Origin of the sequence: Brevibacillus sp. HB1.4B (assembly GCF_013284285.1) — a bacterium.
GTDB classification, from domain to species: Bacteria; Bacillota; Bacilli; order Brevibacillales; family Brevibacillaceae; genus Brevibacillus; species Brevibacillus porteri.
Genome location: NZ_JABSUT010000008.1, coordinates 230,687 through 337,419, shown reverse-complemented (window position 1 = coordinate 337,419; position 106,733 = coordinate 230,687). Strand labels below are relative to the sequence as shown.

Below are 106,733 nucleotides of genomic sequence, written 5' to 3'. Positions count from 1 at the left end.
GAAATTCTTGGTGCGGTCGAGAGGACTTGAACCTCCACGGTGTTGCCACCACTGGCACCTGAAGCCAGCGCGTCTGCCATTCCGCCACGACCGCATATGAAGATCTATCTCTCGTTTTAAAAACTGGTGAGCCATGAAGGACTCGAACCTTCGACCCTCTGATTAAAAGTCAGATGCTCTACCAACTGAGCTAATGGCTCTCGAAAAATGGCTGGGGTACTAGGATTTGAACCTAGGAATGACGGAGTCAAAGTCCGTTGCCTTACCGCTTGGCTATACCCCAATAGCCATGAAGTAAAGATGGTGGGGAGAGACGGATTCGAACCGCCGAACCCGGAGGGAGCAGATTTACAGTCTGCCGTGTTTAGCCACTTCACTATCTCCCCAAGCTTGTCCTTCAAAAGTAAACCTTATTCAACTTTCAAAGAAAAAGTGGTGCCGGCAATAGGACTTGAACCCACAACCCCCTGATTACAAGTCAGGTGCTCTACCAATTGAGCTATACCGGCGTGTTTTGTATAAATGGTGGCTCGGGACGGAATCGAACCGCCGACACGAGGATTTTCAGTCCTCTGCTCTACCGACTGAGCTACCGAGCCTCAAGCGTAATTATTTCGCCATCGCTTGAGAAAAATGGCGGAGCTGACGGGACTCGAACCCGCGACCTCCGGTGTGACAGACCGGCGTGAACTCCAACTTCACCACAGCTCCATGTAAAACATTCAGTTGTTAAAAGTGGTGGAGGCTGACGGGATCGAACCGCCGACCCTCTGCTTGTAAGGCAGATGCTCTCCCAGCTGAGCTAAGCCTCCAGGACCCCTGTGATTGCAGGGCGTTTTGCTAGGTGACCCGTAGGGGATTCGAACCCCTGTATGACAGCGTGAAAGGCTGCTGTGTTAAACCGCTTCACCAACGGGCCGTTTCAATGGCTCCTCGGGACGGACTCGAACCGCCGACCGATCGGTTAACAGCCGATTGCTCTACCAACTGAGCTACCGAGGAATAATCATATTTTAGAATGGTGGAGCTGAACGGGATCGAACCGATGACCTCCTGCTTGCAAGGCAGGCGCTCTCCCAGCTGAGCTACAGCCCCATCCTAACGCTTTAATGACGTAATTGCCATGTCAGCTATGTAAGTGGTGGGCCTAGGCTGACTCGAACAGCCGACCTCACGCTTATCAGGCGTGCGCTCTAACCAACTGAGCTATAGGCCCATAATTACTTCCGGAACTTAAATCTATCACACTTTTAAATTCATTGCAATAGAAAATTTGATTTTTTTTATTGCATGAGTGAACTTTTTTTGTGGAATACGAGCTTAACAAAAGCACACTCTATTATAAGTCATGTTCATCGTATTTTTCAAATGTGTTTTTATATTTTCATAAAGAAAAAGCTTGCCCGGTAAAGGACAAGCTTTTCTTCGTTCCAACTTAAATATCAAGATCGCGTACGTTTGCCGCGTATTGCTCAATAAACTCCCTGCGAGGCTCTACTTCGTCTCCCATCAGTGTCTCAAACACCATATCGGCATCCATAGCATCCTCGAGATCTACCTGAAGCAACGTACGAACTTCTGGGTCCATCGTAGTCTCCCACAATTGATCCGCATTCATCTCACCTAGTCCTTTATAACGTTGGACGTTAGGCTTGGGTTGAGCCTTCAAGGTAGCGAGTACCGCATCACGTTGTTTGTCGGTATAAGCATACTGCAACGTCTTCCCTTGCTTGATGCTGTAGAGAGGCGGCTGCGCAATATAAATATACCCCGCTTCAATCAACTGTTTCATGTAACGGAAGAAGAACGTCAGCAGAAGCGTCCGAATATGCGACCCGTCGACGTCGGCGTCCGTCATAATGACGACTTTGTGGTAACGTGCCTTTGAAATATCAAAGTCTTCGCCAACACCCGTTCCCAAAGCCGTAATAATGGCACGGATCTCGTTATTCCCGAGAATTTTGTCCAGACGTGCTTTTTCTACGTTCAATACCTTCCCGCGAAGAGGAAGAATGGCTTGGAAATGACGGTCGCGTCCCATCTTCGCAGAACCACCCGCAGAGTCACCCTCTACAATGAACAGTTCAGATTCGGATGCGTCCTTGGAAGAGCAGTCCGCCAGTTTCCCTGGCAAAGCACTTACTTCCAGGGCACTCTTGCGACGAGTCATTTCACGTGCTTTACGAGCTGCCTCACGGGCACGAGATGCCATGAGTGCTTTTTCCACAACTTTTTTGGCTACACCCGGGTTTTCTTCCATAAAGGTGTTAAAACGGTCACCGAAGACTGACTCAGTAATGCTTCGCGCTTCCGAGTTGCCCAGCTTCGTTTTTGTTTGTCCTTCAAACTGAGGCTCTTGAATTTTTACGGAGATAATCGCGGTAATACCTTCACGCACATCGTCCCCGGAAAGATTCGGATCCTTTTCCTTCAGGAAGTTAAACTTGCGGCTGTAGTCGTTGATAACACGTGTAAGAGCCGTTTTAAATCCGGTTTCGTGGGTACCACCCTCATGCGTGTTGATGTTATTGGCAAAAGAGTAGATGTTGCTCACATAGCTGTCGTTGTACTGAAGGGCAACCTCCACGACAAGACCTTCTTTTTCCCCTTCGCAATAAATCACATCATCATGCAAGGCTTCCCGGTTTTTATTCAAGTATTCTACGAACTGGATGATACCGCCCTCGTAGTGGAAGGACTCTTCCTTCTGCTGATCTGGACGTGTATCTTTCAGCGTGATACGCAAACCTTTGTTAAGGAACGCCAGCTCGCGAATACGTTTTTGCAAAATCTCGTATTCAAATACCGTTGTTTCGGTAAAAATAGTCGGGTCTGGCTTGAAGGTAACTTTTGTTCCCGTCTCTTCGGTCTCGCCCACTACAGCAAGATCGGCATCCGGCGCGCCTACTTTAAAGCGCATGTAGTATACCTGGTTATTTTGTTTAACCTCGACTTCCATCCATTCGGATAGCGCGTTCACTACCGAGCTACCTACCCCGTGAAGACCGCCGGACACTTTGTATCCGCCACCACCGAATTTACCCCCGGCGTGCAATACAGTCAAAACGGTTTCAACAGTGGATTTCCCGGTCTTTTCATGAATGCCAGTCGGGATTCCTCGACCGTTATCGGTTACAGATACGGAGTTGTCTGGATGAATGACCACCAAGATCTCGTCGCAATAACCGGCCAGCGCCTCGTCAATGGCATTGTCGACAATCTCCCATACCAGGTGATGCAAACCTCGGCTGCTGGTCGACCCGATGTACATGCCAGGACGTTTCCGAACTGCCTCTAACCCTTCCAGTACCTGAATCTGACTCGCATCGTAGTTTGTATCTTTCGTCGTCACTTGATCCACTACTCTGTCAACTCCTCCACTTCAGCTTGTACAAAGGGAAACTGATCCAAGCTGTCCACGAACTGAGCGCGTCGCTTCAGCGTCAGAGAAGAAATAGGTGAACAGTAAATGGCGTTCTGGGTGATTACATAAGACTTCGTTTCTTCCTCGCTATGATCAACAATTGTCTTACTTTTTTCGAGTAAGAACGCTTTGTTGATTTTTGAGGATTTCACAGTCTGATGATCAAGAATGGAAATGACTTCCTTCGTGCTCACCACAGTATCTCCACCAATGTGAATAAACATCCCTGTACCCCCTACCTTTCTCCGGAGATTTTCCCTTCCCTCACGTAAAAACGAGAGGCTTGCTGGAGAACCTGATGCTTTAAGCCTTCCACACCTGTGGTACTTACAAACGTCTGTACTCGATCCTGAATGGTTTCGAGCAGCAATGTTTGCCGATGTTCATCCAACTCTGACAAGACATCATCCAACAACAAAACGGGGTATTCTCCCACTTCTTCTTTAATCAGCTCAATTTCGGCTAATTTAATAGACAGCGCACTGGTGCGTTGCTGTCCCTGGGAACCATACGTTTGCACATCCATGTTGTTCACTTTAAGTGAAAAATCATCACGGTGTGGCCCAATAAGGGTGCTCCCCCGCATGATTTCCCGGTCGCGAACCTCTTCGTAGGCAGCAAGCATTTTATCTACAGCCTGATCTATCGTCATCTCTTCTGTAACGGGCGATGAGTTTACGTAATGCAAAGAAAGTCTTTCCCTGCCATCGGTAATGCCGGTGTGGATTTCCTGTGCCCACGTCTCCAACTTCCGAAGGAACTCAAAACGCTTCCGTAACAATTTTACCGCTAAATCGGCTAATTGGGTATTCCAAATTGCCAGCATTTCCAGCGAGTTACTTTTTTTCATGGCCAAATCCTTTAAAAGCTGATTTCGCTGGGCCAGCACTTTGTTGTAATTGCTCAAATAATAAAGATACGTAGGTGAAACCTGACCGATTTCCATATCGATGAAGCGTCTGCGCTGGGCAGGTGCGCCTTTGACAATGGAAAGATCCTCAGGTGCAAACATGACGACATTCAATGCCCCCACATAGGCACTCAGCTTCTGCTGTTCCATTCCGTTGATTTTGGCCCGCTTTCCCTTGGTTGTCAACTGCAGCTCTAAACGAACAGAACCGTAGCGACGAAGAACATCGCTACGGATCGTGGCATAATCGGCATCCCAAGAAATTAGCTCCTTGTCACGGGGCGTTCGGTGGGATTTGGCGAGTGCCAAAACATAGATCGATTCGAGAGCATTCGTTTTCCCTTGAGCGTTGTTGCCAATAAACAACTGGATGGGACCGTCAAACGACAGGGACATCGTTTCGTAGTTGCGATAATTGGTTAGCGACAGGTTCTTGAGAAACAAGAATCACGCTCTCCTCTCAGGGGCGTACCACTTGATAGCGACCATAGCCTTCAATCGCCACTTCATCGCCAGGATATAGCTTGCGTCCACGTCTGTTGTCTAACTCTCCATTGACCTGGATCGGAACCTCAGCCAAAAAAGCTTTGGCCATTCCCCCCGTGTCAATGATTTCAGCCAGCTTCAAAAATTGGCCGAGAGCAATATAGTCTGTGCTAATGGAAACCTCACGCATGGCTTGGCTCCTTTCTTTTACGTAAAAACAAATTAGTACGTACGAACCGGCAAAATCAAATGGAGCATCCAGTCGTGATCGGTCGGACGAATCACAAATGGACTCATCGGGCCGCTAAAGCTCGCTTTGATTTCCGCGCTATCGATTGCACGCAGCGCATCGATCATGTATTTGGCGTTGAAGGAAATTTTCAATTCTTCGCCATTCATTGCTTTTGGCGTCAAAATGTCCGTTACTTTCCCGATCTCAGGTGCATTGGACGTAATTTCGACGGTTCCATCAGGCATCGTAACGAGCTTGACTACGTTCGATTTGCCTTCGCGGCTCAGCAAGGAAGCACGCTCAATGGATTGCAAAAACTCCTTGGTGCTGACGGTGATTTCCGTTTTACTTCCTTGTGGAATAATTCTGGTCGTGTCTGGATATGTTCCTTCCAAGAGACGGGAATAGAACAAGATATGCTTGGACTTCACCAAAATTTGATTGTCAGCAACAACGATATCCGCGAGATTTTGGTCGTCATCTAATATTTTTACCAATTCATTGCAGCTTTTACCCGGAACAACCACGTTATGGAAAGAAAGATCCTCTGGGCATTCGACCATAGCAGTACGACTAGCCAAGCGATGGCTGTCGGTTGCCACAAAACGCAATTTGCCTTGATCAAGCGACCACATCAAACCAGTCAAGATCGGACGCATTTCGGAAGTAGAGACACCAAATACAGTCTGGCGAATCATTGCCTTCAGTAAATCACAGGGAACACTGAAGACTTTATCTTCTTCCAGATGCGGCAGCTGTGGATATTCGTTGGCATCCATTCCGTTAATGGTGAACTCCGCTTGTCCGGAACGAATTTGGGTTACGAGACGATCATCAACTTGAATATCGATTTCATTGCTTGGCAGCTTGCGCACGATTTCGCTGAAAATACGTGCAGTCAACACAATGCTACCAGGTTGATGTACGGTTACTCCCCATTCTCCGGCTTCTTCCAGCGGGATCTGAACTTCAATAGACACATCAGAATCGCTTGCTGTCAGTGTCAAACCTTCATCATCCGTTTTGATTTTAATCCCGGTCAAAATTGGAATCGTAGTTCTGCTAGAAACTGCTTTGCTAACATGCGATACGGCGTTCGATAGCTTTTCACGCTGAACGGTAATATGCATCGACGTGAGCCTCCCTCTCCGGCGCCATTATTTTTGGTTGGAATCTGCATAATGGCTGCGCCTTTATCATAACTTATTAGGATAGATCTTTTTAACAGAAGTAGTAATAGGGCCTGTGGATTTGTGGATATGTGGGTTCAATACGTAAAAGAGAGCCTATACACATGTGGGTAAGTTGTGTATAGGCTTTTTGCGTTATGCACAGGTTTAATGGTTTGCTTTTAACTTTTCAATGAGCGACTGAATGGTTGTTTGCATATGAGGGTCATTTGCCAGCGCACGAGAGATTTTCTCATGGGCATGGATGACTGTCGTATGGTCACGGCCGCCAAATTCATCACCGATTTTCGGCAAGGAGGCATCCGTCAGCTCTCTAGAGAGATACATCGCAATCTGACGTGGGAAAGCGACGGTTTTTGTCCGTTTTTTCGCCTTGAAATCTTCTAGTTTCAGGCTGAACGCTTCTCCGACCGTTCGTTGGATGTCCATAATGGTAATCACGCGTGGGCGGGAGGAAGGAATAATGTCTTTCAGTGCTTCCGCTGCCAGCTGCGTGTCGATATCGCGATTAATCAAGGAAGAGTAGGCAACGACACGAATCAGTGCGCCTTCCAGCTCGCGGATGTTGCTGTCGATCTGGTTGGCGATGTACGCCATTACCTCATTAGGGATATCGAGATTTTCCGCTTTCGCCTTTTTGCGCAAAATCGCAATCCGCGTTTCGAGGTCTGGCGGTTGAATATCCGTAATCAGTCCCCATTCGAAGCGTGAGCGGAGACGATCCTCCAGTGTTGGGATCTCCTTGGGAGGCCGATCGGAGGAGATGATGATTTGTTTGCTTTCTTCATGCAAGGCATTGAACGTATGGAAAAACTCTTCTTGTGTCGATTCTTTGCCCGCTAAAAACTGAATGTCATCAATTAAAAGAACGTCAACACTCCGGTATTTATTGCGGAATTCGACGGCTTTGTTGTCACGAATAGAGTTGATGAATTCATTGGTGAATTTCTCAGACGACAAATAGACCACTTTCGCCGATGGGTTGTGCTGAATGACATAATGGCCAATTGCATGCATTAAGTGGGTTTTGCCAAGTCCGACTCCTCCGTATATGAAGAGGGGATTGTAAGCTTTTGCAGGAGCTTCAGCAACCGCAAGCGATGCGGCGTGAGCGAATCGATTCCCTGAGCCGATGACAAACGTGTCAAAGGTGTATTTGGGATTTAAGATACTGGGTGGCTGGTCATCCGCGACTGTTGGCGGCTCGCTCATTTTCACCCGTGGGGCAGGTTGTTCGTCGGCAAAAGCCGCATCAGGATTTTGCATCGCGACGAACTTTACTTTCATATTGATACCCGTCACTTCATATAGTGTATCGGTAATCAGTTGTGCGTACCTGGTTTCTAGCCAATCACGAGCAAAGTCGTTTGGTGCGACGACGATCAGTGCATCTTCTTCTAATGTAGTTGCCTTTGTCGCCTTCAGCCAGGTATCAAAACTGGGTTTGCTTAGCGATTTTTCTATCTTGGCGAGTACTTTGCGCCATAGTTCGCTAATCGCTGCATCCAACCAGAATCCCTCCCTCTGGACCATCCGAAAAATTGATGAAGCACCGATCCATAATGATCGAGAAAAAGTGCAAAAACCTGCTATGTTGTGACCTAATTGTCAACACAGTCGAATGTAGCGACTGTGGATAAAAAAAGTCGAAATATAGGGATTCCGCTCGTAGAAGTGAAAAAAAGCAGACGGTTATCCTCAATCCTGTGAGTAACGACATACACATAGGAAAGAATCTGTCCACAAACTTATCCACACCCTGTGGAAAAACCGATTTACGTATCGGAGTTATTCACGCTTCAAAACAAAAACATAATAACAGATATAAGGCATGGTATCAATGGTTTTTTCATACTTATCCACAAACACAACTTCTGGTACTCCCCACATATTCACATCCCTATATTTTGTGTACAAGCTGTAGATAAACTTGTCGAAACCTGTTTTTGTGGATAAAATGATATCCACAGGTTCGGGAAATAGTTTTATGGGGATATTTGCCTTGGTAATGAAATTCCACTGTCACTTGACTTTTTAGGCATATGTTCTTATAATGCAAAAGAATGTCTTTGCAAGACGGAGGTGTATACGTAATGAAACCATCTTTCAATCCTAACAACCGCAAGCGCAAAAAGGATCATGGATTCCGTAAGCGCATGAGCACAAAGAATGGCCGCAAAATTTTGGCTGCTCGTCGTCAAAGAGGTAGAAAAGTTCTTTCCGCTTAGGCCACACTTTCAGTGGCCTTTTTGTTTGCTTACATATGTCTGAAAATTCTTTGTTCTTATAAAAAGAGGAAGGCTCTCTCCGATGTGGAAACCTTTTGAGGGATAATCGTTACCTAGCTACCAAAAATCCTACTATTTATTGAAGGGACAGGAGGAGGCCGATGGAGCAAAGCAAGGACGTAACCGAGTTTTTTGTATCGTTGGCGCGCGAGTTTCTTGACGAATGGCCTCTAGCTAGCTTGGTATGTGCCTATGCTGGTGGATCTGTCGGGAGGGGAGAAGCGGACGCATACAGCGACCTCGATTTACACATCTTTGTGGAGGGAGAAGGTGATCCTTCCTTTGAAAATCGTCTGTTTAGAGGGCATGTGATACAGTTACAGGTCCAAGCTGCTCCTACAGATGAAGAAGTATACGAGAATCCGTGGGCATGGCGTTACTTAAAGGAAGCAAAGGTTGTTCTGGACCCAGAGGATTGTTTCACTTCCTGGATGAATGACATGTGTGCCTACATGGATTCTCTGGCTGGAAAAGAGAAAATGTTCGCACAGGCAAAAGCGGTGGTAGATTCATTCCACGAAGAGGCGCAGGCTGCCTTAATGGAAGGCTTCCCTTACTCTGCTTATTTGGCTGCATGGGCAGGATGGATCGGTGCGCATCAAATGAGTGCCTTTTTCCAGGGGCATTCATTGAGTGATGCACAGCTGTATCAGTTGGTACAGAAAACAGGACGTTCCGACGGTATGGAAGGCTTTTTTCAGGAGACATACCAGCGTAATGAAGAGGTACAGGATGCACTCATGCTATTGGCGGACTATCGAGCTCATCTACGGTCAAAATATGAGGGGACCCAGTTTGCGCTAGCGGTTGAAAATGATTGGTTAGTAAAGAAAAAGGCTCAGAGATTGCAGGAGAGAAATCAGTTTGATATGGCCGGGTTTTTATTATTTTCAGAGGCGATCTGGTTATATCATAGCGTGGATTCTGATGAATGGCTGGAGAATCATTGGGCGGATCTGCCTGCTAAGCTTTCCTTGTCCCTTCAAAAATTGGGCTTTTTCCAAGCGGATGAGCAATTGCTCTCTGACTTGCGCTATGCCAGTGCAGAAATCATCGCGGAAATTGGCTAATAGCATTCATTTTTTCCACTGAATTTTTGATTTTGTTCTAAACCGAGTATACTTAGGGGAAAAAAGTGGACGAAACAAGGATATACTGGTAGATGCTGTGTACGTTTTCTACTATAATTGTGATGTTAGGGGTTGTTTACCTTTGCATCGTTCACACCGGCTCAAAAAAAATGAGCAATTCCAAGCTGTGTTTCAACGAGGAAGTTCTGCTGCTAATAAGCAGTTTGTCTTGTATTCAGCAAAGCAAGAAGGACAAGCGGCTTTTCGCGCGGGAATTTCCGTAAGTAAAAAAATTGGCAATGCTGTTGTCCGCAATAGAGTCAAGCGGCTTATACGCGAAGCAGTAGCTCGAATGGAGTCTGATATTCCGGTCAGTCTCGATCTCGTCATCATCGCCCGTCCGGGTGTGGAAGCGATGACGCTTGAAGCCATTGAGCAATCTCTGTTACATGTGATGAAGCGAGCCAAAGTGATCAAACAGGCACCCGTACATAATGGAAAAAGAGATGGAAAAAGAGGGTGAAACGATGATGGTGAAGATCATGGTTTGGTTGATTCGGGGATACCAACTGATGATTTCTCCGTATAAACCACCTTCATGCAGATTCGCGCCCACCTGTTCTCACTACGCAATCGAGTCGATTCGTCGATTTGGGGCGTGGAGGGGAGGCTGGTTGGCCCTTCGTCGCATCTTGAAATGCCATCCGTTCCACCCGGGCGGGTATGATCCAGTCCCGGATCAGCACAAATAAGATTACCTCAATTGAAGCGGGGAAAAGGAGGATCACCCTTGAGTAGACGTACACTCAGCATTCTTATGCTGACTATGCTGGTTCTAGTTTTGTCGGGCTGTAACCCCCAAGCTGCTGCACCAATTGGCCCTGACGCAACCGGCATTTGGGACAAGTATTTTGTTTATCCACTGTCCTGGCTAATTAAAGAGAGCGCATTGATACTCGGAAACAATTACGGTCTGGGTATCCTGATTGCAACGATCATCATCCGAATCATTGTGCTTCCATTGATGGTCAAGCAAATCAAGAGCTCCAAGAAAATGCAAGAGATTCAACCGGAGATGCAAAAAATCCGTGAGAAGCACAAGAATGATCCACAAAAAGCGCAAGCGGAAACAATGGCTTTGTTCCAGAAGAGCGGTGTCAATCCGTTGGCTGGATGCTTGCCAATGTTGGTACAAATGCCGATTTTGATCGCGTTCTACCATGCGATCATCCGTACGACCGAGATTAACTCGCAAACGTTCATGTGGTTAACGTTGGGAGAAAAAGACCCGTACTACATTTTGCCGATTGTTGCGGCGATTACGACGTACCTACAGTCCAAGATGATGGGTCAGGCAACACAAGGAAATCCACAAATGCAAATGATGATCATCATGATGCCGCTGATGATTTTGGCGATCGCCGTCACATTGCCATCAGCGCTGTCTCTGTACTGGGTATACGGTAACCTATTTACCATCGTACAAACCTACTTCCTGTATCGTGATAAAGGAAATATGCCTACTCCTAAAGGGGGAGCCTCCAAGTGAAAAAGGTGGTAGCTACGGCAAAAACGATCGACGATGCTGTGCAAAAAGCTTTGCTGGAATTGGGAGTGCCGCGTGAGCGGGCAACGATCCAAGTTCTAGAAGAACCAAGCAGAGGATTGTTTGGACTGATTGGGGCAAAGGACGCTAAAGTGCAAGTAGAATTTCACTTTGATCCGGTTGCACAGGGACGTGACTTTCTTCAAGACGTTTTGTCGAACATGAAGGTGAATGCCAAAGTGGAGACGCGTACAAATGAAGAGGGTATGCTGTTTGACATCCAGGGAACCAATCTGGGAATCATTATTGGCCGCAGGGGACAAACTCTTGATTCATTACAGTATCTCGTAAACGTCGTAGCGAACCGTCATGCGGACAAACATGTACGTATCACTTTGGATGCCGAAAATTACAGGCTGCGTCGCAAGGAAACATTGGAGCAGCTCGCAGATCGTGTGGCGAAAAAAGCGTTATCGACCAAACGGGATGTGCGTCTGGAACCAATGTCTGCTGCTGAACGGAAAGTAATCCATGCCTTCTTGCAAAAGAGAGCGGATGTGGTTACTTTCAGTGAAGGAGACGAGCCAAATCGTTATATCGTGATTGCACCGAAAGAAGCCTCTCGCTAGGCTTCTTTTTTTTGCTGAAATTAAGTGAGCAAGCGTCGACATTTTGAACAATCTCTTCAAAAAGTTGTCCACTGTGGATAATTGACCAAATGGTTGAGGATTTGCGAAAATGATTATACTGTGGATAACCAAAATGGACAGCAACCTTGGCGGATAGGGTTGCTTTTTCCTATTAGATGTTTAGCCATATGGATTGGCTGCACTTTCTTTTGGAATTTTTCTAGACGATCTGTTATGCTAGTAAGTTAGTGGCTGACTTGTAAGAGTGGAAAGCTTGAGGTGAACAGCATGAAATTCGATACAATAGCGGCGGTCGCAACACCGATGGGTGAAGGCGGTATTGCCGTGATCCGGGTAAGCGGTACGGAAGCGATCGAAGTTGTGGATAAGATATATAAAGGAAAGCAGCGGTTGTCCACTGTGGACAGCCATACGATCCATTATGGGCACTTGTATGAGCCAAACACAGGTGAACGAGTGGAAGAGGTACTGGTTTCCGTAATGAAGGCTCCCCGTACATTTACGAGGGAGGATGTAGTTGAGGTCAACTGTCACGGAGGAATTGTTTCCGTTGAAAAGGTTCTGGAGTTAATCTTGGATAATGGTGCAAGATTGGCGGAGCCGGGCGAGTTCACAAAGCGTGCGTTCTTAAATGGACGTGTCGATTTGTCTCAGGCTGAGGCCGTCATTGATTTGATCCGGGCGAAAACAGACAGAGCGATGAAGGTCGCATTGAATCAAGTAGAAGGGAAGCTGTCCAGGCTCATTCGGCAGCTGCGCCAAAACTTGATTGAAGCGATGGCCCATATAGAAGTAACACTGGACTATCCAGAGCATGACGTTGAGGAGTTTACACAAAATTTCTTGCGAGGAAAGTGCCTGGAGGTTAAAGATGAAATCCAACGCCTGTTGCAGACCGCACAGCAAGGAAAAATTTTGCGTGAAGGCTTGTCGACCGCGATTATTGGACGTCCAAATGTAGGAAAATCCTCTCTATTAAATAGTCTGGTCCAAGAGGAAAAGGCGATTGTGACTGACGTTGCGGGAACGACACGCGATGTTATCGAAGAGTATGTCAATGTGCGTGGGGTTCCTTTGCGACTCATCGATACCGCAGGAATTCGTGATACAGAGGACATCGTGGAGAAAATCGGGGTAGAGAAGTCCAGACAGCTGCTGCAAAAGGCTGACCTCGTGTTGCTCGTGGTCAACTACAACGAGCCTCTCTCCGCCGATGATTACGCGATTTTTGAAGCGGCAAAAGGGTTCCATGTAATTGTGATCGTTAATAAATTCGACCTGCCGCAAAAAGTGGATTTGGAAGAGATCAAGCGTCATTTCCCTCAGCAGCCGTTGATTATGACGTCTGCGCGTGAGGAGACGGGGATCGATCTTCTGGAGCAGGCAATTGGGGAGATTTTCTTCAGTGGCCGCGTGCAGCAGGATGACTTGACCTACGTGAGTAACGCCAGACATATTCAACTGCTTCGTCAGGCAGAGCGAGCCATAGATGAAGCACTGGGTGGAATCGACGACTTGATGCCAGTAGACATGATTCAGATCGACATTAAAAAGTCGTGGGAGCTGCTTGGGGAAGTCATCGGGGAAAGCGTCGGCGAGGATTTGATTGACCAGATTTTCTCCCAGTTCTGTCTGGGTAAGTGATAGAGGAGGACAAAAAATGAACGTTGTACCTGCATATGAAGCGGGCTCGTTTGACGTCATTGTCATTGGTGCGGGTCATGCCGGTGCAGAAGCTGCATTGGCGGCTGCACGTATGGGTTGCAGTACATTGCTGTTGACGATCAACCTGGATGCTGTGGCGTACATGCCATGTAATCCTTCCGTAGGTGGTCCAGCAAAAGGCCACGTCGTACGCGAATTAGACGCGCTTGGTGGAGAGATGGGACGCAATACTGACAAAACCCATATCCAAATGCGTATGCTGAATACAGGGAAAGGACCTGCTGTGCATGCCTTGCGCGCACAAGCAGACAAATTTGCGTATCAGCATGAAATGAAAAAAACGATTGAAAATACTCCGAATCTGATCCTGCGTCAAGCGATGGTGGAAGAGCTGATCGTGAACGACGGTGTCTGTGAAGGGGTTATTACGCAAACTGGGGCTCGATACATGGCCAAATCTGTTGTATTGACGACCGGAACTTATTTGCGCGGAAAGATCATCCTCGGAGATCTCCAATACGAAAGTGGACCGAACAACATGCGTCCGTCCATTCGTCTGGCCCATCATTTGAAGGAACTCGGTTTTGAAATGACACGTTTCAAGACGGGGACGCCACCACGTGTTCATAGCAGCAGTGTGGATTTCTCTAAAATGGAGATTCAGCCTGGTGATCCGGTACCGCGCGCTTTTTCTTATGAAACAACGGAGTTTATTATGGATCAGCTTCCTTGCTGGCTGACATATACAAATGAAGAAACACATGGACTCATCAATAGCAATCTGCATCGTGCTCCAATGTACTCGGGGATGATCGAAGGAACAGGCCCGCGTTATTGCCCTTCGATTGAAGATAAAGTAGTTCGTTTTAACGATAAGCCGCGTCACCAAATTTTCTTGGAGCCAGAAGGACGCAATACCGAAGAAATGTATGTACAAGGCTTGTCGACGAGCTTGCCGGAGGATGTTCAGCTTTCCATGCTGCGCTCCATGGCTGGAATGGAAGAAGTCAAAATGATGCGCCCTGGCTATGCGATTGAGTATGATTCGGTCGTGCCGACGCAACTCTGGCCTTCTTTGGAAACCAAAATCTTGCCTGGCTTGTTCACAGCAGGACAAATCAATGGTACCTCTGGCTATGAAGAAGCAGCGGGTCAAGGTCTCATGGCAGGAATTAACGCAGCACGTCGCGTTCAAGAGAAACCACCAGTTATTTTGGGACGAGAAGAGGCGTACATCGGTGTCTTGATTGACGACCTTGTTACGAAAGGAACGCATGAGCCTTATCGTTTGCTTACTTCTCGTGCAGAATATCGCTTGCTGCTGCGTCATGACAATGCGGACTTGCGCCTGACGGATATCGGCCGTGAAATTGGTCTGATTAGCGAAGAGCGCTATAATCGATTTATCCAAAAACGCGAGCTGATCGAGCAAGAAAAAGAACGTGTGGCAAACACGCGTGTACGCCCTGAAATGGCACATGTCCAAGAGGTTTTGCGCAACGCAGGCTCTCCTGAACTGACAGATGTCATCGAGCTGGCTCAATTGCTGCGTCGTCCGGAAATCAACTACAGCCACATTGCTCAAATGGTCCCTGCACCAGAAGCACTGCCAGAGGATGTGACCGAACAGGTTGAAATCCAGATTAAATACGATGGCTACATCAAAAAGTCTTTGCAACAGGTTGAGCGGATGAAAAAAATGGAGGAGCGCCGCATCCCAACGGATATTGACTACCACCAAATCTCTGGTTTGTCCAAGGAATCCCGCGACAATATGACCAAAATTCGTCCATTGAACATCGGGCAGGCGGCTCGTATTGCAGGGGTTACTCCAGCAGACATTTCCGTGTTGATGGTATATCTGGAGTACAAACGCGTGGGAGTAGCCGAATAAGGAGAAAAGCTATGACGAAAGAACAGTTTGCCGAGGTACTTGCAGCCCAGGGGATTTCTTTGACGGATCGTCAGAAGGAGCAGTTTGATCATTTTTACCGCCTGCTGGTGGAATGGAATGAGAAGATGAACTTGACCGGGATTACCGAAGAGGGGCAAGTGTACAACAAGCATTTTTATGATTCGATCACGCCGGCTTTTTACTTCCCATTTGACCAGGTGCAATCGGTTGTAGATATCGGTGGGGGCGCAGGCTTTCCGAGCATTCCTTTGAAAATTTGCTTCCCACATCTGAAAATGACGATCATTGATTCCTTGAATAAACGAATGAGCTTTTTGCAGCATGTAGCTAAGGAACTGGGCCTGGAGAACGTAAATCCCGTACATGGGCGTGCTGAGGATCGAGGGCAAGAAGCGATTTATCGGGAAAAGTTTGATCTCGTAGTGGCACGTGCTGTTGCGAGACTCAATCTGTTATCGGAGTTCTGCCTTCCTTTTGCCAAAGTCGGAGGACACTTCGTCGCTCTCAAGGGAGCGGAGATTACTCCAGAGCTTGCTGAAGCGAAAAAGGCAATCAAGACGCTCGGTGGAAAGACGAGAAAGGTCGAGACATTCCAGCTTCTAGAGGAAGCGGGAGAGCGTAACATCGTCATCATGGAAAAAATAGAAGCGACACCGAAAAGCTATCCGCGCAAGGCAGGAGTTCCTGCGAAAAAGCCGTTAGTGTAGGAGTCAGTCATACGAGAGGGTCGTAGCCACGTGCTGCGGCCTTTTTTCGTATGGATAGTTTAAGTGAAATTGCCCATTCCTGATGAAATGGAAAGTATGCCTCAAAAGTAGTCTCTCAGGTTTGTTTCTTGGATCATGGAGTCTACAGCTCGGCATATACATAGTACTAGCTCCTTCGAAGGAATGACATCGTATGAGAGGGTGATTAGACTATGCAAGCAGCAGTACTTTCCTCCTTTTTTCCGCCAGAACTCCCGACCATATTGCTTCGGCTCTTTCTTGCTTTTCTAGCAGGTGCCATCATGGGATGGGAGCGAGAGAGATTCATAAAGGATGTGAGTAGGCAAAGAGGTGCTGGGTTTCGAACGTATAGTCTCGTTTGCTTTGGTTCGTGTCTTTTTGGACTAGCTTCTATTTATGGCTTTTCCTCGAGTGGTGTAAATCACGATCCAGGGAGGGTAGCTGCACAAGTCGTGACGGGCATGGGATTTTTGGGAGCCGGAGCTATTATTAAATTCAATGGTACGGTGAAAGGACTGACGACGGCAGCAGGGATGTGGGTTGCTTCAGCCATTGGTCTAATGTTCAGTGCAGGAATGTATGTCGCTGCGATCGTTGCCGCGATTTTCTCTTACCTGACGTTAGACTTTCATAGACTTTTCCCTCGATTGTTTTCTGTCACCAAGATTTCACATCCTACTGATGAGAGCATTGGAAGTGAAGAGAGGCCAAAGCACCGTGACGATCGCGATTTTTATGACGAAGATCACGATTGATGTTTCACGTGAAACGTTTTTCGTTAGCAGGAATTGGACGAATCTTGCAGAATTACATATATATAAATGAACCTGAAGAAAGCGTATAGGGAAAGAAGATTAGGTCAAAGGCAATTTTACAAACCGACCGGATGGGCAGGAAGAGTCTGTTAAGCAGCGTGTACGATAGGGCTTGTGAAGCTTTTTTTAAATAAATGCATGCTGTCTCTAACGATGTAAGAGGAGGACCTATGTAAAAAGAGTAGGACTGCACTCACTTACGATGCCAATATGCCATTTTTCCTTAGCAGCAATAATCAAAGAACATATTCAATCTGTCATATTCGGACAATGGATGGGCGAGGGATACAAAATGTTTCGAGGGAGATTCTGTCGTTGATTGGACAGGACCTTTTTCAGTTTCAAGGACGTATTCAAAAAGTCGTCTTTTCAGCACCAAGAAAGTGGCGAGAAGCTGAAGATGGAGGGGCGGAATGTAGGGGAGCTACATGAGCACCAGGACTTCGAAGGTGAACGCTTGTTTCGTTGTTGCGCAATCTCTTCAGGATTACTTCGTGATCAAAAATGACTTTTTGAACACCTCTTCAATGACTTTAAAATAGCACGGATGGAACGGGTAGAAGTGGGGGATTTTTCTATGGCAGTTAAAGATTCATTTTCTCGGATTTTTGGCTTGACGGACAAGACAGATAACGAAGAAATCAAACAAATACCAGTTGAGGAGATTGTACCGAATCCATATCAACCTCGTACTGTATTTGATGACGAGAAAATTGATGAGTTGTGTCAAACGATACGAACTCATGGGCTCATTCAACCGATTGTCGTGCGGGTTCGCGATGGTCGTTATGAATTGATTGCTGGAGAACGACGTTTGCGCGCAACTAGAAAATTGGGCATGGAGAGGATTCCTGCGATTGTCAAAGAGTTTAATGACTCGCAAACAGCCTCTATCGCTTTGATTGAGAATTTGCAACGAGAAGGTTTGACAGCCATTGAAGAGGCAGTCGCATATCAAAAGCTGATTGATTTGCACAATTTGACGCAAGAGAGTCTTGCTCAACGTTTAGGCAAAGGACAATCGACAATCGCAAACAAACTGCGCTTGCTCCATTTACCGCAAGAAATTCAAGATGCATTGTTGTCCAGAAAAGTAACAGAGCGTCATGCAAGGGCTCTGATTCCGTTAAAAGATCCAGAATTACAAATTAAGGTCCTGTTGGAGATTTTGGAGCGGGAATGGAATGTGAAACAGACGGAAGTGCGCGTGAAGCAGCTTCTAGAATTGGCTGAGAACCCAAAATCGGAGAAAGATGCGAAGCCTCGCTGGAAAGCATTTTCAAGAGATACGCGGATTGCGATTAATACTGTTCGACAATCGATCGATATGGTGATCCAGACGGGCCTACCTGTAGAGACGGCGGAAGAAGATCATGATGAATTCTATCAATTCACCATTCGTATTCCGAAAAACAAGGAAACAGGGAAATAAATGAGATGGTAACAAAAAAGGCGACAAGGTCGCCTTTCTTTTTGGGCAAATGCTGATTATTTAGAGGAAAAAGAGACTTTCGGTAATGTTTAATTTCCAGAAAAAAGCATTTCGCATAAAAAAAGCTAGGGAAATTTGCATTTTTGGGACAAAAATCAGGCTTTTTTGTCTCACTATCTAAAAAAAACAGCGTACGACCAAGCTGTAAATCTGATAACATGGAGAGTACCAACCTGTGCATACTAGCAGGTTTACTCGATAATAAATGAGGATAACTTTGCAGAGACTTTTTTCGTCTTATCATGTACAGGCCATGTAAGGTTACTGAATGGCAACGAACGAAGGAAATTGTATAAAAGACTATCGTTTTACAAGAATACGAGCAAATCGTAAATAGACTCGAATGACTAACTAGATGAGGATACAGAAGATGACTTTGAAAGACGTACTGGAGAGTGTACTGGTCAAACCACAAGCTTTCCTACACGACAAAAAAGAGGTGGAGAAGTTGGGAAAAATCATTGCGGTTGCGAACCAGAAAGGCGGCGTCGGGAAAACGACTACGTCCGTCAATCTAAGTGCTTGTTTGGCCGCATTGGGGAAAAAGGTGCTGCTGGTTGATATTGATCCACAAGGAAATGCAACCAGTGGGATCGGGGTAAATAAGGCAGATGTTAAGTACTGCATTTATGATGTCCTGATCAATGATATCAACCCCGTCGATGCGACTTTGCCAACTGAAATTGAAGGATTAATGATCATTCCTGCCACCATTCAATTGGCAGGTGCGGAAATCGAGCTGGTTCCTACGATTTCTCGTGAGGTTCGTCTGAAAAAGGCGCTGGAAGTTGTCAAGGACAAGTACGATTACGTCATCATCGATTGCCCGCCATCCTTAGGGATTTTGACGGTTAATTCTTTGACAGCATCTGATTCCGTTTTAATTCCAATCCAGTGTGAATACTATGCACTAGAGGGATTAAGCCAACTGTTGAACACTATTCGTTTGGTCCAAAAACACTTGAATTCACAGCTTGCTATCGAAGGTGTCGTGCTGACGATGCTCGATGCACGTACGAATCTCGGTTTGCAAGTGATTGAAGAAGTGAAAAAGTATTTTCAGGACAAAGTATACAAGACAATTATTCCTCGAAATGTTCGCTTGAGTGAAGCGCCGTCACACGGACAAGCCATCATTACGTACGATCCACGCTCAAGAGGAGCGGAAGTCTATACTGATTTGGCGAAGGAAGTGGTAGGGGTATGAGTAGAGGATTGGGAAAAGGGCTGAATGCGCTTATTACTTCCAATCTCATCGAAGAAGGGGAACAGGTAAAAGAAGTTTCCATCAATGAGATTCGTCCTAACCCTTATCAGCCCCGGAAAGAATTCGAGCAATCGGCTATCGAGGAACTAGCACAATCGATCAAAGAGCATGGGATCATCCAGCCGCTGATTGTTCGGAAAAGCATCAAAGGTTACGAGCTGGTAGCTGGAGAAAGACGATTGCGTGCTGCAAAAGTAGCGGGGTTAAAAGAGGTTCCGGTAGTAGTAAAGGCGTACACAGATCAGCAATTAATGGAGATTGCCCTGATTGAGAACTTGCAACGGGAAAATCTGAATCCACTCGAAGAGGCAGAGGCTTATGACAAGCTGATTTCTCACCATGATTATACGCAAGAACAGCTTGCACAAAAGATAGGGAAGAGTCGACCGCATGTAGCCAACATGCTGCGTTTGCTGCAACTGCCAGAGAAGATCCGAAAAATGGTCTCGGCATCCGAACTATCCATGGGACATTCGCGTGCTTTGCTTGGGGTAACGGATAAGAAATTACAACAACAGCTCGCAAATGACGTGGTGGAAAAAGGATTGAGTGTTCGTCAGCTGGAGGAGCTTGTGAAGCAGCTCAATGTTTCACGTGAAACAAAAAAGAAAAAGCCAGCGAAAAACGAGCCAGTATTGATCGAGATGGAGGAACGACTACGCAGTCGTTTTGGAACATCGGTCAAGATTAAGAAAGGATCGAAGCGCGGCAAGATCGAAATTGATTTCTATTCGCAGGAAGATTTGGAGCGAATCATCGATATGTTGAATATAGAGAAGTAAGTCCAGGAGGTAGTCATGGCGATCATCTATTTGGATAACGCAGCTTCTACATGGCCGAAGCCACCAGCAGTCAAAGAAATGATGGCGGAGGTCATCGAAGATTTTGCTGCAAATCCTGGCCGAGGTGGACATGCACTGGCGATGAAAGCGAGTAAAGCTGTGTTTCGGACACGGGTGCAAGTGTCGCGGTTGTTTGGGATTCAAAACCCGAATAACCTCTTTTTTTATCTCAATGCTACTCAAGCGCTTAATCAGGCGATAAAAGGATTCTTACAAGCAGGCGATCATGTTATTTCTTCGTCTGTTGAGCATAATTCGGTAAGACGTCCCATCGAGTACATGCGCAAAAACAACCAGGTAGAAGCTACTTTTGTCGAGCCGAGAGAAGACCATCAATTCTATGTAGAGGATTTTGCCAAGGCAATTACGCCCGCGACGCGGTTAATCGTTGTGAGTCATGCCTCCAATTTGACAGGTGTCATTCTGCCTGTAGCCGAACTGGGGAAACTGGCAAAAGAGCACGGAATTACGTTTTTGGTGGATGTTTCTCAATCTGCTGGTGTTTTGCCTATCGATGTAGAGGCAATGAATATTGACATGCTTGCTTTTCCTGGGCACAAGGGACTGTATGGTCCACAAGGTACAGGTGGTTTGTACGTGAGCAATGATATTGATCTCGAGCCCTTGATTCATGGGGGGACAGGTAGTCAGTCTGAAGCGATCGATCAACCAACAACTCGTCCAGATCGATACGAAAGCGGAACACTCAATACGGTTGGTTTGGCAGGGCTGCAAGCAGGCGTTGATTTTGTCATGGAAAAAGGTGTAGACAACATTCGTCAGCACGAATGGGAGTTAGTGAAACAAACGATCCTTGGATTGCAGCAGATCGAGGGTGTACATGTCTACGGACCGGGGATTGAGACGGAACGTGTAGGTGTGGTTGCTTTTAATATCGGAGAGGTGGATGCAGCAGAGGTATCGTTTATCCTGGATCAACAATACGGGATTGCGACCAGATCGGGTTTTCATTGCACGCCACTGGGTCACCAGACTGCCGGTACCGAACAACGTGGAGCGGTTCGCGCCAGCTTTGGAATTTTCAACTCAGAGAAAGATGTAGAAGCGCTTCATAACGCTGTTCGAGAAATAGCAGCAGCGTTTGTGTAAGGGTAAGGCATCTGTAGGGGGACAGCGCAAGTGATCTTGCTTGGAACATTGGTCAACGCCGGAGCAATCATCTTAGGAGCATTGTTAGGCAGAATGTTGAAGCGAATTCCGGAGTCGATGCGACAAACCGTCATGCAAGGAATTGCTCTGGCCGTATTCATATTGGGCATTAAAATGTGCCTGGGTTCGGATAATTTTTTACTCGTGATTATCAGTATTGTGCTAGGAACAGTACTAGGTGAATGGATTGGGATAGAAAAAGGCTTAAACAATGTGGGGCATTGGCTGGAGAGGAAAGTTGGGGGAAGCCAAGGCAGTATCGCCACTGGTTTTATCACGACGACGCTGGTGTACTGTATTGGAGCCATGGCTGTACTGGGTGCATTGGACAGTGGTTTGCGTAACAACCATGATGTATTGTTTATGAAAGCATTGCTAGACGGATTCTCTGCGATCATTTTCACATCAACGCTAGGAATCGGTGTTATCTTTTCGGCTGTGCCCGTGTTTTTATATCAAGGCATGATTGCGTTATTATCTACACGCATTTACAGTGTGGTAAGCGAAACGATGCTGGATGCGATCCTGGTAGAAGTAACGGCGGTAGGTGGCTTGATGATCATTGCCATTGGATTAAACGTCTTGGAGATCAAACAGATAAGGGTAGCCAACATGATGCCAGCATTAGTGATCGCAGCAGTCGGAGTTCCCTTTATAGATTGGATTTCAAAGCTGTTTTCATAGATGGCACAGAGGCTCTTCCTTCGGGAGGAGTCTTTTTTAATGAAAAATCAACTATCATCGATAAAAATAGCATGCGATAATATGATACAAAAACTTGATTTGCGAGCAAGTATGGATAAGTGGGACGAAACAGTACAGTATGACAGCATGTTGGGGAGAGAATTACTATGTTGGGTGTAATCGTCAATCCTGTATCGGGCAATGGCACAGGGTTGAAAGTATGGAGGGAAATTGAGCCAACGCTACGACGTCTAGGAGCGCCTTTTCATGTCAGGATGACATCAGGAGAGGGGGAAGCAGAAAAATTATCAAAAGAGCTGATTCAAAAAGAGGGAGTAAATAAAATCATTGCTGTCGGAGGCGATGGAACGGTCCGAGGCGTGATAAACGGAATATACGAGTCGAATCAAGATTGCCGATTTGGATTGGTACCAGCTGGTTCCGGGAATGATTTCGCTCGCGGACATGGAATTCCGATGAAACCGTTACAGGCATTAGAACGAATTCTGTCGGAAAAAGGGGAAAAGCGAATCGATCTGATTTTATTGAATGGAGAAGTGGCTGCGAATTCAATCGGGGCCGGATTCGATGCACAGGTAGCAAAGATAACGGATCAAGCTGTGTACAAAGCTTGGCTGAATCAGTACAAGCTAGGAGCACTCGCTTACATTATATCGGTGATTCGCGTCGTATTTACGTATCAGCCACGTGACATCGTACTGAACGTTGATGGTCTTGAGGTTCGATTAAAGGCTGTCTGGCTAGTTGTCGCTGCCAATATTCCGAATTACGGAGGCGGAATGCTAATTTGCCCCGATGCTATACCGGACGATGGGATTGCGGATATTTGCGTAGTAAGTGGTATGAGTCGATTCGGATTGTTAGCAGCTTTCCCGAAAATATTCACAGGAGCTCACCGTCATCATCCGGGTGTCCGTTTTTATAGGGGCAAGCAGGTAACGATACAAGCAGCAGGACAACTGCCCGTCCATGCAGATGGAGAAAGCGTAGCGCCAACGACGATCAGTGCTCAAGTGATTGAAAAGCGTCTGACGATTTTTGTGTAAAAAAAATAGACCTGTCGTCCGTTGAGGGAGAGAACAGATCGAAAAGCAAGTTTTCTAAAGAGGGATGGAACCTTTTGCAAAAAGAAACGGTCAATCATATAAGACACTATCGAATCGACTCGGCGTAGAAGCCAGTGTTACGGCTTTTGCCAGTCCGGAAGCTATGATATCTGCCATGTTCATGACGATGGAGAGGCGGGTATTTTGAAGGACAAAATACTCCATGAATCCTCCTACGTTGACAATCCCGGTAATGTGAAAGGAACCAACAGGAGGTAGCTCTTTTTTAACACCAGCCCCTGGTTTTAGTGGACCATTAATCACATTGATGTTTCCGACGTGGCTAAATTGACCTAAACAGGCATCGACTGCAATGAGTGTAGCTGTCGGATGATTCGCTTGGATGAGCTCTAATTTTTCCTTAAGATTCATGGCGTGTACAGGGTCCTCAAGCGTTCCGTACACTTGCAAAAAACGAGTTGACTGTGCGATGAGCTTGGTTCCTACTAATGGGCCTAGAGCATCACCAGTAGAACGGTCTGTCCCAATACATACAATGACAAGGTCGTCATCGAACCGATTTAAGCGAAAGCGCTGTGCAAGGTGACCGGCGAGATGCTCGTCTGCGTTTTCACTGCGGTATTCCACTTTAAAAGGTGGCAAAGAATAATCCTTGCGATTATCGGATGTGCTCATGGAAACCCCCACTCTTGCCGACTTGGCTTAAACCAACCTGTAAAAGGTTATATAAAAGTATTCACAGTATCGTACCGATATGACATTTTTATACCTGCTAATGGGAAAGTTACGTAGGTTTTGAAAACTCAGTGAGGCTGGCATGCATGAAAACGAACAGGTAAAATAAGAGGAGCCTATAGCAGTTTGTGTGAAATAGATGAGGGGGAGTGAAATGGGAGGAGAGACAGTGCTGATCGCGTTTGATTCCACGCAGCAAGCCTTGCGGGCAGAAATGCTGCTGGAGTACGAAGATATTGAGATCGATACAAGACCAACACCGAAAGAAATAACGGCAGGCTGTGCCCTTTCCATTGAGTTCCCACTGTCGGATTACTCACGAGCGAAAGCGATCATGATGGAACAACAAGTGGTAATACGAGGATACTTCCGTCAGTTTTTTGGCCAGTATAGCGAGGTCGACGAAAACGGGGAGCAGAAGGAGCGGGAGGAATGAATCAGGCTGGTTTTTTTGAGAGAATTTATGCCCAAGTATATACGTATGTGACCGATGCAGATATGTGGGTAAATATAGGGATGGCTGTACTGAAAATCGCAGCGATTATCCTGTTATCGCGAATCGTCGTGTCGGTTGTGCAATCAGGCGTAAATAAAGTGTTCCAGCACCGGCATGGAAGCAAGATTCAAATGGATCAACGTCGAGTAGACACGATGCGGGTTCTTGTCAACAATGTCGTGCAGTATGGCATTTACTTTTTGGCGATTCTCATGATTTTGCAGCTGTTGGGCATTGATTTGCGTCCTGTTTTGGTAAGCGCAGGGGTACTGGGGCTGGCAGTTGGTTTTGGGGCGCAGAGTCTCGTTCGTGATATCATTACGGGATTCTTCATTATTTTTGAGGACCAATTTGCTGTCGGAGACGTTGTAACGATCAACAATTTGACGGGCACGGTGCAGGAGATTGGTCTGCGCATTACAAAGGTGCGAAGCTGGACGGGTGAGGTACACATCTTTCCAAACGGCACGATTAATCAAGTGACCAACTTTTCTTTGCAAAATACGTTAGCGGTTGTCGACGTATCTGTAGCGTATGAAGAAGATCTGAACCAAGTTGAGTCTGTGCTCAAAGAAGTGTTGGCATCGGCTCAAACGGAATTGACGGATATCGTAGCTGAGCCGCAAATTTTGGGAGTACATGCACTGGGACCTTCCGAAGTCATCATCCGGGTTACGGCTGAGTGCAAGCCGAACACGCATCACGGGGTCAATCGAAATTTGCGTGCGAAGATCAGAACGGAATTAACAAACCGAGGCATTCAAATTCCGTATCCCAAAATTGTCGCGGTGTCTGGAAAGGGAACAGTGTAGAGAGGAGAAAGAGAAATGGAACGCAAGCAATTTGGACTGGGGGATGTCGTACAGATGAAAAAGCCACATCCATGTGGCACGAATGCGTGGAAGGTCATACGCATGGGCATGGATGTGCGAATCAAATGTACGGGTTGCGATCATAGTGTGATGATTGGACGACTAGAGTTTGAACGCAAGCTGAAAAAGATACTGATTCGCGCAGAGGAAGAACCGCAAGCATAGACCATATTTCTTTGATCAACCCATCTGTCTTTTTCTACAATGCCTGTAAACGATGAAGCGACGCGTTTATATGCTTCAGGGAGCGGCTTTGTCGTTATAGACGGGAGGGGTTCGATGGAAAAGATGAGTGTTCGGTGGTTGCAGTGGGTAGTAGTGCTTGCGATTTTCCTACTTCCATCACAGGGAGTGTGGGCAAAGTCAGCAAACGAATGGGGAGTGAGAATATCCCTGGCTGACAAATCGGCAGAAATAGACCCGGATGAAATCATTACACTGACATTTTCGGGAACAGTATCGTTGAAAAATGGTCAAGAGCTCACTGACAAATCTGGTCTCTCGATCATTTCGCTCACGGATGCGAAAAAAAAGAAGGTTCGTTTTACGGCAAAATGGAACAAAACAGATCGAAGCATGACGATTGATCCGATAGGAAATCTGGAAGCAGGGGCGTCTTATCGAATAAGCTTGCTGGCCAAAAAAGTGAAGGATCAGCGCGGTAATTTGAATCCAGAGCTGACCAGCACGTTTCAAACGAAAAAACCTGTGGATAATATCGCTCCACAAGCAGTCATATTGCCTGGTCACGGGGCAAAAAATGTAGGGCTCCAGAATAAAGTGACACTCCAGTTTGCAGAAGAGATTGCTTTGGTTGGTGGTGGAGTCCTCTCCAGCAAAACGGCCGGGCCATTAGTTCGCGTGACAGATGAAAAAGGGGTTATCGTTCCGCATACCATTACGTGGAACAAAAGCAAGCGGATGTTGTCTGTGAAGCCAAAAGGAAAATGGCAGCCACATACGAGATATCAGGTAAGTCTCATTATGGGTTTGGTAAAGGACACAGCAGGTAATGTAAATCAAGTGCAGTGGATAACTTTTCAGACAGGATCTAAATAATTCAAGCATGTGGGTAAAAAAAAGGATGCAGCCAATAGAGGCGCATCCTTTTTCCTTTTGTACGATTACATGTATCTCCCGGTGGTGGTACTTAGGCTATGACTGATCATTATCCCTGGGCTGCATCGCCTGGTTATGATCTATGTGCAATGGAGAAGGTAAGGCTGCTGAGGATGCAAGCTTACCTTCAGATAGGCTGGATGGCAGCGGAGTAGGTTAGTCGCAGTCGCAACCTACGATAACGAGAAGGATGAACAGAACCAAGATCAGCGCGAAATCGTCGAAGCCGTTAAAGATACCCACTTGCTAACACCTCCTACCGTAGTTTCAATACTCATGCTATGTAGGAACCCAATATGAGGTATAGGCGGATGCCCTAGTTCCAAAGAAAATAAGTTATTCACAGCATATCCACAGAAAATGTGGACAACTTTTTGCATAAAAAAGGAGTGTCTGCAATCGTTGTGGGGGATAAAAAGTTGTTAGTAAATACTTATCCACAGACTTATCCACAAAAGGGGATTTTCTCTGGATAAATTGACGGTTGTTATTGAATATTTGAAAAATTTTTATTAGTAAGAAGGAATTTGGCAGGTGAAAATATAATTACACACTTATAATTTTGGCAAAAATAGATAGAAGAAAAGGGGCGATTGAGATTTGAAGAAGCAAGTATTTGCATCAGTTACGGCTTTGGCCATTGCATTGTCGACAGTATCCGTACCATTCATTCCTTACAGCACGCAGGCGGTAGCTCTTGCTGCTGAGAAGCCTTCTTATCAAACTCGCGCTGAGATCCCAGATGCGTACAAGTGGAAGCTAGATCATATTTATCCGACTGTTAAGGAATGGGAAAAGGATGTTGCTAAGGTTGAATCTTTGGCAAACGCTTTCACAAAGCACCAAGGCAAGCTGGGTACATCATCTGCTGCGATGCAGGCGGCATTCGATGACTATGTTGAATTGATGCGTTTAAATGACAAAGCATACGTGTACGCAAATATGTCTCTCGATGTAAACTCCGCGAATCCTGATCTGCAAAAGCTGGGAGACCGTGGTGAGAAAATGTCCACGCTTGTCACAGAAAAAACCTCGTGGGTACAGCCTGAAATCGTTGCGATTCCCGATGACAAAATAAAGAGCTTGCTATCCGAAAAGGAGCTTGAGCCTTACAAGCTGTTTATCGAAGACATGCTGAGAACGAAGCCGTACTCACTCTCTGCGGATATGGAGCAGCTCTTGGCAAAATCGTCTCCGTTGGGCGGTGCACCGACAAACATTTACAGCATGCTGTCCAAAGACGTGAGGTTCCCTAAAATCAAGGATGAGACAGGCAAGGAAGTTCAGTTGACGCGTGCCAATTTCATTTCCTATCTGGAAAGCAAGGATCAAAATGTGCGCAGAGAAGCGTTTAAGGCGTACTATGGTGCACTGATCAATTTCCAAGACTCGTTTGCATCGACGTTGGCTGCCAAAGTAAAGGGCGATAATTTTTACGCAGCTGTACGCAATTACGATTCTGCACTGGAAGCAAGCCTGACACCGAACAACGTACCGACGAAGGTGTATGATGAGCTGATTGACACGGTGAATGACAATCTACCATTGCTGCATCGCTACATTTCTTTGAAAAAGAAAATGCTTGGCGTGAAGGAATTGCACATGTACGACATTTACGTGCCGATCGTTCCATCTGATGACAAATATATTTCCTTCGACGAAGGAAAGAAAATTGTCGTTAATGGGTTACAGGTAATGGGTGATGACTATGTGAAGGCAATGTCTGACGGCCTGGATGGAGGCTGGGTAGATGTCTATTCCACGGATGACAAGCGTACGGGTGCTTACCAATGGGGGGCATATGACACACATCCATTCGTACTGTTGAATCACCAAGGTACGCTCGATGATGTGTATACCATCGCCCATGAGATGGGACATGCCATGCAATCGTATTACACGAACAAAAACCAGCCGTACATTTCGTCCAACTATCCAATCTTTACGGCAGAAGTAGCTTCAACGATGAATGAAACCCTGCTGTTCAAGAGCATGTACGCGAAGGCGAAGACGAAAGAAGAGAAGATGTATCTCTTGAATCACTATCTGGAAAACTTCCGTTCCACGCTGTTCCGTCAGACGCAGTTCGCGGAGTTCGAGAGAGCGATTCACGAGAAGGAGCAAGCTGGGGAATCTCTGAATGCGGAAGCGATCAAGAAGATCTACCTCGACATCAACAAAAAGTACTACGGAAAAGACATGGTTTCCGATGAGGAAATCGGTATGGAATGGGCACGTGTGAGCCATTTCTATAACTATAAATACTACGTCTATCAATACTCGACGAGCTTTGCCGCTGCACAAGCATTAGCGAAGCAAATCATGGATGAAGGTCAGCCAGCAGTGGATCGAGTTCGCAAAAACTTCCTCGAAGCGGGTAACTCTGCTCCGCCTATCGAGGTACTGAAAGCAGCAGGTGTGGACATGTCCACGTCCCAGCCAATCGAGCAAGCAATGGAAATCTTTGAAGAGACATTGAATGAGCTGGAAAAGCTGGTAAACGAGAAGTAAAGAAACGGCAGAAGCAAAACAGGCTCCCTTCCATTACGGATAGGAGCCTGTTTTTTTCCTGTATGTATCAATAGGCAATGCCGACTCGCGCTCGTATGTATTCGGAAGTAGAAAGCTGCTGATACGTAAACTCCGCCGTATCCGGCACGGAGATTTGCATCCCATCTACAGGCAGTTGGTGAGCCTCGGCCCGGTAACTGCCAGTATACTCTCCATCAGGCAAATATGTCGGACATACAATGGTCCAATCGAGCTCGGACTGTTCCAAGAGCGAGTATGCCTTGTGATGTTCCTCGGCAGCACGCGTCAATTTTTGTCTGGACTCACTGGATTGATAGCGGAGCAGGTCAGGAGAAACTCTGCTTTGCAAGATGCCGGCGGTGCCCACCGTAATAATGCGTGTAACGTCTTCTCGCTTCATTGCTTCAATTATATAAGGAGTTCCCTCGGATAACGTCGTTGCCTTGTCTGTCCCGAGTGCGCTAATGACCGCGTCAACTCCACGCATGGCTGATGCAACATCTTTTTGATCGAGGACATTTCCCGTCAGGACACGCAGGTTTTCAGCAGCTAGGTGAGCGAGCTTGTCTGCTGAGCGAACGAGCACGGTTATTTCATGCCCATCTTTTAATGCATAGTCGAGGATATGGCTTCCTACGCGACCAGTGGCACCGAGAAGTAAGAGCTTCATTTTTGTAGTCACCTCTTTTATGAAAATGTCGAGATATTTCAAAGAACAAGTTTTTTTCAGTCTAGCATTTCTTTTTTTGTCCCACCACCTGAAAGGTAGTGTGTAATTCTACATTCGTTTACATGAATTTACATATCAGGCGTTTTCAGTGACGGAATTAAATGATTTGGTAAGATAAAAAAATAGAAATGAAACCGTTTGGGCAGCAGGAATTTTGACTCACGAAATGGGAATAGCGTGTGAGTAGCCTATTTAACCCGACCTTATTTTAGGAGACGGGGTGTTTACTAGTTTAAATCGTATTCATTGTTTTCAAGTTAATGGCTGATTGGACGCAATGACAGAATGTGATAGACTATTTGAGTTGGATAATAAATGAACGAGGTGTATATAGATGGGTGCATCATGCGGGATTGTAGGTCTTCCTAACGTAGGAAAATCGACATTGTTTAATGCCATTACACAAGCGGGCGCTGAATCGGCTAACTACCCGTTCTGTACGATTGACCCGAACGTAGGGATCGTAGAGGTACCAGACGAGCGTCTGGAAAAGCTGACACAGATCGTTGTACCAAACAAGGTAGTTCCAACTGCGTTTGAGTTCGTAGACATTGCAGGTTTGGTAAAAGGCGCGAGCAGAGGCGAAGGACTTGGCAACCAGTTCCTTGGACACATCCGTGAAGTGGACGCGATTGCTCATGTTGTACGTTGCTTTGAAGATGAGAACATCACTCACGTATCAGGTCGTGTCGATCCTTTGAGCGATATCGAGACAATCAACCTGGAGCTGATTTTTGCTGATCTGGACTCTGTTGATCGTCGTATTGACCGAATTGCACGCAAAGTGAAATCCGGCGACAAGGAATCCAAGCAAGAGCTGGACGTGCTGGAGAAATTGAAAGCAGCATTTGAAGAGGGTCAATCTGCTCGCAGTGTTGAACTCGATGACGAAGAGCGCAAATGGATTCGTGATTTGCATCTTCTGACAATCAAGCCAATGCTGTACGTGTGCAACGTAGCAGAAGACGGCATTAACGATGCAGACAACAACCCGCATGTGCAGACAGTTCGTCAGCATGCAGCGGGTGAAGGCGCAGAAGTGGTTGTCATCAGCGCGAAGGTGGAAGCAGAAATTGCTGAGCTCGAGGGCGAAGACAAAGAAATGTTCTTGGAAGAGTTGGGACTTTCTGAGTCTGGTCTCGACCGCTTGATTCGTGCTGCTTACAAGCTGCTGGGATTGGTAACATACTTCACAGCAGGTGTACAAGAAGTACGCGCTTGGACCATCCGTCAGGGTACAAAGGCTCCAGGAGCAGCAGGCGTGATTCATACTGATTTCGAGCGCGGCTTCATTCGTGCCGAAGTGATTGCGTATGATCATCTGGTAGATGCTGGCTCCGTAGCAGTAGCCAGAGAACGTGGGAAGTACCGTCTTGAAGGGAAAGAGTACGTAGTGGCAGATGGAGATGTTATGCATTTCCGCTTCAATGTTTAGTACGAAATTCTTGATTCGAACTAGGCAGTTTGCTATAATACGATAATGCGAGTATTTATGGAGTGCATGTTTTGTGCGTTTCGTTTTAGCACTCGCTCCTTGCCCGAACAGGGCCGCTAAAGTCCATAAGGAGGTGAAAAGGTATGCGCCAATACGAAGTAATGTATGTATTGCGTCCAGACCTTGAAGAAGAGAAAGTAAAATCCAATGTAGCTCGTTACAGCGATGTTGTAACTAACTATGGTGGCGAAATCTCTAAGCTTCAAGAAATGGGTAAACGTCGTCTTGCGTACGAGATCAACAAGTTCCGTGAAGGTTACTACGTTTTGATGAACTTCAAAGCGAACTCCGATGCTGTTGCGGAAGCTGAGCGTCTGATGAAAATCAATGACGACGTAATCCGCTTTATGTTTGTTCGTGATGAGAAGTAATCATTGTCGCGATCAGAGGGGGAACCAAGATGAATAAAGTCATTCTCATCGGCAACCTGACGAAAGATCCTGAACTTCGCTACACGCCAAATGGCGTTGCCGTTGCTACTTTTACTGTGGCCGTCAATCGTCCCCGCACCAATCAAGCGGGTGAGAGAGAAACGGACTTCATTAACATTGTCGCTTGGCAAAAACTTGCCGACCTGTGCGCAAGCTATTTGCGTAAAGGTAGACAAGCAGCCATCGAAGGACGTATGCAAACACGTTCCTATGATAATAAAGAAGGTAAAAAGGTATACGTGACGGAAGTCGTTGCGGAGAACGTTCAATTTTTGGGCGGTCGAGGCAATGAATCCGGCGGAGACAATTCAGGATATGATCCAGGACCAGGCATGGGTGGCGGTAACAAACCATCCGGTCAACGAAATAATGACTATGATCCGTTTGGTGATCCTTTCGCGAGTGCAGGCAAGCCGATCAACATTTCAGATGATGACTTGCCGTTCTAAGATCGTATAACTTTCACATTCCTAAGAGGGAGGGACTATCATGGCACGCAAAGGACGTCCTAATAAGCGTCGTAAAGTATGCTTCTTTAAAGTGAACAAAATCAAGCACATCGATTATAAAGATGTTGACTTGCTGAAAAAGTTCATCAGCGAACGCGGCAAAATCTTGCCACGTCGTGTAACTGGTACTTCTGCGAAGTATCAACGTGCACTGACAATCGCAATCAAGCGATCCCGTCAAGTAGCACTGTTGCCTTACACTGCTGAATAATTTTCAAAAGCTATACAAAGAGGGGCACAATTGCGTGGCCCTCTTTTTTCCATAGTTTTCTATGGAAAGTGTACATGAGACATGAATAATGAGGTGCTGACATGCCGTCCAAAACGAAACACTTGGCTGAAAATGCCCTTATGCTGGGTATCGCACTGGTGCTGCTGTTTCTCAGTACATATACCATACTGGGAGGACTCGTCAGTTTCTTGATACCTCTGCCTTTTATCCTTTTGGCAGTAAATCGAACAGTACCTAACATGGTTTGGATCTCCCTTGCCTTTACGTTTCTGGGCTGGATCATTACTGGTCCGTTTGCGGCAACACTTGCTTTTTCGAGTGCGGTTTGGGGTTCAGCAATGGGGATTTTTTATGCGAAAAAAGGAGCGGCTCTTCCGGCGATTGTGGCGGGGGCAGGCGTTGCCTTTTTGAGTGTCGTTTCCATGCTGGCATTCGCGGCATTCGGAATGAACGTTGATTTTAATGCCATCGTGCAAGAAGTTGCTAAGATGCGTCCAGCAATGATGCCAAAAGAGCAGTTTGATCAGCTCCTTGAACTGGGTAAAATCGTTTTTCCTACGAGTCTTATCATGTTCAGCTTTTTATCGACCGCCATTATTCATGGATTGGCGAGTCTGATTGGGCGACGTCTGCGCAGACCGATTCCAGCATTGAAGCCAATTCGGGAATGGAGCTTCCCGCGGTCATTGATTTATTACTACTTCATTGCGATGATCAGTCTTTTGTTGTTTGCTGAAAGCATGCAGGGCACGTTTTGGGAAATCGCCTTGATGAACCTGAAAGTCATGCTGGATGTTATTTTTGTTTTGCAGGGCTTGAGTTTTTGTCTATTTGCTGCCTATTTGTACGGCTGGAAGAGATTGACTCCCGTGCTCATTGTCTGTCTATTTATTTTTCCCCCCCTAAGTACTATACTTAGTCTGGTAGGGATATTTGACCTAGGAATTCGTTTGCGTGAAAAACTGGAAACAAGAGTGAAGAGGGGCTGAGGAAATGCCCAAGTTCCTGTTAAAGCGTTGGTACGGGATGCACATGGTCCTGGCACTCAGCTTTAGCTTGCTGTTGTTGGGGATTTTGACCTTGTTCCATTGGATGTACGGGGCGATCGGCATGATTTGCTTGATTGGCTTGGTTCTTTACGCTCTTCAAGCAGAAAAGGGGTTCCAACGAGACTTGCGCCTGTATTTGGCGACGGTCACCCATCGCGTGAAGAAGGCGGGAGAAGGCGTTATCCAGGAACTGCCGATCGGAATTCTTTTATACAACGAGGAAAAGGCAATTGAGTGGGTAAACCCGTATATGACGCATATGTCCGGGGATGAATCCATGATCGGGAAAAGCCTCCAAGAGGTATTCCCCCAACTGGTTTGGAAGCCGGAGCAAAAACGGCTGGAGTTTACTTATAACGAGCGGGTATACGAGGTCATTGTGCGGTCCGATGAGCGCCTTTTGTATTTCAAGGACATTACGGATTTCAAAGAACTGACGACTCGTTACCATCGAGAAAAGGCTGCACTTGCCATCATTCACCTCGACAATTTGGATGAGGTTGGACAAGTTATGGATGATCAGAGCCGTACGCTGCTCTCTACAAGCGTGGCTGGTGTGATTACAGAGTGGGCCAACAAACATGGCATATATCTTCGCCGAATCACGGCCGACAAGTTCTTGGCTCTGATGGAACGGGAAGCACTTGATAAATTGGAAGAATCGCGATTTGACATTCTCGATGTAGTACGGGAGATGACGGCTGACAACAAAATTCCGATTACGCTTAGTATCGGGGTTGGAGCGGCTGCTACCACTTACATTGAGCTGGGACAAATGGCGCAATCAAGCTTGGATATCGCATTGGGGCGCGGTGGCGACCAGTGCGCTGTCAAGATTGGCAACAAGCTCACTTTCTACGGTGGGAAATCGAATGCGGTGGAAAAGCGGACACGTGTCCGGGCTCGTGTTATTGCACATGCTTTGCGTGATCTCATTCATGAGGCGGAGCACGTCATTGTCATGGGGCATAAACAGCCTGACATGGATTCCATCGGGGCATCACTTGGTGTATTGAAGGCTGTGCAGCTGCACAACAAAACGGCTTATATCGTCATGGATGAAGGCAATCATTCTGTCGAGCGTCTGATGAAAGAGATTTATGCCAATGAAGAGTTGGCTGAGACCTTTATCACGCCAGAACAGGCGATCCGACTCATTTCTGGCCGCACATTGCTGGTAGTTGTTGATACGCATCGACCATCGCTGGTGATTGAGCCGAAGCTGTTGACGGAAACGAGCCGAATTGTAGTGATTGACCACCATCGACGTTCAGAGGAGTTCATTGAGCCAGTACTCTTGTATCTGGAACCATATGCTTCTTCTACAGCCGAGCTCGTCACAGAGCTCTTGCAATATCAGAGCGAGCGATTGAATATCGACAATCTGATAGCAACGGCACTGTTAGCAGGGATTGTGGTGGATACCAAAAGCTTTGCCTTCCGCACAGGTTCACGGACCTTTGAAGCGGCGTCTTTCCTTCGCCGTAACGGGGCCGATACCGCGGCTGTCCAGCGTCTGTTGAAGGAAGATCTGGGACAGTATGTGAAGCGGGCAAAAATCATCATGAACACGGAAACGTACCGCGACAACATGGCGATTGCCATAGGCGATCCGTCCGAGGATTACACGCAGGTACAGGTGGCGCAAGCTGCTGAGCAGCTACTCACTTTGTCAGGTATCCAGGCGTCGTTTGTTGTTGCAGAGCGATCCGACGATACGATCTTAATCAGTGGACGTTCTCTGGGCGACATCAATGTTCAGTCCATCATGGAACTGCTGGGTGGAGGCGGTCACCTCACTGGTGCTGCGACACAAATTCAAGGCATATCAATAAAAGAAGCTACACGTCGTTTGAAAGAAGCGATTGACTCGGTCGTATAGGCCAAAATATAAAGGGGGAAACGATGATGAAAGTCATTTTTCTTCAAGATGTAAAAGGCCAAGGGAAAAAAGGCGAAGTTAAGGATTTGTCAGAGGGCTATGTACGCAACTTCTTGTTGCCAAAGAAGCTGGTAAAAGAAGCGACAGATAGCAACGTGAAAACGCTCGACGCTCAAAAGCGCAGCGAAGATAAGCGCAAGGAGCAAGAAAAGCTGGATGCTCAGGAGCTGGGCAAAAAGCTGGAAGAGCTGACAGTGAAAGTAGTAGGAAAAGCAGGCGAAGGTGGTCGCTTGTTCGGTGCAATTTCCAGCAAACAAGTAGCGCAAGCGCTGGAAGATCAGTATAAAATCAAAGTAGACAAGCGTAAGCTCGAAATGGATGCCATCCGTGCTTTGGGCGTGACGCAAATCAAAGTAAAACTGCACAACGAAGTAACTGTGACTCTGAAAGTACACGTTGTGGAAGAATAATGTCTTAATTGTGGGGGGTGTGACGTGAGCGACCTGTTTTTGGATCGTGTGCCGCCACAGAACAAGGAAGCGGAACAATCGGTACTGGGTGCCGTGTTCTTGTCTAAGGAAGCTTTAATCACGGCCATTGAGATTCTCCGTCCGGAGGATTTTTACAAGACAGCGCATCAGCGCATCTTTCAAACGATGGTGGACCTGTATGAAAAAGGCGAACCTGTCGATCTGGTTACTGTTACAGCGGATCTACAGGACCACAAGCTGTTGGATGAAGTCGGTGGCGTTACGTATCTCACGGAAATCGCTAGCTCAGTTCCAACGGCTGCCAATATCGAATACTACGCAAAAATTGTAGAAGAAAAATCGCTGCTTCGGCGATTGATTCATACAGCTACCAAGATTGCCAATGACGGATATTCCCGTGAAGATGATGTCACGCAGATCATCGCGGATGCGGAGAAGTACATCATGGAGATCGGTCAAAATCGCAACAGTGGCGGTTTTACACCGATTCGTGATGCCCTTCTGGAAACGTATGAGCGGATTGAGTTTTTGAGTCAGCGACGCGGTGATATTACGGGGATTTCTACGGGATATACGGATTTGGACAAGATGACAGCAGGATTGCAGCGCAGTGACCTGATTATCTTGGCAGCCCGTCCTTCCGTAGGGAAGACGGCTTTTGCCTTGAATCTCGCCCAAAACGTAGCAGCTCGTGCAGGTGAGACCGTAGCCATCTTCTCCTTGGAGATGGGGGCTCCTCAGCTGGTACAGCGTATGATTTGTGCGGAGGGCAATCTGGATGCGTCCCGGATGCGTTCAGGGTCACTGGAGGAAGATGATTGGCAAAAGCTAACGATGGCAATTGGTACGCTGGCGAAAGCGCCGATTTACATCGACGATTCACCCGGGGTTACTGTACAGGATATCCGGGCGAAATGCCGTCGCCTTCAAACAGAGAAGGGCTTGGGACTGATCCTGATCGACTACCTTCAGCTGATTCATGGACGAGGCAAAGGAGATAACCGTCAGCAGGAAGTATCTGAGATCTCGCGTACGCTAAAAGGGATCGCGCGTGAGCTGAACGTGCCAGTTATTGCCCTGTCGCAGTTGAGCCGTGGTGTAGAGCAACGGCAGGACAAGCGACCGATGATGTCTGATATCCGTGAGTCGGGGTCGATTGAGCAGGACGCCGATATCGTTGCCTTCTTGTACCGTGATGACTACTATGACAAGGAATCAGAAAACAAGAATGTCATCGAAGTCATTATCGCCAAACAGCGTAACGGCCCGACCGGGACGGTGGAGTTGGCGTTCTTGAAAGAATTCAACAAGTTTGTTAACTTGGATCATCGCTTTCGAAATCAAGCAGGTTAATAGTTGGAATGGAAAAAAAGCCGGAGAAATTCCGGCTTTTTTTTCTATATTGAATTGCCGAACATATTAAGAACTAACTATATGAATGTTCGTATTTAGCGTTGACATGGGGAGTCTCGTTTAGTAAACTTAGATTGTTTCAGGCCCGAAAAGACATGATAATATCAGGAGGTGTTTTTCGATGTCAACAGTCGTTGTCGTCGGAACCCAGTGGGGCGATGAAGGTAAAGGTAAAATTACAGACTATCTAGCTGAAAGTGCAGAGGTAGTGGCTCGTTACCAAGGCGGTAACAACGCAGGCCATACCATTATTTTTGATGGTAACAAGTATAAGCTGCATTTGATTCCATCCGGAATTTTTTATAGTGACAAGACCTGCGTAATCGGAAACGGTATGGTAATCGATCCGAAAGCATTGGTAAAAGAGCTGGAGTACATTCATAGCTTCGGTTTTTCTACAAGCAACTTGAAAATCAGTGATCGCGCGCATGTGATTCTGCCGTACCATATCAAGCTGGATGGCGTAGAGGAAGATAGCCGCGGTGCTAACAAAATCGGTACAACCCGTAAAGGTATCGGACCTGCTTACATGGATAAAGCAGCACGTATCGGTATTCGTATCGCTGACTTGTTGGATAGCGAAGAGTTTGCTCGCAAGCTCGAGCGCAACCTGGCAGAGAAAAACATGCTGCTGGAGAAAATGTACAACACAACTGGCTTTGAGCTTCAAGAAATTCTGGATGAATACTTGGCTCTGGCAGAAATCATTCGTCCTTACGTAACTGATACATCTGTTGTCCTCAATGATTCCATTGATAGCGGCAACCGCGTATTGTTTGAAGGTGCACAAGGCGTATTGCTCGATATTGACCAAGGTACGTATCCTTACGTAACGTCCTCCAACCCAATTGCGGGTGGCGTGACTATCGGTTCTGGTGTAGGACCAACTAAGATTCACCAAGTAATCGGGGTTGCAAAAGCTTACACGACGCGTGTAGGTGATGGGCCGTTCCTGACAGAGCTGACTGATGCAACTGGCGACCATATTCGTGAGGTTGGATTCGAATATGGTACGACAACAGGTCGTCCACGCCGCGTAGGCTGGTTTGACAGTGTTGTTGTTCGTCATGCTCGTCGTGTCAGTGGTATCACTGGTTTGGCGATCACCAAGCTGGATACCCTGTCTGGAATCGAGACCCTGCGTATTTGCACAGCGTACAAATACAATGGAGAAGTTATCGAAGCGTTCCCAGCGAACCTCAACCTGCTGGCGAAATGTGAGCCAGTTTATGAGGAGTTGCCAGGTTGGACTGAGGATATCACAGGCGTTCGCAATCTGAACGACTTGCCAGAAAACGCTCGTCACTACATTGAGCGCATCACGCAACTGACTGGTATTCCAATGTCGATCTTCTCCGTGGGACCGGATCGTGAACAAACTGTCATTGTTCGTGGCATTTACGGATAAGCAATAGACTATATAATAGAAGAAAGCTGTCGATCAATCGGCAGCTTTCTTTTTTTTGCAACGGACAGACACGAAACGACACCCTCTGGGCATATGGATAGACATAGGGAGAAATGGAGAGGTGAAAAGTGATGATGGGTTTTGGATTTGACCAAAAGGCCATGAAGCTACTGGGCAAAAATGTACAGGTAAAGATGATCAATGGCGTCGTCATCAAGGGAACCATGACTCATTTCAACAATGGCTACTTATGCTTTATCACCACATACAAACAACAAAATGACGCCGAGAAAACGAAAATACGCAGACTTGCGTTAAAAGACGTTACCTCGATGCAAGAGGTGTGAGTTCACAGATGTCCATAACGAAGTAAGCCATCTTTCCTAGTTAGTTAAGGGAAGATGGCTATATTTATTTTAGATCATGCCTCCATACGATCGGATGATCTCGATTGCAAGATCACCTTGTTCTTCTGGTACGACTGCCGTTAACAAGACACTCCGATATAAATTATCGTCGCCCCGGTCTGCCATGCCGCTGGCGTCAGGATCTACTGCTGCCATAATGCTTGCATCCCTGCCGCTTGGGAAGTCACCTGCCAATGTAAGGCTGCCCAAGCTGGGAAAATCTCCAGAAATAGGATTCATGATCTGTTCATTCCCGTCACCAGGGAATTGTCCAATTCTGTCGATCTGAATGATGGAAAAACCAGCTTGTCGAAGTGCTTTTTCTGCCTCTTGGGCATCGTCTTCGGTTTGAAATCCTGCAAGAATGTTACGTTCCTTCACATATATCAGCTCCCAGTTATGATAAATGCTACCAATTATTTGTACATATAGTGACTCTACGGCTATTTTTTTATTCGACAGCAATTTACACTTGATGTTGTCGTTTATCTTATGGTAAAGTCGACATAGTTGGTTTCTTTAGGCAATTTGGCAGATAAATGGAAACTAAATTTTGGGATATACGAACTAATCAATAAATTAAAAATTTTCAGGAAATAGAACGAGCAAGTTGTATCTGTTTTCAGGAGGGACAAGTTATGCATTGGTCGGAATGGAAGGCCAAGCTGCAGGAACGGTCATCACGAATCGTTCGGGATTGCAGTGATCTGGCGAAACGTACAATGAAACGTACAAGCTCTTACATCCAGTCGCATAAAAAACAATCGCTTTCAATTGCGGCAGGTCTAGTATTGACGATTGCTGGTGGAGCATCTGCACAATACTATTACACAAGCAACGTCAATTCTGTCTACCATGTCAGTGTGAACGGCAAAGAGATTGGCGTGGTAAACGATCCAAATGTGATACATAACTGGACAGCAGCCAAGCTGGAAGAGGAAAAGGCAAAAACAGGCCTTAACTTGCAATTGGCTAACTATATCGCATTTGAAGAAGAGCGTGAATTCAAGGCACCGTTCAATAATGATGCCGCTGTACAAGCTCTGGCATCCGTAGCGGATCTCAAGGTTCAGAGCGTTAAGCTGACGATTGATGGCAAAGTGGTAGGTTACCTGCCAGACCAGCAATCAGCTGATGAAGTACTGGCTGAAGTGAAGCAAAAATATTCCGGAGTTCCTGCAACGACAGGGAAAAAGGCTATTGTAGCAGCAGCATCAGCAGTCCCAGTCAAACCAAATCCGGTAAAAGAAGTCGCATTTAAAGAAAACGTAGAGATGCAAACCGAAACAGTCGATGCATCTCAAATTTTGTCTGCCGATAAACTTGAGGAGTTGCTGGTAAAAGGCACCTTCAAGGATATGAAGCACACGGTCGTAGAAGGCGATTGCATCGGTTGCATCGCGAAGAAATACGGCATTACATCAAAAGATATTTACGCGAACAACCCAGGCGTCACGGAAAATACCGTCCTTAAATTGGGACAAGAAATCAATGTAACCGCAGTACGTCCACTGGTTACTGTACAAGTCAAAGAAGAAGTAGATCAGCAAGAGGTCATTGCATTTAATACTCAAATTAATAACAATGACAAGGTCCCTAAAGGCGAAACAAAAGTCGTACAAGAAGGTAAAAACGGCACTAAAACAGTTAAATACGAAGTTTTGAAAGAAAATGGACAAGTAGTCGATCGCAAAGTCATCAAACAAGATGTAACTGTGCAGCCTGTAACCAAAATTATGGAGCGCGGTACAAAAGTAATTCCATCGCGCGGGACAGGCCGTTTGAGCTGGCCTGCTAGCGGATATATCAGCAGCGGCTTCGGCAAACGCTGGGGCAGCATGCATAAAGGAATTGATATTGCCGGTTCTGGTTCTGTCATGGCGGCAGACAATGGACGTGTCACCTTCGCTGGTTGGAATGGTGACTATGGAAAATCGGTTATCATCGATCACGGCAATGGAATGAAGACATTGTACGGTCACATGAGCAGCATTAATGTGAAAGTCGGCGATGTTGTTAGCCAAGGAAAGAAAATCGGCGTAAAGGGTTCTACTGGACAATCGACCGGCGTCCACCTGCATTTTGAGGTTCTACAAAATGGACGAAACCAGAACCCGATTCGTTACTTAAAATAGACATGTAATTTCTGGATAAGAAAGGGCAACTCTTAGGAGGGGCCCTTTTTTTGTTGGCAGGGATTGAATGCCAAGCCCTTCTTTACATTGCGTACATGGTGTATTGTAGAGGAATAGTGAGGGTCGAAGTGGAATCCTTGAAGAGGCAGTTTGAGAGGAAACAGGTGACTGTTGGAACACGTACTTACAGAAAAAGGAGGGCGCAGGATGGCAAAACTCCTCGTAGTTGACGATGAAAAACCGATTGCAGATATTTTGAAATTCACGTTTGAAAAAGAAGGATATCAGGTCGTATGCGCCTACGATGGTGATGAGGCACTTGTCGTGGTCAAGGATGAGCGACCAGATCTGATTTTACTAGATGTTATGCTTCCTGGCAGAGACGGAATGGACGTATGCCGAACCGTTCGTCAAACGTATGATGTTCCGATCATCATGCTGACTGCCAAAGACTCTGAACTGGATAAAGTACTCGGGCTGGAATTGGGCGCGGACGATTACGTGACGAAGCCATTTAGTACGCGTGAGCTGGTAGCCCGTGTAAAGGCCCATTTGCGACGTAACCGCTCGAAAGTGGAGGAAAAGGATAGCCAGCATGTACTGCGCGTGCATGAGCTGGAAATCGATTTGAACTCATATACCGTCGAAAAGGTGGGAGAAGCATTAGAGCTGACGCACCGTGAGTTTGAGCTGCTGGTATACCTTGTTCGCCATCAGGGACAAGTATTGACGCGAGAGCATCTCCTGCAGTCGGTCTGGGGATTTGACTATTTTGGCGATGTACGGACAGTAGATGTGACCATCCGTCGTTTACGGGAAAAAATCGAGGATGATCCGAGCCAGCCGAAGTACATTATCACGCGGCGTGGTTTGGGCTATACATTACGCAATCCCGGCATGGGAGGCCAGCCTGGATGAGGCGGCTGTTCAAAACCGTTCAGTGGAAAATGGTCATCATTTACATGCTGTTGATTTTGCTTGCGATGCAATTTATTAGCGCCTATTTTGCCCGGGAAGTCGAGAGCTACTACATCAACAACTTTTCCGAGGCATTGAATGGACAAGCTAGTTTGTTAGCGAGTTTGCTGGAAAGCGATTTGCGCCCGCATGACGGGAAGGAATCCAACACCGAACAAAACCGTCAATACATCGACAACCTGATCAACAACCTGGTAAAAATCAATGGAGCGAATGTGCAGGTCATCGATCAGACAAGAACGGTGGTTGCGACGACAGAGGACAAAAGTACAATAGGACAGCGGACCTCGCAGCCTGAAGTGACGGTTGCCTTGCTCGGGACGCGCAGTGAATCGATGCGGATCGATCCGAAGACGGGGGCGCGGGTGAAAGTATTGGCACTACCTGTTAAGGGCGATCAGATCGTATACGGCGCGGTATACATGATCGCTTCGATGGAAGGCACTTATGCGACGATTGGTAAAATGAATGGGATCTTGGGGACAGGTACGATGATCGCAATGGTCATTACTGCGGTGCTCGGGGTCGTGTTGGCCCGCACCATCACCAAGCCAGTGAAGGAGATGACCCGTCAGGCACGATTGGTGGCAGACGGGGATTTTAACAGTAGTGTACGTGTCTATAGCGATGATGAAATTGGCCAACTCGGTATGGCCTTTAATCATATGACTTTGCGTTTGCAGGAAGCGATTTTGCAGCAAGAAGAAGAGCGTGAGAAGCTCGCGGGAATTTTGAGCAACATGACGGACGGTGTCATTGCCGCTAATCGGAATGGACAAATCATCCTGTTTAATCGTGCTGCAGAAGATATGTTGCAGGTGACAATGGCTGATGTCCTTCTCAAGAGACGCACCTTGTACGATCTGCTGGGTCTGCCGCCAGAGGATGAGATGTCGCTCTATGCGCAGGAAGAACCACTTTTCATTGAGATGACACTGCCGAATAAGGAAGAAGTGATCCTGCGTGTGACGTTTACGCCCTTGCAGCACGATAGCAAAAAAATGGGTGGGATCATCGCTGTCGTAGCTGATGTGACGGAGCAGCAACGACTGGAGCAGCAGCGCCGCGAATTCGTGGCGAATGTGTCGCATGAGCTGCGGACACCACTGACGACCATTAAAAGCTATGTGGAAGCGCTGCTGGATGGTGCAGTGGAAGATCCAGAGTTGTCCCAACGGTTCTTGAAGGTTACTTCGTCAGAGACAGAGCGCATGATTCGCTTGGTAAACGATTTGTTGCAGCTATCGCGTTTTGATTCGCAGGGGGTTCGTCTGCATTGTAAGGAAGCGGACATCAATCGATTGCTTCGCTATGCTGCCGATCGTTTTTCCATGTTCAGTGAGCAACAGGAGGTTCAGCTCAGCTTGGATATGCCGAGCAAGCTTCCGCTGGTTTATATTGATTTGGATGCGATCAATCAAGTATTGGATAATCTTTTGTCCAATGCGATCAAGTATACGCCTCAAGGAGGCACTGTGGTTCTCATGGCAAAAGAGAACCACAAGCAAAAGCGGGTCCAAATCTCCATCACCGACACAGGAATCGGTATTCCCAGTCGCGATTTGAAGCGAATCTTTGAGCGCTTCTACCGCGTAGACAAGGCGCGTTCGCGCGGTCAGGGTGGAACAGGCCTGGGGTTGGCGATTGCCCGTGAATTAGTACAGGCACACGGTGCAGATATCGAGATTACGAGTGAATGGAACGTAGGAACGACAGTCACGTTCTGGGTGCCACTTGCCCAAGGAGGAAAAACGGGATGAAGCGGATGCTAGAGCCTGCCAAGACCGTCTTACTCAATCTGCTAGTGCTAGCCAGCTTTGTTTTGACAGCGATGTTGTGGTCGAATCAACCTAACCTTCAATTTATTGAACCGGCAGAGTACACGCAGTCAAAGCCAGTTCAGGAAAAACAACTCGAACAGCTCGTTACGCCGGAATCCGTTGTTTTTCACTATGGGGAAGATCGCCACACAAAAGCATCCGCGACCGATGCTCCTTATAGTTTGATCGTGCGAGAAATGTCGAAATGGATCTTCCTCGATTTTTCTCCGCTCACCATCTCCAATGAGAAATGGGAAGATATTGCCCGGGAAAAGATGGGTTTGGAAGTGCGCTTTCGGAGCACGGTTCCCTTGTCAATTGTAGGTCGGCTGGTAACCTTTCGGGATGAGTTTGACAACCGAATGAAAGGGATTGACCGATTGTGGTTGTACTACGAGAAGGACGAGGATGTCGTCTACGCGTTATTTTTGTCGACTGAGGAAGGTCGAATGATGCGTTCTCGAACATCAATCAGCCCTAAGGATTTGCGAGAATCGTATTTGGCTTCTGGTGATTTAATGCCTGAGCAAATCATGAAAATCGTCAAACCAGAGCGAAGCTTCGTAGATTTGGAAGGACCTGCGCTGATGTGGAGCACCTATTATTTGCCCAAGAATCAGATGCGCATGCAGCAATTCCGCTATAGCTACGTACCTGTTACGAATGATAGATTGATCGAGTCCTACTTTATCGATCAGTCGCTCGTCAGACAGATTATGGAGCGGGACAAAACGGTTATTTTTACAGATGGCAGCAGATCGATTCAATTGAGATCGGAGCAGCAGGCGTTCACGTTTACTGATCCGGCATACCAACAGCGGGATCAGGAGCTGTCTGATGAAGAAAAAGTGCAGAGTGCCGTTACCTTCATGAATAAGCACCTGGGCTGGCTTGATGACTATCATTTTGAACGAATCAAGAAGAGCTACAATGAAAAGGACTTGATCACGTTCCGCCAGTACTTGGGGGCGTATCCCTTGATCAGCGAAGGGGAGGCCAAGCAGATCGATACCATCCAAATCACTTCAGAGGCAGGCCAGGTTGTGACGATGAGCCGATCGCTACTGGATTTGGACAAGTATATCGATAACAAAGAGTGGACGGTTATGTCTGGTCCGGAGCTGTATCAATATATCCGCGACAAAAAGCTGGCGGACACAGAAAAAATCACGAACGCTTATTTGGCTTATCAGACCAAAGTAGGCGAAGGATACGTAGACCTGATGCCAATCTGGGTTGTGGAATTGACGAATCAGGCGAACCTGTATATTTCTGCGCACACCAATAAGGGAGGAGGGAAGGCGCATGGATTGGAGTAGGACCAAGACGATTCTGATCTGGGCCTTTCTTCTCCTCGATTTGTTTCTCCTGTATCAGGTGTATGTGACGCGCATTAGCCTGTGGAATGACAAGGAAGTCGCGCAGAGCGAGAAATGGAATACAGAGCTGTACTTGAATCAGCAAAATATCACATTGGATACAGAAGTACCGCAGGATACACCGGAAATGTCCAATTTGGATGCGGAGTATATCGGAATTAATCCGATTTCCTTGCATGAGATATCAGGACTTGAGGCGACGGTAGAAAAGATGGCGCTGGCTGCCAAGCTGGAACCACCGATTCAGATTCGTGGTCAACTGAATCCGCAGGAGCTCTTGCGTCAAATTGGACCGAGGCTGATTTATTCCGATCAGTACGTAGCCGATCCATATCAATCGAATCAAGCGCGGCTCTTGTATTGGCAGGTCTATGATAAAATGCCAGTATTCGTCGCTCCTTTGGAAATGTATTTGGACAACGGAACGATACTCGGATACAGGCAGACCTTTTTCCACCTTCGTAAGCAGCAGGGAGAACGACAGGTGATCTCTGGTTATGCGGCACTACGCTCTCTGGTGGACAAGCAAATCATTTCGCCAGGGGAACGGATTGAGAATGTGAGCCTGGGTTATTACGGTTCTTACGATGCGGATATTCAGACGCTAGTGCCTGTATGGCGCGTGGTTCACGATGGCAAATGGCATTTTGTCAACGCGATTACAGGAGCGCTGGAACGTCCGATGGTAACGCAGCGCTGAATAGATAGACAGCCTGGGAAAGATACGGGAAGAGGGATGTTCGGTGAGATTTAGTGTGTTGGCAAGCGGGAGTACGGGAAACGCCATTTATGTGGCGACAGACCGTGTCTCCGTATTGATCGATGTAGGCATTACAGGAAAGCAGGCAGAAGCGGCACTGGAGACGATTGGTGTCAATCCGGCCGATCTGAGCGCCATTCTCGTCACCCACGAGCACGTCGACCATATTAAAGGAGTTGGCGTCATGGCGCGGCGATATGGATTGCCGATTTACGCCAATGAAAAGACATGGTCGGAGCTGGATGGGCAGATCGGGACGATCAAGGAAGATCAGCGACGCTTCTTTTCTGTGGGGGAAAAGAAAGAGTTGGAGGATTTGGGCATCGAGTCATTCGGAATCTCGCACGATGCTGCCGAGCCGATGGGCTTCTGTTTTTATGATGGCAAGAAAAAGCTCAGTGTCGCGACAGATTTGGGGTATGTCAGCGATCGGATCAAGGAGACGATTCGTGGAGCAGATGCGTACGTGTTCGAGTCCAATCATGACGTTGAGCTGTTGCGCATGTCGCAGTATCCTTGGAGCATCAAGCGACGTATCTTGAGTGATGTCGGGCACTTGTCCAATGAAGCGGCGGGCGATGCTTTGCTCGATTGTCTAACAGGTGGGGCAGAACGTGTATACCTCGCCCACTTGAGTAAGGAAAACAACATGATTGATTTGGCACGACTGACGGTCAAAAACATCTTGGAGGAGCGGGGGCTATCTGTTGGTGACGATGTGCATCTGCGTGATACGTACCCGGATCGACCTACCAAGCTGGAAGAGCTATAAGATCGGTTTGATCCCCGTTTGACGACTGGCGATGCGCTCTGTGAGGTTCGCGTACGTATCGATATGGAAAGTTAATTGTGTATCGAGCTCATTCACTTTGGCAGTCAGCTCGTCATGTGTCAGCAGTCCTTTGGCTACTAGCAGCTCGATCAAGGCATGCAGGACAAGCGTATTGTGGTAGTCTACTTCCTGAAGGTCAGCCAGCTTGGCGATGAGGTGGACTTCTTTCAAGTCTATCAATCCTTTCTATTTGGTCTGGCAGGAAAAAGCTTTTAATCTATCATATCCGTGCTCTCGGAGAAATATTCCGAGAGCTTTTTTCTATTCCACAACCTTTCCATAATTCTCACGCCATTTTGCCGAAAGCGGGTCGTATACTAAGGGTGTCAAAAGGAAACAGACATCAACGAAATCAATCATGCAAACCAATTACGGCGCATGTCATTGTGTATACGAGCATCAAAAACCTGTAAAGCTAGTAATGGTAGAAAGTAGAAAGGGGAGTATGAATCATGGGTTTCTATGATGATTTAACTCATGTAGAGCGGAAAAAACAACGCGGTTCTAGTATTGGACGAATGGTTGTGACATCGGTAACGTCCGCTGTAATTGGGGGGATGGTCGTCCTGCTCACGCTGCCGACTCTCTCCAATGCCGGATATATTAATATGGTTAAGCCTGGAACAGAAAATGCGCTAAGCAGCAATGCCTCTTCTTCTAACCCGTTTGCCAAGCCAGTATCTGTAAGTGTGGGCTCTGGTACAGTAGATGCGGTGAAAAAAGTGGAGAATGCGATCGTTGGTGTAATCAACATCGGTCAGCGCAGAAACAGTTGGATGCAGAACTCGATGGATGTAGAGCAGGGCCAAGGCTCTGGTGTCATCTTTGAGAAAAAAGGCGGAAAAGCCTACATCGTTACCAACTACCACGTAATCGATAAGGCGCAAAAACTAGAGGTCGCCCTGCCAACAGGTGAAAAAGTATCGGCCAAAGTGGTCGGTGCCGATGGTTACACCGATCTGGCAGTACTGGAAATCGACGCTGCCAAGGTTACGGACGTTGCTGAGTTTGGTGATTCCTCTACCTTACAGGTGGGCGAACCGGCCATTGCCATCGGGAATCCGCTGGGTATGCAGTTCTCCCGGACCGTCACACAAGGCATCATCAGTTCCAAAGAACGCTCCATGCCAATGGACTTTAACGAAGATGGTCAGGACGACTGGGAGCTGGATGTCATTCAAACAGACGCAGCGATCAACCCTGGTAACAGTGGTGGTGCTCTCGTAAACATCGAGGGTCAGGTCATCGGGATTAACACCCTGAAAATTTCCAAAGCCGGTGTCGAAGGATTAGGTTTTGCCCTCCCGATCAATGATGTCAAAGTGATCGTGGACCAGCTGATGGAAAAAGGTACGCTGGCACGTTCTTACCTCGGTGTGCAGCCGCTCGACTTGGCAAATGTACCGCGCTACGAATGGAAAGAAACCTTGAATCTGCCTGACAATGTGAATGCTGGTGTCGTTGTGCAAACAGAGGTAGGCAAATTCTCTCCTGCGGGTGAAGCAGGCTTGAGACAATTCGATGTCATCGTCAAGCTAGATGACAAGAACATTTCCAATAGCGCTCAGCTGCGCAAGTACTTGACGATGAGCAAAAAGCCGGGCGATACAATGGAGGTTACGTACTATCGTGACGGTATCCAGAAGACTGCCAAAGTGAAGCTGACCGCTCCGCCACAGCAGTAAGAGGTACTGACCAAGCCATTTTGCGGGCAGGCATGGGAAGGAAACAAACGTTGACGGGCAATTCCGGGATGCATTTTATCCCGTTTGCATATATGCAGCATCTGAAGTTCCCCCCTCTATCTATTTTTAAATAGATCCCTACTTAAGAGCGCCGAGCTGATACGGCGCTCTCTTTTTTTCGTTAGACGGGTTTTCGGTGGAAGAGAGAAAAAAGAAGAAAACGCTCAAGTTCTTGGGATACCTGCTGGGGGTTAGACTGCCCAGCTCCATGTAAAAAAAGAAACCCGCGTCCAAAGTCGTGCCTCTAAGGAGTATCTCAGAGGTGGACGCTAAAGGCAGGTTTCTTTTTTTCCATTGCGCTTCGGTTGGTATCCCAAAGACTTTCGCCGTTTTCTTCTTTTTTCTCTCTACAGCTTTTAACTGTCGGTCGAAGCTTTAAAAATAAAAGCTATAAATACTGAAACTTATGTGTGCAAACTCATAGAGGCCTTTTTGCCTGATTCATTTGTTTTGTTGCTGTTCTGGGGTAGAATAGGAAGCGACATTATTCGTACGGAAAAGAGGCATTCGATATGGACATGAAGATGAAAAGCTTACAAATAGAAGGCAAGGAAGTTGAGCTGTTGGTGGAATATCCGGTTCGGTTTGCTTGCATGGAGCATTTGGAGCAGGAGTTGGATGATTACGTAAATGATTTTGAAGCGGCGCCAGATACGTATGCGGCACAGGCGATTGAGGGCGATGGAGTAGACAAGCGTTGTCGGGAATGTGGAGAGCCTGGGCAGATTGCGCTTTTGAAAGAGAAGGGAATGTAGGATCATGCAAATTTCGATTATCACGGTAGGGAAGCTGAAGGAGAAATATTTGCGTGAGGGCATTGATGAATACAGCAAGCGTCTGTCTGCTTACTGCAAGCTGCAAGTGATCGAGGTCAATGATGAAAAGGCGCCGGAAGAGATGAGTGCGGCGGAGATGGAGCAGGTGAAGCGCAAGGAAGGCGAGCGCATCCTGGCGCAGATCAAGCAGGATCAATATGTAATTGCGCTGGCGATTGATGGGCAAATGTGGTCATCGGAGAAGCTGTCTGCGGAGATGGACAAGCTGGCTTTGCATGGGCGCAGTCAGGTGGCGTTCGTGATTGGGGGCTCGTTGGGGGTGTCCGATCAGGTGTTGAAACGGGCGGATGCGTTGCTGTCGTTTTCGAAGATGACGTTTCCACATCAGTTGGTGCGGCTGGTGCTGTTGGAGCAGGTTTATCGGGCGTTTCGGATTAGTCGGGGGGAGCCTTATCACAAATAGTGGTAAAGCAGCGGATCGAGCTAGAAGTACAGTTGAATCAGATAAGAAAGTACTATTTACTTGAGAAAAGAACAAAATGACCGGAGGGGGCAGGGAAGACTCCGTTCGGTCTTGTAAAAAAGAATAAGAGAGGATACGTTGCAAATCAACGTAATAGATAAATGCGCGTAGATCGATTACTATCCATGTTACTCATTATCTCAAAAAAAGGTACGGTTACAGGTAAAGAGCTTGCGGAACATTTTGAGGTGTCCATACGAACAATTTACAGAGATATAGAAAAGTTAGGTGAAGCAGGTATCCCAATCGCATCCATTGGTGGTAAAGGTGGGGGCTATTACATTATGGAAGACTATAATGTGGACAATCTTTTTTTAAACAAAGAGGAAGCTTCTACTTTCATGGCGATAATGAATAATCTAAGTTTTCTATTTGGGAAAAACACAACGTTTCATGATATTGTTTTAAAGATCGAGAATACGCTTAAACAAGAAAAGAATACAGGCAAGTTAGACATTAATCTGTCTCATTTCAGTATGGAAAATGAATTAAAGGAATACCTGCTTCTCTTAAACAATGCTATTGAGAAAAATAAGCTAGTGGTATTCGAATATATCAACAGAAGTATGGAATATTTCGAAAGAACAGTAGAACCGTTTCAAATTACATTTTCCGCCGGTCAATGGTATTTGGTGGGCTTTTGCAAAGAAAGAAATGACTACAGAAGGTTCAAGCTAGTGCGGATCAAGAATTTGAAAATGGGTGAGAACTTCGAAAAAAAGGATATCCCAAATGAAGAAATCCAAGAAATAATTGAGAATAGCTATCTTACGCGAGGCATAACCGTTACCTTAAAGTTTGCTCATAAAATGGGAGAGCAATTAACTGAGTATTTTCAAAAAGAGAAAATAACTAAAACACATAACAATCAATATATCGTTGTGGATCAATTTCCATATGAGGAGGGATTACTGAAATTTATTTTAAGCTTTGGTAAGGAATGCGAGATAGTGGAGCCCTGTTATTTGAGAAATGAATTACAAGAATATATAAAAACAATATTGCTACCATACAATGACTGACATATAGGTGTCAGTCATTTTGTTTTATAGTAGGGGTGTAAGTAGTCCGGAAATAGCATATATATTCAAGGGGATGAGATAGTGAGCAATACAAGGATGAAACTCATGATAGACCTGCAAAGAATTGAGAAGGAACATTACCAGCTTCGTGAAGGTGAGCGGACACAGGATTTTTTAACTCTAATGCTGCAATTTATCGGGGATCCTCAACCGGAATTACGGGATGAACTGATCTATCCGACACTGTATAAATGGATTTATGAAGAGGATCGGTTTACGGAAACGGAATTGAGCACTCTTCTGGCAATTCTGACCGATGAGCATCATTTGTTCTATCATATTGGTAGCGAAGGTGACCAGTCTGTATTTACAAGAACGTTCTCTGTTCTGCCAGTAGCTTTAATAGTACGGCGTCACAGCAAGAAGCCTTTTCTGGATTATGCTGAATTCCAGAATCTTAAGCATTCACTGCTCCGCTATTATAAGGAGGAAAAGGATCTGCGCGGCTATCTGCCTGAAGGAGGCTGGGCTCATAGTGCGTCACACGGTGCGGATGCTTTGCTGGAGCTGGTCAAGTGCCCGGAGAGCGATACAGCGGTACAGCTTGAAGTACTTGCTGCTATTGAGGGGATGCTCCATAATGGGAAACAAATTTTTAGCGATGAGGATGATGAACGGATCGCCAGTATCGTGGATACCATGATGGAAAAGGGTCTGCTTCCACAGCAGGAGCTCGCTGACTGGATAAGCGGTTTGACACAATGCGTCGACTGGCCGAGAAGTTACGTTCAGATGATCGCCCGTGTGAACAGTAAAAATTTTCTGCGTAGTCTATATTTCAGAAGAGGACAGGGTAGCCGCGGAAATGTTCTTGCCGCTGTCATACTTGCTGCAGAGACGAAATTGAACAAGTTTGCGACGGGAAGATAGTGAATTCATCCTTTCCGAAAGCAGCTTTTTTGCAAAAAAATGCTAACGGCACGTTTCGAGTAGAACTTGATATGGCCTGCTCAGCTCTAATCGATCTTTCAGCCATTGTGTTGGAGTCTCATAAATCAGGTTATGTCGATTTGCATGATTTGGATGAGAATAGGCAGCCGTACGAATTAGCCGAGCTTGTTCCGGCCGATGATATGAGAGAGCTTGCGGAAAAGGCAAAAATGATCGCAGATGAGCTCGCACCGTTAAGCTAAGCCGTATCACAACTAAAGGCAAGTTTTTACAGAAGTCTGGGGAGAATTTGTCTCGCCAGCACATACCGTTGTACTCAAAAAGGCCCCGTATTAGCAAGGGGCCTTTGAGTTGTTTATTCACATCAGCACATTTTGGAACCAACCATACCTACTTCGCCTTCATAGTATCAGAAGTTTTCTAAAACAATTTTTCCAATGGTCCGTCCAGACTCCAACTTCTCATGCGCGAAACGTAGGTTTGCTGCATTGATGGGCTCTAGTCGTTCAGTCAGCGTAGTTTTTATTTTTCCATCATCGATTAAGTCCGCCAGTTCATTCAACAATTCGTGTTGTTTGATCATGTCATTGGTATGAAACAAGGACCGTGTAAACATGAACTCCCATACAAACGTTACACTTTTAGAAAACAGCAAGTCCATTTTCAAGCTCCCTGTCCAGGTAGCTTTATTTGTAGGAACGATAGAGCAAATTTTACCTTGGGGGACAATGACTTCCGCCATATTTTCAAGATGTTGAACAGTATCATTCAAGCAAAGGATATAATCTACGGTGTCAATACCAACTTCCTTGAGTTGAGGGTGAAAAGGTTCGTTGTGGTTTATGATAAAATCTGCACCGAGACTGTTGACCCATTGAATTGACTCTGGACGTGAAGCAGTACCGATGACGGTCAACCCTGCTAATTTTGCAAGTTGAATAGCAATCGATCCTACTCCTCCAGCTGCACCGATAATCAGTATGCTTTTGTTTTCATCTGTATTTACGCTAATTCCTAAACGATCAAATAGGCCCTCCCATGCAGTTATCGAGGTAAGCGGTAATGCGGCGGCGGCAGCGAAATCCAAACTTCGCGGCATATTCCCCACAATTCGTTCATCAACTAAGTGAAATTCACTGTTACTACCTGGTCGAGACACACTGCCCGCATAATAGATCTTGTCCCCAGGTTTAAACAATTGGCAGTCAGGACCAACTTGTTCTACGATTCCAGCGGCATCCCAACCAAGAATTTTCGGTGAATCGGCTTCGTAGTTATGTACTTCGCGGACGCCTACATCTGCAGGGTTGACGGAGATTGCTTTTACACGTACAAGCAAATCACGGCCTGTAGGTTCCGGTTTATCCAAGTGCAGATCAATAAGGCTTTCCGGATTGGATATGGGGAGGTAACGGTAAGCACCGACAGCTTTCATCTTTTGGTGAGTATTCATGGGTATCCATCCTCTCAAATAGGAAATGTTGTACAGTTGCATTGTAAATCGATTCAATTACTTTAAGTAAGTACGCATATTTTTATGGTATAGTATTAAAAATCAAACCATTGGGGGATAAGCTGATGGGAGACCGAAGAAAGAAATATGGAGTAAGTCCAGATATGCAAGCATGTCCGGTTGAAACAACGCTGGATGTTATTGGTGGAAAGTGGAAGGGGATCATTCTCTATCAGCTCCTGAATGGAACGAAAAGATTCAATGAATTCAGGCGGCTCAATCCGGGAATAACGCAGTTTATGCTCACATTGCAGTTAAGAGAGCTTGAACGGGATGGCATCATTCATCGCGAAATATATAAAGAGGTTCCTCCAAGAGTGGAATACTCCCTTACTGATTTCGGAAGGACTCTGGAACCGGTCATTATGTCAATGAAAGCATGGGGCGAGTCTTATAAAGTGCGGCTTAATGAAAATCCAACGATACAAGGGGAGGAGAGTTAAAGGAAAGTTGGGTAACAAGGCGGCGGGTACAGGGTCATAGCTGCATTCCGCAAAGGATGGCCTTAAAAACTTGCTGTTACGGACAGCGCGGAGAGCCTTATCATAAGTGATGGCGAAAAATTTGTGAGAAGAAGGGTGTAGAGGTGTGATGGAGGAAGGTGCTATAGAAATAGGCTTACGATCGGGACGGGTGTCGTCCGGCGACGAAACCACAACACAGACCAAGGAAGATCTTGTTACTTCTTGTGATCCTCACTCCCCTATTTTTGAAAACATCCTGACCTGATGCCGCTACCCGGCGGTTTGAACACTAGCCGGGTAGCGGCATTTTTATTATTCATATAGGTTGACAATGATAATCGTTATCAATAATGTGAAAATAGGATGTACAACGATCCATCTCAGGATTACCGGCAAACTACTATTGAAATGAGGTATGCAATATGAAAATCGACGTTGATCAGTTAGCAGAGCATTTTGCACACATTCCTTTCCAAGTAGAAGGAATATATCGATATGCTAGAAATCCAGGTGTGCCTTACGCTGACTATACAGATTCCTTTCCTGGATTTGTGTTTCCACTTACAGGGAAGGTACAATTTCAATTTAATGGCACGCCTTATATCCTTTCGCCAGGAAAAGTTGTGCATGGCGGTGCAAAAATGAAACTAGCTCAAAAAATGTTTGGTAACACCAACTGGGAGTATATCCTTGTTTTATACCGGATATGTAATTCAGAACTAGAAGGGTCAAGCTTTTCTCATCAGCATTTTGAATTATCAACAGGACAATCCCCTCGTCTGATTGAATTAATCATGCGTCTTTGGCATGTGTATAATCAGCGTGGAGGCCTTTCGATGTTTCAGACCGAAATGCTGTTTCGCGATGTACTGAATGAAGCCTTATTATGTGTTGTTAATAGGCAAAATAGCTGTGAATCACATGCTTTATTCGAACGGGTATCTACTTATATTCATGAATACTATTATCAAAGCCTTACAATAGCATCGCTTGCAGAACAATATAACGTTAATCGAAATCGACTTTCTTACGTATTTAGAAGACATGCAGGGATGGGACCAGCAGAATATTTATTAAAATATCGTATAAAGATGGCGCAAAATATGCTATTTACAAGTGATGTGCCCGTACAGCAAATTGCGCAAACTGTTGGAATTGCTGACCCCTTTTATTTTAGTAGAGTGTTCAAGAAACAATATGGTATTTCTCCTACTGAATATCGAGAGAAGTTCATCAATAATCCATGCTAATTTCAACAGGCATCCATTTTAAACCAAAAGTGACTTAACTATACTGATGGTAAGCCAAAGAAAACATCATGTAGCGGAGGAATTGCGTATGCACAAGATGAAAGGCTTGCTAATCCCCATGCTATTATTAGCAGGCATGCTAGCAGGTTGTAATGAAACACCTGCTGAAAATAAAGGATCAACTACAGAAAGTACATCTACATCAGCAGTTAAGGCAGATGCACCTGATTGGCCAAGAACATTTAAGGATGCGTTAGGTAAAGAAATTGTTATCAAGCACAAACCAGAAAAATTGGCTGCATTATGGTATTTTTATCCTGAAATATTAGTTGCATTAGGTGAGCCTCCTGCTGCTTCTACTGATAAAGAGTATCTATCTTCGTTATCTTATTTAAGTGGAAAGCTGGATTCAGCTGAAGAATTAGGAGACAAATTGTCCCCTAGTATCGAGAAAATTTTATCTATTGAGCCTGATTATATTTTAGCAACAGAACAACATGAAAAAATGTATGATTCACTAGAAAAAGTTGCGCCAGTCATTACGTTAAAGTCCAAGGACATCTATGAAAATTGGCAATATGGGCTTCGTACAGTAGCCGAGATTATTGGGAAAGAAGACGAAGCGGAACAAGTCATTAATAAAATGATGAAAGAAATTACAACTGGGCGTGAAGCATTAAAGTCGATTCAAGGAGAGTCAGTAGCTCTTATTTTGTCTTGGGACGGAAAAACTTTTAATGTTCTAGGTGAAGGAAATCCTGTCTATACACTTGCGTTTGAGAAAGAAAAGGGACTGGGGCTTACACCAGATGATACATTTAAAGGTACGAATAATAAATTTACGACGTTTGAAGGGATTTCAACTGTTCAAGCAGACCACATTTTCCTTATAGGTGACATTACAAAAAAGGAAATATTAATGAATGACTTAAAGCAAAGTAAGGTATGGAATAATCTGAATGCCGTGAAGAAAGGCAATGTCTATTTAATGGATACTTCCGCTATTACTGGTGGCCCATTAGCTATCGAATACGCTTTGCAAAATATAACAAATGCCTTGCGTAAGCTCTAAATTATGCAGGTTAAAAAATAAGGAGGGATTAATATGCATTACCAAGCTATCAATCTGAATGAGGAGCTATCTACATTCACCGATCTTTGGTCTCCGAAAGTCATTGCTGAAATGAATGACTATCAATTTAAGCTCGTTAAGATTGCTGGGGATTTTATATGGCATGAGCATCAAGGTACGGATAAGGTATTTATGGTACTCGAAGGAGAGATGTTCATTGATTTTCGTGATGGTCGGGTGAAAATTTCCAAGGGTGAGATGTTTATTGTCCCGGGGGGAGCCGAGCAGAAGCCCTTCGCCGAAAAGGAATGCCATATCATGTTGGTGGAGCCTAGAAGCGTAGTAAACACTGGCGGTACTGAGTCTGAATAACAGCAGTCAATAATACTTGGATCGATCCAGTGTTTGTTACTAGTACGAACTCAATGTATGAGAAAATGGTTCACGTAAGAAAAATAAACAGAAGGTGACAAGTGGAGTTGAAGCAAATGGAACAAGAGCTCGTTGCCTTAACATGCGGGGTATGCAAAGGCGTATCAGAGCGCATAAGGATGGAAAGTGAGCTGTTTGATATTACTGGCTTCGAAAATGATATTATGGAATGGTCAGATTCTGAAAACGAAGTTCCTCCGTTGGATGAGCGACATTGGCTGCGTTCTGATCGCCCGCCTGAGCAAGGTCAGGTTAGAACGGTGAAGGTTTCCCATCCTTTCCATATGAGGATTGGAGAACCTTTTTGGATCATGTACACTCCGGTACTCTCCAGTTTTAATGGATGGGATTCGCATCCCGAAGAGATTGAACAATCTTCATTTGTTCGGTGTTCTATTGAGCGTGTTATTGAGCGGAATGAGTTTACAGCTTGGTTGTGCATAAAGATTTTAGATGTATGGATGATTAAGGATTACAACGAGAGATTTCCAGAAAGAGATGGGAGCACAGGTTATTTAGAAGGTTTTGAGATGTTCGGAGATCCTTACATATTCAACTACAGGAACTGGCTATTTATCAGTGCTGGTGCACAGGGAGATCTCGGCGAATGGGGACTCGTAAAACAATTAAATAGTCAGTACCATATGCTCGTATATGGAGATTGGGGCTTTCATAAGAATAATGCTTATGGAGGAAACATCCTGCTGCCTAAGGATCGGATCGATGGATGGATCAAGCAAGCGATGGAGAATAATCGTTATGAAACGATAGAGTAGTAAAATGAGAGCGTGAAAGAGGATTCATGGAAAGCATATGAATGTATCATTGCTTGGGGTAACGAAATAATGATTGAATAGTAAAGGAAGGAGCTGACCGCCACAGCCCCTTCCTTATTTTTTCATTTTCATTCACATATACTGGAATTCGGGAATTTTCCTTGCAGATAGGAATCCCACAGGCTATTGATAAATTCAATATTAATCTTGTTTTCAAACGCTTTGGAAATGAGACCAAAGTCGTCCGACGCATACCCTGCCAGCTCTGAATTCTGGGTTATCCGAAATGTTTGCTTGAACACAAATTCCCTAATTTCTTTGATCACGGTATTTTCAGAGGGGGCAATTTCATCAACTTTTTTGTAACTAGAACTCCATGCCGTATCAAATTCATCAGCATCCCTAGCGTCTAATTCAGCGTCCCAATCAACATCTTTATGGAAGACATTCTCTAAAAAACTGTCATTATTGATTAGCGAAAGTATCTCACTCGCTGTTTTCAACGGAACCAGCCCCCTTCCATAATATACTAATGGGAATCACTTAGTAGCACAATGGGATGTAGGCTTTGTGTCTATAAAATCAAAAAGGCTAACTTTCCGCAGTACCTTAGCACCGGAATCGTCAGCCTATCGTGCAGATTACCCTACACCATCATTTTCTAACAAGGAATAAAAATTATCTCGGTCTTCGTCATCAAATGAGCCAAGTGTCCGTATCCTAACAAATTCATGTCCGCCATACATGTCAATTTCCTCACCGTACCTATTGAAGAGCGCGATCATATTGCCATCCTGATTCAACTCCATATACCCGTAACATTCTGCTTCAGGCGCTTCACCGTAAAAGAGCGTATATTTGATCTTGATCACTTTGTGCATACAGATCCTCCTTTACTGTCTTTCGTATTAGCTTTGAATTTATACAGTATCCTCCATAAAATGTCAACTGATAAGTCTCCACGTGATAACGGCGGAGAAGTTACCTTATATGGGGGCCAGATCAATTCACAAATGGTTGTTGAAGCTCTGCCTTATCGAAGAGGCGGAGCTTTTTTTATGTGTCTTTTTTATAGAAACGACCAGTTGGAGAATAGCCTGTTGCCTCCATTCATGTAGTTTTTAACTTTAGCGGTATAATAGTAGAACGGAAACACAGAACACATGAAGAGAAACTCTGCGAAAGCTTTACATATGTGGAAAGTAAGGTAGGCTTGGCTCCGAGCCGTACCAAGAAATCAAAGGGGAAGATCCATCATGTTGAAAACAATCGTTGAGAAGCTGAACCTGCAAAAATATAAAAAAACGGCTGTCTTACACACACCGGATGGTGAGGAGAGCTTAGCCGTTCTTAAAGAAGCGGACCATGAGTTGAAAGACGTACAATATGAGATGATTTTTGCTTTCGTACTGGATATGAAGTCCTTGCAGGAGCTCATGAAGAAGGTAATCGACCACAGCCATTTATTGGAGGGAGGGCTTCTATACGTTGCTTATCCCAAGAAGGGGAATAAAGTCTATCCGACTTATATCCATCGGGATGAGTTATTCGATGGATTAGGAGCCGACGAAGATGGCTATATCGGGACAAGCACGATCAAATTTAATCGAATGGTCGGCATGAATGAAGTATTTACGGTTGTCGGGTTTAAAAATGAGAAAAAGAAGGCGGCAAAAGCTTCATCTAAGCCGAGTCAATGCGTCGATGATTATATTGACTTTGTGCCGAAAATAGAAGAGGATTTGCGCCATGCGCCAAAAGAGCTCGCTTTTTACCAATCTCTTACGCCCGGGTACCAAAAGGATTGGGCGCGGTATGTATATAGTGCCGTACAAGAGGGGACACGGGCAAAGCGCCGAGCTGAAATGATGGCGATCTTGGCTGCGGGCTTTAAAAGCATCGATCTCTATCGCCGGAGTAAATGAGGCGCTGTTTGAAGTTGTGAGGAGACCTCCATAGAATGAAATACAAGAAGAGCCCGCGTCGAGCGTGGGCTCTTTGTTGTTGGAATGAACCGAGGCGACCTTACCGGGGAAGCAGCCGCCACAGTTCTTACCTTCCCGAACCGCGGACAGGGCGAGGAAAATACGGTCTCCAGCATACAGGGTCTTCCAAGCGAATCTCGTGCCACTTAAGAGGAATTAGGAGTCAGCCTTTAAAATGGTTGATCGGAGAGCTCTTATATAAGAATACATCTTCAATATATATATTAGCCTAAGGGCAAAAACACTATTACAGCATATATTAATATAACGATGATTTTCTTTATTTGGGAGTGAAATATTGTGAAAACTCCATGGATAAATTATGCGAAGATGGGACAGATCAGTTTCAAACAAAAGAATAGTAAAAACACTAAGGTACTGCCAAAAAAAGAAATCCGTCTCAAAAAAAATAAAAAGAATGATGGCAAACAGCTAACGGATGTGAAAAATCGCAGAGCTGGAAACTATCATTATTGTCATATAGCTGAGAATTTTGATTGTAACCACAACTCTCAAGATGATGAGTTTTCTGTTTCTGATAATGTTATGGAAGTGAAGGATTCCAAAGATATTGAGCAAGTTTCTCAGAGTGAGCAAGTCGATGAACCGACTAATGATCCGCAAATCGAATCGCCTAAACGTGGAAGAATCTATTCGCTAACAAACAAAAGCCCATTCTCGACTATTGTAAAAATTAAAGATTTTCTTCATCCCCCCATTTTTGGCGGTATAGATCAAAATACAATTGAATTTATAGACCTAAATAATAAACAACAACCTCAATTAGATACAAAGCTAGTCAATAGTACAGCTCATTATCAGGAGGAGATTTTTGGTCGTTTAATTCATTCTAAAATTTCTGGAAGTATATTTTTAACTACTACTGTTCATGCGTGTAATATGAATAAACAAGATAATCTTTATCATACTTTTGCAGCTCCCATTCATGACTCGCCAGATACAATTTCAGCAGAAACAAATCATATATCCTGTCCTACTCATCATTTCATAAATATCAGGGTACCAGTTATAGTTGGAGAATATAAGGTTGAAATACCTCTAGATGAGGATATTATGTTTGAAGAAGAGATACTGGGTATTAAAGGAATCTCAAATGAGGTAATCCTTAAAGAGTGCAGATTGGTTCCTACTCAATTTCATCCATCATTAGGGGAAGGAACAAGGAAAGCCCGGGAAGGAGATTTATTCCTGGAGGGGTATATCCATCAAAATATCGAGTATTCTGTCGCGGACAAAACAAATGGTACTACAGTTCAAAAAGAGTCAGTATTGAATTTTTATCAATTACATCAAAAAATTGCAGTAGAATTAATTGTTCACATACTACAAATTCAACCGGTTCGAATCAGTTGTGATGGCACTAAAATGTAGGAAATAACGGAATCAAACACCGACTCAAGTAAAATGGGTATGTTGTCTAAGAGAATTGCCCTTACTTAAAAAGGAATGCGGAATATAGTGATATCGAGTTTAAAAAACTCAAATTGAAAATTGGAGTTGATTTCCAATTATGAGCAATGTCAATCCAAATCAAGTGACCCCCGCATGTCCAGTGTTTTCGACAGAACAAAATCCATTAACCGTCGAACCAACCACGATCATTTCTCAAGCAGCTTTACCAACCATTAAAGTTCCAGTTGTACTTGTAGAGCCAACACTTCAAATCGTTGTAGAAGCAAATATTCCACTTAACCCACCAGCAACCGAGATTAAGAGAGTGGTTAAACATGTATTTCTCAATCAGGTTAAACTTGTTCCTGTCGCATTTCAGCGTATTGGTACTACTGACTTTTTCAATGTTACAAGAGCCAAGTTATTTGTAGCAGGATTCATTCGTAAAAATATTGAATATGCTACTGCTGCATGTACTGGAGCACTTCAAGATACAATTGCGGATGTTTCTTTCACAGGTTTTGCTGACATCAGAACATTTTTAACAAGGCCCATTATTGGTGTCTCTGAGGCGAGTAAAGCATTTTTCCTCAATGAGAATGATGGCCAGATTCCACGTTTGGATAAAAATTTCTTCCAAAATCTCGTTAAATACAACGAACAACCATTTGGTGAGTTGGTAGCTGCCAACTTCTATGAACTTGATTTTTCACCGGTTACAGCAACACCTGAAGGAACGTTTACTAGCCTGACTGAAAAAATTGTCTTAGATCTAACTGTAAAAGTGTTACAAACACAACAGTTATTAATTACAGCTACACAACAAATTACAGTTCCTCCTGCAGGTACAGTTGGTTGTGACGAATAGGTTTTTATCTAAGAAGGTTATTCCCCATCGGCCAAACGGTCGGGGGGAATGACCTTTTTTTATTTTCGTAAATTAAGAGAATCTATCATGTACATCCATCCAATCAGGCCACATAAAACAAACCCAAACGCATGCAGCGATCCGTAAATCGGAATGAAATCGTGTATGGTTAAAGAAAACATGTTCTTCAATAACGGATAGCAAATGGAAACTACAACAATCGTGTAAAAGGAAATGCAAGAAAGGACTAAAAAGAAGTTGGACTTATTGAGCAAAGAACCTCTTTTCAAGTAACCAAGCAGATAAGTCGTGTAAATCGCAATATTACAGGCGAACAAGGTGACGCCAATATACTCAATCGGCTTCGAGAAAATAATACCGATAGCGATCAGAATAGGTCCAATGATATCGACAGCAACGACCCAAGGATACCAGCTTTTCTTCGTCATAACCCGTCCCAGTAGACCGATAAAAATCGGTACAATGGCAGATGAGAAATGAAAGTGGAGTGAACTCAGGGCGTGCGTTGCGGGCTTAGCCTGGAAGAGGTCAAACTGATACTGATAGAGGGTGAACCAAATGCCCCCGATAAAAAAGTAAACGAGCCCCGCGCCAATCGCGATTTCCTCTGTTCTTCCCTTGCGATTCATAATAATGGTCAGGCCATAGATGCCGAGCAGGAATGTGAACAGTAGCCACCCGAGCGAGAGGGTCCCCGGTATTGCTGTGCTTCCCAGCCCCCACGTCTTGCTGCCCATTACAGAGGCTAAGGCGAGAAGCGCTGCGGGAAATTGAAGTAGCTTGATAGCAGCAAAAATACCCCGTTGATGTTTATTCTTTTCGTCATAGCGCAAAACTACAATCACAAGAGGAACAATGACGAAAGCCGCAAACATGAGAAATTTTTCAACAAGGTTAAATTGGAAGTAATCCAGATAAAAGATCAGGATGGTTATGATTCCACCGGGAATCGTCCGTACTATCAATGGTTTCATCGCTTGCCCCCAAGAAGCCATTCATGGATATTCATATAATTGGTTGCTTATAGTAGTGTAACACATTTTGTGAGGGCTATTCTGTTCACGAATCGCATACTAGATTTGCTCCCAATTTATTGGAGGAATGCGAGAAAGGTGCTGCGGCGCCTTCTTTTCTTTCAGAATAACTTGGGTGTAAGGCATGTGCCGTTACCAGGTCTAGTGTCCCCACATAGGAATAAGCAGATGAGAAAAGCTTACTCCATGAACGAGGTGGGTGACATTCGATGGCACAAAAACGGAAAAAAGCAGGTACACGTTTGACCGGTAGAATTGTGTTGCCGGGCAACCCGTCTTACAATGCGGCCAGAATGGAGTTCAACAGGCGCTTTTCCAAGTTTCCAAGGGTCATCGTTTTTTGCAGACGAACGCAGGATGTGATCAACGCAGTCAAATGGGCTCGTGAGCGGGGTGTACGGCTGCGAGCGCGTAGCGGGCGGCACAGCTATGAAGGCTTTTCTGCTGTAAATGGCGGGATTATCATCGATGTGAGCGAGATGGATAAAGTGAAGGTGGATCGCAAGAATATGGTGGCTCATGTACAGACAGGCAATCCGCTTACCCGCGTGTACAGGAAGCTGTGGAATGAGCGTGTGGCACTCCCGGCTGGGACTGCACCCGACGTGGGAGCTGGGGGGCTTACCCTTGGCGGAGGGATTGGACTCTTGTCCCGCAAGTATGGCCTTACCTGCGATAACCTGAAACAGGTGAAGATGGTTGTAGCATCGGGACGGCTTGGGGCGAAGACGATCATGGCAAATAAGAAGAAGCATTCCGATCTGCTCTGGGCATCACGAGGTGGTGGGGGAGGGAACTTTGGCATTGCTACTGACTTTACGTTTCGGGTACGGCCTATCCAGGATGTCTCCATCTACAGCATTACCTGGAAATGGCGCGATCTGAAGAAGGTATTCCCGACTTGGCAGCGCTGGGCACCGTCTGTCACGAACCGCTTAACGTCAACCATCGAGGTGGCTTCCAAGCAAGTAGGTACCATCGTGTCTACCGGGCAATTGCTAGGCGGTGCAAAGGAGCTGCGGCGATTGATCAGACCTTTGCTGCAAGCAGGAACTCCGGTGAAGGTGATGGTGCGGACAGTGCCTTTTATCGAAGCAACCAGATTTTTTGCCGAAGCGGACCTAAATCTGGAGCCGAAGTTTAAAATAACCGGGGCTTTCGGATTTCAGCCTTTGCCTCGTGAAGGAGTACGGATCATCCGCAATTTCCTGTCCAAAGCCCCCAACAGGCATTCTACCGTATGGTGTCAAAGTTTGGGTGGTGCAGGAAGCGCGGTGAGCCGAGTCTCCCCAACCGCAACGGCCTATCCTCATCGGAAGGCAGAGACGATCTATGAGCTGTCCGCGCGATGGAGGAACGACAGCGAGCAGCAACGGAATATCCAGTGGGTGAAAAGGTTCCGCAGAGCGCTACGTCCCTTCGTTGTTGGGGATTATGTGAACTTTCCTGATTTACAGATCAAGAACTGGCCTGAGGCGTATTATGGTGTGAACTTTGCCAGATTAAAGAGAGTGAAACGAAAGTACGATCCGCATAATGTGTTTCGTTTTGCCCAGAGTATTCCAGTGGGTAGCAGGTAAGCAAATCAACTTGGGAGCATGCCGCGGCGTACTCCTTTTTCAATTTTTTCGCCGATAGGCGGCAAGTTTTTGGAGGAGGGTGGTCTAGAGGTATTGAATTGCTATTTGGCAGGATTGTTCTATTAAATTGGAGCATATTAAAATCGGACATTTTGTATTTAATAGGAGAGACAGCAGCCATGCATGATAAGGAAAATACGGTGCCAGACCACACGGCGGTGCGGGTTGCGTTGTGGCGGGCGTTGCACGTACAGATCGATTCACCACCGCATGTGCTAGAAGACGAGATCGGTCTGCGACTGGCGGTCCCGGAAGACGAATGGCGCCAACGCCCTGACATGGACCCAGAGAGCACGAGCGGATTCCGAGCATCTATCGTGGCCCGTGCTCGTTTTATAGAAGATTTGGTCACCGAACAGCTCGATCACGGCGTCACGCAGTACGTCATCCTCGGAGCTGGCCTCGACACTTTTGCTCAGCGCCGACCGGAGATCGCCTCCCAGATGCGAATTTTCGAGGTTGACCAGCCAGACACGCAGAGCTGGAAGAGGCAACGTCTGCTCGAGCTTGGCTTTGGCATCCCCGAGTGGCATCGACTTGTGCCTGTTGACTTCGAAGTAGGCGGGTCTTGGTGGGAGCAGCTGAAGGTCGCTGGCTTTGACGCTAGCCAACCAGCTGTAGTGGCATCCACCGGCGTCACTCAGTACCTCACCACGGATGCGATTGTGGCAACGTTGCGTCAAGTAGCGACGCTTGCTCCAGGCTCCACGCTGGCCATGACGTTCTTGCTCCCCTTTAACGTCACAAAAACCGAGAAGCGACCTGAGGTTGAAGAGGCGGAGAAGGGAGCGCGAGCAAGCGGCACGCCTTTTATCAGCTTCTTCACACCGCCGGAGATGTTGGCACTGGCCCGCGAGGCTGGTTTCCGAGAAGTCCAGCATGTATCCTCGGCAGAACTTAACCAGCGCTACTTCGGCGGCCGCACCGATGGTCTTTCGCTGCCAAGCGGCGAGGAATTCCTGGTAGCCACTACATAGAGTTGAGACTCATAAGAATTTGAGTGAAGAAAACCCCGGTTCTTTATCTTAGGATCGGGGTTCTTTATGCAGTTTTCCAATGATTAGTAAAGCTTATGATCATAATAATGAATTCCAATTGCTCGGGTTCTACTTACTGTGGTAGCTTAAAGTAAATAATCATATAAGAATACTCGGAATTAATTTTTTCTCTTGTGAGGTGCATATCGTTGGTACTTAAGGTGACAGACAGTCCTTTCAGTCAGGAACAAGTAGAGCTCCTAAATCGGTTGCTGCCCACGCTTTCGGAGGTGCAAAAGGTTTGGCTGAGCGGGTATCTTGCAGCTCTTCACAAAGTGGAGGCACCGATGGCCGCTGGGTTTCAAGCCGCTTCAGCTGCGAATGGGGCAGTCATTTCCAAAGAGGTGACAGTGCTTTTCGGATCTCAGTCCGGAAACAGCCAAAAGTTGGCCAAGGTGCTGACCGGAAAGCTTCAGGAGCACGGCTTCCACGTAACTCTTTCCTCCATGAGCGACTTCAAGACGAATGCGTTGAAAAAGGTTGAAAACCTGCTTGTTGTGGTAAGCACACACGGGGATGGTGAACCACCGGACAATGCTATCTCCTTCCATGAATTCCTGCACAGCAAAAGAGCGCCGCAATTGGTGGGCCTGCGGTTTTCCGTGCTGGCATTAGGCGACACCTCTTATGAATTATTCTGCCAAACTGGCAAAGAGTTCGATAAGCGGTTAGAAGAGCTAGGCGGCAAGCGTCTTACTCCCCGGGTCGATTGCGATGTGGATTACGACGAGCAAGCCTCTGAATGGATGAATCAGGTCCTGGCTTCTCTCAGTGAAACTTCGGCAACCCAGGTTGCTGCTGCAAGCGCGATCGTCGGCGGTGCAGTGATCGGGACAGGGTCACAAACCGAATATTCTCGGTCGAATCCGTTTCAGGCTGTGGTCTTGGAGAGCTTGAATCTGAACGGACGCGGATCAGATAAGGAAACCCGCCACTTGGAAATCTCCCTTGAGGGTTCCAATCTCGAGTATGAACCGGGTGACTGTTTGGGGATCTATCCCAAAAATCATCCTGACCTTGTCCGTGAGCTGATTGACACGATGGGTTGGAAGGCGGAAGAGCTCGTTCCCATTCATAAAAACGGGGAAGAGCGCACGCTGGAAGAGGCCTTGTCCAGCCATTTTGAAATTACGGTTCTCACCAAGCCTCTCTTGGAACAAGCAGTAAAGCTATCATCAGGAAACGGGTTGCAGGAACTGCTTGCGGAAGGGCGAGAGCAAGAGCTTCGCGATTATGTTCGAAATCGGGATTTGCTGGACCTGGTGGAGGATTACGATTTTAAAGGCGTGCCTTCCAAAGAATTTGTCTCCATACTTAGAAAGCTGCCGCCGCGACTCTATTCGATCTCAAGCAGCTTAATGTCCTACCCAGACGAAGTTCATCTGACAATTCGCAATGTTCACTATCAGGCTTATGGCCGAGATCGTTACGGCGTTTGTTCGAGCTATATCGCGGATCGTTTGGAGACGGGTGATACGCTGCCAGTATTTGTACAGCATAACCCCAACTTTAAGCTTCCGGTTAACCCGGACGCCCCGCTGATCATGATTGGTCCCGGCACGGGTGTCGCTCCGTTCCGTGCCTTCCTGGGAGAACGGGAGGAGCTTGGGGCGACGGGCAAGACATGGCTTTTCTTTGGTGACCAGCATTTCTCCACAGATTTTCTCTATCAGCTCGAATGGCAGCGTTGGCTCAAAAAAGGCGTACTAACGCACTTGGATGTCGCGTTCTCTCGAGATACAAGCGAAAAAGTGTATGTTCAGCACCGGATGCTTGAGAAGAGCAAGGAGCTCTATCAATGGCTACAAGATGGGGCGCATGTATACGTATGCGGAGACGAGAAAAAGATGGCGCACGATGTTCACGCAGCGATGGTCACCATTCTCCAACAAGAGGGCGGACTCGATTCAGAGGAAGCTGTTGCGTATTTGAAGCGGATGCAGCAGGAAAAACGCTATCAGCGAGATGTCTACTGATTTTTGAGAAAGAATGAGAGGGGAGATGAAACCATGTCAGAAAATCATTTGCTTTCGCCAAACAGTGCTCCTCACAGCGATGTAGAAGACATTAAACGCAAAAGCGATTACTTGCGGGGGAGCCTGGTGGAAACACTGGAAGACAAAATTACAGGGTCCATCCCTGAGGATGATAACCGCCTGATGAAATTTCATGGCAGCTACATGCAGGATGACAGGGATCTTCGTAACGAACGGAGCAAACAGAAGCTGGAGCCGGCCTATCAATTCATGGTGCGCGTGCGTGCCGCTGGTGGCGTTGTCACACCAGAGCAATGGCTCATGATGGACGATATCGCCCAGCAGTTTGCCAATGGAACGATTCGCCTGACGACTCGTCAGTCTTTCCAACTGCATGGCGTGATCAAGTGGAATATGAAGCAGGTGATTCAAGAAGTAAACGAAGCCTTGCTTAGTACACTGGCTGCTTGTGGGGACGTCAACCGCAACGTCATGTGCAATCCGAATCCGTACCAGTCGGAAGTTCATCAAGAGGTTTACGAATGGGCAAAAAAAATAAGCAATCATCTCGATCCCCGTACCCGCGCCTATCATGAAATCTGGCTGGATGAAGAAAAGGTTGTCGACAGTCGGGATGGGGAAGAGCAAGAACCGATCTATGGGCCTGTTTATTTACCACGCAAGTTTAAGATCGGCATCGCCGTACCGCCTGCCAACGATGTGGACGTTTTTTCTCAGGACTTGGGCTTTATCGCCATTCATGAGGACGGTCGTCTGCTGGGCTTCAACGTTGCGGTCGGAGGCGGAATGGGAATGACCCACGGCGATCCAAAAACGTATCCGCAGGTGGCGCGGGTGATCGGCTTCGTCACACCGGAACAAGTCTTGGATGTCGCCGAGAAAACGGTCATGATCCAGAGAGACTACGGAGATCGCGCGGTGCGGAAGCACGCTCGATTCAAATATACAATCGACGACCGCGGCATCGAATGGTTTATCCATGAACTGGAGCAACGACTGGGCTGGGAGCTGGAGAAGGCACGCTCCTATCACTTCGAGCATAATGGCGATCGCTATGGCTGGGTGAAAGGGAGTGACGATAACTGGCATTTTACCCTTTTCATTCAGAATGGCCGTGTAAAAGACGAGGACAACTATCTCCTGAAGTCCGGCTTGCGGGAGATTTCCAAGGTGCATACAGGGGATTTCCGCCTGACGCCGAATCAAAATCTCCTCATTGGAAATGTCACCAGTGAAAAGAAGCCGGAAATCGAACAGATCATTCAAGCATACGGGCTCACCGATGGAACTTCCTATTCTGCACTGCGGAGAAACTCCATGGCTTGTGTTTCGTTGCCGACTTGCGGACTCGCGATGGCTGAAGCGGAGCGTTATTTGCCTACACTGCTGGATGAGGTCGAGCTGATCCTGGATGAGGTGGGTTTGCGCGATGAGGAGATCGTCATTCGCATGACAGGATGCCCAAATGGATGCGCAAGACCTGCACTCGCAGAAATTTCTTTTATTGGGAAGGCTGTCGGTAAATACAACATGTATTTGGGCGGTGGTTTCTCCGGCAATCGATTGAACAAGCTGTATCGTGAAAACATCGGAGAAGCAGAAATATTGAATGAACTACGGCCAATTTTAAATCGGTATGCGAAGGAACGTGAGGATGGCGAGCACTTCGGAGATTTCGTTATTCGGGCAGGGTATGTGAAAGAAGTAAGATCGGGACTCGATTTTCATGAGTAGTGTGGCTGCGAAGAGAAGACCATCCCGTTAAGGATGGTCTTTACCTTTGTCTTTTAGGCATCTCGTAGCTGCTGAATTACTTCCGCTGCGAACTGATCTGTAAACCGGATATGCCCATTTTCCTGTACAATCTGCCCTTCCTTCTTGCGACGGTCCAGCCATTCGCTAATCCATCCCGGGGCATAGCCGCCTTGACCGAATTCTCCACCAAAGGCGATCATTTTCTCATAGACAGCCAGGTACTGTTCGCGAGTGGTATCGGGATATGACTTTATGTATAGCCAAAATTGCACATCGTACATCAGATACGAGAGTTCATCCGCATGAAAAGAAAAATAGCCTTTTTCCTCTACAATCCGTGTACAAATGCTGCGTATTTTTTGATCGATTTGTTCCACTTCCGATACTGGCGTGCACAGCTCCTCTAGCAAGGAAGAAAACTTCCCGTGGGCCACTTTATAGAGAGCCGCTTCCTTATCCTCCTCGGAGGTATCGTATTCTTCTTCGCTCACCAAGCCCTTGATAAACGCCTCGAAATTTTCAGCCAGGAACGTAATCTCATAATCGCTTTCCTGATCGACGTGAATGACTTCGGGTTCACCATCTCTCCCGCATGCCCGGTAATCCAGCATGACTACGTCGTGACCTGCTGAAGGACAATCGCAGATGACGACTCCAATGTCGGGATATCCCCAATCCTCAATCATAAATGGACTGCCAAGATCCCCGCAAAGCGAATAACTTTTCTCACGGCCAATGCCGAGAATACCACTAATGGCAATGTGATCCTCAGCCCAGGAGGTAGGGTCCTCTGTTGGAAAGCAGGTGTTCTTTGGAATTCCGCCATTCTGCTGCTTCATTAGTGCAAGATAGGAGGCAGGGAGCTTGTATCCCAGCTCTTCCTCGATCGATGCGATCAGTTCATCCGTGGGTGGCTCGGATAGATAGGACTTTTTCGCGTACTCGCTGTCGTCCCAAAAGTCTTCAAGCGACATGTTCGAAAAAGGAACTTCCTCCGATCCAGAACCCTCAACAGCAGCAGCTCTTTTGGCAGCCATCCGAAGCTCTTGTCTTTGCTGCTTTTCCGCTTTTTGCAGGCTCCACCTTAACCATGATTCGGTATTCTGATTGCCCGGTTCTAACTTGTCTGAGGTACGGAATGATTGTGCGGCCTCTTCATATCGTTTCAAATGATAGAGGGCAAAACCTACCCGAAAGTGCCAGACTGGGTCTTGCTGACCTGCTTCAGCAATATTCTCCAATTGGTTGAGTGCTTCTTCATAATGCCCCAAGTTGTTATAAGCTCTGCCCAGTCGGCTGATTGCCTCATAGTCTCGTTCCTCCTCGGGGAGGCTTAACAGCGAGTCCACAATTTGCTGGTGTTCGTCTTCTTCATGCCAGCGATCCAACTGTTCGATAAGTGCCTGATCCATGGTAGCCTCCTAAACGATTCTTTTTCTTAGAAAATTTTCGGTGTTTAAGGGTTATTTCGACGCCAGCCACGCGAAGCTACTCCCATCTACCAAACAATTATGTATTCATATAAGATTAATTTATTTCGTGTCGTTTGTGCACTGCTAATCTAGAAGGGGTTAAACATTAAGGGGGCGTACAAGTTGAGTAAGATGGATATCCATGACGTATGGTTCGATTATGCCGCAGCCTTTGTGCAGAAAAAGAATGCTTCGGGCTGGAACACACTGACCTCACAGGAACAAGAGATTGCCGCCTTATGGTTGTTGGAAGCTGATGTATATAACGGCGGGTTTTTGCAGTTTTTTTGCAACTGGGGAGAAGAGGCATATATCTACGCGGTACGGGCCTTACAAGCCATCGGGGCAGTCCATGCACTCGAAATCGTCCAGTCGGGATATGCCTGCATCGAGCATTTATCGGAAGACAACCGCCTCACCCAACTCTGGGATATTCCACAGTTCCTTACTGAGGAAGAGGCAGAGCGGCTGGATAAGCTTGATCAGAGCTTCTGGGAAGACCAAGATCGCATTGCAGAAGTTGCACATCACTATTACGTACAGCAGTTGGGAATACCCACCCCATCATAAGGAGACGGGGGTGGGGACTATCAAGGAGACTCCGACACCTATTCGTCAGCACTGGCCTCTTCTGACTGAAGCATAAGCAGCAGCTCTTGAATATCGGGAGCGAGCTTATCATTCCCTTCCATAATTGCGGTGAAAACGGGAATGGCATCCTTTAGCAGCGAATAACTGAAAGAAAAATAGCTGAAAAATGCTTCCTGCTCATAACCCCGTGGCTCCTCTTCTTCCCACCATAATTCATCGTCTTCCTCGTCCTCTGGCCATAAGTACTTTTCGTCCAAGAGCTCGTTCATGGACTCAATCGCATTTTGTGAATCCATTTCGTCCACGTTTATAGCCGAAGCTACAGCCAAGTATAACTGAATTTCCTGCGAAGAGACCTGCTCTGGTTTTTGTTTGGCAAGCTCCTGCAGGAGAATCAGCAACACCCACGGCGTCGTCTGCCACAAGGTGCTTTGGTGCTCGATTAGACTGGCCAATTCCTCATATTGCCGGGTCTCAATAAGGCGAGGAATGTCCGTTCCTCTTCCATAGGCTGTCGTCAAACGCTGCCACGGAATGTTGTTTGTCAGGTGGGTCAAAGAGTTCATCTCCATCTCTCCTTAGACGTATCTCCATAATCTTTTTATTCTGGCTACTTATAAGGTCCTCATGCTCCGGGAAAAACTCGTATCACGGGATGCCTATATGAATAATAGTTTGATTTTGATAGAAGGTGAAGGTCTCACTCAACAAGTTCGTAGACTAGGCACCTATATTCTGTCCCATGGGATTTCCCACTTATTAATTCTGATAGTTACTGGTCATTCTTACTTCTTAAGCGAAGAGAAATTTGCTTGGACGTTCTACAAATAGATTTTTGTTGGTACTTAGTACACCGGGGGTAATTGTAATGTAAGCTGTAAATCTAAGCTAATAATGTATAATAAAGGCAGGATAATGAGTTGAAAAGTGTTAATCATCAAGTTCGCACTAAAAACGAATTTTGTTCCTGAATTGGTTTAATAGACTTTTGTAATATTACTTCTAAGCAATGGATTATCTTATAAATGAATCAATATTTTATAATTTGGGGTGCAAATACGTGAAGATAATAGATAAATCTGAAACTCGAAAGTTAGAACAGAAGCTAAAAAGATTAGCTAAAAATAATGAGGAACTAATTAATTACATTGCAGAAATGTATCGATCTGATGGTATCGTTTTTCACAGGTTATTGCTGCACTCAGGATACTTAATTGTAATGAAGCCAGATTGTATTGAGGTACTTTTGGAAAGATTAAGTAGCGATGAAGTAAACTATCAATATTATAGTGAAACACTAGAGTTTATCAGTTACTTATTGAGAAGAAAACAATATTATGATGATAAATTACAAGAGCTATTTGTAAGTAATAGTAAATATATTAATGTCGAATCAATCTTTACATATATTGAAAAAATACAAGAGAAGATGAAGCAGGGATTATCAATGAATGATGAAATACTTCCTGAGTTTGTCATTGAATCGCAATTTGAGCATATCCTAGAATCGTTTCCTGAAATTATAGAATTCATAAGAAAATATAAAGTTAATATTGACGGTACGAAAATAACGGCAAAACAGCTAGAGGTAAGCCATGAGATTATAAAACTTGTAGGTCATAAATCTAGTATTCGAACGAGTTTACTTTCTACTATGATGGAATTAACAAGTGTAAAGAAATGCAAAAACTTTAAGTATCAGGATAAAAATTTCGACTTCATTTATTTTAAATCCCATAATTTATCGTATTGGAAACAATTTGAAGTGTATCGGGATCTGAATTTTATGTTATATAAGAATTTTATAGAAAATGCCGACGAATTAGAGTTAATGAAAAGTAGTGGTCTTATCAAGGCCTTTTCAACTGAACTTCTTCATATAGATTGGGCTAAAAATACAGAATATTATTCAAGTCGAGTAATACATAATGCTGTGAAGTTATTGCAGCCAATGTATGGAGATATGGAACAAAATTTTACATTTGGGGATGAAGTTTTCAGTATTAATTCATTGATATTAGTGTTAAAAAAATTATATGAATTGCAGTTTAAAAAGGATGATTGTCTTGGTGAAAAATTAGAAATTAGCCAAATAACTAGATATGGAGAAAAAGCTTTAATGAGAGCGCTAGGCATTTCAAGCAAAAATGTTAGCCTCTTAAGGTTGCTTGCATTTGATATTAGCAACCTTGAACAAAAAGAACATCTTATAAGCTTTAAGCCGCTTATTCGTTTTGGAAAACTTTACTATTTAGTTCCCTCTCACTTTGATCAAGTTTCTATTGAGAAGTGTATTGATAAAATTATATCTACTGAAGTAAAAATATTAAATAGTAGTGATGGTCAAAAGGGATATGTATTTGAGGAGAATATCGAGGCTTTTTTTAAAGAATTAAATATTGAATTTGCAAGAGTTGCTCCTGATGAACATAAAGGTATACCAGAATTTGATGGGATTTTTTTACTAGATGACTATATCTTTTTTTATGATGCGAAGGCGTCGATTAAACCGGAAAATTTACAGGAGGCTTACAATAATCTCCAATCAGTTTTTTATAAAGGATATTATCAACTGATCAAGCGTACTAATGTTCTTCTAGACGAGAAAAAAAGAGGACTTATTAAAGCAAAAACAAAACTTGATATAGAAAACAAAAAATTAGCTCCGTTTTTATTGAGCAATCATTTTTATTTTAATGGTTATCGAGACTTAAAATTCACATATGGGGATAAAGAGAAACATATTCCAATAATTGATTTTAGTACTTTTAAAAAGATAATGTTAACAAAAAAAGTACCAATATGGATATATGATGAAAAAATTAATAAATACCGGAATGTAGAGCAAAGTTATAATTCTGCTGAAGAGTTGTATAATTATTTGTGTAATCAAATAGATGGATTAATGGTTACAGATGCTCCCTTCTATCAACTGACAGATGATTTGATAGCTTTCCAAATAGTAAAACCAATTGAGATATCAGGAGTTTTATCGTAATAAAAATCAAGTTTTGCACTATTTATCATACGGGAAAATGAAACATAAATGAGACTAAATGTAGAAAAGACGCAAGTCTTGTCTACATTTAGTTATATGAATAAGGTTTTAAGCTTCAAAAGCAATGGGTCAAAGCTTTGGCTTTTTGTTGCTTATAGTATGGTTACTTCCTCGATATTTACTAGTAATATATAATATAAATTCTTCATCGATTCAAAGTAATACTTGTTCGATTCTTTCTGTATTTAGACACTATATCTCTTTAACATCACTGCCTGAATCAATATCGTTTTCTATTTGCTTAAGGCCATGGTTTTTACGTGTTCTTCAGGCACTGTTTACGGAATCCTCCCTGTTTTACCAACATTAAATAGTTATTAATCCTCTAATTATAATAGATAATTGAATCAATAAATAATTTCTATGATATAGTTATAGTTGTGAAAGGTAAGATGTTTTCGTAGCGTCTTGCAACGGGGCAAGGAGCTACTACTTCTTTTTTACAAAAACAGTAGATAAGGAAGGGTAATATGAGCTCCATACAGCAAAAAACAGACGTTATTTTGATTGGTGCAGGGGTCATGAGCGCAACTCTAGGAGCATTACTGAAAGAATTGGCACCGGAGTTGGAAATCAAAGTTTTTGAGAAACTCGCAAAAGCAGGCGAAGAAAGCTCTAACGAATGGAATAATGCGGGTACTGGCCACGCGGCACTCTGTGAGCTGAACTATACATCCGAGAAAGCTGACGGGTCTATAGATATTGGCAAAGCAATTAAAATCAATGAACATTTTCAGCTGTCCAGACAATTCTGGGCTTACCTTGTAAAAAACAATCTCATCCAAAATCCGCAAGACTTTATCATGCCAATACCTCATATGAGTATGGTACAAGGCGAAAAGAATGTAAGCTTTTTGAAAAAACGTTTTGAAGCGCTGGCAAACAATCCTCTATTTCAAGGGATGGAATACTCCGATGACCCTGAAAAACTGAAGGAATGGATTCCACTCATCATGGAAGGCCGCGCATCGAATGAACCAATAGCTGCAACCAAAATCGACTCTGGTACCGATGTCAATTTTGGTGCTTTGACACGTATGTTGTTCGATTACCTGAAGACGAAAGACGTCGCGATTAACTACAACCATGCTGTTGAGGATATCAAACGTACGAGCGACGGCATGTGGAAATTGAAAGTGTACAATATGGCTACCGGTAACATCGAAGACCATATTGCCAAATTCGTCTTTATCGGCGGTGGCGGCGGAAGCTTGCATCTGCTCCAAAAAACCGGTATTCCAGAGTCCAAGCATATCGGTGGTTTCCCGGTAAGCGGATTGTTCATGGTTTGTAAAAATCAAGAAGTGGTAGAGCAGCACCATGCAAAAGTGTACGGTAAAGCAAAGGTCGGAGCTCCTCCAATGTCGGTACCGCATCTGGATACCAGATACATCGACAACAAAAAATCCTTGCTGTTTGGACCTTTTGCGGGATTCTCGCCAAAGTTCTTAAAAACAGGTTCCAATATGGATTTGATCACTTCTGTAAAACCGAACAACGTCATCACGATGTTGGCGGCAGGCGTAAAAGAAATGGCATTGACCAAATACCTGATCGAGCAAGTTATGTTATCGCATGAAAAGCGGATGGAAGAACTACGGGAGTTCATTCCGAACGCGAAAAGCGAGGATTGGGGTATCGTGGTAGCGGGCCAACGCGTGCAAGTTATCAAGGATACACCAGCTGGAAAAGGTACCCTTCAATTTGGTACAGAAGTGGTTAGTGCCGCTGATGGCTCCGTAGCTGCATTGCTCGGCGCATCTCCGGGTGCTTCTACAGCTGTTCAGGTTATGCTAGAGGTATTAGAAAAATGCTTCCCACAACGTATGGCTGAGTGGGAACCGAAAATCAAAGAAATGATTCCTTCTTATGGCGTGTCACTCTTGCAAAACGAAGAGCTTCTCCAAGAGATTCAACGTTCGACAGACGAGGCGCTTGGTCTTGTCCAAAAGGAACTGGCTTATAGTTAATTAGTTAATGGCAATCTTACAGTGAACCTTCGATCCGTTTTTGGATCGGAGGTTCTTTTTTTGATTTCGCAGAGTAGGAGTGGGGGAGATGAAGGAAGAAGGCCCCGCCATACACCATGGCGGAGCCTTCCTTTCTATGAAGCGTCATAGCAGACTACTCTACTACCGCTTCCAACGTCACTTTCACCTTCACAGTCTGCGTAACAGACTCATCTTCCTTAGAAGTAATCGTCACGTACAGCGTAACGGTCTCTTCCCCTTCGGCAGGAAGCTCCTTCAAAATCCCCTCGCCATCGATAAACGCCTCATCAGAGCTCTTTGTCACCTGATAAGTTACATCATCGCTTTCTTCCGGCAGGGCAAGCACTGGCTGATCCAGCTCTGTGGTGTTCGCAATCTCAATCTCGAATTGATCTACGGCTTCTTCAACCACCTTAGACAAGACCGCGTTTTTATTCGATGCCTTAATCATGAAGGATTTCCAAGCCTCGTATTCTTTTACAATCTGCTCACCCTTCGGCTTGTTTTGGTCAACGCTTCGACCGACGAGCTTCAGCTTGTATTTTCCTGGATCGAGCTTCTTCGCTACTTGGCCACCATCGTAGTAGGTACCATCGAGATTAGAGAAGGTGATAGGGCCTGGTGCAATCAGTGCGTAATTGTTGAACACGGATGCGAGGGTACCGATGTATTTATCGTCCATGTTCCATGCTTCAACAGAGATCTGGTTCACGTCTTTTGCTTGCAGCTCAGCTTCGAGTGTGAACGAATCCTCATTGCCATCGCCATCAGGTGTGATCGTCGTATCGGACAGCTTCAGGTTGTCGAAACCGAAGTTGGTATCCTCACGCTTGTCTCCCACGTGTACAGCAAACGGCAGGCGCAGGTCAGGGTTGCCTTTCGCTTTCAGCAGGACTTCCCCTTCATACACGCCGTCTTTTGCATCGGAGTCAACGGACAGGTTGAGCTCAAATGTGGTCGCATCGCCTTTTTTAGCGGAGATGGAATCATCGGAGATTTCCACATCGATGTCATCGACATCTGGCGATTTGGAGCCAGGCTTGTACGGATCTGTCGTGACGGATGGATGCATGATTACTTCTGCTTCGTAAGAAACTTCTTTCTTGGACAGGTTTTTCAGCTGGAGCGTTTTCGTGACGGTATTGCTGCCAGCCTTCAGCAAGCCAAAGGAAACGTTATCCGCATAGTACGGAATGGTCTTCGGCTCAAAATCTTCGCCCAAAATGGTGAGCTGCTCGACCGTTGTCAGAACAGCAGGTGTTTTCGCTGCGGCGTAGCCGTTCACACGGCCAGCACCTTGGGAGTACACATCGTACAGTAAGCCGTCTGGGCTATACAGCGGTTTTGAAGTGTTCGCGAGTGCTGCCTTGATATCGGCAGGTGTCCAGTCCGGATGTGCCTGTTTCAACAGCAGGGCAAGACCGGAAACGTGCGGAGCTGCCATGCTTGTACCGTTTAGACGGGCGTATGCCTTGTCGTACTTGGCGTCAGGGATAAGCTTGCTCCAAGATGGATAGCTGGACAGAACGGCTACACCTGGCGCAGCTAGATTCGGCTTGATGCTGTAATCGTCGCCCATGATTGGACCACGAGAGCTAAATCCAGCGATGCGGTCGCCCGGATCATTTGTGCTAGGGTAGTTTCCTGAGAACGTAAACGTCAGTGTTTTTGCTTTTTCAGGATCAGCCAGCAGCTCTTTTGCCAGTGTTCGGCCTTCCAGACCCTTCATGTCAAAGGTAGGGATCGCTTCGATCTGGTCACCCAGGATCGTGTTAACATAGCCTTCGCGATCACGGATATCTAGGTCGGCTTGGCCATCCCCGTCGACGTCGTTACCGTTAAAGACCACGATAGCGACAGCACCAGCTTTTCGGGCGTTTTCGATTTTTTCCGTGAAGCCGAGAGAACCACGGGAAACGAGAGCGACTTTCCCTTTTACATTTGCCTTTTCAAAATCGCTGCGAGAGCCAAGGTTGGCATAGACGACTGGGAGCGCTTTGGTTCCGATAATGGAGGAGAAGTTATCTTTTCTGACCTGCCATGCCATCACAGGGAATTCGTAATTGGCTCCAAAGGATGAGGTTGCTGAGCCGTCATATTGCATGGTAGGGGAGTCTACCGCTGCAACCGTGATCGGCAGCCTCGCTCCAGAAGGTGATCCTGCCGTGTAGTAATGTCTGCCGCGTTCATCGTCGGCTGAATTCCCACCCGATACAACCGTGATCACACCAGACAGCACCGCGTTATTCACAGCAATGGCATCTGGGGAGTCAGAGTCCTTCTCCATAGCGGAGCCAAGCGACAGGTTAATGACATCCATGCCGTCTTTCACCGCTTTTTCGATACCGTCGATGACCTGAGCGGAGCTACCGCCGCCTCGGCCCAATACGCGGTAGACGTAGAGGTCTGCACCGTAGGCAACCCCTTTTACCTGTACATCTGAGGTCTTGTTTTTGGCGCGTCCTACAATGGTGCCGGAGACGTGAGTTCCATGGCTGGAGCCTTCATATCCTTTTCCATCGCGATCCTCTTCCACAGGGATTGGTGCTTGTTCATAAGGGTCTTTGTCATTGTCGAAGGAGTCATATCCGCCTTTATAAGCATCCTTGAGATCAGGGTGCTTGTAATCGACCCCCGTATCGATGACGCCGACCTTCAATCCTTTCCCTGTCAAACCATCTTTCCACATATCGAGAACGCCGATTTGTTGGAGCGGGGCCTGATCCCATTTGGTAGACGATGCTTTCTCGCTGACGGCATCAATCTCAGGAAGCTCATAATACGTATTCTGATAAATGCGTTTCACCTGTGGCAATCCAGCCAGCTCTTCTAATTCGTCGGCTGACACTGTTACTTCCATACCGTTGAATACATGCTCAAACTTGCGCTTTACCTTCAGTTTGACCTTGTTGTCTTTTGCCTCATCGAGGAAAGATTCTTGCTCCTCCTCTACTTTTGCTCGCAACGATCTAACGGAAGATTCTGAACCTTCTTCGTGTTTAGCTGTGATCGAAGGCTCGCTGTTCAGCTCAATAATGACACTGACGTTTTTGCTGGAACTGGTGTTCAGCAGAGGGGAGATTTTCGAGATTTCGGAGCCAAGCTCTACTTCCGCATTGGTATATTCGTTTACTTTCTCCCAATCCTGTTCGCTAAACTCCGCCGCTGCCAGTGCATTGTAAGGAAGGCCACTCAGCATGAGTGATGCTGCAAGCGTAAGAGAAGCGAGAGTACGCATCTTCTTCATCGGTCCACTCTCCTTAAAAAATTATGTATAAGACGATTTGCATAAGTATTTCTCTTCCCGTAAGACTACTCCTTTTATTGGGAAAAAACTTTTTATCGAGCAAATTCGTCAAAAATAGACAAAATTGACTGTATTTTCAATCGAATAAAGGAGAATAAGGTAATAATTTGTTGTTTTTTGCCAATTTATTTTCTATATTTTTCATAAGACATAGGCTAGGAGAGGGTAATCGATGATCAAGTTGAAAGATATCGGGAGGTTCGAAGAGCTGCCGGAAATCGCGATGCATATTTATCAAGGAAATGTCACGGCTTTGCAAGATGCGATTGCGGCAGGCTGGGATATAGAAAAGGGCATCGTGCTTAGCGAATATACGACGATAAGTCCGTTGGATCTGGCACTTGTATCGGAGAAACTAGAAGTTGTTAAGCTGCTGGTAGAGCATGGCGTTAATCTGAATGTCAAAAATAAACCGGCTTTTTTGAAGGCCGTACGTTATGGCAAGGAAGAGATCGTTCGCTATGTTGTAGCGCAAGGCGCCAAGCTGGACATGCTCAATCAGGTGCGCTCAGGCGCTTATTCGGAGGCTTACTACGGCAACAAAAAGAACATCCCGCTCATTCAAGAGCTGGGACTGGATATAAGACTGCATGGCGGCGATGTATTGCGTGAAGCCGTGTCGGATCATGACCTTACGACCACGGCCTACTTGCTCGATCATGGGGTGGACATCAATTACAACAAACCGAATATGGTGTATCCGTATCAAGCGACCCCATTAACAGTAGCCACGCGCATGGGGAATGTCGCCATGGTCAAGTATTTGGTTGAACGCGGTGCGGACGTTATGATAGCGGAAAAGGGTGGCGAGCGGCCTTATACCATCGCGGTCAGCAATAAAGATACGGTGTTGGCTGCGTATTTGAAATCGCTGGAGCCTGCCGAGCTACATGATGTGGAGAACAGAAAGTACGAGCTGCAAAAATATAAACTGACCGAAGAACTGATTGGCTTCCTTACCGGAGAAGAGCTGCGTCTTGAGCTGGCGGAAAATGAGTATGCTATCGGATACATCGATTTTTTCACATTGACCGATACGATTGAGATGAAGGTCGGGCGGCAAAAGCTGCTGCGTTTGTCTGCCGAAATCGACAACTACTCCCATCTGCATCTTGTGTGGAATCCGAAGAAAAAAGGTCTCATAGGCTGCTATGATGAGGAGCATAAGGAGTATGCGGACTTGTGCAGTTTTGCGGAGTTCCACGCGCAGCCGGAAGTGTATCTGATCAAGTTTATGGAAGGCGAATTAGACTCGATGTAAAGGGAAATATCACACGGGCCCTCGATAATTCGGGGGCTTGACAGTAAAAAATATCCAATGGTAAGATCGTGAGCAAGAAACGAAAGGAGGAGGATTGAAACATGTTCGCATACGTAACTAAGCATGAAACAAAACAATGCAGCGATAAAATCCAACTCCATAGGTATGCCTTTTACGCAATCGTGTTGTTTAAGGGTGAGCCAATTCCGTTTCCCATAGATTGCGGATAACGCCCTTGTGATAACACAATAGCTCTAAGCGTAAAGGCTGCGATTCAAGGCTGCATTTTTTCATCCCAGAATGAAAAGATGTGCTTGGAAGCGGCTTTTTCTATTGACAAATAAAGAACGTATGTTCTTAAAAAGCGAATAAAGGTGGTTTTACATTGAGCAACACGCCGATTAAATATTTCATCAATCCGGAAGTAAAAGTGGAAAACAATGCGGTAGAGGAGCTTCATCGACTTTTAGAGGTGAATGAAACAATTGAAACGCTGCAAAAGCATTCACCCGATTATTTTGACGATCCCAATACAGGGGTTTTGGAAGTAGCCATTACGCCCGATTTTCACAAAGGTAGCGGCATCCCTGTAGGCACGACGCTGTTTACACGTGGGTTTGTACTGCCGCAAGCGATTGGCAACGACATTAACTGCGGGATGCGTCTGTATGTCACGGACTTGTGCGAGGAACAGATTCGTACAAATCTGGATGCCATTGAACGGAATGTGCGCCATGTTTTTTTCGAAGGGGGCCGCAATATTCCCATGACGCGGCATATGCGGGAAAAAATGTTCAAGGAAGGCTTGATCGGCATACTGGACAGCCACAAGGAAGCGAATGGCGAGGGAATTTGGCGTTATTACAACGAGAAGCAGCAGGAGCTCGATTTGAGCCATGTTAATAAAATGGGTTCTTTTATCGCAGAATCGACGATTGGTCTCGATGACTTTCTCGGTCCTGCCGAGCTTTCTCGGGATGCACAAATCGGCTCGCTTGGCGGAGGGAATCATTTTTTTGAGATTCAGGTGGTCAAAAAAGTGCATCAGGGTGCTATCGCCAGCCAGTGGGGGCTGAAGGAAGGGCAAGTCGTCCTCATGATTCATACGGGCTCCGTTTCTATTGGGTATAACAGTGGGGCATGGATCAAAGAGATGCTGAAAAAGATGTACCCGACTTCCTTGAAGCATCCGGATAATGGGATGTATCCACTGCCTCTTTCGGAGCGTTCCCTGCCGCAGTGGAAAATGTTTTGGAGTCTCCTGCACAATGCGGCGAACTTTGCGTTTGCCAATCGATTGATGCTGGGCCTGATGATGTACAAATCGATTTCCGATGTGTTGGGCGATTTTGAACATAGGCTGTTGTACGATGCGCCTCATAATTATTTGTGGGAAGAGCAGCTGGAGCAGGTGGGTGGATTTTTGCATCGGAAAGGGTCGTGTACGGCGAAGTCGGCCGAGCAAATGATGGGCACGCCGTTTCAGTATACGGGCGAACCTGTGTTTATCCCCGGTTCCATGGGCTCGCACAGCTTTATTTTGGCGGGGCTCGGCAATCGGGATAGCTTGTATAGCGCAAGTCATGGCGCCGGTCGTGCACTCTCTCGCGGGGATGCTGTGAAAGTAGACGACGACCGATTTCGCGAGTTTCTTGCCAACTTCCGTGTGATCAATCCGATTGACCCGAAACGGGCGGACTTGCGTGGACGGAGCGATATTTTGAAGAAATGGGAAGAAGAGCTGAAAAAAGAGGCGCCGTATGCCTATAAAGATATTACACCCGTGATTCAGTCGCATGTCGATCATGGTATGGCTGAGATTGTGGCTGAGGTGGCACCGATTGCTACGGTGAAAGGCTAGATAGGAACCTCCACATTCACTAGTACAGTGATTTGGAGGTTTCTTTATAAAATTTGCGACCTTTAGACTCGTGATTACGACTTATTTATAGGAAAAAAATTCCTTTAAAAAAATGGAGGGAACAACATGAAAAAAATGAGTTCTACTTTGGCTGTGCTGATCGCAGCCACATTGATGTCAAGCACACCAATTTGGGCTAAAGACAAGGATAGCGTCGAACTGCCGAATCGTGTGAAAGAAACGTATGAGGAAGTGCTCGAGCTGGTGCCAGAAATACAGAAATACGAAAATAGGGAGGTAGAATTCTATAACGGAATTTATAGCATTACCCTGGAAAAAAAGAAGCAGGAATATCCATCAGCAACGATTGAAATTGATAAGAAAACAGGCGATATCGTTTATTTCGAGCACATTTCCACTCTCGAGCAATCATCGAATCCTCCTTCTGATGAATTAGCAAAAGAAAAAGCAACGGAGTTCTTGAAAGAATTGCTCGATGATAAGTTTGAGCAATACAAATTTGATAGTATCAAAGAACATGCCATTCACATTAGAAATGATAATGAAGATGGAAGCCAAAGCGATGTTGAGCGTGATGTCAAACGGGTATTGTTCACTACAGAGAATAACAACGTGTTGAATCTTGAAGTGGTGGTGGACACGGAAGGTACCATTCATAGCGTATTACCCTTTTTAACTGAAGAGAAGTTGGATCAAAAAATACGAAAAAGTGTCGAGCGGGTATTTGAGGCAATTCCTGAGGTGAAAGATGGGCCATATAAAATGATGAGAAGGGATCGAATTGACGAGAAGTTTAAAATACCAGAGCTTAGCATAATGCGAGACCAGATCTTCTATAGTAGCGATAATGCGGACATTGTTATTGACAACATCACCGGGGAATTGAACCATTTAACCATTCATGGAATGGATGAAAAATCCAATAATCCCATTGGTAAAGAGGTAGCGAAGGTAAAAGCGGCGCAATTTATACAGCAGGTTATCGAGGACAGTGAGAAGTACAAATTTGTGGCGCTTGGAACGCCGTATTCGGAAGCAAATGATTCGGGGACGGCCGTTGGATTTACGACACCTTTGCCAGAGGATGAACGGTATGTAAAACATTTGAAAGTGTATGTAGCTCAAAATGGAAAAATCCTATCGGTAAAAGCTAATGTAGAAGAAGAATCTTTTGATTTTGAACAACACTATAAAGATCTAGAACAACCTTTGGCTAGAGAAAAGAAGTAATCATAGCTGAAAGCCTCCGATCATGATTCGGAGGCTTTCTTCTTGTCAGGTAGATTCACCATATCACCTTTTTACCTGATCTCGCATCAATCCCGGTTCGTGTTGTCTCTTTTTTTATGATCGTATAAATCAATTGTGGAGGTTGATTTGCACCTGATAGCCCGGGATTGTTCGCATACACCAATTCCAGCGGACTATCTTCCAAAAGACGCTCGATTGCTGTTTCTTGCAGAATGACGTTAACAGGTTCTGGTAAGGTATCCGTGCTTGTAGTCAAATCTCCAACCATGCGAACCACTTGCTCCGTTTCAAGGTCTATCGAAATCTCGAAGATACGATCAATAATGGCGATGTTATGGTGCATAGCTTGGAATTGGATGGTTATCTCAGACCTAGATGAATTACGGATGATGTCTTTGACACGTAATTGCTGAATGCTTTTATCGAGAAACTTCTGTAAAAAGAGAGAAGCTGATTCAATATAAGCCTCTGTCGGCTTCGGATCGGGTGTCTTTTTACTGCTCTCTTCTGCTTCATGAAAATAATAGCTGACGACCTGGCCTGTATCGGTGATCACATCCATTGAAACACTTTTCTGCTGATTGGCAGAATACCATTGATAAACAGTAATCTTCTGCGGTCGCATGCCGTTAGTATTGGATGAATCATACCTAAAGGTCACTTCATTCACGGGGAGTTGGAGCTCCTTGGAGAGGAATGTAGCAGCCTCTTTTTGATCACGTACATATTGCTTCCCATGTGGTGTAATCGGAATGGGTTGCTTTTGCTCTTCTTTTCTAACCGTTCCGTCTAGGGCATTGATGTTTCCGAATAAACCGGGAAAATAGACGAGCTTTGATTGATTTTTTACATAAGCGAGCTCCACTGAATCCGCAAAAGCTTGTTGAGCCTGTTCCATAGGAATGGCTTTAGCTGGGTCAGGAAACAGCTGTGTATTCCATTGTTTATTTCCGCTGAGTGTCAACGATTGCGTTTTCTCTCCTTGAACCTGCACGAGATAGCCGCTATCCAAGTAAGGAATACCATTTACCATCCTCGTGAAATAATACTGCCCTGTTTTCTCATTGGAGAGAGAGGAGTGAACCTGGTATTGGTTGACATTTCCGACCGCAATTTTTTGAAAGTGAGTCCAAACAGGAGCGGGAATATCAGGTGGGCTGACTGGTGGACTTATTGGCGGACTTACTGGTTGTCTCATTTGGCTTTCTCCAATCGGAGTTTGGCTGAACTGTTTCGTATTGATTTTGTTTTTGTCGGCTTGCTCAGTCCGAGCTTTTCTTGTTTCCTTTGGAGTAGTCTTTGCAGGGGGATTCGTCTTTTGTACGGTCGGTTCCTTACTTTCTGGATGCTTGGGCAATATCGGCTGCTCGGTTTTAGGCAGCTCCACGACTTCAGCTGGTGGGAGAGAAACGGTTTGCGGCTTTTCCACTCCCATGTCATGCATATTCGCAAGACCAAAGACCAAAAAAGCGGCCGCTGCGACTCCGCCTGCTTTCGAAAGCACCAGCAACTTTTGCTGTTGCTTTAATTTTCGTGCCCTCTTTTGCAAATCGTTTTGCAGATACGTCACGAAATCTTCCCGGGGCTGTTCAGAAAGGGACATCTCTTTTAGTTGGTCGAGAAGCTCTTTGTCGCTATCATTTAACATTTTCAGTTTGCAACCCTCCCGGATAGTAATGAGGCTTAAGCTTTTGCTGCAAGATCTGTAATCCGCGGCTAAAATCAGTTTTCACCTTGGATTCTGTACATCCGAGGATTTCTGCTGTTTCTTTGATGCTGAATTCCTTGATTCCACGTAAATAAACAGCCATACGGTACGCGGGTTTTAACGTTCGAATCGCATTCATCAATTCATGCTGCGTTTCTTTGCTCTCCCAAGAGCTCTCTGGAATGCCCTCTTTGGAATGAAGTCTTTTCAGCCACTCGCTCGGTAACAGCTCGTACATTTTTCTTCGGCGGTACGCATCAATCGCTGTATATTTGGCAATGGAAAAGAGCCACGTCTTCATTTCAGAGCGTCCGTCATAGGTGGGAAGAGCCTTTAACAGACGAATAAAAACTTCCTGAGTCAGGTCCTCGGCTTCGGTGTGATTTCCAGTAAAGTAGAGAAGGAACTGATAAATATCCAAATGGTACTGCTTATGGATGGACAATATCTGTTGCTCTATATCATGCAAAAAGGCTCCCCCTAAACCCCGAAATATATTGCTCACCTATTAGTCGTAAGAAACTGGAAAAAGGTCGCGGGATTTTTGGGAAAATAAAAAAAGAGACCGTTCAAACTTAAACGGTCTCCCCTTGTACTTCACTCACGAAGGCATGTGTATTTTCTTCTGTGTCTTTAAAAAAGGTCATCCATGTTTCCGTTTGCCCCATTTTGGCTACGAGATGTGGCTCGTCGATAAACGTAACGTCTCTTTTTTTCAAATCTTCAAAAGCAGTTTGAATGTCATCCACTTGAAAGTAAAGGACGGAGCTGGCATGTGCAAATTGCTCTTTTTCCGGTAAGCTCAGCATGAGACGAAGTCCGTTACATTCAAAGAACGCCATATTGTCTGTCTGAAACAAAAGAGGGAGCCCGAGCTGCTCTTTGTAAAAATGGATGGCTTTTTCCATGTTTTTGACAGGGATGCCGATTTGCCCTACTTTTTGAATCAGGTTCGTTTTCATGATAAAATCCCCCTTTTGTTCGCGTCTCCTCATCAGCATAAACGAATTCATTGATTAATTCTTATCCAAAATCACTTTTTTTCTGAATGACAGAGGAGAAATGCCGATATGCTGCTTAAACATTTTGCTAAAGGAAACGGGGTTATGGAATCCAAGGGCAAAGGCGATGTCTGTCATACTGAAGTCCAGTTTAGCTAACAGTAGCTTGGCTCGTTGTATCCGGTATTCCGAAATATGCTGGTGGGGCGTTTTGCCATACACTTGGGCGTACGCTCGCAATAAATGGTTGGGGGACAGACAAGCAATCTTTGCGATCTCATCGAGCCTAATTGGTTGATCATAAAAAGCTCGTATATAATCGTGGGCGGTACTGACTCTTCGATAGAGTTCTTCGCGCGTCGATTGTCGAAGCGCGTGCAACGCGTCTATTTCTTTTCTTACATCGAGGTGTCCGAGCAATATGGTCCGCATAATTTGGTGAAATTGTTCTTCATAACCGATGGATTCCCGATCAAGGAAGGTGAGACCATCTTTCAGAGTCGTTAACTGGGAAGCGAGTGTATGGCTCGTAGCATAGGTTTTTTCAAAGAAACCAATAGAAGCTGTGTCTTTATAAGGATCGCTAAGTAGTCTATCCGTCGATTCCTTGAGCGATTGGAAAATCTCCTCTGCAAAACCATGCTTGAAGAAAATACAAAACGATTCAACTTCCTCGGAATCATCAATCGAAATGGTGTAATTCCCTTCGTTCAGCAACAGATACCGATTTTCTTCCACAGCAAAAAAGCCTTTGCTCGTCTTGTAATGTGCCCTTCCTTTCCGGAATGTCTTGATAGAGAGTTGCCCCTCCCCTTCCCAGTAAAATTGCTTGCTTTTTGCATGCAGCACATAGTTGGTTGAGGCTTTGCCGGTCATTTCAAGATATCCTGCAACGTCTTATCGATATGGGCGAAGCGAAACGGGTACCCTTCACGCTCAAGCCTTTCTGGAATGACCCAGCGACTTTTCAAGACCAGCTCTGTTTCTGTTCCGATCATGACCGCTCCCATTTCCAGCATCCATTTGGGAGAAGGTAGTCCGAAGCTTCGATTCATGACGTTTCGAAAATGCTGCATGAACTCACGGTTTGTGACGGGATGTGGAGAAGAGCAATTAAATACGCCGCTTAAATCTCCCCGTTTTTTCAAAAAGAGAATAATTTGATACACATCTTCAACATGTATCCAGCTAAAACGCTGATTGCCCGATCCTTGGACACCGCCAAGACCAAAGCGAACCAGATTCTTGTAAGGCTCGATCACACCGCCGTTTTCCCCCAGCACGATCGCCATACGTAAGGCAACTTGTCTCGTATGCGGCAAATCAAAGGAAAAGAAGGCAGACTCCCACTCCTTGGCGACATCAACGGAAAAGCCTGTTCCAATCTCCCCGCTCGCTTCTGTCATGGGGCGATCCTCCGCATGCCTATAGATGGTGGCTGTGCTCGAGTTGATCCAAAGCGGTGGCGGGTTTTTGCAAGCCAAAACAGCATTGCCGAGTATGTGAGTGGTCTCTGTTCGAGATTTCAGGATTTCTTCCTTGTTCTTGTCATGGTAACGGCAATTGACGGATTTGCCCGCCAGATTGATGAGCAGCTCGGAATCTTCCAAAGCTTCCACGATCTTTGCATGATTATCCCACATTATATGAGGGAAAGTTCTTGCGATGATCATGACTTCGTAGCCAAGTTGATTGAATTTGTCTGCCAGATACTTGCCGATAAAGCCAGTGCCGCCGGCCAGGATGACTTTCTTTTTCATAAGATCAACTCGCTTCCTTCTGTATGCGTATTTCTTACAATAATTGTAACATAATGCGAAGTGGCGGCAGCATGCATCCGTCATTCTAGCGATTTTTTTGATAGACCATACAAAATACAGGTACATCATCGATTTTGGTTTGTTCTCGTAACGTAAATCCTAGTTTGCGATACAAACTGACATTCTCTTCCTTTTCCGTATCCAGCGCGATTCCCTGCGATTCGTGGTCATCCTCTATGGTTTGAAACAGGTGTTGCATCAGGGTTTTGCCGACTCCCTTGCCTTGAGCCTCCGGTTTTACGCCAATCATAATGAGGTAGTGATGCTTCCATGGAGGAGCGGCAGAACGTGTGATGCGCATATAAGAATTAAGGAGTATCAGCGTTTTTCCAGACAGTTGAAATACTAAAGGAATTAGCATACCGATTAACAGCAAGCCCCCTTTTATATGCGGAAGCTTGCTGGTTTGTGGCTTCTCGACGACGTATGTGCCGAGTAAGCTGTCTTCGTCAAAAATACCCCATACTTCCTCATGAAATAGAAAGCTCTTATCAAACAGAAAAGACAGAAAAGCTGTCACGCTTTTTCTTGCTGCATGGTCGAGCTCTGAATCCCCAAATACGTGCAGAAAGAGTGGATCACGCGAAAATGCCCTGCTCATGAGTGAGACGAATGCGGATTTATCCGACTTTGTGAGTTTGGATATGCGGTAGGAAGTCTTCATTTTTCTGTACCTGTGTCGTTGATTACTTTCCCATAATGATTGACAGCAAAGCTAAACAACACTTTTACCATAAAGAATAAGCAGGTGATCAACAGAAACGGATGCATGCTTGGAAGCAAAGGTATCCAGCCAAGGCCAACAGACAGGAGAATGCCTGCGACAAACAGCTGAGAACGATGCCCAAAAAGAGCATTCACAACAAAAGCTCCTACAATCGTATAAGCCCATACCCCTATGGAATAAGCGAGGTTTTGCTGTAAGAGAAATGCAACCAGGATGATATGGACGTGAATGGCGATAAAGACGATGCGATTTTTTTTACGTGCGGCATAAAAATTGCTGGTTGAGATCGTAAAATTCGCTAGGCAGCCAGAAAATATATCGAATACAAGCAACAATGCCAATGTACTGCGCCAAATGGGCAAGCTCTCCGTGAGTTCAGGAAATCGCAAATAGAGAGCAGTTGTGAGCACTCCACCGAACAGCAAGATAACTGCGAACGAACCAATGCTCTGCTTTTCACCGAAGACGTCATGCAAAAAAGCAGGAATCCGTAATTGTTTCATGATAAATACACTCCCGTCTCTTGAAAAAAATATGTAGTAAATATACTCATTTACTACAAAACAATTATAACTATCGAGGTCCGTCCATTTCAATAATTTTGTAGTGTATTCGTTGAATTACTCTAAAACCTGAGCTACACTACAGAAAGAGGTGGAGAAGATGAACGGATTCGAACGACGAAAACAGAACAAAATCGATCAGATATACAGCGCCGCCTTTCCATTGTTCTCCAAGCATGGCTTTCAAAAAGTCAGCGTAAATGAAATTGCGCAGAACGCGAAGGTTTCTCCGGCGACCATTTATAACTACTTTGGGACAAAAGAACAGCTCTATGCGGACATGCTAATGAACTGGATGGACAAGCAGTTGGAGCAGTATGAGAGGATTCTCGATTCGGGGAGTTCTTTTTCTGAAAAGACAAAGGACATCATGCTGTTGGAAGCCAAGAATTTGCATACCCTCACGGACGAGTTTCAGAACGCCCCCTTTTCTGAACTAAGTCGTTTACTGCAACGAATCGAAAGCGAATACGAACAAAAAATCAGGCGCTTTTTTACGAAGTTCGTCGCGCTTGGGAAGCAGGAAGGTTATATTCAGCGTGATCTGACAGAAGAAATGATGATGATGTACTTCACGATGTACAAAAATGAGCTGGGACGGCATTGGGAAGCATCGAATCGTGAGCGAGTAACGTTGAGTATGGAGCAATGGGTGGATATGTTTTTCTTTGGTTTGGTTGGACAGAAGCAGAAGTAGCACGAAAGTAAAAAAGCTCTTCACCCAAAATGGGGAGAGCTTTTCTTTTTTAGCTAAAATTTGAAAAGTCTGTATGCCAGTTAGATTTCGATAGGTTGCCGTGTTTGGAAACAAAGGAGCGTGAAAAATTCCAATCATTTTGGCGCAGGTGATCCAGCGATGTTTGCGCAGTCATAAATTGATAGCCGGCGATATATCCCGTGATAAACTCGCTCCAGCTGTTATAGGCTTGTTGCGCTTGTCTCACAGCCTGTAGCTTAAACTGCCGAGCTTCCTCTTTTCTGATATAGCCGCCATTTTCCCATCTCGTACCACTCAAGTACGAGGCCCAGGCAAAATCATAGGCGGCAATCCCTTCAGCAGGGAGTCTTTTTAGATAGTAATGAACGACCTTTGCCTTGCCGAGGCGATTCTGATCTGGTTCCAGAGAGTCGATATATTCCACTCGTCCTGATTCTGATAATGCTGATAAGAAATGGTGAAGCCGGGCAAATTCTTTCCGCTCGCCTTCTTTAAGCATCCACGATAGTCTCTCTTTCTGACTCGCTGCATCTCTTATTCCCCGTTTGCTAAAGTTATCTTTTGTTTCGATGAAGACCGTATCTGCCCCGATCATAATAGCTGAATGCATACTGTGGGTAAAGAAGTGAAATTGTTTTTCCTTTTTACGCTTGAATGTGAACATGTATGAAAAGTTCACTCCTTGTTAATAGAATCGAGTGATGATATACAGCTTGTACAGTGAACCAAAGAAGAAACGACACAAGACCAAAAGAATCAGCCCATAGAAATAGATCGCTAACGGCGGGCTCGGGCTCGTCGGGATCGTCAAATACTTTACCTCAATCATTTGATTCTGATTGAGCTTGTTGAAATCGAACAAAGGAGTCAGTTCCAAATGCTGTAACATTTTCTTTGTGTCCACCAGTACCTTAGGCGGTATATCCATTATCTGGCCCATTTCAAATTCTAAGATTCCGGTTTTTTCAATCTCGATCGTACTATGCTTCGTAATGACGAGGATGGGTGTATCGCCCAAGTAGCCGATTTTTACGTAGCCTGAAGGAGTAATTTTTCTTATGTCTCCGGTTTCATTAAGCGTCAAATAATTTTCGTATGTCGTGTAGCTATTTCCGTCTTTATCTGTTTTCGTATATTGATAGATGTTCAGATTACGGAGATTCGTTAACTTGGCCTGAACGAATTGGTTGGGTCCAATCTGTTTCAAAGCCTCTGGCGATGATAATTTGACCAGTCCATTCTGATGAAGCTCTACATTAGAAATGGGAGTGGACTTCGTATGATCTACATATACGTTGTATAGAAGAGATTGAAAAAGCATGATGAGAGCAAGGGCAACCGTAGCTACGGCTACTTGAAAATGAATGGCCGGCTTTATTTGTTTATTCAAGCCTTTCCGTTCTCCCAGCTCCGAAGTCAATTGCTGCAAGGCATGCTTTCGATCTTTGGCTGGTAGCTTCTTGACTTGTTTCAGCATGTTTCCACGAATCTGGGTGAGCAAAATGAGTGCCTCGTAATCGTGTGGACTGGCTGCGAGCAGCTTTTCAAATGTGACTTTTGCCTGAGCAGCCTTACCCAGCTTCAGCTCACACTTTCCGAGCAGGCTCAGTGCTTCCGGATGGTTTGGGAGTTGAGACAAGATGTACTCGCATTCCTTCTGAGCTTCGGTGACATGTTGTTTGTGGTACCATATGTAGGCTCGAGCCAGGTAGCTGTCGATATCGTCTGGCTGAATGCTGATGATACGGGAATAAGCGTCAAGTGCACCATCCGGGTCACCGATGCGTTGGCAATACTCTCCCTGAAGGCGAAGCAATTCGGGGTCATCGGCAAATAAGGCAATAGCCGCGTTAAGTGAGTTGCTTGCTTGCTCCAGTTGATTTTCTTTCAAGGCTTGATAAGCTGCATCGCGGTAAGACAAAAATTTATCACGATCGAGATGGGTCGCCGCAAGCAAAGTGTCAAAACGCAATCCTGGCTCGTCTAGCTGCTTCAGATAGTATTGGCAAAATTTTTTCGAGTGCTTGTCCATATAAAAAGGCTTTTGAATAAGCTCCCGCCATTGAAAGCCATCCTCTAGTATTAACCAGACGCTTTTGGGCAAATGGTGGTGCTCGTGCAGAAAGTGAAACAGGCGATCACTGACGATTCTGCTCTGATGTATATTCCACACTAAGTCAGAACGGAGCAGCTTTGTCCAATTTTCCGGATTGATTCTGGAAGGGAAATCGTCGTACAAAGCTTTTACTTGCTCCATAAAAGTGTCTATCTGTTCAACCGGATTATTGCGATCCAGTGTGACGTCAATATGTTGAAAGGACATCCGACGTTGAACAGTGAGAACGGGGGTATCCTCTTCCACAACCGGATCATTGCGATCCAGTGTGGCGTCAATATGTTGGAAGGACAACCGACGTTGAACAGTGAGAATGGGGGTATCCTCTTCCACAACCGGATTATTGCGATCCAGTGTGGCGTCAATATGTTGAAAGGACAACCGACGTTGAACAGTGAGAACGGGGGTATCCTCTTCCACTTGTACAGGAGCTTCTGTATCAGCTGTGAATGTCACTTCTGCTTTTGGTATTTTCTCACGCTGCTTCGCCATTTTGATGGCCCGATCGTATGCTTCTCTCAGTTGCTGATAGCCCTCCGGATCATCTTCCGGGTGATGCATCTTCAGCTTTTTCGCATAGGCTTTCTTAATCGTCGAAATATCTTCGGTAGGATCAATGTCCAGTATCCTCCAAATATTCACAAGTCGTCACGCCACCTTTTACGTGTGATTCATCTATTGTTTCATGATTATAATCCACTGAGGATAATTTTAACTATCATGGGAAAATAAAAAAGACGCAGACCTTCTTTCCTTGTGAGAAGAAGATCCGTGTCTTTTCATTGTTAAGGTAGTTGGACGGCAGGTTACATAGCTTTTGCAAGGGCAATCACATTTCGGCGGAGTGTTAGCACATCCATATCCCCTACTGTTTGGAACAAACCGCTTTGGTGGTCAATCAACAACAGAGCCATCATTTACATTGTGATTTTTCGTTGTCATGGATAATTCCTCTTAAATGTCTTTGTATGGAGTTTCTTTAATTTGAGATAAATTTGATTCGATTAAAAATCGTACTCCGCATCTTTTTGCTCCCGAATCCGTGCATAGGCATCGACGAGTAGTACCGTATCCTCGACGAGACGCTCCAGACGGAAGTGAATATCATCATTGATGATTTCTTTGCGGTTGAAGTCCTTCTCTTCGATAAAGACATAAGTGGGTACGATATGTGCCTTCATATAAGAGAGGATCGGCTTCAACTGTTGTTCCGCCATGAGATAGTGCTTGGATGTTCCTGCCGTGACCAATACGCTGACCACTTTATCCCTGAAAGCGTTGACGGGCAACAGGTCAAAAATGTTCTTCAATGTGGCTGGGATAGATGCTTGGAAAGTAGGTGTTCCAATGATAAGCGCATCGGCTCCCATGATGGTTTCGGTCACGAACTTGGTGTCGCCTTCGTAATCCGTATAATTCCGTCCGTCGCTGAAGACGAGATTGTACTCGGCTAGGTCAAGCAGCGTAATTTCTGCATCCGGGTATTTTTCCCGTGCTTTTTTGAGTGTCCAATCCATCGCTGTTCTTGTTTTCGAGCCTACGTTAGAGCCTGCAATGCCGACGATTTTCATAGGTGTCACTCCTTTTTTTGTTCTTATTTTGCTGTATGCTTTTTAATTTCTGGCAAGATTTTCGTTGCGATCAGCTCAATATTTTTGGCAATCTTATCAAACGGAACGCCGCCAAAATCGATTTGCGCCATGAAGCGCTGTTGCCCATACATTTCGTATTGGTAGAGCATTTTTTCGACGATGACATCTGGGCTACCAATCATTAACGCATCTCGATAATCGACAGCTTGCGCAAACTGTTGCTTCGGATATCCACTACCACGCAAAGCGATAAAACCACCGTTTAGATGCGGATAGTACTCGCGAAGCGTATCAGAAGTTTTGTCAGCTGTATAAAACAAGCTTGTTGTCGCTACTGGCAAGGTAGCTGGGTCAAAGCCATTTTGCTTCGCAGCCTCCCGATAGGCATCGACGGAGCCTTTAAAGTTGATGGCAGGACCTCCGAGTGTTGTCAGCATCATGGGTACTCCTGCTTGACCGGCTTTGATCGCACTCGCAGGTGGTCCCCCTACTGCTCGCCAGATAGGCAGGCGTCCGTCTAATGGCTGCGGCAGGATCGTAGCATTTTGTAGCGGTGCACGGAATTGCCCTTCCCACGTAATGCGTTCCTCGTTATTCAGCTTCAAAAGCAGATCCATTTTCTCTTCAAACAATTCTTCATAGTCGCGTACATCGTAGCCGAGGAGGCTATAAGCCCCTACACGGGAACCGCGTCCCGCAACAATTTCAGCCCGACCATTGGAGATCAAATCCAACGTAGCAAAGTCTTCATACACGCGGACTGGGTCGGATGTGCTCAATACCGTAGCAGAGCTGGCAATTTTAATGTTTTTTGTAGCTTGTGCGATCGCGCCCAGAATGACGGTATGTGCTTGCGTCGTAAAATACGTCTGGTGGCTTTCGCCAACAGCGAATACATCAATACCTGCTTCATCTGCCAGCTTACTTGCCTCGATTAATTCCTTGATACGTTGTTCAGCAGAAATCTTTGAGCCTGTGTGTGGGTTCGGGGTATGGTCGCCAATTGAATACAGGCCGAATTCCAGTCCCTTTTTGGTGTCGATACGATATTGTTCCATGTTCATTCACTCCTTTTAGTCTATAGGTGTCAATTTTTCTTCAATCTCTGCACGACGGCCTTCGAGGAATGGAGGTAAATCCAACGCTTTCCCGAGCTCCTCGACGGTTGAATCTGCTGTGAAGCCAGGACCGTCTGTTGCGATTTCGAATAAAATTCCATTTGATTCACGGAAATACAAGCTTTTGAAGTAGAATCGATCGATCACGCCTGTTGAACGGAAGCCGCGTTTTCGAACGGCGTCATCCCAATATTGCAGCTCCTCATCGCTGTTCACGCGAATCGCCAAGTGATGGACACTCCCTCGTCCTGGTTTTTCAGGGGTACCCTCTTCCTGCTTGATGACAATTTCTCCGAAGGATTTCCCAGGGACGGATTGATAAATGGCTTCTTGTTCTGAGCGTGATACTTCGGTATAACCGAATGTGTCTGTTAACAGACTGGCTATTTTGTCCAAGGAGCGGACGGTAATCTCAACCGTGCCGATTCCCAAAATGCGATGCTTTTCTTCGACCACGGATTCGTCCCATGGAGCCCAACTCGATGGAACTCCTTCGCCGTTGTTATTGATCAGGATCATCCGCAGTCCTTCTGGATCTTCGAAATGCAAGGCATCGCGGCCAGCGTACTTGGTAATCTCGCCATGGTGAACATTCAGTTGTTCAAAGCGCTTTTTCCAAAAGGTCAAGCTCTCCAGTGACGGAACGAGCAGTCCGATTCGAGTGATCGCGTTCGTGCCGCGTACAGTTTTTCCTACCATCGGCATTTCAAAAAATGACAACTCGGTTCCGGCACTGCCTGTCAAATCTCCGTAAAACAGGTGATACATCGACGGATCGTCTTGGTTGACGGTTTTTTTCACTCTGCGCAGTCCCAATACGTTTTGATAAAAGTGATTATTCGATGGAGCGTGTTTGGTTAACATAGATACATGGTGATGGCCTGGAATGGTGTACATGGTAGCCCTCCTTATATAACTTGACTAATCAAGTGATGGTGTAAAAAAATTACACAGGCGGTAATTCCTTTTTTTGGCTATTCTTATGAACGCGTGTCATGAGGGTGTATAGCGTTTTTTGCTCTTCTTCGCTGAGTACTTCGTCAAAGAAAGACGATTGGAAAGCCAGTTGTTCAGGAAAGGCTTGTTCCAGTACTGCTTCCCCTTTTTCGGTAAGGCTGATCGTTTTTGTTTTCCAATCCTGCTTGCGTACAATGTAGCCTTCTTTTTCAAGACGTACGAGCATTCGAGAAATACCACCTTGGGTAACGGTTACCCTCTCAGCTAACTCCGATTGGGTAAGAGGCTGATAGACGCTAATTTGCATCAGGACATCGAATTGAGCTGTTGTTAAATCAAATCTATTTAGGAACTCATTTGACAGCTGGTTGCTTTGGGTGGTAAACCGCATCAAGCGTAACCAGATTAATGAGCCTATGGTGTTATTACGCATGTTAGTTTGCCTCCCTTCGCTGAGCTTATTATCACTTTACTACTCAACTGATAAAATAGCAAGCGTTTATTAATTTCCTTCCACACCGATTTATTCATCCAAGTATGATGTTGTGTCGATTATTTGGTATTTTTATAAAAGAACACTATGAGATATACACAATTACTCGGAATGGAACTTTGCCCAAGTGGGGTACGGATTAAAAGGTAATGCACACTATTTATGAAATAGGGGATCATTTATGGAGAAAAAATCAGGAGTATACTTTGGCAAAGAAATTGTCTTAAACAACTTGAGAGATATCCTATTTCACTATCATACTGAAGAAAATGCAGATTATGAGCTTACCATTGATTGTAAAGAGTTCGATCCAAGAATTGAAATAGATGCTGAAATAATTGGGTCTTATGTAAGAAAAGAAGACATAGAAGAATTGAATTTGAAATTAAAAGGGCTACCAGGGAACTTCCGTTGGTGCACATACAAACACTGGCATACGACCGCAGTAATCAATGAAGTAAAATATGAAGCATATGGAAAGGAAACGCTAGATGGTGAACGGTTGCTTCTATTAGAAGATTATACGGGAGAGTTGAATGATCTCAGATTAAAAATATGCAATCTCCCTCAGCATTTACAGTGGGTGACATTGAGGAAAAATATTGATGGAACATATCCAAATATGCAAGAAAACTTTAGATCTTGGATAAACGAGATGTTAAAACTTTAAACTGTTTGTAAGAATGTGCCGCTCCATTATTAGGAGCGGCATTATTTTTATCTATTGTTTTTTTTCAACCGTCTTCTTCATCGTTTCAATTAATGCTTTCAAGAGGGGCAAATTTCGGTTCTTCATATGATATGCCAAGTACAAATCATTAAAAACAGTACAGGACGGATACATGATTTTTACTTTGTTCATGGACAAATGGTCATCCAACATGAACGTGGGCAACAGGCTGATGCCAGCGCCGTGCTCGATAGCCTTCAGCACACTGTGCAAATCCGGTACGACGTGTGTCGGATGCGTTTGTGGTCGCTTCTGAAAATGCTCACGCCAAAAGCGGCGGATGATCGGCAAATCCAAATCATAGCTGATCCACGGCTGGGAGCATAGCCACGATTCAAAAGACTCCTTGTCGTCAAACGTTGGTTCACTGTAATCGGGAGGTGCCACCAAAGCAAATTCCTCTTGCATGTACGGAATATATTCGACGCCTGGCGCGGAAAGCTTTTGCGACATGACGATGAGATCTACTTTTTCCTCCAGTAATAATTCGAGTACCTTGGAAGCGACACCGAGATAGGCGATGACGCGCATTTGGTAGCTCCCGATATGCGGAGCTAATTTTTCACGGAAAAACTCATGCGCTGACCCGATTCGAATCACGGGTAAAGACGTGGCCGCGTTCGTCTTGAGGGTCTGCGTGGTTTCTTCCAAAGCTTCGATGAGCGGAACCACCTGTGTATAGAGCGCTTTGCCTCTCTCGGTAGGAATCATTTTTCGGGGAGCTCGTGTAAATAACGGCTCACCCACTTCTGCTTCCAGGGAGGCCAAATGCTGGCTCATGGCTGGTTGGGTCATCATTCTCGTTCTGGCAGCTTCCGATACGGAGCTATGCTTATAAATGCTGATAAAGCTTCGGTACCATTCAAAGTCCACCATGCTGGCTATCCTTTCTTAACTGAGACGTTTCTGGTGCTGTGCTCCCCATATCGTAAACAAAATTCCGATGACCGTCACGAGCGAAGCGACCCAAGGAACGGCAGTAAGACCGCCTGCAAAGTTAAAATCGATAACAACGCCCCCGATATAGGCACCAAGTGCATTACCCAGATTGAAGGCCGCGATGTTCAGGGTCGAGGCGAGAGTAGGTGCTTCCTTGGCTGTGTTGAGCATGTGGAGCTGCAAGCCAGGAACGGTACCAAATGCGGCAATCCCCAAAATGAATACGGTAATTAAGGTGAGAAGCTTATTTTGATCGGTAAAGCTGAACACAGCGAGAATGAGCGCTAGTGCGACAAGTATCCCGAGCAGGGAAGGAAACAGCTTGCGGTCTGCCAATTTTCCACCGTAAATATTCCCGATTGTAATCCCTACGCCGAATAAGACGAGGATGTACGAAACAGAGCTGGGTGAGAAGCCCGTGATGTCCACCAGGATTGGCGAAATGTACGTAAACGCGGTAAATACGCCACCAAATCCGAATACAGTCATCAAAAGCGCGATATGAACCGCTGGGCGTTTGAGTACGCCGAGCTCTTGTCGCAGACTGGACGTTGCGTTGGCGACCTTCGGAACGAGCATGACAATTCCGATCAATGCAATGATCCCAATCATCGTGATTGCCCAGAAAGTAGAGCGCCACCCGTACGCTTGCCCCAGAAACGTTCCAATCGGTACACCCAAAATATTGGCCAGTGTCAGTCCGGTAAACATAATCGCGATGGCACCCGCGCGTTTTTCCTTGGGAACCAGCTCAGCAGCAATGACCGAACCCACACCGAAGAACGATCCGTGGGTAAGAGCAGCCAGGATGCGAGCCAGCATCAGAACCATATAGTTCGGTGCGAGGGCGGCTAGCGCATTTCCCGCGATAAATAGAATCATAAGAAACAGCAGAAGTGCTTTGCGCGGCATTCTGTGGGTAGCCATCGTAATGATGGGAGCGCCGATAGCGACACCCAATGCATAGCCGGTAATAAGGAATCCAGCCATCGGAATGGAGACGTTCAGACTGGTGGCTACCTCAGAGAGTAGTCCCATAATGATGAACTCTGTCATCCCGATCGCAAATGCTCCGAGTGTCAGAGCGTACAGGGCGAGAGTCGATCCTTTGCGAGTGGCCTGTGCTGGTTTATAGTGTCCGGCCATATTTTCTGTTGCCATGGTAGTGAGTAGCCCTCCTTTCGTTGAAAGAAAAGGCTGATAGGTATTTCGTCTATCAGCCTCACGTGTATTATTCGCCTAATTTGTTTACTACTGCTTCTGTGACAGCGAGTGTAGATTGCGGATTTTGTCCGGTAATCAGGTTGCCGTCGATTTCTACATGTGTGTTCCAGTTTGGTGCCGCCACAAAAATGGCACCGAGATCACGGATTTTGCTCTCCAGGAGGAAAGGCAGGTAGGGGCCTAAGCCTGTCGCTGCTTCTTCTCTGTCTGTGAAAGCATTCACGCGCTTGCCTGCGACTAGCGGCTGACCATTTGACAAGGTCGCACCCACGAGCCCGGCAGGACCGTGGCAAACAGCCGCTACGATTTTTCCTGCTTCATAAAAATCTCGCAGTAATTGCTGGAGCTTTTGGTTATCTGGCAGGTCAAACATCGTGCCATGACCACCTGGGAGGAAAATGGCCTCGAAGCCGTCTGCTGTTACATCGTCCAGCTTTTTGGTGTTTTCCAGATGCTTGGCGGCGTCCAAGATTTCTTGCGGTGTCTGGTTGTCCACGCTGCCAGGGTCAATTGGACCAACTCCGCCCAATGGACTTGCTACGGTGATTACATAGCCCTTGTTTTCGAAGGCCAGATAAGCCTCCGCAAACTCGGACAGCCAGATTCCTGTCTGTTTGCCTTCCTGCATATCAGTATGATTGGTGACTACCATCAAGATTTGTTTTGCCATCTATATTGCCTCCTGTATTTTTTGATTGGGGTACAGTTGCTATTCTAAGATCGAGTTATCGATAAAACAAATTGTGTTTTATTGGTATATCCATAAATATATTTATGGATAAAACTGAAAAGGAAAAAGGCTTATTGCTCTTGGAGTTCCCAAGGCAAAAGCCTTCTATCAATTTTCCTTTTTAACTTAACGGTTAAATTCCTTTTCGAACATGGCTTGGTTAGTGACGACAGGTTCTGGACCGACCGCATTGATGTTCGTCACCATAATATCCTTCCCGCCTAAGGTACCACCCGCTAACGTTTCAAACCCATGAATGCCGCCTCCATGAACCCAATAGGTCTTTCCGCTCGGCAGTGTCACCCCGTAAATTCCCAATCCATATTTGCCAAAAGGCGATTCCACACCTGTTGTCATCTGCTTCATCATCTCGTCATTTAATAATTTCCCACCCAAAAGCGCACTAAAAAAGGTGGTCAAATCTTTCCCTGTCGAAATCATTTCCCCCGCAGCATTCGCGAATGAAGGATTATACTCTGTGAAATCAAACAGTTTCCCTTCCCGATTCAAGCTATAGCCTGTGGCATGCTGGCCCGGGATTTTTGGATTACTGCCACTAAAGGATGTATTTGTCATCTGAAGCGGGTCGAGGATCCGTTTCTTCATCTGCACATCGTACGTTTCTCCTGTCACCTTTTGAATAACAAGACCAGCTAGGACGGTATTTGTATTCGAATAGTCAAAGCCTGCCCCTGGTTGAAATACTGGCGGCTTAGCCAGTCCCATACGTACAAGGTCATCAACGGTATATTGAGGGAATGAGGTAGCGTACCGCATGTCTGTACTCGTATAGCTTGCAATCCCGCTCGTTTGGTTCAATAACATACGAATCGTGATTTTGTTGCCGTCATACCCATTGCCCTTTACCACACCTGGGAGCCATTTTTCTACCGAGTCTTCCAGATTCAGCTTTTTCTCCTGAGCCAACTGTAAGACAACGGTAGCAACAAACGCCTTTGTGACACTGCCAATACGGAAAGTAAAGTCTGGTTCCATCGGATTTTTATGATCGAGGTTGGCTACACCCGCTGCATAAGACCAGTATTCTCCGTCTCTTAACCCAGCAGCAATTATTCCAGGGACTCCCTCAACTTTTGCTTTCTGATCAATGAAGTCCTTCATTTCTTTCCCATGTTTTTGAGCTGCTTGATCCGGGGTGGATGGTTGCATCGCTTGTCCCGAGAATTCAGTCATCTGGATGTTCTCCATATGAGAAACAGTATCTCCTAATGCATTGATACTCATCGCGATCACGTGCTCGCCGTCTTTTGTTCCACCTGCGAAGTTGGTGAATCCAGGAATACCGCCTTGATGGCCCCATATGGTAGTGCCATCCGGCAATGTTACTTCCTGAATACCGAGTCCGAATTTCCCGTATGGATTAGAAACAGTGGTTAACATTTCTTTCTGCATCTCAGGTGTTAACAATTTTCCGCCCAATAAAGCGCTAAAGAACGTTGTTAAATCTTTCGTAGTCGAGATCATAGCCCCTGCTGCGTCTGCAAACGAAGGGTTAAGGTCAGTTATATCCATTAATGTACCGGCATTGTTAAAGTATCCATTCGGACTGTTTTTCGGAATGGATTGTGAGTGATCCGGGAAAAACGTTTCTGTTAGTTGAAGCGGCTCAATCACTCGTTTCTTGATTTGTTCGGCAACCGTTTCTCCTGTGACCTTTTGGATAACGAGTTTCATCAGCACTGTATTCGTATTCGAATAGCCACCGGTAGTCGGTGTATGCTTTAATGCGCGAGAAATGAGTTGTTCTGCTGTAAACGTTTGAGTGGAGTTCTGGATTATACTTTCCTTGAGTTCATCATCTAAGTAGTCTGCCACTCCACTCGAATGATTTAATAACTGACGAATCGTAATTTTGTTACCGTCATATCCGTTTCCTTGGACGACACCTGGGAGCCATTTTTCCAACGAGTCATCGAGGCTTAGCTTCTTTTCCTCAGCTAGTTGCAGGGTCACTACACCGACGAACGATTTCGTTATACTCCCGATTCGAAATGAAAAGTCAGCTTCCATCGGTTTCTTACTTTCTATATTCGCTTCGCCGGAAGCATACGACCAGAAATCATTTCCCTTCTTTACTGCAAAGAGGACACCTGGAATGTTTTCGCTGGCAGCAGCTTTATCAATCGCTTCTTTTATTTTGGTATGATCCGTTTTCTGTTGTTGCGTGATTGCCTGGTCCAAACCTGCTTCCGCACAACCGTAAGTAGGAAGTATCAGCGTTCCTATCAATAATGCAGATAACGTAAGGGACGCTCCTTTTTGCATAGGGAATGGTTTCATTTCTCATCGCTCCTGTAAGTTGAAATGTGTTGTCTTTACACATCCACCTTATTCTCAGGGCTGTAAAATCACATAGTGACAATACCGTTCAATCTATATATGACATCGTGCTAACCGTTCATATTTGCGGCATGATAAAATGTCATAGGAGCTATATGACACGGCTCATTCTGCTTGACGAATCGGGAAATGATGATGCATGATGAGTCAGAAACTTTCGGGAAATTCCTTACCATTCAAATGAGCAGGAGTACATGACAAATGTTATTCATGATAAAAAAATGGTTCTGGTACAATTGGGTGATTTTTGCCTTGCGAACGATTTGGCTAGGTATCATCGTCATCGCAGATATTATGTATCCGGCAATGATAGCCGTTCCGTTCGGAGTCATCATCCTTAGTGCCCTTTTGGTTTATGCCATTCCATTGATCGTTCAATATAGAAAAAAAGATTGGTATCTGGCAGTCGAAGTCGTAATGACAGGCTTTTTTTATCTATTTGTGGCCTTTGTAGCGCCTGGATTGACTTGGCCTTTCGTTTTACTAGTAATCATTATTGGTGTGGCCAGTAGTCGCAGAACGTATATGTGGACGGGAATCACTAGTGGGATTATTTTTCCGGTTTTGAACGGGTTGATTACCAATCGTCTCCCGTACGAGTTCATGTTTAGTTGCAGCTTTGGTTTTGCGATTGGGATGGCATTTAGCATATTAATTGAGTCTCATAAGCAAGGCCGCATCATTCAAGAACAGAAGCAATTATTGGAGCAGCATATTAAGCAAATCGAGGAGCTGACACTGATCGAGGAACGTAATCGGTTGTCACATGAGTTACATGACACGATTGGCCATTCGCTAACCTCTCTGATTGTTGGCGTTGAGTCGCTCCGATCTTCGGTTCCTGATTCACAGGTCGAACGAGTTGATAAACTTGTCTCCATAGCACAAGGCAGCCTGGATGATATCAGAAAGCATTTGCATCAGCTCTCTCATGCTCATGCTCGCTTCAACCAGTCGTTAAGTGAGTCACTCCTGGAACTGACGGAAGAATTTATGAAGTCAACAGGTGTAACGGTCAACTTCCGTGTGATCGGCAGTGAGACGCTCGTTATGCAAAAAATGAGCATTTCTTTATATCGTTGCCTGCAAGAATCGCTCACAAATGCGGTTCGTCACGGCCAAGCAAGTGTGATAGCTGTTGATCTGTATTTCGAAAGTCAGCAACTCCGTTTACAAATCGAAGATAATGGCAACGGACTAGAGTCCATCGAATTCGGCTTAGAACTAAAGGGAATAAAAGAACGGCTTGAGCAACAGCAAGGTACGTTGTCCGTTCATTCACAATCAGGGCAAGGGACCGTTGTCATTTGTAATGTTCCCATACAGGCAGAAGCTGGACAGGGAAGTATCCGCCTGCTTATTGTTGATGATCAGGTGATGATTGCCGACAGCTTACAGCAAATCTTAAGCCAGCAGGACAACTTTATCGTTGTGGGTACAGCCAGTGATGGGCAAGAAGCTTTAGAACAGTGTGAACGACACCAGCCGGATATCGTGTTAATGGACGTGCACATGCAAGGGATGAACGGACTGGAGACCTTCCTTCAAATGAAAGAAAGCTGGCCGAACATGAAGGTTGTGGTCATGACAACGTTTGAGGATTCGGTACAGGCAGCAACAGCATTGGAGCATGGGGCGGAAGGATATATGCTGAAGTCTACTCGTCCAAAAGAGATGATGGAAGCGATGAAGCTCATCTATAGCGGGGGAACGTGGCTTGATCAGTCGATCGCCACGCGCGTATTCGAAGAGATGAAGCGCCAACGTGAGCAATTAGAGAAGTACAGCCCGAATGATCCGTATGGATTGACGAAACGGGAGCGGGAGATTTTACAGCTTTTATCGGATGGGCTTCGCTACAAATCGATTGCCACCAAACTATATTTATCGGAGGGAACGATACGGAATTACTGTTCCACTCTTTATTCGAAGCTCGGTGCCAGCAACCGGGAAGAAGCAGTTGAACTGGCGCGAACCAAGAGTATCTTATAGATGACAAAAAGACGGGAGAAATCCCGTCTTTACTCTTCCGGCGTTCGATCTAGGAACAGCCGCGTAACCTCTGTGTAATCCCCTTTTTTCACTTCTTCTTCTGTCGCTTTTTCTTCTAATGGGTCATGACCGTACATACTTGGCGCAATCGTTGGATCGTGCTCAGAGGAACGCTTTTTATTATCCATGATTCACCACTCCTTTAGAAGGTAGGGTGTGATGGATGGCCGATTCTTATCCCTGATTGCAGCATATGACATTGGAAATGTTATTTCAAAAGTACCGATCTTCAAGATCCGGTGCTTTTTTTGATGACAGATTGTCATATGGGGTAGGGAGAAACCGTTGGCAGCTGGGCGTTTGATACTTATGACAAAACGTTACTTGTTGTACAGGCAGTGCTCGGGCCATACTTTGGGCAAACGAAGATAATAGGAGGAAAGAGAAATGAACTTTTACAAAAGTAGCATCGCCGCGGTATCGATTTGTAGTCTCCTCTTAACAGGAGCCCATGCCACGTATGCAGCTCCATTAACCGAGGCGGACAGCGAACAACAACAAGGGAAGAAGGCAAAAAATCTAAGTCCAAAAGAATGGTTAGAGCTGAAATCTTTTGAATTGAATAGCGCTGAGCCTGGGACTGATCTTGAAGATATTGAACCGCTGCGCGACATGATCGGTTCTGCTTCAATCGTAGGTTTAGGTGAGGCAAATCATGGCAGTCGTGAAATTTTTACGATGAAACACCGGATTGTTGAATTTCTCGTCATGGAAATGGGCTTTACCACCCTTGTATTAGAAGAAAACTGGGGCAACGCATTGGAACTCGATCATTACGTTCTCACAGGAGAAGGGAATCCGAGTGAATATCTAATGCCCCTATTTCAAACACAAGAAATCGTAGACATGCTGGAATGGATGCGTGAGTACAATGCTGATCCGGAGAACGAAGAGAAACTGCGGGTGGTCGGGATGGATGTACAAAACGTCAGCGAAAATGTATACGATGAGATCAGACAGTATATAAAAGAATATAAGCCTGACCTGCTGCCCCGTGTGGATAAAAAAATGAAGGAACTTGCCGAAGTTACGAAGGACCTGGAAACCTATACATCTTTGCCAGAGGACATTCAGAAAAAACATCATGAGCAAGCGAAAGAAATCACGAAAATATTGGAACAAAACAAAAAGCGTCTGAACGGCCAATCCGAGGAGTTCTCAAAGATCAAGCAACACGCCAAGGTCATTGAGCAATTTACTGGCATGTATTTCAACTTCTCGGAGAATCCATCAGAAGTATTTTTGAGGCATGATATCGCGATGTTTGAGAATGCGAAGTGGGCTCATGAACAGCTGGGAAAAACAATCGTATGGGGTCACAATGGGCACATCGCAAAGAACAATATATTGCCGGATGTATACCCGAAGCTCGCCGGTCAGCACTTACTGGAGCATTATGGTAAGAAATATGTAACGATTGGAACTTCATTCGGGAAAGGCGATTACAACGCGTATAACCTAGAAAATAAAATTGTTCCCGTTACCATTGAATCGAATGATCCAAAAACATTCAATCACACCCTGGATCAAGTCTCAAAGGATCAATACTTTGTTGATTTACGGAATGCTACAGGTCTCACCAAAAAATGGTTAGAGGAAGAACGACCGTTTTTGAACGGATTCGGTTCTG

The 106,733-nt window shown here is 45.6% G+C and carries 101 protein-coding genes and 12 tRNA genes (1 of these 113 cut by a window edge); 65 read left to right on the top strand and 48 right to left on the bottom strand.

From position 1 onward, the window contains the following. Window positions 1-8 precede the first annotated feature (8 nt). The 18 genes from HP398_RS20715 to dnaA form a co-directional block, all read right to left on the bottom strand. Window positions 9-94: transfer RNA gene (locus tag HP398_RS20715), tRNA-Leu, on the bottom strand. Window positions 95-124: 30 nt separating this feature from the next. Next, window positions 125-200, bottom strand: a tRNA-Lys gene (locus HP398_RS20710). An 8-nt stretch (window positions 201-208) separates the two neighbouring features. Beyond that, a tRNA-Gln gene (locus HP398_RS20705) sits at window positions 209-283 on the bottom strand. Window positions 284-301: 18 nt separating this feature from the next. Further along, window positions 302-386 (bottom strand) — tRNA-Tyr (locus tag HP398_RS20700). A 47-nt stretch (window positions 387-433) separates the two neighbouring features. Further along, window positions 434-509 (bottom strand) — tRNA-Thr (locus tag HP398_RS20695). Window positions 510-523: 14 nt separating this feature from the next. Next, window positions 524-599 (bottom strand) — tRNA-Phe (locus tag HP398_RS20690). Window positions 600-634: 35 nt separating this feature from the next. Next, window positions 635-711: transfer RNA gene (locus HP398_RS20685), tRNA-Asp, on the bottom strand. A 25-nt stretch (window positions 712-736) separates the two neighbouring features. Next, window positions 737-812: transfer RNA gene (locus tag HP398_RS20680), tRNA-Val, on the bottom strand. Window positions 813-845: 33 nt separating this feature from the next. Beyond that, window positions 846-919 (bottom strand) — tRNA-Glu (locus HP398_RS20675). Window positions 920-926: 7 nt separating this feature from the next. Then, window positions 927-1,002, bottom strand: a tRNA-Asn gene (locus HP398_RS20670). Between the two features lie 17 nt (window positions 1,003-1,019). Next, window positions 1,020-1,095 (bottom strand) — tRNA-Ala (locus HP398_RS20665). A gap of 44 nt (window positions 1,096-1,139) precedes the next feature. Further along, window positions 1,140-1,216, bottom strand: a tRNA-Ile gene (locus HP398_RS20660). A 219-nt stretch (window positions 1,217-1,435) separates the two neighbouring features. Then, window positions 1,436-3,361: a DNA topoisomerase (ATP-hydrolyzing) subunit B gene (gene gyrB / locus HP398_RS20655; RefSeq protein ID WP_017246849.1), complete on the bottom strand. Its 1,926-nt coding sequence runs from the start codon at window positions 3,359-3,361 to the stop codon at window positions 1,436-1,438. Next, window positions 3,361-3,648: an extracellular matrix regulator RemB gene (gene remB / locus HP398_RS20650; protein WP_017246848.1), complete on the bottom strand. Its 288-nt coding sequence runs from the start codon at window positions 3,646-3,648 to the stop codon at window positions 3,361-3,363. The genes gyrB and remB overlap by 1 nt, the downstream gene beginning before the upstream one ends. An 11-nt stretch (window positions 3,649-3,659) precedes the next feature. After that, complete coding sequence (gene recF / locus HP398_RS20645) at window positions 3,660-4,778, bottom strand: DNA replication/repair protein RecF (protein ID WP_106835596.1); 1,119 nt, start codon at window positions 4,776-4,778, stop codon at window positions 3,660-3,662. Window positions 4,779-4,794: 16 nt separating this feature from the next. After that, complete coding sequence (gene yaaA, locus HP398_RS20640; protein ID WP_017246846.1) at window positions 4,795-5,010, bottom strand: S4 domain-containing protein YaaA; 216 nt, start codon at window positions 5,008-5,010, stop codon at window positions 4,795-4,797. A 32-nt stretch (window positions 5,011-5,042) separates the two neighbouring features. Next, complete coding sequence (gene dnaN, locus HP398_RS20635; protein WP_017246845.1) at window positions 5,043-6,182, bottom strand: DNA polymerase III subunit beta; 1,140 nt, start codon at window positions 6,180-6,182, stop codon at window positions 5,043-5,045. 207 nt (window positions 6,183-6,389) lie between these two features. Further along, on the bottom strand, window positions 6,390-7,775 hold the full coding sequence (gene dnaA, locus HP398_RS20630) for a chromosomal replication initiator protein DnaA (protein ID WP_085965027.1): 1,386 nt from the start codon (window positions 7,773-7,775) through the stop codon (window positions 6,390-6,392). A 560-nt stretch (window positions 7,776-8,335) separates the two neighbouring features. On the opposite strand from dnaA, the gene rpmH reads away from it, so the two are divergent. From rpmH to HP398_RS20550, 16 genes are all read left to right on the top strand, one after another. Then, window positions 8,336-8,470, top strand: a complete 135-nt coding sequence (gene rpmH / locus HP398_RS20625; protein ID WP_007720125.1) for a 50S ribosomal protein L34 — start codon at window positions 8,336-8,338, stop codon at window positions 8,468-8,470. 161 nt (window positions 8,471-8,631) lie between these two features. Further along, complete coding sequence (locus tag HP398_RS20620; RefSeq protein ID WP_173623516.1) at window positions 8,632-9,600, top strand: nucleotidyltransferase domain-containing protein; 969 nt, start codon at window positions 8,632-8,634, stop codon at window positions 9,598-9,600. A gap of 142 nt (window positions 9,601-9,742) precedes the next feature. Next, window positions 9,743-10,123, top strand: coding sequence for a ribonuclease P protein component (gene rnpA, locus HP398_RS20615; RefSeq protein ID WP_017246841.1), 381 nt, complete (start codon window positions 9,743-9,745; stop codon window positions 10,121-10,123). Next, window positions 10,095-10,352, top strand: a complete 258-nt coding sequence (yidD, locus tag HP398_RS20610; RefSeq protein ID WP_235617586.1) for a membrane protein insertion efficiency factor YidD — start codon at window positions 10,095-10,097, stop codon at window positions 10,350-10,352. Before rnpA ends, yidD begins: the two co-directional genes overlap by 29 nt. A gap of 38 nt (window positions 10,353-10,390) precedes the next feature. Further along, window positions 10,391-11,149, top strand: a complete 759-nt coding sequence (yidC, locus tag HP398_RS20605) for a membrane protein insertase YidC (protein WP_017246840.1) — start codon at window positions 10,391-10,393, stop codon at window positions 11,147-11,149. Further along, window positions 11,146-11,775, top strand: a complete 630-nt coding sequence (gene jag / locus HP398_RS20600; RefSeq protein ID WP_007720132.1) for an RNA-binding cell elongation regulator Jag/EloR — start codon at window positions 11,146-11,148, stop codon at window positions 11,773-11,775. The genes yidC and jag overlap by 4 nt, the downstream gene beginning before the upstream one ends. 288 nt (window positions 11,776-12,063) lie before the next feature. After that, window positions 12,064-13,440 (top strand): tRNA uridine-5-carboxymethylaminomethyl(34) synthesis GTPase MnmE, encoded by a 1,377-nt coding sequence (gene mnmE / locus HP398_RS20595; protein WP_173623515.1) that lies wholly within the window; start codon window positions 12,064-12,066, stop codon window positions 13,438-13,440. A gap of 16 nt (window positions 13,441-13,456) precedes the next feature. Further along, entirely contained in the window at window positions 13,457-15,355 is a 1,899-nt protein-coding gene (gene mnmG, locus HP398_RS20590; RefSeq protein WP_017246838.1) for a tRNA uridine-5-carboxymethylaminomethyl(34) synthesis enzyme MnmG, read from the top strand. 11 nt (window positions 15,356-15,366) lie between these two features. Next, the gene (gene rsmG, locus HP398_RS20585) at window positions 15,367-16,083 is read left to right on the top strand and encodes a 16S rRNA (guanine(527)-N(7))-methyltransferase RsmG (protein ID WP_017246837.1); all 717 of its coding nucleotides are present in this window, start codon (window positions 15,367-15,369) and stop codon (window positions 16,081-16,083) included. 212 nt (window positions 16,084-16,295) lie between these two features. Further along, on the top strand, window positions 16,296-16,859 hold the full coding sequence (locus HP398_RS20580; RefSeq protein WP_017246836.1) for an MgtC/SapB family protein: 564 nt from the start codon (window positions 16,296-16,298) through the stop codon (window positions 16,857-16,859). Between the two features lie 637 nt (window positions 16,860-17,496). Then, window positions 17,497-18,351: a nucleoid occlusion protein gene (noc, locus tag HP398_RS20575; RefSeq protein ID WP_173623514.1), complete on the top strand. Its 855-nt coding sequence runs from the start codon at window positions 17,497-17,499 to the stop codon at window positions 18,349-18,351. 508 nt (window positions 18,352-18,859) lie between these two features. Continuing rightward, window positions 18,860-19,618 (top strand): ParA family protein, encoded by a 759-nt coding sequence (locus tag HP398_RS20570; protein ID WP_015894094.1) that lies wholly within the window; start codon window positions 18,860-18,862, stop codon window positions 19,616-19,618. Next, the gene (locus tag HP398_RS20565) at window positions 19,615-20,460 is read left to right on the top strand and encodes a ParB/RepB/Spo0J family partition protein (RefSeq protein WP_017246833.1); all 846 of its coding nucleotides are present in this window, start codon (window positions 19,615-19,617) and stop codon (window positions 20,458-20,460) included. The genes HP398_RS20570 and HP398_RS20565 overlap by 4 nt, the downstream gene beginning before the upstream one ends. A 15-nt stretch (window positions 20,461-20,475) precedes the next feature. Then, window positions 20,476-21,630 (top strand): aminotransferase class V-fold PLP-dependent enzyme, encoded by a 1,155-nt coding sequence (locus HP398_RS20560; RefSeq protein ID WP_173623513.1) that lies wholly within the window; start codon window positions 20,476-20,478, stop codon window positions 21,628-21,630. 30 nt (window positions 21,631-21,660) lie between these two features. Next, the gene (locus HP398_RS20555) at window positions 21,661-22,374 is read left to right on the top strand and encodes a DUF554 domain-containing protein (protein WP_017246831.1); all 714 of its coding nucleotides are present in this window, start codon (window positions 21,661-21,663) and stop codon (window positions 22,372-22,374) included. A gap of 167 nt (window positions 22,375-22,541) precedes the next feature. After that, complete coding sequence (locus HP398_RS20550; RefSeq protein WP_017246829.1) at window positions 22,542-23,441, top strand: diacylglycerol/lipid kinase family protein; 900 nt, start codon at window positions 22,542-22,544, stop codon at window positions 23,439-23,441. A gap of 90 nt (window positions 23,442-23,531) precedes the next feature. On the opposite strand, the gene yyaC is transcribed toward HP398_RS20550, so the two are convergent. Further along, the gene (gene yyaC, locus HP398_RS20545) at window positions 23,532-24,137 is read right to left on the bottom strand and encodes a spore protease YyaC (RefSeq protein WP_017246828.1); all 606 of its coding nucleotides are present in this window, start codon (window positions 24,135-24,137) and stop codon (window positions 23,532-23,534) included. A 214-nt stretch (window positions 24,138-24,351) separates the two neighbouring features. Between yyaC and HP398_RS20540 the strand changes: the two genes are divergently transcribed. From HP398_RS20540 to HP398_RS20525, 4 genes are all read left to right on the top strand, one after another. Then, entirely contained in the window at window positions 24,352-24,633 is a 282-nt protein-coding gene (locus HP398_RS20540) for a putative Se/S carrier protein (protein WP_026042915.1), read from the top strand. Next, window positions 24,630-25,505, top strand: coding sequence for a mechanosensitive ion channel family protein (locus tag HP398_RS20535; RefSeq protein WP_017246827.1), 876 nt, complete (start codon window positions 24,630-24,632; stop codon window positions 25,503-25,505). Before HP398_RS20540 ends, HP398_RS20535 begins: the two co-directional genes overlap by 4 nt. A 15-nt stretch (window positions 25,506-25,520) precedes the next feature. Continuing rightward, complete coding sequence (locus HP398_RS20530; RefSeq protein ID WP_007720174.1) at window positions 25,521-25,730, top strand: DUF951 domain-containing protein; 210 nt, start codon at window positions 25,521-25,523, stop codon at window positions 25,728-25,730. A 114-nt stretch (window positions 25,731-25,844) separates the two neighbouring features. Beyond that, a complete protein-coding gene (locus tag HP398_RS20525; protein WP_173623512.1) occupies window positions 25,845-26,624 on the top strand; it encodes an Ig-like domain-containing domain in 780 nt (259 codons plus the stop codon). A gap of 216 nt (window positions 26,625-26,840) precedes the next feature. Here HP398_RS20525 and HP398_RS31400 read toward each other — a convergent pair whose 3' ends face one another. Next, complete coding sequence (locus HP398_RS31400) at window positions 26,841-26,927, bottom strand: YjcZ family sporulation protein (protein ID WP_017246824.1); 87 nt, start codon at window positions 26,925-26,927, stop codon at window positions 26,841-26,843. Between the two features lie 357 nt (window positions 26,928-27,284). On the opposite strand from HP398_RS31400, the gene pepF reads away from it, so the two are divergent. Continuing rightward, window positions 27,285-29,195: an oligoendopeptidase F gene (gene pepF / locus HP398_RS20515; RefSeq protein WP_017246823.1), complete on the top strand. Its 1,911-nt coding sequence runs from the start codon at window positions 27,285-27,287 to the stop codon at window positions 29,193-29,195. A gap of 67 nt (window positions 29,196-29,262) precedes the next feature. Here pepF and HP398_RS20510 read toward each other — a convergent pair whose 3' ends face one another. After that, on the bottom strand, window positions 29,263-29,886 hold the full coding sequence (locus HP398_RS20510) for an NAD(P)-dependent oxidoreductase (RefSeq protein WP_173623511.1): 624 nt from the start codon (window positions 29,884-29,886) through the stop codon (window positions 29,263-29,265). A gap of 394 nt (window positions 29,887-30,280) precedes the next feature. Here HP398_RS20510 and ychF point away from each other — a divergent pair, with 394 nt between their 5' ends. The 10 genes from ychF to HP398_RS20460 all read left to right on the top strand — a co-directional run bounded on the left by ychF (window position 30,281) and on the right by HP398_RS20460 (window position 39,203). Continuing rightward, window positions 30,281-31,381, top strand: a complete 1,101-nt coding sequence (gene ychF, locus HP398_RS20505) for a redox-regulated ATPase YchF (protein WP_017246821.1) — start codon at window positions 30,281-30,283, stop codon at window positions 31,379-31,381. A 143-nt stretch (window positions 31,382-31,524) separates the two neighbouring features. Then, window positions 31,525-31,812 (top strand): 30S ribosomal protein S6, encoded by a 288-nt coding sequence (gene rpsF, locus HP398_RS20500; protein ID WP_007720183.1) that lies wholly within the window; start codon window positions 31,525-31,527, stop codon window positions 31,810-31,812. Window positions 31,813-31,841: 29 nt separating this feature from the next. Next, window positions 31,842-32,321 (top strand): single-stranded DNA-binding protein, encoded by a 480-nt coding sequence (locus HP398_RS20495; RefSeq protein WP_016739386.1) that lies wholly within the window; start codon window positions 31,842-31,844, stop codon window positions 32,319-32,321. A 40-nt stretch (window positions 32,322-32,361) separates the two neighbouring features. Continuing rightward, the gene (gene rpsR, locus HP398_RS20490; protein ID WP_016739387.1) at window positions 32,362-32,592 is read left to right on the top strand and encodes a 30S ribosomal protein S18; all 231 of its coding nucleotides are present in this window, start codon (window positions 32,362-32,364) and stop codon (window positions 32,590-32,592) included. A 101-nt stretch (window positions 32,593-32,693) separates the two neighbouring features. Further along, window positions 32,694-33,602, top strand: coding sequence for a DUF2232 domain-containing protein (locus HP398_RS20485; protein WP_017246820.1), 909 nt, complete (start codon window positions 32,694-32,696; stop codon window positions 33,600-33,602). A 4-nt stretch (window positions 33,603-33,606) separates the two neighbouring features. Next, window positions 33,607-35,544 carry a DHH family phosphoesterase gene (locus HP398_RS20480; protein WP_007720189.1) on the top strand — a complete coding sequence of 646 codons (1,938 nt, stop codon included), beginning with the start codon at window positions 33,607-33,609 and terminating at the stop codon, window positions 35,542-35,544. A gap of 26 nt (window positions 35,545-35,570) precedes the next feature. Continuing rightward, entirely contained in the window at window positions 35,571-36,014 is a 444-nt protein-coding gene (rplI, locus tag HP398_RS20475; RefSeq protein WP_017246819.1) for a 50S ribosomal protein L9, read from the top strand. A 24-nt stretch (window positions 36,015-36,038) separates the two neighbouring features. Continuing rightward, a complete protein-coding gene (gene dnaB, locus HP398_RS20470) occupies window positions 36,039-37,388 on the top strand; it encodes a replicative DNA helicase (RefSeq protein WP_017246818.1) in 1,350 nt (449 codons plus the stop codon). Window positions 37,389-37,569: 181 nt separating this feature from the next. Further along, window positions 37,570-38,856 carry an adenylosuccinate synthase gene (locus HP398_RS20465; protein ID WP_017246817.1) on the top strand — a complete coding sequence of 429 codons (1,287 nt, stop codon included), beginning with the start codon at window positions 37,570-37,572 and terminating at the stop codon, window positions 38,854-38,856. Between the two features lie 131 nt (window positions 38,857-38,987). Next, on the top strand, window positions 38,988-39,203 hold the full coding sequence (locus HP398_RS20460; protein WP_020477510.1) for a hypothetical protein: 216 nt from the start codon (window positions 38,988-38,990) through the stop codon (window positions 39,201-39,203). Window positions 39,204-39,272: 69 nt separating this feature from the next. On the opposite strand, the gene HP398_RS20455 is transcribed toward HP398_RS20460, so the two are convergent. Further along, window positions 39,273-39,728 carry a hypothetical protein gene (locus HP398_RS20455; RefSeq protein WP_173623510.1) on the bottom strand — a complete coding sequence of 152 codons (456 nt, stop codon included), beginning with the start codon at window positions 39,726-39,728 and terminating at the stop codon, window positions 39,273-39,275. Between the two features lie 173 nt (window positions 39,729-39,901). Here HP398_RS20455 and HP398_RS31295 point away from each other — a divergent pair, with 173 nt between their 5' ends. The 6 genes from HP398_RS31295 (at window position 39,902) to HP398_RS20425 (ending at window position 47,107) form a co-directional block, all read left to right on the top strand. Beyond that, the gene (locus HP398_RS31295) at window positions 39,902-41,398 is read left to right on the top strand and encodes a LysM peptidoglycan-binding domain-containing M23 family metallopeptidase (protein WP_017246814.1); all 1,497 of its coding nucleotides are present in this window, start codon (window positions 39,902-39,904) and stop codon (window positions 41,396-41,398) included. 207 nt (window positions 41,399-41,605) lie between these two features. After that, window positions 41,606-42,316 carry a response regulator YycF gene (gene yycF / locus HP398_RS20445; RefSeq protein ID WP_017246812.1) on the top strand — a complete coding sequence of 237 codons (711 nt, stop codon included), beginning with the start codon at window positions 41,606-41,608 and terminating at the stop codon, window positions 42,314-42,316. Next, window positions 42,313-44,136 carry a cell wall metabolism sensor histidine kinase WalK gene (gene walK, locus HP398_RS20440; RefSeq protein ID WP_173623509.1) on the top strand — a complete coding sequence of 608 codons (1,824 nt, stop codon included), beginning with the start codon at window positions 42,313-42,315 and terminating at the stop codon, window positions 44,134-44,136. Before yycF ends, walK begins: the two co-directional genes overlap by 4 nt. Continuing rightward, window positions 44,133-45,515 (top strand): YycH family regulatory protein, encoded by a 1,383-nt coding sequence (locus tag HP398_RS20435; RefSeq protein ID WP_017246810.1) that lies wholly within the window; start codon window positions 44,133-44,135, stop codon window positions 45,513-45,515. The genes walK and HP398_RS20435 overlap by 4 nt, the downstream gene beginning before the upstream one ends. Continuing rightward, complete coding sequence (locus tag HP398_RS20430) at window positions 45,502-46,275, top strand: two-component system regulatory protein YycI (RefSeq protein ID WP_017246809.1); 774 nt, start codon at window positions 45,502-45,504, stop codon at window positions 46,273-46,275. Before HP398_RS20435 ends, HP398_RS20430 begins: the two co-directional genes overlap by 14 nt. Before the next feature lie 43 nt (window positions 46,276-46,318). Further along, window positions 46,319-47,107 (top strand): MBL fold metallo-hydrolase, encoded by a 789-nt coding sequence (locus HP398_RS20425; RefSeq protein WP_017246808.1) that lies wholly within the window; start codon window positions 46,319-46,321, stop codon window positions 47,105-47,107. Here the strand turns inward: HP398_RS20425 and HP398_RS20420 are convergent. Beyond that, window positions 47,102-47,338: a hypothetical protein gene (locus HP398_RS20420; RefSeq protein WP_173623508.1), complete on the bottom strand. Its 237-nt coding sequence runs from the start codon at window positions 47,336-47,338 to the stop codon at window positions 47,102-47,104. The genes HP398_RS20425 and HP398_RS20420 overlap by 6 nt on opposite strands. Window positions 47,339-47,619: 281 nt before the next feature. Here HP398_RS20420 and HP398_RS20415 point away from each other — a divergent pair, with 281 nt between their 5' ends. The 6 genes from HP398_RS20415 (at window position 47,620) to HP398_RS20390 (ending at window position 52,426) form a co-directional block, all read left to right on the top strand. Beyond that, on the top strand, window positions 47,620-48,852 hold the full coding sequence (locus tag HP398_RS20415; RefSeq protein ID WP_017246806.1) for a S1C family serine protease: 1,233 nt from the start codon (window positions 47,620-47,622) through the stop codon (window positions 48,850-48,852). Between the two features lie 584 nt (window positions 48,853-49,436). Beyond that, on the top strand, window positions 49,437-49,667 hold the full coding sequence (locus tag HP398_RS20410) for a CxxH/CxxC protein (protein WP_254476238.1): 231 nt from the start codon (window positions 49,437-49,439) through the stop codon (window positions 49,665-49,667). Window positions 49,668-49,671: 4 nt separating this feature from the next. After that, window positions 49,672-50,151 (top strand): 23S rRNA (pseudouridine(1915)-N(3))-methyltransferase RlmH, encoded by a 480-nt coding sequence (rlmH, locus tag HP398_RS20405; RefSeq protein WP_173623507.1) that lies wholly within the window; start codon window positions 49,672-49,674, stop codon window positions 50,149-50,151. A 161-nt stretch (window positions 50,152-50,312) separates the two neighbouring features. Beyond that, complete coding sequence (locus tag HP398_RS20400) at window positions 50,313-51,233, top strand: helix-turn-helix transcriptional regulator (protein ID WP_173623506.1); 921 nt, start codon at window positions 50,313-50,315, stop codon at window positions 51,231-51,233. Between the two features lie 81 nt (window positions 51,234-51,314). Next, window positions 51,315-52,163 (top strand): DUF2785 domain-containing protein, encoded by an 849-nt coding sequence (locus tag HP398_RS20395; protein WP_173623505.1) that lies wholly within the window; start codon window positions 51,315-51,317, stop codon window positions 52,161-52,163. After that, entirely contained in the window at window positions 52,163-52,426 is a 264-nt protein-coding gene (locus tag HP398_RS20390; RefSeq protein ID WP_371736765.1) for an imm68 putative immunity domain-containing protein, read from the top strand. The genes HP398_RS20395 and HP398_RS20390 overlap by 1 nt, the downstream gene beginning before the upstream one ends. Window positions 52,427-52,593: 167 nt before the next feature. On the opposite strand, the gene HP398_RS20385 is transcribed toward HP398_RS20390, so the two are convergent. Next, window positions 52,594-53,637 (bottom strand): zinc-binding alcohol dehydrogenase family protein, encoded by a 1,044-nt coding sequence (locus HP398_RS20385; protein WP_017246801.1) that lies wholly within the window; start codon window positions 53,635-53,637, stop codon window positions 52,594-52,596. A 125-nt stretch (window positions 53,638-53,762) separates the two neighbouring features. On the opposite strand from HP398_RS20385, the gene HP398_RS20380 reads away from it, so the two are divergent. The 5 genes from HP398_RS20380 (at window position 53,763) to HP398_RS20360 (ending at window position 57,691) form a co-directional block, all read left to right on the top strand. Beyond that, complete coding sequence (locus tag HP398_RS20380) at window positions 53,763-54,140, top strand: winged helix-turn-helix transcriptional regulator (RefSeq protein ID WP_017246800.1); 378 nt, start codon at window positions 53,763-53,765, stop codon at window positions 54,138-54,140. A 443-nt stretch (window positions 54,141-54,583) separates the two neighbouring features. Next, window positions 54,584-55,411 (top strand): helix-turn-helix transcriptional regulator, encoded by an 828-nt coding sequence (locus tag HP398_RS20375; RefSeq protein WP_017246799.1) that lies wholly within the window; start codon window positions 54,584-54,586, stop codon window positions 55,409-55,411. Window positions 55,412-55,499: 88 nt separating this feature from the next. Further along, window positions 55,500-56,483 carry an ABC transporter substrate-binding protein gene (locus HP398_RS20370; protein ID WP_017246798.1) on the top strand — a complete coding sequence of 328 codons (984 nt, stop codon included), beginning with the start codon at window positions 55,500-55,502 and terminating at the stop codon, window positions 56,481-56,483. A 33-nt stretch (window positions 56,484-56,516) separates the two neighbouring features. Beyond that, complete coding sequence (locus tag HP398_RS20365; RefSeq protein WP_017246797.1) at window positions 56,517-56,855, top strand: cupin domain-containing protein; 339 nt, start codon at window positions 56,517-56,519, stop codon at window positions 56,853-56,855. A 179-nt stretch (window positions 56,856-57,034) separates the two neighbouring features. Further along, window positions 57,035-57,691 (top strand): hypothetical protein, encoded by a 657-nt coding sequence (locus HP398_RS20360; protein WP_254476236.1) that lies wholly within the window; start codon window positions 57,035-57,037, stop codon window positions 57,689-57,691. Between the two features lie 128 nt (window positions 57,692-57,819). On the opposite strand, the gene HP398_RS20355 is transcribed toward HP398_RS20360, so the two are convergent. Both HP398_RS20355 and HP398_RS20350 read right to left on the bottom strand, forming a co-directional pair. After that, window positions 57,820-58,194, bottom strand: a complete 375-nt coding sequence (locus tag HP398_RS20355; RefSeq protein WP_017246795.1) for a hypothetical protein — start codon at window positions 58,192-58,194, stop codon at window positions 57,820-57,822. Window positions 58,195-58,332: 138 nt separating this feature from the next. Beyond that, window positions 58,333-58,572 (bottom strand): hypothetical protein, encoded by a 240-nt coding sequence (locus HP398_RS20350; RefSeq protein WP_017246794.1) that lies wholly within the window; start codon window positions 58,570-58,572, stop codon window positions 58,333-58,335. Window positions 58,573-58,947: 375 nt separating this feature from the next. Between HP398_RS20350 and HP398_RS20345 the strand changes: the two genes are divergently transcribed. The 3 genes from HP398_RS20345 (at window position 58,948) to HP398_RS20335 (ending at window position 61,957) form a co-directional block, all read left to right on the top strand. Continuing rightward, the gene (locus HP398_RS20345) at window positions 58,948-59,616 is read left to right on the top strand and encodes a YdeI/OmpD-associated family protein (RefSeq protein ID WP_017246793.1); all 669 of its coding nucleotides are present in this window, start codon (window positions 58,948-58,950) and stop codon (window positions 59,614-59,616) included. A gap of 360 nt (window positions 59,617-59,976) precedes the next feature. Further along, a complete protein-coding gene (locus tag HP398_RS20340; RefSeq protein ID WP_173623503.1) occupies window positions 59,977-61,068 on the top strand; it encodes a BC_2427 family protein in 1,092 nt (363 codons plus the stop codon). Between the two features lie 139 nt (window positions 61,069-61,207). Beyond that, a complete protein-coding gene (locus HP398_RS20335) occupies window positions 61,208-61,957 on the top strand; it encodes a CsxC family protein (protein WP_017246791.1) in 750 nt (249 codons plus the stop codon). 59 nt (window positions 61,958-62,016) lie between these two features. Here the strand turns inward: HP398_RS20335 and HP398_RS20330 are convergent, their stop codons facing one another. Then, complete coding sequence (locus tag HP398_RS20330; protein WP_173623502.1) at window positions 62,017-62,952, bottom strand: YndJ family transporter; 936 nt, start codon at window positions 62,950-62,952, stop codon at window positions 62,017-62,019. A 269-nt stretch (window positions 62,953-63,221) separates the two neighbouring features. On the opposite strand from HP398_RS20330, the gene HP398_RS20325 reads away from it, so the two are divergent. The 4 genes from HP398_RS20325 (at window position 63,222) to cysI (ending at window position 69,420) form a co-directional block, all read left to right on the top strand. After that, the gene (locus tag HP398_RS20325; RefSeq protein WP_173623501.1) at window positions 63,222-64,592 is read left to right on the top strand and encodes an FAD-binding oxidoreductase; all 1,371 of its coding nucleotides are present in this window, start codon (window positions 63,222-63,224) and stop codon (window positions 64,590-64,592) included. Window positions 64,593-64,690: 98 nt separating this feature from the next. Continuing rightward, a complete protein-coding gene (locus tag HP398_RS20320; RefSeq protein WP_254476234.1) occupies window positions 64,691-65,629 on the top strand; it encodes a class I SAM-dependent methyltransferase in 939 nt (312 codons plus the stop codon). 209 nt (window positions 65,630-65,838) lie between these two features. Beyond that, window positions 65,839-67,665: an assimilatory sulfite reductase (NADPH) flavoprotein subunit gene (locus tag HP398_RS20315; protein WP_173623500.1), complete on the top strand. Its 1,827-nt coding sequence runs from the start codon at window positions 65,839-65,841 to the stop codon at window positions 67,663-67,665. Between the two features lie 33 nt (window positions 67,666-67,698). Beyond that, window positions 67,699-69,420, top strand: coding sequence for an assimilatory sulfite reductase (NADPH) hemoprotein subunit (gene cysI / locus HP398_RS20310; RefSeq protein WP_173623499.1), 1,722 nt, complete (start codon window positions 67,699-67,701; stop codon window positions 69,418-69,420). 53 nt (window positions 69,421-69,473) lie between these two features. Here the strand turns inward: cysI and HP398_RS20305 are convergent, their stop codons facing one another. After that, window positions 69,474-70,853: an SMI1/KNR4 family protein gene (locus HP398_RS20305; RefSeq protein ID WP_017246785.1), complete on the bottom strand. Its 1,380-nt coding sequence runs from the start codon at window positions 70,851-70,853 to the stop codon at window positions 69,474-69,476. A 183-nt stretch (window positions 70,854-71,036) separates the two neighbouring features. Between HP398_RS20305 and HP398_RS20300 the strand changes: the two genes are divergently transcribed. Beyond that, window positions 71,037-71,483, top strand: coding sequence for a DMP19 family protein (locus HP398_RS20300; RefSeq protein ID WP_017246784.1), 447 nt, complete (start codon window positions 71,037-71,039; stop codon window positions 71,481-71,483). Between the two features lie 38 nt (window positions 71,484-71,521). On the opposite strand, the gene HP398_RS20295 is transcribed toward HP398_RS20300, so the two are convergent. Further along, window positions 71,522-72,070, bottom strand: coding sequence for a hypothetical protein (locus HP398_RS20295; RefSeq protein ID WP_173623498.1), 549 nt, complete (start codon window positions 72,068-72,070; stop codon window positions 71,522-71,524). Window positions 72,071-72,564: 494 nt separating this feature from the next. Here HP398_RS20295 and HP398_RS20290 point away from each other — a divergent pair, with 494 nt between their 5' ends. Both HP398_RS20290 and HP398_RS20285 read left to right on the top strand, forming a co-directional pair. Beyond that, window positions 72,565-74,502: a hypothetical protein gene (locus HP398_RS20290; RefSeq protein WP_173623497.1), complete on the top strand. Its 1,938-nt coding sequence runs from the start codon at window positions 72,565-72,567 to the stop codon at window positions 74,500-74,502. Window positions 74,503-75,032: 530 nt separating this feature from the next. Continuing rightward, a complete protein-coding gene (locus HP398_RS20285; protein WP_017246782.1) occupies window positions 75,033-76,532 on the top strand; it encodes a malate:quinone oxidoreductase in 1,500 nt (499 codons plus the stop codon). Between the two features lie 154 nt (window positions 76,533-76,686). Here the strand turns inward: HP398_RS20285 and HP398_RS20280 are convergent, their stop codons facing one another. Next, a complete protein-coding gene (locus tag HP398_RS20280) occupies window positions 76,687-79,800 on the bottom strand; it encodes a S8 family serine peptidase (protein WP_173623496.1) in 3,114 nt (1,037 codons plus the stop codon). Window positions 79,801-80,032: 232 nt separating this feature from the next. On the opposite strand from HP398_RS20280, the gene HP398_RS20275 reads away from it, so the two are divergent. The 3 genes from HP398_RS20275 (at window position 80,033) to HP398_RS20265 (ending at window position 84,233) form a co-directional block, all read left to right on the top strand. Further along, complete coding sequence (locus HP398_RS20275) at window positions 80,033-81,121, top strand: ankyrin repeat domain-containing protein (protein WP_173623495.1); 1,089 nt, start codon at window positions 80,033-80,035, stop codon at window positions 81,119-81,121. A 385-nt stretch (window positions 81,122-81,506) separates the two neighbouring features. Next, window positions 81,507-82,982, top strand: a complete 1,476-nt coding sequence (locus HP398_RS20270; protein ID WP_173623494.1) for an RtcB family protein — start codon at window positions 81,507-81,509, stop codon at window positions 82,980-82,982. 126 nt (window positions 82,983-83,108) lie between these two features. After that, complete coding sequence (locus tag HP398_RS20265) at window positions 83,109-84,233, top strand: YcdB/YcdC domain-containing protein (protein WP_173623493.1); 1,125 nt, start codon at window positions 83,109-83,111, stop codon at window positions 84,231-84,233. Between the two features lie 55 nt (window positions 84,234-84,288). On the opposite strand, the gene HP398_RS20260 is transcribed toward HP398_RS20265, so the two are convergent. The 7 genes from HP398_RS20260 to HP398_RS20230 form a co-directional block, all read right to left on the bottom strand. Continuing rightward, a complete protein-coding gene (locus HP398_RS20260; RefSeq protein ID WP_173623492.1) occupies window positions 84,289-85,902 on the bottom strand; it encodes a YcdB/YcdC domain-containing protein in 1,614 nt (537 codons plus the stop codon). Beyond that, window positions 85,892-86,431, bottom strand: coding sequence for an RNA polymerase sigma factor (locus HP398_RS20255; RefSeq protein WP_017246773.1), 540 nt, complete (start codon window positions 86,429-86,431; stop codon window positions 85,892-85,894). Before HP398_RS20255 ends, HP398_RS20260 begins: the two co-directional genes overlap by 11 nt. Before the next feature lie 106 nt (window positions 86,432-86,537). Next, complete coding sequence (locus HP398_RS20250) at window positions 86,538-86,924, bottom strand: VOC family protein (protein ID WP_173623491.1); 387 nt, start codon at window positions 86,922-86,924, stop codon at window positions 86,538-86,540. A gap of 54 nt (window positions 86,925-86,978) precedes the next feature. Continuing rightward, window positions 86,979-87,839, bottom strand: a complete 861-nt coding sequence (locus HP398_RS20245; RefSeq protein WP_017246771.1) for a helix-turn-helix domain-containing protein — start codon at window positions 87,837-87,839, stop codon at window positions 86,979-86,981. Then, the gene (locus HP398_RS20240) at window positions 87,836-88,723 is read right to left on the bottom strand and encodes a TIGR01777 family oxidoreductase (RefSeq protein ID WP_173623490.1); all 888 of its coding nucleotides are present in this window, start codon (window positions 88,721-88,723) and stop codon (window positions 87,836-87,838) included. The genes HP398_RS20245 and HP398_RS20240 overlap by 4 nt, the downstream gene beginning before the upstream one ends. Before the next feature lie 85 nt (window positions 88,724-88,808). Continuing rightward, complete coding sequence (locus HP398_RS20235; protein WP_173623489.1) at window positions 88,809-89,447, bottom strand: GNAT family N-acetyltransferase; 639 nt, start codon at window positions 89,445-89,447, stop codon at window positions 88,809-88,811. Beyond that, entirely contained in the window at window positions 89,444-90,013 is a 570-nt protein-coding gene (locus HP398_RS20230) for a hypothetical protein (RefSeq protein ID WP_173623488.1), read from the bottom strand. The genes HP398_RS20235 and HP398_RS20230 overlap by 4 nt, the downstream gene beginning before the upstream one ends. Window positions 90,014-90,173: 160 nt before the next feature. Here HP398_RS20230 and HP398_RS20225 point away from each other — a divergent pair, with 160 nt between their 5' ends. After that, window positions 90,174-90,770: a TetR/AcrR family transcriptional regulator gene (locus tag HP398_RS20225; RefSeq protein WP_017246767.1), complete on the top strand. Its 597-nt coding sequence runs from the start codon at window positions 90,174-90,176 to the stop codon at window positions 90,768-90,770. A 49-nt stretch (window positions 90,771-90,819) separates the two neighbouring features. Here HP398_RS20225 and HP398_RS20220 read toward each other — a convergent pair whose 3' ends face one another. The 6 genes from HP398_RS20220 to HP398_RS20190 all read right to left on the bottom strand — a co-directional run bounded on the left by HP398_RS20220 (window position 90,820) and on the right by HP398_RS20190 (window position 97,007). Then, on the bottom strand, window positions 90,820-91,455 hold the full coding sequence (locus tag HP398_RS20220) for a DUF1266 domain-containing protein (RefSeq protein ID WP_173623487.1): 636 nt from the start codon (window positions 91,453-91,455) through the stop codon (window positions 90,820-90,822). A gap of 21 nt (window positions 91,456-91,476) precedes the next feature. After that, complete coding sequence (locus tag HP398_RS20215; protein ID WP_173623486.1) at window positions 91,477-93,549, bottom strand: J domain-containing protein; 2,073 nt, start codon at window positions 93,547-93,549, stop codon at window positions 91,477-91,479. A gap of 362 nt (window positions 93,550-93,911) precedes the next feature. After that, window positions 93,912-94,478 (bottom strand): NADPH-dependent FMN reductase, encoded by a 567-nt coding sequence (locus tag HP398_RS20205; protein WP_069850077.1) that lies wholly within the window; start codon window positions 94,476-94,478, stop codon window positions 93,912-93,914. 23 nt (window positions 94,479-94,501) lie between these two features. Then, complete coding sequence (locus tag HP398_RS20200) at window positions 94,502-95,557, bottom strand: LLM class flavin-dependent oxidoreductase (protein WP_017246763.1); 1,056 nt, start codon at window positions 95,555-95,557, stop codon at window positions 94,502-94,504. 15 nt (window positions 95,558-95,572) lie between these two features. Then, window positions 95,573-96,514, bottom strand: a complete 942-nt coding sequence (locus HP398_RS20195) for a ring-cleaving dioxygenase (RefSeq protein ID WP_173623485.1) — start codon at window positions 96,512-96,514, stop codon at window positions 95,573-95,575. A 49-nt stretch (window positions 96,515-96,563) separates the two neighbouring features. Further along, the gene (locus HP398_RS20190; RefSeq protein WP_017246761.1) at window positions 96,564-97,007 is read right to left on the bottom strand and encodes a MarR family winged helix-turn-helix transcriptional regulator; all 444 of its coding nucleotides are present in this window, start codon (window positions 97,005-97,007) and stop codon (window positions 96,564-96,566) included. A gap of 241 nt (window positions 97,008-97,248) precedes the next feature. Here HP398_RS20190 and HP398_RS20185 point away from each other — a divergent pair, with 241 nt between their 5' ends. After that, window positions 97,249-97,737: a hypothetical protein gene (locus tag HP398_RS20185; RefSeq protein ID WP_173623484.1), complete on the top strand. Its 489-nt coding sequence runs from the start codon at window positions 97,249-97,251 to the stop codon at window positions 97,735-97,737. Window positions 97,738-97,788: 51 nt separating this feature from the next. Here the strand turns inward: HP398_RS20185 and HP398_RS20180 are convergent, their stop codons facing one another. From HP398_RS20180 to HP398_RS20165, 4 genes are all read right to left on the bottom strand, one after another. Continuing rightward, window positions 97,789-98,673 carry a LysR family transcriptional regulator gene (locus HP398_RS20180; protein ID WP_173623483.1) on the bottom strand — a complete coding sequence of 295 codons (885 nt, stop codon included), beginning with the start codon at window positions 98,671-98,673 and terminating at the stop codon, window positions 97,789-97,791. 15 nt (window positions 98,674-98,688) lie between these two features. Beyond that, window positions 98,689-99,897 (bottom strand): MFS transporter, encoded by a 1,209-nt coding sequence (locus tag HP398_RS20175; RefSeq protein WP_173623482.1) that lies wholly within the window; start codon window positions 99,895-99,897, stop codon window positions 98,689-98,691. A 70-nt stretch (window positions 99,898-99,967) separates the two neighbouring features. Next, a complete protein-coding gene (locus tag HP398_RS20170) occupies window positions 99,968-100,630 on the bottom strand; it encodes a type 1 glutamine amidotransferase domain-containing protein (protein WP_173623481.1) in 663 nt (220 codons plus the stop codon). A gap of 186 nt (window positions 100,631-100,816) precedes the next feature. Then, the gene (locus HP398_RS20165) at window positions 100,817-102,991 is read right to left on the bottom strand and encodes a serine hydrolase domain-containing protein (RefSeq protein WP_173623480.1); all 2,175 of its coding nucleotides are present in this window, start codon (window positions 102,989-102,991) and stop codon (window positions 100,817-100,819) included. Between the two features lie 261 nt (window positions 102,992-103,252). Between HP398_RS20165 and HP398_RS20160 the strand changes: the two genes are divergently transcribed. Then, on the top strand, window positions 103,253-105,043 hold the full coding sequence (locus tag HP398_RS20160; RefSeq protein ID WP_173623479.1) for a helix-turn-helix transcriptional regulator: 1,791 nt from the start codon (window positions 103,253-103,255) through the stop codon (window positions 105,041-105,043). Window positions 105,044-105,072: 29 nt separating this feature from the next. Here the strand turns inward: HP398_RS20160 and HP398_RS20155 are convergent, their stop codons facing one another. After that, window positions 105,073-105,231 carry a hypothetical protein gene (locus tag HP398_RS20155; RefSeq protein WP_173623478.1) on the bottom strand — a complete coding sequence of 53 codons (159 nt, stop codon included), beginning with the start codon at window positions 105,229-105,231 and terminating at the stop codon, window positions 105,073-105,075. A 259-nt stretch (window positions 105,232-105,490) separates the two neighbouring features. Here HP398_RS20155 and HP398_RS20150 point away from each other — a divergent pair, with 259 nt between their 5' ends. Beyond that, window positions 105,491-106,733 carry the 5' portion of an erythromycin esterase family protein gene (locus HP398_RS20150; protein ID WP_173623477.1) on the top strand. It continues 101 nt past the right edge of the window, so only the first 1,243 of its 1,344 coding nucleotides appear in the window; the start codon lies at window positions 105,491-105,493; its stop codon lies beyond the right edge, outside the window.

Coding starts and splice junctions, on each gene's coding strand:
- HP398_RS20560 (WP_173623513.1), top strand. CDS start 20,476: ATGGCGATCATCTATTTGGATAACGCAGCTTCTACATGGCCGAAGCCA.
- HP398_RS20170 (WP_173623481.1), bottom strand. CDS start 100,630: ATGGCAAAACAAATCTTGATGGTAGTCACCAATCATACTGATATGCAG.
- HP398_RS20275 (WP_173623495.1), top strand. CDS start 80,033: ATGATCAAGTTGAAAGATATCGGGAGGTTCGAAGAGCTGCCGGAAATC.
- HP398_RS20580 (WP_017246836.1), top strand. CDS start 16,296: ATGCAAGCAGCAGTACTTTCCTCCTTTTTTCCGCCAGAACTCCCGACC.
- HP398_RS20165 (WP_173623480.1), bottom strand. CDS start 102,991: ATGAAACCATTCCCTATGCAAAAAGGAGCGTCCCTTACGTTATCTGCA.
- HP398_RS20260 (WP_173623492.1), bottom strand. CDS start 85,902: ATGTTAAATGATAGCGACAAAGAGCTTCTCGACCAACTAAAAGAGATG.
- rsmG (WP_017246837.1), top strand. CDS start 15,367: ATGACGAAAGAACAGTTTGCCGAGGTACTTGCAGCCCAGGGGATTTCT.
- HP398_RS20360 (WP_254476236.1), top strand. CDS start 57,035: ATGGAAAGTGAGCTGTTTGATATTACTGGCTTCGAAAATGATATTATG.
- HP398_RS20550 (WP_017246829.1), top strand. CDS start 22,542: ATGTTGGGTGTAATCGTCAATCCTGTATCGGGCAATGGCACAGGGTTG.
- HP398_RS20205 (WP_069850077.1), bottom strand. CDS start 94,478: ATGAAAATCGTCGGCATTGCAGGCTCTAACGTAGGCTCGAAAACAAGA.
- rpsF (WP_007720183.1), top strand. CDS start 31,525: ATGCGCCAATACGAAGTAATGTATGTATTGCGTCCAGACCTTGAAGAA.
- HP398_RS20185 (WP_173623484.1), top strand. CDS start 97,249: ATGGAGAAAAAATCAGGAGTATACTTTGGCAAAGAAATTGTCTTAAAC.
- HP398_RS20565 (WP_017246833.1), top strand. CDS start 19,615: ATGAGTAGAGGATTGGGAAAAGGGCTGAATGCGCTTATTACTTCCAAT.
- HP398_RS20465 (WP_017246817.1), top strand. CDS start 37,570: ATGTCAACAGTCGTTGTCGTCGGAACCCAGTGGGGCGATGAAGGTAAA.
- HP398_RS20195 (WP_173623485.1), bottom strand. CDS start 96,514: ATGTACACCATTCCAGGCCATCACCATGTATCTATGTTAACCAAACAC.
- HP398_RS20335 (WP_017246791.1), top strand. CDS start 61,208: ATGAGCAATGTCAATCCAAATCAAGTGACCCCCGCATGTCCAGTGTTT.
- HP398_RS20365 (WP_017246797.1), top strand. CDS start 56,517: ATGCATTACCAAGCTATCAATCTGAATGAGGAGCTATCTACATTCACC.
- HP398_RS31295 (WP_017246814.1), top strand. CDS start 39,902: ATGCATTGGTCGGAATGGAAGGCCAAGCTGCAGGAACGGTCATCACGA.
- HP398_RS20285 (WP_017246782.1), top strand. CDS start 75,033: ATGAGCTCCATACAGCAAAAAACAGACGTTATTTTGATTGGTGCAGGG.
- HP398_RS20510 (WP_173623511.1), bottom strand. CDS start 29,886: ATGAAGCTCTTACTTCTCGGTGCCACTGGTCGCGTAGGAAGCCATATC.
- HP398_RS20280 (WP_173623496.1), bottom strand. CDS start 79,800: ATGAAGAAGATGCGTACTCTCGCTTCTCTTACGCTTGCAGCATCACTC.
- HP398_RS20385 (WP_017246801.1), bottom strand. CDS start 53,637: ATGAATACTCACCAAAAGATGAAAGCTGTCGGTGCTTACCGTTACCTC.
- HP398_RS20305 (WP_017246785.1), bottom strand. CDS start 70,853: ATGGATCAGGCACTTATCGAACAGTTGGATCGCTGGCATGAAGAAGAC.
- HP398_RS20330 (WP_173623502.1), bottom strand. CDS start 62,952: ATGAAACCATTGATAGTACGGACGATTCCCGGTGGAATCATAACCATC.
- mnmG (WP_017246838.1), top strand. CDS start 13,457: ATGAACGTTGTACCTGCATATGAAGCGGGCTCGTTTGACGTCATTGTC.
- HP398_RS20295 (WP_173623498.1), bottom strand. CDS start 72,070: ATGAACTCTTTGACCCACCTGACAAACAACATTCCGTGGCAGCGTTTG.
- HP398_RS20485 (WP_017246820.1), top strand. CDS start 32,694: ATGCCGTCCAAAACGAAACACTTGGCTGAAAATGCCCTTATGCTGGGT.
- HP398_RS20180 (WP_173623483.1), bottom strand. CDS start 98,673: ATGGTGGACTTTGAATGGTACCGAAGCTTTATCAGCATTTATAAGCAT.
- HP398_RS20240 (WP_173623490.1), bottom strand. CDS start 88,723: ATGAAAAAGAAAGTCATCCTGGCCGGCGGCACTGGCTTTATCGGCAAG.
- rplI (WP_017246819.1), top strand. CDS start 35,571: ATGAAAGTCATTTTTCTTCAAGATGTAAAAGGCCAAGGGAAAAAAGGC.
- mnmE (WP_173623515.1), top strand. CDS start 12,064: ATGAAATTCGATACAATAGCGGCGGTCGCAACACCGATGGGTGAAGGC.
- HP398_RS20250 (WP_173623491.1), bottom strand. CDS start 86,924: ATGAAAACGAACCTGATTCAAAAAGTAGGGCAAATCGGCATCCCTGTC.
- HP398_RS20620 (WP_173623516.1), top strand. CDS start 8,632: ATGGAGCAAAGCAAGGACGTAACCGAGTTTTTTGTATCGTTGGCGCGC.
- HP398_RS20225 (WP_017246767.1), top strand. CDS start 90,174: ATGAACGGATTCGAACGACGAAAACAGAACAAAATCGATCAGATATAC.
- HP398_RS20160 (WP_173623479.1), top strand. CDS start 103,253: ATGTTATTCATGATAAAAAAATGGTTCTGGTACAATTGGGTGATTTTT.
- cysI (WP_173623499.1), top strand. CDS start 67,699: ATGTCAGAAAATCATTTGCTTTCGCCAAACAGTGCTCCTCACAGCGAT.
- yycF (WP_017246812.1), top strand. CDS start 41,606: ATGGCAAAACTCCTCGTAGTTGACGATGAAAAACCGATTGCAGATATT.
- HP398_RS20380 (WP_017246800.1), top strand. CDS start 53,763: ATGGGAGACCGAAGAAAGAAATATGGAGTAAGTCCAGATATGCAAGCA.
- dnaA (WP_085965027.1), bottom strand. CDS start 7,775: ATGGTCCAGAGGGAGGGATTCTGGTTGGATGCAGCGATTAGCGAACTA.
- yaaA (WP_017246846.1), bottom strand. CDS start 5,010: ATGCGTGAGGTTTCCATTAGCACAGACTATATTGCTCTCGGCCAATTT.
- HP398_RS20400 (WP_173623506.1), top strand. CDS start 50,313: ATGCGCGTAGATCGATTACTATCCATGTTACTCATTATCTCAAAAAAA.
- HP398_RS20155 (WP_173623478.1), bottom strand. CDS start 105,231: ATGGATAATAAAAAGCGTTCCTCTGAGCACGATCCAACGATTGCGCCA.
- HP398_RS20530 (WP_007720174.1), top strand. CDS start 25,521: ATGGAACGCAAGCAATTTGGACTGGGGGATGTCGTACAGATGAAAAAG.
- HP398_RS20245 (WP_017246771.1), bottom strand. CDS start 87,839: ATGACCGGCAAAGCCTCAACCAACTATGTGCTGCATGCAAAAAGCAAG.
- HP398_RS20435 (WP_017246810.1), top strand. CDS start 44,133: ATGAAGCGGATGCTAGAGCCTGCCAAGACCGTCTTACTCAATCTGCTA.
- HP398_RS20235 (WP_173623489.1), bottom strand. CDS start 89,447: ATGAAGACTTCCTACCGCATATCCAAACTCACAAAGTCGGATAAATCC.
- HP398_RS20375 (WP_017246799.1), top strand. CDS start 54,584: ATGAAAATCGACGTTGATCAGTTAGCAGAGCATTTTGCACACATTCCT.
- HP398_RS20220 (WP_173623487.1), bottom strand. CDS start 91,455: ATGTTCACATTCAAGCGTAAAAAGGAAAAACAATTTCACTTCTTTACC.
- HP398_RS20350 (WP_017246794.1), bottom strand. CDS start 58,572: ATGCACAAAGTGATCAAGATCAAATATACGCTCTTTTACGGTGAAGCG.
- ychF (WP_017246821.1), top strand. CDS start 30,281: ATGGGTGCATCATGCGGGATTGTAGGTCTTCCTAACGTAGGAAAATCG.
- rpmH (WP_007720125.1), top strand. CDS start 8,336: ATGAAACCATCTTTCAATCCTAACAACCGCAAGCGCAAAAAGGATCAT.
- HP398_RS20495 (WP_016739386.1), top strand. CDS start 31,842: ATGAATAAAGTCATTCTCATCGGCAACCTGACGAAAGATCCTGAACTT.
- HP398_RS20325 (WP_173623501.1), top strand. CDS start 63,222: ATGGCACAAAAACGGAAAAAAGCAGGTACACGTTTGACCGGTAGAATT.
- HP398_RS20525 (WP_173623512.1), top strand. CDS start 25,845: ATGGAAAAGATGAGTGTTCGGTGGTTGCAGTGGGTAGTAGTGCTTGCG.
- noc (WP_173623514.1), top strand. CDS start 17,497: ATGGCAGTTAAAGATTCATTTTCTCGGATTTTTGGCTTGACGGACAAG.
- HP398_RS20430 (WP_017246809.1), top strand. CDS start 45,502: ATGGATTGGAGTAGGACCAAGACGATTCTGATCTGGGCCTTTCTTCTC.
- HP398_RS20175 (WP_173623482.1), bottom strand. CDS start 99,897: ATGGCAACAGAAAATATGGCCGGACACTATAAACCAGCACAGGCCACT.
- HP398_RS20345 (WP_017246793.1), top strand. CDS start 58,948: ATGTTGAAAACAATCGTTGAGAAGCTGAACCTGCAAAAATATAAAAAA.
- yyaC (WP_017246828.1), bottom strand. CDS start 24,137: ATGAGCACATCCGATAATCGCAAGGATTATTCTTTGCCACCTTTTAAA.
- HP398_RS20535 (WP_017246827.1), top strand. CDS start 24,630: ATGAATCAGGCTGGTTTTTTTGAGAGAATTTATGCCCAAGTATATACG.
- rpsR (WP_016739387.1), top strand. CDS start 32,362: ATGGCACGCAAAGGACGTCCTAATAAGCGTCGTAAAGTATGCTTCTTT.
- HP398_RS20460 (WP_020477510.1), top strand. CDS start 38,988: ATGATGGGTTTTGGATTTGACCAAAAGGCCATGAAGCTACTGGGCAAA.
- HP398_RS20415 (WP_017246806.1), top strand. CDS start 47,620: ATGGGTTTCTATGATGATTTAACTCATGTAGAGCGGAAAAAACAACGC.
- HP398_RS20230 (WP_173623488.1), bottom strand. CDS start 90,013: ATGAAACAATTACGGATTCCTGCTTTTTTGCATGACGTCTTCGGTGAA.
- dnaN (WP_017246845.1), bottom strand. CDS start 6,182: ATGCATATTACCGTTCAGCGTGAAAAGCTATCGAACGCCGTATCGCAT.
- remB (WP_017246848.1), bottom strand. CDS start 3,648: ATGTTTATTCACATTGGTGGAGATACTGTGGTGAGCACGAAGGAAGTC.
- HP398_RS20200 (WP_017246763.1), bottom strand. CDS start 95,557: ATGGAACAATATCGTATCGACACCAAAAAGGGACTGGAATTCGGCCTG.
- HP398_RS20370 (WP_017246798.1), top strand. CDS start 55,500: ATGCACAAGATGAAAGGCTTGCTAATCCCCATGCTATTATTAGCAGGC.
- walK (WP_173623509.1), top strand. CDS start 42,313: ATGAGGCGGCTGTTCAAAACCGTTCAGTGGAAAATGGTCATCATTTAC.
- HP398_RS20265 (WP_173623493.1), top strand. CDS start 83,109: ATGAAAAAAATGAGTTCTACTTTGGCTGTGCTGATCGCAGCCACATTG.
- HP398_RS20540 (WP_026042915.1), top strand. CDS start 24,352: ATGGGAGGAGAGACAGTGCTGATCGCGTTTGATTCCACGCAGCAAGCC.
- HP398_RS20480 (WP_007720189.1), top strand. CDS start 33,607: ATGCCCAAGTTCCTGTTAAAGCGTTGGTACGGGATGCACATGGTCCTG.
- yidD (WP_235617586.1), top strand. CDS start 10,095: ATGGAAAAAGAGATGGAAAAAGAGGGTGAAACGATGATGGTGAAGATC.
- rlmH (WP_173623507.1), top strand. CDS start 49,672: ATGCAAATTTCGATTATCACGGTAGGGAAGCTGAAGGAGAAATATTTG.
- HP398_RS20190 (WP_017246761.1), bottom strand. CDS start 97,007: ATGCGTAATAACACCATAGGCTCATTAATCTGGTTACGCTTGATGCGG.
- HP398_RS20410 (WP_254476238.1), top strand. CDS start 49,437: ATGAAAAGCTTACAAATAGAAGGCAAGGAAGTTGAGCTGTTGGTGGAA.